Annotated in this window: 106 protein-coding genes and 4 tRNA genes (2 of these 110 only partly in view); 59 read left to right on the top strand and 51 right to left on the bottom strand. The window is 56.5% G+C overall.

Annotation, left to right across the window (positions count from 1 at the left end; genetic code table 11):
• Positions 1–702, bottom strand: the beginning of a protein-coding gene (locus KRR23_RS11370) for a hybrid sensor histidine kinase/response regulator (protein WP_216742572.1). It extends 2,769 nt beyond the left edge of the window; the window shows 702 of its 3,471 coding nt (coding positions 1–702); its start codon is at positions 700–702; its stop codon lies off the left edge, out of view.
• Positions 703–842: 140 nt separating this feature from the next.
• Positions 843–1,382, bottom strand: a complete 540-nt coding sequence (locus KRR23_RS11375; RefSeq protein WP_216742573.1) for a TetR/AcrR family transcriptional regulator — start codon at positions 1,380–1,382, stop codon at positions 843–845.
• A 91-nt stretch (positions 1,383–1,473) separates the two neighbouring features.
• Between KRR23_RS11375 and KRR23_RS11380 the strand changes: the two genes are divergently transcribed.
• From KRR23_RS11380 to KRR23_RS11395, 4 genes are all read left to right on the top strand, one after another.
• Positions 1,474–2,658: an MFS transporter gene (locus KRR23_RS11380; protein WP_216742574.1), complete on the top strand. Its 1,185-nt coding sequence runs from the start codon at positions 1,474–1,476 to the stop codon at positions 2,656–2,658.
• Positions 2,659–2,742: 84 nt separating this feature from the next.
• A complete protein-coding gene (locus KRR23_RS11385; RefSeq protein ID WP_216742575.1) occupies positions 2,743–3,054 on the top strand; it encodes a cupin in 312 nt (103 codons plus the stop codon).
• 106 nt (positions 3,055–3,160) lie between these two features.
• A complete protein-coding gene (locus KRR23_RS11390) occupies positions 3,161–4,312 on the top strand; it encodes a TDT family transporter (protein ID WP_216742576.1) in 1,152 nt (383 codons plus the stop codon).
• An 84-nt stretch (positions 4,313–4,396) separates the two neighbouring features.
• On the top strand, positions 4,397–6,271 hold the full coding sequence (locus KRR23_RS11395; RefSeq protein ID WP_216742577.1) for an MFS transporter: 1,875 nt from the start codon (positions 4,397–4,399) through the stop codon (positions 6,269–6,271).
• A gap of 60 nt (positions 6,272–6,331) precedes the next feature.
• On the opposite strand, the gene sugE is transcribed toward KRR23_RS11395, so the two are convergent.
• The 3 genes from sugE to rdgC all read right to left on the bottom strand — a co-directional run bounded on the left by sugE (position 6,332) and on the right by rdgC (position 8,800).
• Complete coding sequence (gene sugE, locus KRR23_RS11400; RefSeq protein WP_216742578.1) at positions 6,332–6,649, bottom strand: quaternary ammonium compound efflux SMR transporter SugE; 318 nt, start codon at positions 6,647–6,649, stop codon at positions 6,332–6,334.
• A 118-nt stretch (positions 6,650–6,767) separates the two neighbouring features.
• Complete coding sequence (locus tag KRR23_RS11405; protein ID WP_216742579.1) at positions 6,768–7,733, bottom strand: bile acid:sodium symporter family protein; 966 nt, start codon at positions 7,731–7,733, stop codon at positions 6,768–6,770.
• A gap of 146 nt (positions 7,734–7,879) precedes the next feature.
• Positions 7,880–8,800, bottom strand: coding sequence for a recombination-associated protein RdgC (gene rdgC, locus KRR23_RS11410; protein ID WP_071553948.1), 921 nt, complete (start codon positions 8,798–8,800; stop codon positions 7,880–7,882).
• A 160-nt stretch (positions 8,801–8,960) separates the two neighbouring features.
• Between rdgC and KRR23_RS11415 the strand changes: the two genes are divergently transcribed.
• From KRR23_RS11415 to KRR23_RS11430, 4 genes are all read left to right on the top strand, one after another.
• Positions 8,961–9,036 (top strand) — tRNA-Val (locus KRR23_RS11415).
• A gap of 19 nt (positions 9,037–9,055) precedes the next feature.
• Positions 9,056–9,132: transfer RNA gene (locus KRR23_RS11420), tRNA-Asp, on the top strand.
• 186 nt (positions 9,133–9,318) lie between these two features.
• Positions 9,319–9,394: transfer RNA gene (locus KRR23_RS11425), tRNA-Val, on the top strand.
• 19 nt (positions 9,395–9,413) lie between these two features.
• Positions 9,414–9,490 (top strand) — tRNA-Asp (locus tag KRR23_RS11430).
• Positions 9,491–9,776: 286 nt separating this feature from the next.
• On the opposite strand, the gene KRR23_RS11435 is transcribed toward KRR23_RS11430, so the two are convergent.
• The 3 genes from KRR23_RS11435 to KRR23_RS11445 all read right to left on the bottom strand — a co-directional run bounded on the left by KRR23_RS11435 (position 9,777) and on the right by KRR23_RS11445 (position 11,907).
• Entirely contained in the window at positions 9,777–10,103 is a 327-nt protein-coding gene (locus tag KRR23_RS11435) for a hypothetical protein (RefSeq protein WP_216742580.1), read from the bottom strand.
• A gap of 252 nt (positions 10,104–10,355) precedes the next feature.
• On the bottom strand, positions 10,356–10,910 hold the full coding sequence (locus KRR23_RS11440) for an acyl-homoserine-lactone synthase (RefSeq protein WP_216742581.1): 555 nt from the start codon (positions 10,908–10,910) through the stop codon (positions 10,356–10,358).
• A gap of 289 nt (positions 10,911–11,199) precedes the next feature.
• On the bottom strand, positions 11,200–11,907 hold the full coding sequence (locus tag KRR23_RS11445) for an autoinducer binding domain-containing protein (RefSeq protein ID WP_216742582.1): 708 nt from the start codon (positions 11,905–11,907) through the stop codon (positions 11,200–11,202).
• Positions 11,908–12,763: 856 nt separating this feature from the next.
• On the opposite strand from KRR23_RS11445, the gene KRR23_RS29385 reads away from it, so the two are divergent.
• From KRR23_RS29385 to KRR23_RS11515, 14 genes are all read left to right on the top strand, one after another.
• Positions 12,764–13,681: a radical SAM protein gene (locus tag KRR23_RS29385; protein WP_216742583.1), complete on the top strand. Its 918-nt coding sequence runs from the start codon at positions 12,764–12,766 to the stop codon at positions 13,679–13,681.
• Between the two features lie 39 nt (positions 13,682–13,720).
• On the top strand, positions 13,721–15,673 hold the full coding sequence (locus KRR23_RS11455) for a radical SAM protein (RefSeq protein ID WP_216742584.1): 1,953 nt from the start codon (positions 13,721–13,723) through the stop codon (positions 15,671–15,673).
• Positions 15,663–16,823 carry a cupin-like domain-containing protein gene (locus KRR23_RS11460; protein WP_216742585.1) on the top strand — a complete coding sequence of 387 codons (1,161 nt, stop codon included), beginning with the start codon at positions 15,663–15,665 and terminating at the stop codon, positions 16,821–16,823. Before KRR23_RS11455 ends, KRR23_RS11460 begins: the two co-directional genes overlap by 11 nt.
• Before the next feature lie 30 nt (positions 16,824–16,853).
• Entirely contained in the window at positions 16,854–18,257 is a 1,404-nt protein-coding gene (locus KRR23_RS11465) for a cytochrome P450 (RefSeq protein ID WP_216742586.1), read from the top strand.
• 7 nt (positions 18,258–18,264) lie between these two features.
• Positions 18,265–18,633, top strand: a complete 369-nt coding sequence (locus tag KRR23_RS11470) for a hypothetical protein (protein ID WP_216742587.1) — start codon at positions 18,265–18,267, stop codon at positions 18,631–18,633.
• 7 nt (positions 18,634–18,640) lie between these two features.
• The gene (locus tag KRR23_RS11475; protein WP_216742588.1) at positions 18,641–19,516 is read left to right on the top strand and encodes an ester cyclase; all 876 of its coding nucleotides are present in this window, start codon (positions 18,641–18,643) and stop codon (positions 19,514–19,516) included.
• Between the two features lie 11 nt (positions 19,517–19,527).
• Positions 19,528–20,154 carry a glutathione S-transferase family protein gene (locus tag KRR23_RS11480; RefSeq protein ID WP_216742589.1) on the top strand — a complete coding sequence of 209 codons (627 nt, stop codon included), beginning with the start codon at positions 19,528–19,530 and terminating at the stop codon, positions 20,152–20,154.
• Between the two features lie 114 nt (positions 20,155–20,268).
• Positions 20,269–21,210, top strand: a complete 942-nt coding sequence (locus tag KRR23_RS11485; protein ID WP_216742590.1) for a RimK family alpha-L-glutamate ligase — start codon at positions 20,269–20,271, stop codon at positions 21,208–21,210.
• Between the two features lie 48 nt (positions 21,211–21,258).
• Positions 21,259–22,035, top strand: coding sequence for a gamma-glutamyl-gamma-aminobutyrate hydrolase family protein (locus KRR23_RS11490; protein ID WP_216742591.1), 777 nt, complete (start codon positions 21,259–21,261; stop codon positions 22,033–22,035).
• Position 22,036: 1 nt separating this feature from the next.
• Positions 22,037–23,272: a hypothetical protein gene (locus KRR23_RS11495; RefSeq protein WP_216742592.1), complete on the top strand. Its 1,236-nt coding sequence runs from the start codon at positions 22,037–22,039 to the stop codon at positions 23,270–23,272.
• 26 nt (positions 23,273–23,298) lie between these two features.
• Positions 23,299–24,510, top strand: coding sequence for a cysteine desulfurase (locus KRR23_RS11500; RefSeq protein WP_216742593.1), 1,212 nt, complete (start codon positions 23,299–23,301; stop codon positions 24,508–24,510).
• 20 nt (positions 24,511–24,530) lie between these two features.
• Entirely contained in the window at positions 24,531–25,877 is a 1,347-nt protein-coding gene (locus KRR23_RS11505) for a glutamate-cysteine ligase family protein (protein ID WP_216742594.1), read from the top strand.
• 130 nt (positions 25,878–26,007) lie between these two features.
• Entirely contained in the window at positions 26,008–28,800 is a 2,793-nt protein-coding gene (leuS, locus tag KRR23_RS11510; protein WP_216742595.1) for a leucine--tRNA ligase, read from the top strand.
• A gap of 158 nt (positions 28,801–28,958) precedes the next feature.
• Positions 28,959–29,966: a glutamate cyclase domain-containing protein gene (locus tag KRR23_RS11515; RefSeq protein WP_216742596.1), complete on the top strand. Its 1,008-nt coding sequence runs from the start codon at positions 28,959–28,961 to the stop codon at positions 29,964–29,966.
• Positions 29,967–30,152: 186 nt separating this feature from the next.
• On the opposite strand, the gene KRR23_RS11520 is transcribed toward KRR23_RS11515, so the two are convergent.
• The 3 genes from KRR23_RS11520 to KRR23_RS11530 form a co-directional block, all read right to left on the bottom strand.
• Positions 30,153–30,650 (bottom strand): GNAT family N-acetyltransferase, encoded by a 498-nt coding sequence (locus KRR23_RS11520; protein ID WP_216742597.1) that lies wholly within the window; start codon positions 30,648–30,650, stop codon positions 30,153–30,155.
• 384 nt (positions 30,651–31,034) lie between these two features.
• Positions 31,035–32,168 carry a catalase family protein gene (locus tag KRR23_RS11525; RefSeq protein ID WP_216742598.1) on the bottom strand — a complete coding sequence of 378 codons (1,134 nt, stop codon included), beginning with the start codon at positions 32,166–32,168 and terminating at the stop codon, positions 31,035–31,037.
• Positions 32,169–32,196: 28 nt separating this feature from the next.
• Complete coding sequence (locus tag KRR23_RS11530) at positions 32,197–34,005, bottom strand: di-heme-cytochrome C peroxidase (RefSeq protein ID WP_216742599.1); 1,809 nt, start codon at positions 34,003–34,005, stop codon at positions 32,197–32,199.
• 270 nt (positions 34,006–34,275) lie between these two features.
• Here KRR23_RS11530 and KRR23_RS11535 point away from each other — a divergent pair, with 270 nt between their 5' ends.
• The 7 genes from KRR23_RS11535 (at position 34,276) to KRR23_RS11565 (ending at position 42,473) form a co-directional block, all read left to right on the top strand.
• Entirely contained in the window at positions 34,276–34,989 is a 714-nt protein-coding gene (locus KRR23_RS11535) for an FKBP-type peptidyl-prolyl cis-trans isomerase (RefSeq protein ID WP_019693069.1), read from the top strand.
• A gap of 293 nt (positions 34,990–35,282) precedes the next feature.
• Positions 35,283–35,738 (top strand): YkvA family protein, encoded by a 456-nt coding sequence (locus KRR23_RS11540; RefSeq protein ID WP_216742600.1) that lies wholly within the window; start codon positions 35,283–35,285, stop codon positions 35,736–35,738.
• 115 nt (positions 35,739–35,853) lie between these two features.
• The gene (locus KRR23_RS11545; RefSeq protein WP_071553958.1) at positions 35,854–36,195 is read left to right on the top strand and encodes a helix-turn-helix domain-containing protein; all 342 of its coding nucleotides are present in this window, start codon (positions 35,854–35,856) and stop codon (positions 36,193–36,195) included.
• Positions 36,192–36,563 carry a hypothetical protein gene (locus tag KRR23_RS11550; protein WP_019693066.1) on the top strand — a complete coding sequence of 124 codons (372 nt, stop codon included), beginning with the start codon at positions 36,192–36,194 and terminating at the stop codon, positions 36,561–36,563. Before KRR23_RS11545 ends, KRR23_RS11550 begins: the two co-directional genes overlap by 4 nt.
• Positions 36,564–36,965, top strand: a complete 402-nt coding sequence (locus KRR23_RS11555; protein WP_216742601.1) for a sel1 repeat family protein — start codon at positions 36,564–36,566, stop codon at positions 36,963–36,965.
• A gap of 229 nt (positions 36,966–37,194) precedes the next feature.
• Entirely contained in the window at positions 37,195–42,063 is a 4,869-nt protein-coding gene (locus tag KRR23_RS11560) for an RHS repeat-associated core domain-containing protein (protein WP_216742602.1), read from the top strand.
• A complete protein-coding gene (locus tag KRR23_RS11565; RefSeq protein WP_216742603.1) occupies positions 42,060–42,473 on the top strand; it encodes a hypothetical protein in 414 nt (137 codons plus the stop codon). The genes KRR23_RS11560 and KRR23_RS11565 overlap by 4 nt, the downstream gene beginning before the upstream one ends.
• 132 nt (positions 42,474–42,605) lie before the next feature.
• On the opposite strand, the gene KRR23_RS11570 is transcribed toward KRR23_RS11565, so the two are convergent.
• Positions 42,606–44,372 carry a bifunctional diguanylate cyclase/phosphodiesterase gene (locus KRR23_RS11570; RefSeq protein WP_216742604.1) on the bottom strand — a complete coding sequence of 589 codons (1,767 nt, stop codon included), beginning with the start codon at positions 44,370–44,372 and terminating at the stop codon, positions 42,606–42,608.
• Between the two features lie 127 nt (positions 44,373–44,499).
• Positions 44,500–46,587: a carboxy terminal-processing peptidase gene (locus tag KRR23_RS11575; RefSeq protein WP_216742605.1), complete on the bottom strand. Its 2,088-nt coding sequence runs from the start codon at positions 46,585–46,587 to the stop codon at positions 44,500–44,502.
• 220 nt (positions 46,588–46,807) lie between these two features.
• Here KRR23_RS11575 and KRR23_RS11580 point away from each other — a divergent pair, with 220 nt between their 5' ends.
• Complete coding sequence (locus KRR23_RS11580; RefSeq protein ID WP_216742606.1) at positions 46,808–47,770, top strand: zinc-binding dehydrogenase; 963 nt, start codon at positions 46,808–46,810, stop codon at positions 47,768–47,770.
• A gap of 142 nt (positions 47,771–47,912) precedes the next feature.
• Here KRR23_RS11580 and KRR23_RS11585 read toward each other — a convergent pair whose 3' ends face one another.
• From KRR23_RS11585 to KRR23_RS11610, 6 genes are all read right to left on the bottom strand, one after another.
• Complete coding sequence (locus KRR23_RS11585; RefSeq protein ID WP_216742607.1) at positions 47,913–48,566, bottom strand: HAD family phosphatase; 654 nt, start codon at positions 48,564–48,566, stop codon at positions 47,913–47,915.
• 40 nt (positions 48,567–48,606) lie between these two features.
• Positions 48,607–49,611: an ABC transporter ATP-binding protein gene (locus tag KRR23_RS11590; RefSeq protein ID WP_216742608.1), complete on the bottom strand. Its 1,005-nt coding sequence runs from the start codon at positions 49,609–49,611 to the stop codon at positions 48,607–48,609.
• Positions 49,608–50,408 carry an ABC transporter permease gene (locus KRR23_RS11595; RefSeq protein WP_216742609.1) on the bottom strand — a complete coding sequence of 267 codons (801 nt, stop codon included), beginning with the start codon at positions 50,406–50,408 and terminating at the stop codon, positions 49,608–49,610. Before KRR23_RS11595 ends, KRR23_RS11590 begins: the two co-directional genes overlap by 4 nt.
• A complete protein-coding gene (locus KRR23_RS11600) occupies positions 50,395–51,240 on the bottom strand; it encodes an ABC transporter permease subunit (protein WP_123580274.1) in 846 nt (281 codons plus the stop codon). The genes KRR23_RS11595 and KRR23_RS11600 overlap by 14 nt, the downstream gene beginning before the upstream one ends.
• On the bottom strand, positions 51,237–52,043 hold the full coding sequence (locus tag KRR23_RS11605) for an alkaline phosphatase family protein (RefSeq protein WP_216742610.1): 807 nt from the start codon (positions 52,041–52,043) through the stop codon (positions 51,237–51,239). The genes KRR23_RS11600 and KRR23_RS11605 overlap by 4 nt, the downstream gene beginning before the upstream one ends.
• A 137-nt stretch (positions 52,044–52,180) precedes the next feature.
• Complete coding sequence (locus KRR23_RS11610) at positions 52,181–53,257, bottom strand: ABC transporter substrate-binding protein (protein ID WP_216742611.1); 1,077 nt, start codon at positions 53,255–53,257, stop codon at positions 52,181–52,183.
• A gap of 349 nt (positions 53,258–53,606) precedes the next feature.
• Between KRR23_RS11610 and phnR the strand changes: the two genes are divergently transcribed.
• A complete protein-coding gene (gene phnR, locus KRR23_RS11615) occupies positions 53,607–54,320 on the top strand; it encodes a phosphonate utilization transcriptional regulator PhnR (protein ID WP_216742612.1) in 714 nt (237 codons plus the stop codon).
• A gap of 455 nt (positions 54,321–54,775) precedes the next feature.
• Here phnR and KRR23_RS11620 read toward each other — a convergent pair whose 3' ends face one another.
• From KRR23_RS11620 to minC, 8 genes are all read right to left on the bottom strand, one after another.
• A complete protein-coding gene (locus KRR23_RS11620; protein WP_216742613.1) occupies positions 54,776–56,932 on the bottom strand; it encodes a mechanosensitive ion channel domain-containing protein in 2,157 nt (718 codons plus the stop codon).
• 78 nt (positions 56,933–57,010) lie between these two features.
• Positions 57,011–57,187, bottom strand: a complete 177-nt coding sequence (locus KRR23_RS11625) for a hypothetical protein (protein ID WP_173860023.1) — start codon at positions 57,185–57,187, stop codon at positions 57,011–57,013.
• A 139-nt stretch (positions 57,188–57,326) separates the two neighbouring features.
• Positions 57,327–58,616 (bottom strand): M18 family aminopeptidase, encoded by a 1,290-nt coding sequence (locus KRR23_RS11630; protein WP_216742614.1) that lies wholly within the window; start codon positions 58,614–58,616, stop codon positions 57,327–57,329.
• Between the two features lie 91 nt (positions 58,617–58,707).
• Positions 58,708–59,814, bottom strand: a complete 1,107-nt coding sequence (locus KRR23_RS11635; protein ID WP_216742615.1) for a hypothetical protein — start codon at positions 59,812–59,814, stop codon at positions 58,708–58,710.
• A gap of 57 nt (positions 59,815–59,871) precedes the next feature.
• Complete coding sequence (locus KRR23_RS11640) at positions 59,872–60,507, bottom strand: RluA family pseudouridine synthase (RefSeq protein WP_007940846.1); 636 nt, start codon at positions 60,505–60,507, stop codon at positions 59,872–59,874.
• 90 nt (positions 60,508–60,597) lie between these two features.
• Complete coding sequence (gene minE, locus KRR23_RS11645) at positions 60,598–60,852, bottom strand: cell division topological specificity factor MinE (RefSeq protein ID WP_019693048.1); 255 nt, start codon at positions 60,850–60,852, stop codon at positions 60,598–60,600.
• On the bottom strand, positions 60,852–61,664 hold the full coding sequence (minD, locus tag KRR23_RS11650; protein ID WP_054593514.1) for a septum site-determining protein MinD: 813 nt from the start codon (positions 61,662–61,664) through the stop codon (positions 60,852–60,854). Before minD ends, minE begins: the two co-directional genes overlap by 1 nt.
• A 200-nt stretch (positions 61,665–61,864) precedes the next feature.
• Positions 61,865–62,602, bottom strand: coding sequence for a septum site-determining protein MinC (minC, locus tag KRR23_RS11655; RefSeq protein WP_054598158.1), 738 nt, complete (start codon positions 62,600–62,602; stop codon positions 61,865–61,867).
• A gap of 121 nt (positions 62,603–62,723) precedes the next feature.
• Between minC and KRR23_RS11660 the strand changes: the two genes are divergently transcribed.
• A complete protein-coding gene (locus KRR23_RS11660; protein WP_216742616.1) occupies positions 62,724–63,656 on the top strand; it encodes a lipid A biosynthesis lauroyl acyltransferase in 933 nt (310 codons plus the stop codon).
• Positions 63,657–63,707: 51 nt separating this feature from the next.
• Positions 63,708–64,880 (top strand): patatin-like phospholipase family protein, encoded by a 1,173-nt coding sequence (locus tag KRR23_RS11665; RefSeq protein ID WP_216742617.1) that lies wholly within the window; start codon positions 63,708–63,710, stop codon positions 64,878–64,880.
• 113 nt (positions 64,881–64,993) lie between these two features.
• On the opposite strand, the gene KRR23_RS11670 is transcribed toward KRR23_RS11665, so the two are convergent.
• The 8 genes from KRR23_RS11670 to puuE form a co-directional block, all read right to left on the bottom strand.
• On the bottom strand, positions 64,994–65,848 hold the full coding sequence (locus KRR23_RS11670) for a pirin family protein (protein WP_216742618.1): 855 nt from the start codon (positions 65,846–65,848) through the stop codon (positions 64,994–64,996).
• A gap of 197 nt (positions 65,849–66,045) precedes the next feature.
• Positions 66,046–66,831: an outer membrane protein OmpK gene (locus KRR23_RS11675; RefSeq protein WP_216742619.1), complete on the bottom strand. Its 786-nt coding sequence runs from the start codon at positions 66,829–66,831 to the stop codon at positions 66,046–66,048.
• Positions 66,832–67,350: 519 nt separating this feature from the next.
• Positions 67,351–67,563, bottom strand: a complete 213-nt coding sequence (locus KRR23_RS11680) for a hypothetical protein (RefSeq protein WP_216742706.1) — start codon at positions 67,561–67,563, stop codon at positions 67,351–67,353.
• A gap of 188 nt (positions 67,564–67,751) precedes the next feature.
• Positions 67,752–69,059, bottom strand: coding sequence for a urate hydroxylase PuuD (locus KRR23_RS11685; protein ID WP_216742620.1), 1,308 nt, complete (start codon positions 69,057–69,059; stop codon positions 67,752–67,754).
• A gap of 51 nt (positions 69,060–69,110) precedes the next feature.
• The gene (locus KRR23_RS11690) at positions 69,111–69,614 is read right to left on the bottom strand and encodes an ureidoglycolate lyase (RefSeq protein WP_007898831.1); all 504 of its coding nucleotides are present in this window, start codon (positions 69,612–69,614) and stop codon (positions 69,111–69,113) included.
• 141 nt (positions 69,615–69,755) lie between these two features.
• Positions 69,756–70,751, bottom strand: coding sequence for an allantoicase (gene alc / locus KRR23_RS11695; protein ID WP_216742621.1), 996 nt, complete (start codon positions 70,749–70,751; stop codon positions 69,756–69,758).
• An 89-nt stretch (positions 70,752–70,840) separates the two neighbouring features.
• Positions 70,841–71,356: a 2-oxo-4-hydroxy-4-carboxy-5-ureidoimidazoline decarboxylase gene (gene uraD, locus KRR23_RS11700; RefSeq protein WP_216742622.1), complete on the bottom strand. Its 516-nt coding sequence runs from the start codon at positions 71,354–71,356 to the stop codon at positions 70,841–70,843.
• Positions 71,353–72,279: an allantoinase PuuE gene (gene puuE, locus KRR23_RS11705; protein WP_216742623.1), complete on the bottom strand. Its 927-nt coding sequence runs from the start codon at positions 72,277–72,279 to the stop codon at positions 71,353–71,355. Before puuE ends, uraD begins: the two co-directional genes overlap by 4 nt.
• A gap of 436 nt (positions 72,280–72,715) precedes the next feature.
• On the opposite strand from puuE, the gene uraH reads away from it, so the two are divergent.
• Positions 72,716–73,069 carry a hydroxyisourate hydrolase gene (uraH, locus tag KRR23_RS11710; RefSeq protein ID WP_095078352.1) on the top strand — a complete coding sequence of 118 codons (354 nt, stop codon included), beginning with the start codon at positions 72,716–72,718 and terminating at the stop codon, positions 73,067–73,069.
• Positions 73,070–73,293: 224 nt separating this feature from the next.
• Here the strand turns inward: uraH and KRR23_RS11715 are convergent, their stop codons facing one another.
• From KRR23_RS11715 to KRR23_RS11725, 3 genes are all read right to left on the bottom strand, one after another.
• Complete coding sequence (locus KRR23_RS11715) at positions 73,294–73,920, bottom strand: LysE family translocator (RefSeq protein WP_216742624.1); 627 nt, start codon at positions 73,918–73,920, stop codon at positions 73,294–73,296.
• A gap of 72 nt (positions 73,921–73,992) precedes the next feature.
• Positions 73,993–75,342 carry an NCS2 family permease gene (locus tag KRR23_RS11720; RefSeq protein ID WP_103319934.1) on the bottom strand — a complete coding sequence of 450 codons (1,350 nt, stop codon included), beginning with the start codon at positions 75,340–75,342 and terminating at the stop codon, positions 73,993–73,995.
• Positions 75,343–75,657: 315 nt separating this feature from the next.
• Positions 75,658–76,086: a MarR family winged helix-turn-helix transcriptional regulator gene (locus KRR23_RS11725; RefSeq protein WP_216742625.1), complete on the bottom strand. Its 429-nt coding sequence runs from the start codon at positions 76,084–76,086 to the stop codon at positions 75,658–75,660.
• Positions 76,087–76,168: 82 nt separating this feature from the next.
• Between KRR23_RS11725 and KRR23_RS11730 the strand changes: the two genes are divergently transcribed.
• A complete protein-coding gene (locus KRR23_RS11730) occupies positions 76,169–77,335 on the top strand; it encodes a PLP-dependent aminotransferase family protein (RefSeq protein WP_216742626.1) in 1,167 nt (388 codons plus the stop codon).
• A gap of 195 nt (positions 77,336–77,530) precedes the next feature.
• Here the strand turns inward: KRR23_RS11730 and KRR23_RS11735 are convergent, their stop codons facing one another.
• From KRR23_RS11735 to KRR23_RS11755, 5 genes are all read right to left on the bottom strand, one after another.
• On the bottom strand, positions 77,531–77,902 hold the full coding sequence (locus KRR23_RS11735) for a glutathione S-transferase N-terminal domain-containing protein (RefSeq protein ID WP_216742627.1): 372 nt from the start codon (positions 77,900–77,902) through the stop codon (positions 77,531–77,533).
• A 103-nt stretch (positions 77,903–78,005) separates the two neighbouring features.
• Complete coding sequence (gene folE / locus KRR23_RS11740) at positions 78,006–78,551, bottom strand: GTP cyclohydrolase I FolE (RefSeq protein WP_019693029.1); 546 nt, start codon at positions 78,549–78,551, stop codon at positions 78,006–78,008.
• A 77-nt stretch (positions 78,552–78,628) separates the two neighbouring features.
• Positions 78,629–79,186: a Smr/MutS family protein gene (locus KRR23_RS11745; protein ID WP_216742628.1), complete on the bottom strand. Its 558-nt coding sequence runs from the start codon at positions 79,184–79,186 to the stop codon at positions 78,629–78,631.
• Positions 79,187–79,261: 75 nt separating this feature from the next.
• The gene (locus KRR23_RS11750) at positions 79,262–79,582 is read right to left on the bottom strand and encodes a hypothetical protein (RefSeq protein WP_019693027.1); all 321 of its coding nucleotides are present in this window, start codon (positions 79,580–79,582) and stop codon (positions 79,262–79,264) included.
• 132 nt (positions 79,583–79,714) lie between these two features.
• Positions 79,715–80,305, bottom strand: coding sequence for a cysteine hydrolase family protein (locus tag KRR23_RS11755; protein ID WP_216742629.1), 591 nt, complete (start codon positions 80,303–80,305; stop codon positions 79,715–79,717).
• A gap of 238 nt (positions 80,306–80,543) precedes the next feature.
• Between KRR23_RS11755 and prmB the strand changes: the two genes are divergently transcribed.
• Positions 80,544–81,452, top strand: coding sequence for a 50S ribosomal protein L3 N(5)-glutamine methyltransferase (gene prmB / locus KRR23_RS11760; protein ID WP_216742630.1), 909 nt, complete (start codon positions 80,544–80,546; stop codon positions 81,450–81,452).
• 167 nt (positions 81,453–81,619) lie between these two features.
• Here prmB and KRR23_RS11765 read toward each other — a convergent pair whose 3' ends face one another.
• Together KRR23_RS11765 and KRR23_RS11770 are read right to left on the bottom strand one after the other, a co-directional pair.
• Entirely contained in the window at positions 81,620–82,411 is a 792-nt protein-coding gene (locus tag KRR23_RS11765) for a hypothetical protein (RefSeq protein ID WP_216742631.1), read from the bottom strand.
• A 101-nt stretch (positions 82,412–82,512) separates the two neighbouring features.
• On the bottom strand, positions 82,513–83,526 hold the full coding sequence (locus tag KRR23_RS11770; RefSeq protein WP_216742699.1) for an alpha/beta fold hydrolase: 1,014 nt from the start codon (positions 83,524–83,526) through the stop codon (positions 82,513–82,515).
• A 95-nt stretch (positions 83,527–83,621) separates the two neighbouring features.
• Here KRR23_RS11770 and aroC point away from each other — a divergent pair, with 95 nt between their 5' ends.
• The 6 genes from aroC (at position 83,622) to KRR23_RS11800 (ending at position 88,322) form a co-directional block, all read left to right on the top strand.
• Entirely contained in the window at positions 83,622–84,713 is a 1,092-nt protein-coding gene (aroC, locus tag KRR23_RS11775) for a chorismate synthase (protein WP_216742632.1), read from the top strand.
• Positions 84,714–84,747: 34 nt separating this feature from the next.
• The gene (locus KRR23_RS11780) at positions 84,748–85,893 is read left to right on the top strand and encodes an MFS transporter (protein ID WP_216742633.1); all 1,146 of its coding nucleotides are present in this window, start codon (positions 84,748–84,750) and stop codon (positions 85,891–85,893) included.
• The gene (locus KRR23_RS11785) at positions 85,890–86,510 is read left to right on the top strand and encodes a methylthioribulose 1-phosphate dehydratase (protein WP_216742634.1); all 621 of its coding nucleotides are present in this window, start codon (positions 85,890–85,892) and stop codon (positions 86,508–86,510) included. The genes KRR23_RS11780 and KRR23_RS11785 overlap by 4 nt, the downstream gene beginning before the upstream one ends.
• 99 nt (positions 86,511–86,609) lie before the next feature.
• Complete coding sequence (locus KRR23_RS11790; protein ID WP_216742635.1) at positions 86,610–87,155, top strand: acireductone dioxygenase; 546 nt, start codon at positions 86,610–86,612, stop codon at positions 87,153–87,155.
• 4 nt (positions 87,156–87,159) lie between these two features.
• Positions 87,160–87,843, top strand: coding sequence for an acireductone synthase (gene mtnC / locus KRR23_RS11795; RefSeq protein WP_216742636.1), 684 nt, complete (start codon positions 87,160–87,162; stop codon positions 87,841–87,843).
• 245 nt (positions 87,844–88,088) lie between these two features.
• Complete coding sequence (locus tag KRR23_RS11800; protein WP_054593490.1) at positions 88,089–88,322, top strand: response regulator transcription factor; 234 nt, start codon at positions 88,089–88,091, stop codon at positions 88,320–88,322.
• Between the two features lie 67 nt (positions 88,323–88,389).
• Here KRR23_RS11800 and KRR23_RS11805 read toward each other — a convergent pair whose 3' ends face one another.
• Entirely contained in the window at positions 88,390–88,668 is a 279-nt protein-coding gene (locus KRR23_RS11805) for a DUF3509 domain-containing protein (protein WP_024264778.1), read from the bottom strand.
• Positions 88,669–88,731: 63 nt separating this feature from the next.
• Positions 88,732–88,938, bottom strand: a complete 207-nt coding sequence (locus tag KRR23_RS11810) for a hypothetical protein (RefSeq protein ID WP_216742637.1) — start codon at positions 88,936–88,938, stop codon at positions 88,732–88,734.
• A 135-nt stretch (positions 88,939–89,073) separates the two neighbouring features.
• On the opposite strand from KRR23_RS11810, the gene KRR23_RS11815 reads away from it, so the two are divergent.
• The 9 genes from KRR23_RS11815 to csrA all read left to right on the top strand — a co-directional run bounded on the left by KRR23_RS11815 (position 89,074) and on the right by csrA (position 98,023).
• Positions 89,074–90,912: a long-chain-acyl-CoA synthetase gene (locus tag KRR23_RS11815; protein WP_216742638.1), complete on the top strand. Its 1,839-nt coding sequence runs from the start codon at positions 89,074–89,076 to the stop codon at positions 90,910–90,912.
• A gap of 97 nt (positions 90,913–91,009) precedes the next feature.
• A complete protein-coding gene (locus tag KRR23_RS11820) occupies positions 91,010–91,528 on the top strand; it encodes an ankyrin repeat domain-containing protein (RefSeq protein ID WP_054593488.1) in 519 nt (172 codons plus the stop codon).
• 226 nt (positions 91,529–91,754) lie between these two features.
• Positions 91,755–92,285 (top strand): hypothetical protein, encoded by a 531-nt coding sequence (locus KRR23_RS11825; protein WP_216742639.1) that lies wholly within the window; start codon positions 91,755–91,757, stop codon positions 92,283–92,285.
• 88 nt (positions 92,286–92,373) lie between these two features.
• The gene (locus KRR23_RS11830) at positions 92,374–92,565 is read left to right on the top strand and encodes a PLDc N-terminal domain-containing protein (RefSeq protein ID WP_054593487.1); all 192 of its coding nucleotides are present in this window, start codon (positions 92,374–92,376) and stop codon (positions 92,563–92,565) included.
• A gap of 226 nt (positions 92,566–92,791) precedes the next feature.
• Positions 92,792–93,667: a polyamine aminopropyltransferase gene (gene speE, locus KRR23_RS11835; protein ID WP_216742640.1), complete on the top strand. Its 876-nt coding sequence runs from the start codon at positions 92,792–92,794 to the stop codon at positions 93,665–93,667.
• Between the two features lie 314 nt (positions 93,668–93,981).
• On the top strand, positions 93,982–96,075 hold the full coding sequence (locus KRR23_RS11840; protein WP_216742700.1) for an LTA synthase family protein: 2,094 nt from the start codon (positions 93,982–93,984) through the stop codon (positions 96,073–96,075).
• Positions 96,076–96,483: 408 nt separating this feature from the next.
• Positions 96,484–97,299 (top strand): SDR family oxidoreductase, encoded by an 816-nt coding sequence (locus KRR23_RS11845; protein ID WP_216742641.1) that lies wholly within the window; start codon positions 96,484–96,486, stop codon positions 97,297–97,299.
• Between the two features lie 64 nt (positions 97,300–97,363).
• Positions 97,364–97,696: a YnfA family protein gene (locus KRR23_RS11850; protein ID WP_103315817.1), complete on the top strand. Its 333-nt coding sequence runs from the start codon at positions 97,364–97,366 to the stop codon at positions 97,694–97,696.
• A 141-nt stretch (positions 97,697–97,837) separates the two neighbouring features.
• Positions 97,838–98,023 carry a carbon storage regulator CsrA gene (gene csrA, locus KRR23_RS11855; RefSeq protein ID WP_216742642.1) on the top strand — a complete coding sequence of 62 codons (186 nt, stop codon included), beginning with the start codon at positions 97,838–97,840 and terminating at the stop codon, positions 98,021–98,023.
• Positions 98,024–98,060: 37 nt separating this feature from the next.
• Here csrA and KRR23_RS11860 read toward each other — a convergent pair whose 3' ends face one another.
• Positions 98,061–98,288, bottom strand: coding sequence for a YheU family protein (locus KRR23_RS11860; protein WP_019693006.1), 228 nt, complete (start codon positions 98,286–98,288; stop codon positions 98,061–98,063).
• Positions 98,289–98,366: 78 nt separating this feature from the next.
• Positions 98,367–100,346 carry a bifunctional tRNA (5-methylaminomethyl-2-thiouridine)(34)-methyltransferase MnmD/FAD-dependent 5-carboxymethylaminomethyl-2-thiouridine(34) oxidoreductase MnmC gene (gene mnmC / locus KRR23_RS11865; protein ID WP_216742701.1) on the bottom strand — a complete coding sequence of 660 codons (1,980 nt, stop codon included), beginning with the start codon at positions 100,344–100,346 and terminating at the stop codon, positions 98,367–98,369.
• Positions 100,347–100,500: 154 nt separating this feature from the next.
• On the opposite strand from mnmC, the gene pap reads away from it, so the two are divergent.
• Positions 100,501–102,024: a polyphosphate:AMP phosphotransferase gene (gene pap / locus KRR23_RS11870; RefSeq protein ID WP_216742643.1), complete on the top strand. Its 1,524-nt coding sequence runs from the start codon at positions 100,501–100,503 to the stop codon at positions 102,022–102,024.
• 221 nt (positions 102,025–102,245) lie between these two features.
• A complete protein-coding gene (locus KRR23_RS11875; RefSeq protein WP_216742644.1) occupies positions 102,246–103,208 on the top strand; it encodes a DMT family transporter in 963 nt (320 codons plus the stop codon).
• Positions 103,209–103,333: 125 nt separating this feature from the next.
• On the opposite strand, the gene KRR23_RS11880 is transcribed toward KRR23_RS11875, so the two are convergent.
• Positions 103,334–104,728, bottom strand: coding sequence for a class II fumarate hydratase (locus tag KRR23_RS11880; RefSeq protein ID WP_216742645.1), 1,395 nt, complete (start codon positions 104,726–104,728; stop codon positions 103,334–103,336).
• A gap of 192 nt (positions 104,729–104,920) precedes the next feature.
• Between KRR23_RS11880 and KRR23_RS11885 the strand changes: the two genes are divergently transcribed.
• The 5 genes from KRR23_RS11885 (at position 104,921) to KRR23_RS11905 (ending at position 109,430) form a co-directional block, all read left to right on the top strand.
• Positions 104,921–105,445 (top strand): DUF2059 domain-containing protein, encoded by a 525-nt coding sequence (locus tag KRR23_RS11885; protein ID WP_054593477.1) that lies wholly within the window; start codon positions 104,921–104,923, stop codon positions 105,443–105,445.
• A gap of 13 nt (positions 105,446–105,458) precedes the next feature.
• A complete protein-coding gene (locus KRR23_RS11890; RefSeq protein ID WP_103315821.1) occupies positions 105,459–105,758 on the top strand; it encodes a BolA family transcriptional regulator in 300 nt (99 codons plus the stop codon).
• A 281-nt stretch (positions 105,759–106,039) separates the two neighbouring features.
• Positions 106,040–106,981 (top strand): rhodanese-related sulfurtransferase, encoded by a 942-nt coding sequence (locus KRR23_RS11895; protein WP_054593475.1) that lies wholly within the window; start codon positions 106,040–106,042, stop codon positions 106,979–106,981.
• 36 nt (positions 106,982–107,017) lie between these two features.
• A complete protein-coding gene (locus KRR23_RS11900) occupies positions 107,018–107,620 on the top strand; it encodes a DsbA family protein (RefSeq protein ID WP_216742702.1) in 603 nt (200 codons plus the stop codon).
• Positions 107,613–109,430 (top strand): ABC transporter ATP-binding protein, encoded by a 1,818-nt coding sequence (locus KRR23_RS11905; protein WP_216742646.1) that lies wholly within the window; start codon positions 107,613–107,615, stop codon positions 109,428–109,430. Before KRR23_RS11900 ends, KRR23_RS11905 begins: the two co-directional genes overlap by 8 nt.
• A 1-nt stretch (position 109,431) precedes the next feature.
• Here KRR23_RS11905 and KRR23_RS11910 read toward each other — a convergent pair whose 3' ends face one another.
• A complete protein-coding gene (locus tag KRR23_RS11910; RefSeq protein WP_216742647.1) occupies positions 109,432–113,604 on the bottom strand; it encodes a hypothetical protein in 4,173 nt (1,390 codons plus the stop codon).
• Positions 113,605–113,822: 218 nt separating this feature from the next.
• Here KRR23_RS11910 and KRR23_RS11915 point away from each other — a divergent pair, with 218 nt between their 5' ends.
• Positions 113,823–115,343 carry the 5' portion of an EAL domain-containing protein gene (locus KRR23_RS11915; protein WP_216742648.1) on the top strand. Its footprint extends 939 nt past the window's final position, so 1,521 of the gene's 2,460 nt are visible here — the first part of the coding sequence; it begins with the start codon at positions 113,823–113,825; its stop codon lies off the right edge, out of view.

Raw genomic sequence — 115,343 nt, forward strand, 5'->3', positions numbered from 1 at the left:
TTCCAGGCGTGGTGCGAGCATGGCCTGATCGAACAGGTCGTTGAAGCCATCGTACAAACCATACGTGACGAAGGCGCCGACGGCGAGGAAGGCGAGCAGCTTGACCAGTGCTTCGAAGGCAATCGCCAGCACCATGCCACGGTGGTGCTCCGTGGCATCGAGGTTGCGGGTGCCGAAGACGATGGTGAACAGCGCCAGAACCAGCGACACAATCAGCGCTGTGTCCAGGGCCCGGGTGCCCATGGCATCCGGGCCTGCACCGATCAACAGGTTGACCCCCAGGACGATGCCTTTAAGCTGCAAGGCGATGTAGGGCAATACGCCCACCAGACAGATCAGCGCCACCACCACCGCCAGCGATTGCGACTTGCCATAGCGGGCGGCGATGAAGTCGGCAATCGAGGTGATGTTTTCCTGTTTGCTGATCATCACCATTTTTTGCAGGACCCACGGCGCGAACACCAGCAGCAGGATCGGCCCCAGATAAATCGGCAAAAACGACCAGAGTTGTTCGGCGGCCTGACCGACGGCGCCAAAGAACGTCCAGCTGGTGCAGTAGACCGCCAGCGACAGGCTGTACACCCAGGCACGCATACGCGGCGGCAGCGGTGCGCTGCGCCGGTCACCGTAAAAGGCGATGGCGAACATGACGGCCATATAGGCCAGGGCGACGGCGGCAATCAGCCCGCTGGACAGCGACATGGTAACTCCAGGCATAAAGACACCCGGGACGCAAACCCGGTCTGACAGTTTCGCACGACCACTTCGGTTAGTCAGTGTCGACCAAGGTCGTGGCGCGGCGGGGTGTCGCAGGGTGGATACGTAGCGTGTTTGCGCGGTAGCTACGGGGCCAGTGCGATGTCGATCAACCGATGCAACTCTTCAACCTCAAGCGCCACTGATGCGAACAGGATACGGAACACCGTCGGTGCCACCACCATGTTGATCAGTCGGTCGACACCAGGCTTCGGCTCATTCGGATAGCGGTCCAGTATCGTCTGCAACTGACCGCTGATAATGCTCACGCAATACCCCGGCGTGGCGCTCGATTGCACGTCGCGCATCATGTTGCGGCCGGGCTCCGAACTCATTTCGTCCAGATACTGCTCGGCCCAGGCGCGCAGGTCGCTACGCAGGCTGCCGGTGTTGGCCGGTTCGCTGTCAGGACGCATGCGTACCAGCGCGACATCGGCCAAGAGTGCCGACAAGTCGCCCCAACGTCGGTAGATCGTCGACGGCGTAACGCCTGCGCGGGCAGCGATTTGCGGCACGGTCACGCTTGAACGCTCCTGCTCTTCGAGGAGTTCGCGGACTGCCGAATGAATCGACTCCTGCACCCGAGCACTACGACCGCCCGGGCGTAAACCTTCTTTAATAGCCATGCGTCAAACCTTAACACAAAGAATTTGCTTTAAGCCGAAGTCGGTAGCACACTCCGCAAAAGCAAAAAATTAGCTTTTGCGGAGTGTGCTCATGTCCAGTTCAGTCTCAAACCGTTCCAGTCTGGTGTTCCTGGCGATCACCTTACTGAGTTTTCTCGCCGCTTCCAGTGCGCCAACGCCGCTTTATCACTTGTACCAGGAGGCGCTGCAGTTCTCTCCGGCGACCCTGACGCTGATTTTCGGGGTGTATGCCTTGAGCTTGCTGGCGGCGCTGCTGACGGTCGGCTCGTTGTCGGATCATCTGGGACGCAAGCCGGTAATTTTCGCTGCTTTGCTGCTGGATATGCTGGCGATGTTGCTGTTTATCAATGCCGACAGTGTGGCCTGGCTGATCGCTGCGCGGGTGCTTCAGGGGTTTGCCACCGGCATGGCCACCAGCGTACTCGGTGCGGCGTTGCTCGATACTGACCGGCAGCAAGGCCCGCTGGTGAACAGCGTTGCGCCGCTTCTGGGCATGGCGTTTGGCGCATTGGGCAGTGGATTGCTGGCGGAGTACGCGCTGCAACCGTTGCAGTTGGCCTACTGGATTCTGTTCGGACTGTTCCTGCTGCAAGCCCTGTACGTCTGGCGTCTGCCAGAAAGTGTCAGTCGGCTACCCGGCGCCTGGGCATCGCTGCGCCCGACCTTGCATGTGCCGCCACAGGCACGACGGGCGCTGTGGCTGGCGCTGCCGGTGAATGTGGCGGTCTGGGCGGTGGGCGGCTTCTTCCTGTCACTGGCGCCATCGCTGGTTCGTACGGCGACCGGCTCGACTTCGAACCTGATCGGCGGGGGCTTGGTGGCCGTGTTGACGGTCAGTGGCGCGTTGATGATCTTCTCGTTGCGCAATCGCCCGGCAGACAAAGTCCTGCGCTTGGGCGCGAGCTTGTTGGCGATCGGCATCGCGCTGATTCTGACCGCCGTACACAGCACTAGCCTGCCGCTGTTTTTCTTCGCCACTCTGGTGGCCGGCAGTGGTTTTGGTGCCGGCTTTCTCGGTGCCTTGCGCAGCGTGGTACCGCTGGCCTTGCCCCATGAGCGCGCGGGGTTGATGTCGGCGTTCTACGTACTGAGTTACCTGGCGTTCTGCCTGCCGTCGCTATTGGCAGGCAACCTGACCCGGACCTTCGGCCTGATCGCCACCACTGATGGCTATGGCGCGGTATTGATCGTGCTGTCATTGGGGGCGTTGCTGGGATTGATGCGTCAGCGGCCGGCCAGACTTTGCGAGGCCTAGCATGGTCAAGACGTCTTTGGGCTCATGCGTTAGTCTTGGCTCTGATCGTAACCGCTCTGTTCCTATTCGAAGGATTGAAACCTCATGAAGATCACCCGCAGCAAGTCCTTCACCGGTGACCGCGCCTGGGCGGCGCTGGATATCGCCAGCATGAACGGCATAACCACCCGTTTGCACTGGACCGATAAGCCCTACAAATGGCACGTCAACGACGGCCAGGAAGTGTTCGTGGTGCTCGATGGTCAGGTGCAGATGCGTTATCGGGAGAACGGCGTCGAGCAGGCTGCGCTGTTGGAGGTTGGTGACATCTTTTATGCAGCGGTTGGCACTGAGCATGTTGCTCATCCACAAGGCGCGGCTCGGGTATTGGTGGTTGAAGCGGAAGGCAGCGTTTAACGTCTATATCTGCAAAACAGATAACAGTTAGAGAAATTACCCGTTATATAGATATTCGATTCAGTTCTACCATGAGCTCTACCTCACCCGAGGACAGGAGTTCACGATGCAATGCCCCAACAGCAACAAAACCGCTAACCGGCCTTTGAGCCATTTACAGCACCCTCGCGAAGCGATTCGGCAGTTCACCCCGAACTGGTTCGCCGCGACCATGGGCACCGGGGTCCTGGCCCTGGCGCTCGCCCAATTGCCGGTGTCGATTCCCGGCCTGCATGCCTTCGCTGAAGGCCTGTGGATGTTCAATATTTTCCTGTTTCTGCTGTTCAGCGGGTTGTACGCCGCGCGCTGGGCGTTTTTCTTCGATGAAGCGCGACGGATTTTCGGCCACTCCACGGTTTCGATGTTTTTCGGCACCATTCCCATGGGCCTGGCGACCATCATCAATGGCTTCCTGCTGTTCGGCCTGCCGCGTTGGGGGGAGGGCGTTGTGCACCTGGCCGAGGTGCTGTGGTGGGTAGATGTCGCCATGTCACTGGCTTGTGGTGTCTTGATCCCGTACATGATGTTCACCCGTCAGGAACACAGCATCGATCAGATGACCGCTGTCTGGCTGCTGCCGGTGGTGGCCGCGGAAGTCGCGGCGGCCAGCGGTGGTTTGCTTGCGCCGCACCTGGCAGACGCCCACTCGCAATTGGTGGTGCTGGTTACCAGCTACGTGCTGTGGGCATTCTCGCTGCCGGTGGCGTTCAGCATCCTGACCATCCTGCTGCTGCGCATGGCCCTGCACAAACTGCCGCACGAAAACATGGCCGCGTCGAGCTGGCTGGCGCTGGGACCGATCGGTACCGGGGCGCTGGGTATGTTGTTGCTGGGCAGCGATGCACCGGCGATTTTCGCCGCCAACGGCTTGCCAGGAATCGGTGAAATTGCCGCCGGGCTGGGCCTGGTCGCCGGGATCACATTGTGGGGCTTCGGCTTGTGGTGGATGTTGATAGCGGTACTGATCACCCTGCGTTACCTGCGTGGCGGGATTCCCTTCAACCTCGGTTGGTGGGGGTTTACCTTCCCGCTGGGCGTCTACTCGCTGGCCACGCTGAAGCTGGCGAGCACCTTGAATCTGACTTTTTTCAGCCTCTTTGGCAGTGTCTTGGTGGTCGCGTTGGCGATCATGTGGCTGATCGTTTCCAAGCGCACCGTTCAAGGCGCCTGGCGCGGTGAGTTGTTTGTTTCGCCGTGTATTGCCGGATTAGCGAAATAATTCGCAAAGTTTAGGTAAGGTTGTGGCCTGGATCGCTGTACGACATTCCAATAAGAGCATCCAAGCCACACAGGGACATGGAAGATGAGCCACCCTTCGCAGTTCACCTTGCTTCGCAAGCGGCGGTTTCTGCCGTTTTTTGTTACGCAGTCCCTCGGGGCGTTCAACGACAACATCTTCAAGCAGTCGTTGATCCTTGCCATTTTGTACAAGCTGACCATCGAGGGTGACCGTTCGATCTGGGTCAACCTGTGTGCGCTGCTATTTATCCTGCCGTTCTTTCTGTTCTCGGCGCTGGCCGGGCAGTTCGGTGAAAAGTTCGCCAAGGACGCGCTGATTCGTCTGATCAAGCTCGGTGAAATCGCGATCATGGCGGTCGGTGCAGTCGGATTCCTGTTCGATCACCTGTCGCTGATGCTGGTGGCGCTGTTCGCCATGGGGACTCACTCGGCGCTGTTCGGCCCGGTGAAGTACTCGATCCTGCCGCAGGCCCTGCATGAAGAAGAGCTGGTGGGCGGTAACGGTCTGGTGGAAATGGGCACCTTCCTGGCGATTCTGGCCGGGACCATAGGCGCCGGGATCATGATGTCGTCCAGTCACTACGCACCGATTGTCTCCACGGCGATCATCGGTGTCGCGGTGCTCGGTTATCTGGCCAGTCGCGGCATTCCGCGCGCGGCGGCGGCGACCCCTGAGCTGCGGCTGAACTGGAACATCTTCAGTCAGTCCTGGGCGACCTTGCGTCTGGGCCTCGGGCAAACGCCCGCAGTCTCGCGTTCGATTGTCGGCAACTCGTGGTTCTGGTTTGTCGGGGCGATTTATCTGACGCAGATCCCGGCCTATGCCAAAGAGTGGATGCACGGCGACGAGACCGTGGTGACGCTGATTCTGACGGTGTTCTCGGTCGGTATCGCGCTGGGTTCGATGCTTTGCGAAAAACTCTCCGGACGCAAAGTCGAGATCGGCCTGGTGCCGTTTGGCTCTTTTGGCCTGACGGTGTTTGGTTTGCTGCTCTGGTGGCACTCCGGCGGTATCCCGGAAAGTCTTGAAGGCCATGGCTGGATCGAAGTGCTTGGCTTCGGTCATGCGTGGTGGGTGCTGTTCGATATTCTTGGGTTGGGGATTTTCGGCGGCTTCTACATCGTGCCGCTGTACGCGTTGATTCAGTCGCGCACTGCCGAAAACGAGCGGGCGCGGGTGATTGCGGCCAACAACATCCTCAACGCACTGTTCATGGTGGTTTCGGCGATTGTCTCGATTGTGCTGCTGAGCATCGTCAAGCTGTCGATTCCCCAGCTGTTTCTGGTGGTGTCGCTGCTGAACATCGGTGTAAACGCCTACATCTTCAGCATCGTTCCCGAATTCAGCATGCGTTTCATGATCTGGCTGCTCAGCCATTCCATGTACCGCGTGCAGCATCGCAACCTTGAGCTGATTCCCGATGAGGGCGCAGCGTTGCTGGTCTGCAATCACGTATCGTTCGTCGACGCCTTGCTGATTGGTGGCGCAGTGCGTCGGCCGATTCGCTTTGTGATGTATTACAAGATCTACAACCTGCCGGTGCTGAACTTCATCTTCCGTACCGCCGGGACCATTCCGATTGCCGGGCGCCAGGAAGACCTGCAGATTTACGAAAAGGCCTTCAAACGAATCGCCCAGTACCTGAAAGATGGTGAGCTGGTGTGCATCTTCCCGGAAGGCAAGTTGACCGCCGATGGCGAGATCAATGAGTTCAGGGGCGGGCTGACGCGGATACTGGAAGAGACACCGGTGCCGGTGATTCCATTGGCCTTGCAAGGCTTATGGGGCAGCTTTTTCAGCCGCGATCCGAACAAGGGATTGTTCCACCGTCTCTGGTCACGGGTGACCCTGGTGGCCGGGCCGGCGGTGGCGGTTGAAGTCGCGCAGCCAGCGCAGTTGCAAGCGCTGGTTGGCGAGCTGCGTGGCACGGTTCGTTAGGTTTTCTGGCTGAATAAAAAACGCCCGCGGATTGCGGGCGTTTTCATTGCTGGGCATTTGTCAGGTGGCGCTAACTTTCAAGCCGATCAACCCGGCAATGATCAGCGCAACGCTGGCCAGGCGGAACAGCGCCATGGACTCACCAAACAGGATGATCCCGGCGATAACCGTGCCCACGGCGCCGACGCCAGTCCAGATGGCGTAGGCAGTGCCCAACGGCAGATCCTTCATGGCCAGACCCAGCAGACCCAGGCTGATCACCATGGCGCCGACAGTCAGGACGGTGGGAAGAGGGCGGCTGAAACCGTCGGTATATTTCAGGCCAACGGCCCAGCCGACTTCAAACAGGCCAGCGAAAAACAGAATGATCCAAGGCATGAAGACCTCCATCGATTGACGGGGTCGTCCCCAGATTAGTAACTCGATCGAGCCGCGAGGTCGTCCTCGCGATGCGCACTATAGTGCCCACTAATAATCCGGGGATCAAGTTCCAGGGTCACTCGGTTGCTTGTCGGGCGGCCAGTTCGCGGTCCTGTTTCTCGCTCATCCGACGGAAATACGTCGAGAGCAATGCCCCGGAAATGTTGTGCCAAACGCTGAACAGCGCGCTCGGCACCGCCGCCAGTGGCGAGAAGTGGGCACTGGCCAACGCCGCGCCCAGACCGGAGTTCTGCATGCCGACTTCCAGGGCCAGGGATTTGCGTTGCGCCAGCGGCAGTTTGAACACGCGTCCGGTGAAGTAGCCCAGCAGGAAGCCAAAGCTGTTATGCAGCATCACCACAGCCATGATCAGCAGGCCGGATTCGGCAATCTTGGCCTGACTCGCCGCGACAACGGCGGCGACGATGATCACGATGCTCACCACCGAAACCAGCGGCAGCACCTCTACCGCGTGGCGCACCCGATCTCCCAGCAGACGCTGGGCGACCACACCGAGCACGATCGGCAGCAACACCACTTGCAGGATCGACCAGAACAGTTCCATGAACGATACCGGTAACCAGGCCGAGGCCAGTAACCAGATGAGGGCGGGTGTCAGCACCGGAGCGAGCAGGGTGGTGACGGCGGCAATCGCTACCGACAGCGCCAGGTCACCGCGGGCCAGCCAGGTCATCACGTTCGACGAGGTGCCGCTTGGGCAGCAACCGACCAGAATCACACCGACGGCGATTTCCGCTGGCAGGTGAAACGCCTGGCAGAGCAACCATGCTACACCGGGCATGATCACGAAATGTGCGACTACGCCCAGCGCCACGCGCCACGGATGGCGGGCCACTTCAGCGAAGTCTTCAAGTTTGAGGGTCAGGCCCATGCCGAACATCACCAGCCCCAGCAACGGCACGATCGCTCCTTTCAAACCGATGAACCACGCCGGTTGCAGGAAGGCCACCACGGCGAAGATCAAGACCCAGTAAGCGAAAGTGTTGCCGACAAAGCGGCTCAGTGCTGCCAATGCACGCATGACCTGTTCCTTATTATTTAAATGAAGCCTCAAAACCAATGTGGGAGCGAGCCTGCTCGCGATGAGGGGCTGACATTCAACAATGATGTTGACTGACACTCCGCTATCGCGAGCAGGCTCGCTCCCACAGTAGATATCACAAGCCTTTAGATCCCTTGCGGAGTCTCTTCGCCGCCCAGCGCCTCAACCAGCGCCGGGAGGAATTCGCCGAAGGTCAGCATCATCAGCGTGAAGCTCGCGTCCAGCTGGCCGAGGGCTTCATCGCCACCGTCCTGTTCTGCCTGATCCTGCAGCAGGTCTTCGAACTTCAGGCGCTTGACCACCATCTTGTCGTCGAGGACGAACGACAGTTTGTCTTGCCACGCCAGGGACAGCTGAGTGACCACTTTACCGGTGCTCAGGTGCAACTGGATTTCTTCGCTGGTCAGGTCCTGACGCTTGCAGCGGACGATACCGCCGTCTTCGTGGGTATCGCGCAGTTCGCACTCATCCAGTACGAAGAAGTCGTCGGCGGCTTTCTGGGTGGTGACCCACTCAGTCATGGTAGCGGTCGGGGACATTTTTACAGTCAGCGGACGTACCGGCAGCGTGCCGATCACTTCACGCAGCGTGGAAAGCAGGTCTTCGGCGCGTTTCGGGCTGGCGGAGTTGACCAGGATCAGCCCCTGTTTTGGTGCGATGGCGGCAAAGGTCGACGAGCGACGGATAAAGGCCCGCGGCAGGAACGCCTGGATGATTTCATCCTTGATCTGATCACGCTCCTTCTTATAGACCTTGCGCATTTGCTCGGCTTCGATCTCTTCGACCTTTTCCTTGACCGCGTCGCGCACGACGCTGCCTGGCAGAATGCGTTCCTCCTTGCGTGCGGCGATCAGCAGGAAGTCTCCGCTGACATGTACCAGGGGTGCATCTTCGCCTTTGCCAAACGGCGCGACGAAACCGTAGGTGGTCAACTCCTGGCTTGCACATGGACGCGCCAGTTTGGTGGCCAGTGCAGTTTCCAACGCCTCAGCATCAAAAGGCAGATCTTGGGTCAGGCGATAGATAAGCAGGTTTTTGAACCACATGGGGTGAGTCTCTCCTTTATACAAAGGGGGGCATTATTCTCCGCGCAGCGTCATAGGCCAACCCTCAGCTAAGCCTTTGGAAGGCCTGAAAAAATTATTTTAAAAAGTGCTTGCCAGAGGTGGGGCTGCTCCGTAGAATGCGCGCCACACCGAACGTGAAGGGTGATTAGCTCAGCTGGGAGAGCGTCTGCCTTACAAGCAGAATGTCGGCGGTTCGATCCCGTCATCACCCACCATTCGCATTCAGTGTTACGCGCAGCGGTAGTTCAGTCGGTTAGAATACCGGCCTGTCACGCCGGGGGTCGCGGGTTCGAGTCCCGTCCGCTGCGCCATATTCGGTAATCTGGAACGCTGAACGCCAGATCACCACAGAAAGCCCGCTAACGCGGGCTTTTTGCTGTAAGAGTTCCATGCGATGTGTACTGTTTCATTGAAATTCAGCTTTTTTAATAATTTTCTTAATTAAATCAGCACGTTATGAATTTTTGTGGCACAATGCGCCCCGCAACGAAGGTAAAGGGTGATTAGCTCAGCTGGGAGAGCGTCTGCCTTACAAGCAGAATGTCGGCGGTTCGATCCCGTCATCACCCACCACTTACTTTCAACGCTACGCGCAGCGGTAGTTCAGTCGGTTAGAATACCGGCCTGTCACGCCGGGGGTCGCGGGTTCGAGTCCCGTCCGCTGCGCCATATTTGCTTCCCTAAGGCCCACTGAACGCCTTGAAGCTACGAGAGAAGCGGCCTTGAGCCGCTTTTTTTGTTTCCTGAATTCCATAAAAATCCTTCTCCTTCTCCTTCTGCGGCCCGCTGGCAGCGCCTTTTACGACACCTCGCCCATCAGCTTTTGCGTTGGTTCAGCAGAAATGGCGAACGCGCCCTAGTGTTTGCGGCGCTGTGCCATCACTCTTCAGATAACTGGCCGAATCAGACTGATAGCTGTTCTTCGCGCAGGACCTGAGATCTATCTTGTTGAGGTTTAAATACCTTCAGCGCTGAACTCCGCACAGTAAACACTCATTGATTTTAGGTAATTGATCAATGCATGAAGGGCAGGAGAGCTGAAATGCCTTTCCATCGTTTTGGTGCAATCCCAGAGTCCCTCAATCACCCAAATGCTTTTATCTTTCTTGCACCGTGTGCGCCCATAGTGAGTGCAGTCGAAATTCGGGCTCAACTGCGCGACAAGAGGCGGTAGTGCTGAGCCGAACTCTTCAGGTGGAGGGCGTAATTCAAAGACGATTTTGTGGCTGATTCGAGACGTGACGGTTGGCTTTGAATTCCATGCGGAGAGGCGATTTGTCATGTTCGCTCCTTGACTCAGCCAGCCGTCGGTTTTGAGGGGATGGCGATTTTGGATGCCTGCGACCGGAGCTGTGCCCAGTCTTTATTATATGAAGGTTACTGAGCTACGTAAGAGCAAGCTCCCCCGCGCTTGTCAGGCAAGGGAGTGTAAAAAGCCCAGGTTGGAGAATATTCATATTCAAGAAACCATGGGGATTCGCCGCGGGGTTCCTGGGGATGGGATCCAATGCCCTAGCGTTGAGTTAACCGAATGCTAAATATCGATTTCCAGCGCAAGAATTTTCAGGTCTTCTGATATTTTCGAAGGTCCCAACCGACGCACCTTGAATTTCTCCCTGTGCAAGAGCCTTATGATCCCGACAGGTGACACGGTGAGCAACTTCATTGCTCCGTGAGATTTAGCGTATTTGATGGCTGCCAGCAGAAGCAATAACGCCGTGGAAGAAGAAGGGGCCTGTTGCCGTTTCGTCAAGTGTTGGGAGCGCAGATCCATGGCGGCGAACCTGGAAAGTTCCCAGACATGCTGTACTGATGGCGCACTCTGTCCCCCTAGCAAATCAGGAAATACCTGGCTCAGCAGATAAGGTCTTGTAGTCGGTAGCAGTCGAGCTGTTCCTACGATTTCCCCCGCATCATTCTGGGCCGCCACATAAAGCGTGTCCTCTCTATCAAATTGATCAGTTTCGAGCTGATCAGGGCAATTCAGAGGCCACCCAAGGTTTTCGACAAATACTTTATAACGATAGTGTGAAATATTCGTAAGCAGTTCTTTGCCCAGCTCACTACGATTTCCTTTGCGGATCTGCACGGCAGTCACCTTCCAGTTTGGAGAGGCTGCAATTAGAGGGTAAAAGTTTGAGGTCGGTAACTACTAGAATTGGTAGGTGTTACCCAAGGACTGCACTCGGAACTCAGTGATGAAGCGAGAAAGCGAGTGGTTAGGCTTAAGCGCTTTCATTATCGGCACCTGGTACCAACTTGACGTGTAAAATCACAAGTCGGGACCAGAGGCTAACCGGAAATGGACGCCCCATCGTGGGGCTGTGATAGATAAAACGCGATGGCGTCCGGACTAATAAATGACAGATGCTGGGTTTCTAGTTTAGCAGCCCCATAGCAAAAGCCTGGACAACAGCGGCTGTTTTATTGGCAGCACTCAATTTAAGAATTGTATTTTTTATATGGAAGTTGACCGTGTTCTCGGAGATGGCCAAGAGATAAGATATTTCAGATGATGTTTTGCCGTTGCCGGTCCATTTCAGTACTTCTTTCTCACGAGTCGTGAGCTTTATTTCCGGTGTGTCGGTAAATCGTTCGTTGATGATCTTGGATAAACTTACATGGGCGACACTAACGAGCCAACGCATCCTTATTTCGCTATATTCGATTTCTTTTTTTGAGAGCGCCTGAGCGGAACGGCTAAGCGTAAGCATCCCACCTACACCGAATGCATCCAGGCTGGATTGTGCCCAACCATGTCTAAGTCCGGCTGATCTTGCTTCCTCCCATAGTGCCGGAGTATTTTTGTAAATGGAGTCTTTCCAGATCAACGGCACTTGTGAGCTCTTGCAGTGAGCGACAGTAGGGTCTGTGGTTATATAGTTAGCTGATGCGTATCGGCTTTTCCATCGTGCGGGATAATTATTGAGCATCACCACCTTTTCTTTTGGGAAAATAATTTGAATGCCATAGGCGCAATATTCAAACTCAAGTGCAAGGGCGGCTTTTTTTATTTTATCAAATACGTGCTGTTCAGAGAGTCCTGGGGTTGTTAGTGAGAGTAAGTCATCCTGCCAGCTTTTCATTCTTATAGTTCCTTTATATAGTGCTGAAATTGCCGTGCTCGAAAAAAGCGCAATCGACAGCAATCTGACAAGTTTTATTACAAATATCAAGGATGTAAGTATCAATAAAAGTCAGTGAATTAATGAAAAGAGTGCACAGCTTAGCTGCTGTGTTTTTTTTGATCAGTTAGTGCCGTGCTTTATCATATATTAATTAAGGTCGACAGGTTTATGCAGTAAAATGTGTGGACTGGACGTGCGGTAAGTGGTAGTTGTTTTTATTTTAATCAGGAAGCGCCCGCGGCGAGCCGGCATGCATTTCCCTGTGTGCTCGGTATTGGTGAAGGGCATTTGTTTCATAGAAAGTCTATAGTTCACCATAGCTAAAAGCTATGCCTTGGGTTATGCAGGAGCGATATTTTTGCGCAGTTGTAGAGTATTGTTTTATATGCGGTAAGCGACGCAATTTCAATAATGCGCTAACTGTTTCTGGCGGGAAGTTAGGAAAGGTATAACGTACACATTCACCCTGCTGCCTCTTAACGCAGCTCATCGGTTAAAAAGTTCTGATCATGATTGTGATGGCTTTTATTGGCTCAGGTCTATAGATGTCTTGTGCTTGATCCATCCGCTGTGCTCCTTTGATGTATATAAAGCAGCGTGCTTACCGTCTCGGGCGCGAGGGAGGCCGTGCGTGGGAATTGTCTGACATTCAGACAAAAAATATCAGGGTGCGCAACCTACCTGATTCGGTAGTTACGGTTGGGGGAGCACTCCTTTAGATTGGAAAGCTATCAATCGAGCTGAAGCGAAACCCACGATTTACGCGGTTGATTTATCGAATCGGGCGCAAATTGAATAAAAGAAGGTGGAGCAGGTGATCAAGAAAATACTTGTCAATGTAGAGGCGACACCGTCATGTCCTGCTTCCTGCAGCATGTGCCCGCGCTCTGTAATCAAGGATTATGGCTTCATCACATTGGAAACGATGGACAAAATTGTTTCTCAGATAGACCCATCCTATGTATGGGAGCTGGACCTCGCCGGCAGAGGAGAGCCAACCATACACCCTGAGTTTCATGAACTACTGAAGATGATGCGTAAGTCCGGGGTCTTGACGGATGTCACCACTACCGCGGTGACATTCAATCAGAGAAATATTGACGCTTGCGTTGACAATGTGGATGTTATTCGGCTTTCGGTAAGTTCTATTCGCAAGGAGATTTTCGACAAAGTACATGTTGGTCTAAACCATGAGAAAATTTGGCGCAACATAGCGGCTCTGGCTGAAGCGGCGGCAGACAAGGTGATTGTTCATTTGACCGGTGGCCCGGTCATTTACAGTACGTTGGCCGAAACAGTTGCGCACCTTCGTCAGTTGGGATTCAAGAGAATTTATCTATTCCCATTGTGGAACAGAGGAGGGGATATCAATGCAAAACTCGAAGGGGAGTATCGAAAAAAATTAGTCAGTGAGCTAAATCTTAACCTGTCTGAAAGTGAGTACAAAACCGGAATGGGAAAAGTTAAGTTCATGTTGAATGCTTTGATGGGGACCTGGGTAAATTCAAATTTTTGCGCTGTCGGTGATGGGAGTCTTAGCATAAGTTATAAAGGGGATATTCTTGGATGCTTCCAAGACTTTGGTCATGTTTCCAATATTGGTCATGTGGAGAATGACCGTTTGAAAGAAATTGTCAAGAGTAGGGTAAAGCTGCTTGGGAATATGGATATTTGCAAAGGTTGCAACTCCAGAAAAGCGGTACTGAAATTACCAATGTTTTTGAGCCGATGAGTTAAAGGTTGCATTCGCTAGGGTAAAGGGACGTTACATATGAAAGGCGAAGAAATTGATTTCTTATTGCTCAATTGCTGCAACCTGCCATGGAGGCCGATCTACCCTTATGCGTTTGTACAAATCAGTGAAATTGCAAAGCGCAATGATATCAGAGTAAAGCGCATTGATTTGTTGTATGTCGAAAACTGGTATGAATACCTGAGGCGCGTAATTACAACGCAACGTCCGAAGATGGTAGGTATTCACCTGCGTCAAGGGGACTCGCTAGACCTTTCCAATTACGATGCGGTAGAGGCTCAACCAGGAAAATTTTTCAGAACCTATTTTCCAATTGAAGACAGTAAAAAACTAATTCAATTGATTCGCAGATTGACTGATGCCCCAATCATTATGGGCGGTTTTGGATTTACAACGCATGCCAGAAAATTGGCGCAGTATCTCGAAATCGATCTTGGTCTACAGGGTTGTCCAGACGGCTTTTTTAACGCCTTTAATGACACATTGTCCGGGCGTAACCTGAAACAGGTTCCGGGACTGATACACAAAAACGGCAACGATTACATTTACAACGATGTCGGTTTTTACAAGCCTGCTGAAAATACTGAATACCACGATGAAATCGTTAGTGAGATAAAAAACTTCTACGGTTCCGCATTACATTCGAAAACCCCTCCGACGATTGCTGTAGAGGTATCTCGGGGATGCCCCTTCCAATGTTACTTTTGCGTTGAACCAGATGTAAAAGGGAAGCGGATCGATAAGCGGAATATCGACGTTATCGAAGCTGAACTTGAGTTTTTACTGAAAAATGATCTTTATGATTTTTGGTTTATTTGCTCAGAGCTCAATATCGGCGGAGCAGGATTCGCTTTGGAGTTGGCGGAACGGGTAATTCGGCTAAACGAGAAGTACCCAAGGCGCAAAATAAAATGGTCAGGTTACTCGTTACCTTCGCTGGGGCATGACGAATTGAAAGCGATGATGCGTGCGGGCTACACGGGGGCGATGAATGACATATTGTCCTTGGATGATGAGAACTTGCGAAAGGCGACTGTACCCTACAAAAAAGACCAGGCAGTTAGCTTCCTGAAAAACCTTTCTTCCATTCGCAAAGAGCTGGTGGAAGAAGAAAAAGATAACGCGAACGAAGCAAAGTATACGGCAAGCACCCCGTTAGAGTATGTAAATCTTATATCTTTTTTTTGGGGTAATGCCCATGCAAATGAAAAGACAATTGCGCGCACATTAGCGGCCCTTGAGGCGAACGGTTTGACAAGCCACTATAGTGGAGGATACGTAATACCAAGTACACGGGTGTTCGCCATTGGTCGAACCCGGGAATTTGTGGATACCGGCACGACGTATTCATTCGGGCCTCAGGGTGTAATTGCCACGGACACGAAGTCACCTACTTTTCATTTCCCAGGGTTTCTCGTTAAGGCACTAGGGACTCGAGAGGAGATTTATAAATTTTTTGACTATGTTTCCGGTACGCTAATGTCGAAGGCGCACAGAAAAAGTAAATACTTCAGTACCTTTCTGGCTGCCAACATGGATAGCTATATAAGCGATAATTCCTCGCATTGGCAGGTGATTTGTCAATTGTTGGAGTGTGATTCCTCCGCTGTACCTTGCGCTAAGACAGTTCAAATATTCCTTGATCAATTAGACGCTGAAGCCCGACAGGAAAAAGAGTCCATTATTCATAAATGGCTTATGAGGTTATTTGCAGAACATGAAGCGGCCGTTCGGCCCGTTATTGAATTGCTCGGTGCGGAGCATTTTATAAACGCTGAGTTGAGGGCAAGTGAGTATGTATTGACCTTCGCTTTTTATAGAATATTTTCGGTCAAGGAAGAATGGCTGGAAACCGCAGGACGGCTTGATTTAAAAAGAGACGGTTATGCGGTGTTTTATATGAGTTACTTGGTCTTTCTTATAAATCTGCAGTTTAGAGATGACTACAAAGGACTGCTATTTGACTTTTGATATGTACAGTCACGGTATATTGACCACAATGAAAAATACTATCGTTGCGATTCAAGAGATTGAGAGACTGAGTAAAACTGTTTCGCCGTCTTCACTCGAAGGACTACGGGGTAACTATGTATGGAATACGCTGAGCGGGCAACCTCTATTTGTGATGAGCGTTGATACGCGCATATATTCTAACACTAGTGTCAGTGTCGGAGAGTGTGGTACGGAGATTTCATTGGCGGAAGGTGTGATTGCTGATCTTGCAAGTAAGACAATCGATCCTCTTACGTTGATAAATACCGGGAAATTAAAAATTCGCGCCTTGGCTAATTCCACTAAGGACGGGGAAAAAGAAGGGATGAGGTTGTTGAATCTCATATTCAATAACACTTCTCTGGATGGGGCGCGTCGATCGGAAATTGAATTTAAAAGCGTTCAGGGTGCCGACTTCAAACGATGCGATGTTCGGGGCGAAAGTGAGAATATTGAAAGCTATTTTCGCCGAGGTGAGCCTTTCATTATCACGGAAGTTTGTTGCAAGTGGCCTTTATTCAAAATGACACTTTCGGAAATTTTCGATGCGCTTGGAGAGCTTGAGGTAAGTCTGTTGGTAACGGAACATGATTTTGTTAAAAAACAACCTCCGAGCTACGAGAAATCGAGTTTTCTTGATTATGTGAATGCCCTGTATAGCGATAAAGGGGAGGTGAGTGGCTACATGGCAGCCAACAGCGTCCCTGAGCAGTTGAAGGATACTTATTTTTACCCTGAGGTATTTTCTCGCGCTGCATTTAATACTCCTCGCTGGTGGATTGGGCCTGCAGGTTCAGGGTTACGTTTGCATAGGGACCTCGTTGATAATTTTTTGTGCCAACTGAAAGGCCGAAAGCGAATTAGGCTTTATGCACCGAGTGAGACCGAATTCTTATACCCCGTTGTCATTGGAAGCAACGCACTGTACGAGCCAAGCATGGTCGATCCTGATAATTATGAAGACTCTGATTTTCCACTTTTTTCTCGAGCACGTTATGTGGACTGTGAACTCGGAGCGGGTGACCTTCTCTACTTGCCAGCGGGCTGGTGGCATCACGTTCATAATATTGAAGTGTCATGGTCATTGAATTTTTTTGCGGTAAATCAAGCTCCTTGCGTGCTGTCATAAATTTGAAATGTATAGACAAAGGAATAGAGTATGAATGATTCAGAGTTGTTGATGAGTACATTGCCGATGTCGGCTTTTTCTTTAGATGATAGCGTGCTCCCTCCTGTTGAGGATGTACCAGGACTAAGAGATACCTCTCCAGAGTTTAATGACCCTGCATATATGTTCAAGGACCCTCTTGGACTTACAACCAAGGCGTTGGAAAAATATGGAGATATTGTTTATCTTCGCGGTATCGATGGCTATCTGGTCGCGGATGCGGCTTTTATTGAAGACATGCTAATCGGCAATGAGCGCTTTTTTTCAAAAAGTGCAGAAACAATGGAAAAAATTAGCCCGGCCATTGGGAGTGGTCTTTCTACGTTGATAGGCGATCAATGGAAACGGCAGAGAAAAATTGCGAACCCCTCGTTTACCAAGCGCAGCGTCGATGGCTTTAGTTACGTATTCCATGAGTGCATTGATGAGATGTTTGCTGAATGGGAAGAACGCAATGAGGGCGTTCTCGACATTACTCTAGAAATGAAAAAACTGACCTTGAGGATTGTCATAAAGTGTCTTTTCTCTACCGATATCTCTCGATTTTCAGATAGCGTTACTTCAGCACTTGAGGTACTACAAGAGTATTCGATGATGAAGCTCTGGTCGCCGCAGACATTGAGCGACTCCGATGAGAGGGCTTATGAAAACGCGAAAGAAAGTATCGATACTATTATCTATCAAATTATTCATGACCGGCGTGCTGCTCCGGCTACTGAACATCAGGATCTCCTCGGGATGTACATGTCGGCGATCTATGACGACACCGGAGAGGGAATGTCCGACGTGCAGCTACGCCATGAGGTTATGAACCTCTTCTTGGCCGGTCATGAGACAACCGCCAATGGTGTTGCTTTCGCTCTCTATCTATTGGCGACTCACGCCGCGGAACAAGAAAAATTAAGTGCTGAAGTAGACGAGCGACTCAAAGGTAAAATCTGCACGCTTGAAGACTTGAAAGGTCTTGAATACACCGAAAGGGTTTTCAAGGAGTCTTTGCGTTTATACCCATCTTCCTGGGGAATGAGCAGGGTTGCCCTGGAAGACTATAGATATAAGAACTATGTATTTCCCAAAGGCTCGGATTTTATAATCGCTCAGTGGGGGCTTCATCGGAATCCAAATTATTGGGAAGATCCTTTGAAATTTGATCCTGATCGTTTCACTGCAGACAGGATAAAAGCAGTTCATAAATATGCTTATTTGCCCTTCGGAGCCGGCGCTCGCAAGTGTATTGGCGTTCACTTGGCCGAGGCCGAAGGAAGAACCATTCTGGTTCGTATTGCTCAACGCTATAGCTTAAATGTTATCTCCGGCTCTGAGCCTCAGCTCAAGGCGCGTTTATTCATGACGTCCGAGCCAGGGTTGAAACTAGAACTCATCAAACGGACATGATATTGCCATGCAAACCATTGCTTTTGCTGTGCCACTTGCCGCGAATAAAAAAGACAGTCTTATAAGATTTTCCAGGCTGTTGGCAACTGAAAGAAAAGAGGAATTCAAGGATTTCTTGTTGCGCTTGAATGCTGTCGAAGAAAACTGGTATCTGCAGTCTACGGGGGGGGCGGATATGTTTATTTGCTACATTGCTGCCCACGATATAACTCGCGCATTTACGGAACTTGCGGCATCGCAGCATCCTTTTGATAAGTGGATCAAACAGGAGAACAAGGATATTTTTGGCATTGATTTCGAACACCCCAGTGACGATCCAATGCCCAGTGTCCTTTTTGAGTGTAACGTTAATTTCAACGTGTCATCTACTAAGTGAGGTTTCAATGAGCCAGTCTTCAATCCGTAAGAACTATATAAATGCACTCCGTAATTCAGATTACGATCTGTTGAAAACGGTATACGCGCCTGATGCAATCAGAAAGGCGCCCGGCGAGCCCGATTGCATTGGTGTGGAGCAAATCATCAGTCACTATAAGAACTGGCAAACCACGTTCTCTCAGACCCAAATTGCTGATCAGTTACTTTTTTTTAAAGGCAGCATGATTATTGCGGTTTGGGCATGGAAGGCTATTCACACGCAGGAATTCATGGGGGTTCCACCCTCGGGAAAAGAAGTAGGGTTAATTGCGGCCAGTCTCATGTGGACCAATGATGAAGGGACGATCACCAAAGAGCATACTTATGCAGACCCCTATACATTGCTCATTCAATTGGGCGTGATAAGCGATGACGGTCGTGACGTACCTGATTTGGATAAACCTTGCCAAATATATTATGAGGGCATCGCTCCTGAGTATGAAAATCTTGAAAAAATGCGCCATTACAATGAACTACTGCTCACTAAACAGCTAGAACCCTGGCTGGAATGCATGAGTGATGACATTGAATGGGATGACCAGATGGTGCCGGGCCTGGCCGTAGGGAAGGAACACTCTAAAGAAGACTTTTTGATGCTTGCGGAGGCATTTCCGGATGCCAGTATCAATATGACGAACCTTTGGTCGGTGGGAGATTTTGTCATTCACCAAGGAATTTTTACGGCGACACATAAAGGGCCTCTGAAAGGTATCCCTGCATCAAACCGGGTTGTTAACGTCGATAACCTAGACATCGCATATTTTGAAAATAACAAAATTCGCAAGGGGTGGACCTTTGGTAACACCTTGGATATGGGGACTCAAATGGGCATGGGTCAATAAAGGAAAACATCATGATACTTATTGGCAACGAAAGCAGTGCCTGTACCCGAAGTGTATTGATGGTTCTCGCTGAAAAAAATACTCCTGTTGAGTTTGTCAGTGTTGATTTGTCAAAGGGGGCGCATAAATCGGATGAGCACTTGGCATTGAATCCTTTTGGCAAAGTCCCTGTTTTGTTGGATGGCGAAGTAAAGATTTATGAATCACAAGCAATCAACAGATATCTAGAAGCTCGACTGCCTGGTATTTCTCTTGTCCCCAAGGATTTGGCTGCACTGGCAAAGATGGACCAATGGTTAAGTGTTGATGCTTGCTATTTCACGCCACCAGCCTACAGCGTTGTCTTCCAGAAGATTTTTCTGCCCATGTTCGGCGGGCAATCCGATCTGAGCATCATCCAAGAGGCCGAAGAGAAACTGAAAGCGGTTTATTCTGCCATGGACAAGGCACTGGAAAACTCTTCGTTTCTTGCAGGAGAAGAATTGACGCTCGCGGATCTCGCTTTTGTTCAATACACAGACTATTTGCTCCAGGCTAAATGTGAGAGTGTTGTTTTCGCGCATGACAATATCCGCCGCTGGTGGCACGCGTTGTCTCAGCGTGCCTCCTATAAAAATCCGTTGGCTGTGATCCAGTAAGTTGAATTGGCGTTATGGTTCATAACGCCAACTAACTGATTGTTTAGTTGATTGTGAGATGGGGGCAGTCGAATGATTCGGTCGAGACATGTTGCACGTTCGGTTATCGTATGGATGTACGAAAATGATAATGGCGTTATTCCTAAGCGTACATTATGTAGTTTGTTGGAGGAGAGGGGGTTTAAGGTTTTCTCAGAATTTGATATGCGTGAATGTTATGTCATTGACGGGAAAGTTTATAGCGGTTGCGGTGTCTGTCTAAGCAATTTCGATGTCGCTTTTCATATGAACGCTGATGAGCAGTCGCCTTACCAGGCTGACATTCTTCTTGCGCTACAGGACAGTGGCGTCGATGTTGTCAATAATTGTGAGTCTTTTTTCAAGTGTCGCGATAAGTTTAGGGCTAATCAGTTATTGCGTCAGCACGGGGTTCGGGTCCCAGAGGCCGCGCTACTGGGACCTACTGTTATTGCTGATGTCGTCAATGGGTTATTCAGCAAGTGGGGGCAATTGGTCTATAAACCCCGCTCAGGTCACGGCGCAGTGGGGGTTATGCGATTCAGCGATGCTGAGCAATTCCTGGACTTTATCCAGGCAACACAACATGTTATTCATGACTATTATGTTGAGCAATATATTGATTTTGGTGATGTTGATTGTCGGGTGGAAATTTTCAATGGGGAAGTGATGGGGGGATATAGTCGAGAGAAAAAACACAGTTTCAAAACTAACATTTCAGCAGGTGGAAAAATGATGCCACGACGGCTTGGCCATGAAGTGGATATTGCACTTAAGGCTGCGCAGGTGTTGGGTATTAATGGGACGATAATTGATATGGTTCAATCCAGAACGGATGACCAGTTCTATGTTCTAGAGGTCAACCCGCTCTTAGGTATCTTCGTGGAGTCTGCGATGCGAGCCGGAACGAAGATGCCGGACACACTTCCCGATGCCGCTTATTCTTATGATAACTTGAAGCTGGCCTCGATAGTTAATTACATCGACAATTTGCCTTTATCTAGACATGCTCAATATGTTTCAAAGGGGGCGTTGTGAGCGGTGTAGCAGGCGCTAGCCTGCGCACGTTCACAGGTCAATAACGACATGCGTCCGATAATATTGATCAGTGCAGCGAATCAGCGTTTAGCCGTCAATCACTCGGCTGCGCTCGCGATGACAGTAGTCAACAGCAGTTATATAAAAATTCTTACATCGCTCGGTTGCACTCCATTGATCATACCACCAGGAGTGGGGGCAGATTCTATTACAGCGTTGATGTCTCTGGTCAATGGACTGGTGTTACCTTCAGGGCAGGATATTTGTTCAAGTTTTTACGGAGAGGCAAGTCAGGTACAATACAGTGCTGGTGTCGCGGGTATAGGTGAGCCTTTCAACAGGCCTTTGATATTGCAGCCGGATCGTGATCGAGATGTATTGGAACTGGCGCTCTATCACGAAGCGAAATCAAGAAAGTTACCTGTCTTGGGGATTTGCCGAGGTATGCAGTTGATTAATGTGGCTGAGGGTGGGACGTTACATCAGGAAATCCCGTATTCCGGCGTTGATCATTGTATAGATCCTGATGGCTGGATAAATTATCATCCGATTGAAGTGAATGCAGGAACACGACTTCATGGGATTACTAACAGGCTCGCTTTAAGCGCTTCTTCTGTGCATCATCAATGTATTAACCGGCTACCTGTGTCGCTCAGGGTTAACGCTACTTCTGCCGATGGCTTGATTGAAGGTATTGAACTGGATAGTGACTCACACTTTGTCTTGGGGTTGCAAGGGCATATTGAAAAAACATTAATCAATCATCCCGAAAATATGGATATTTGGAACGGCTTCGTTTCAGCGGTCATTCAAAGGAGTTCTTGATATGTCCTTTTCCTACTTTAAAGTACCGCTTTACTCGCCTTGGGATGCTGAAATCAAGTCTTATTTTCATCGCGATAGCAATCATTGTATTCCACTCTTGTCGAAGAGCCATATAATTTCTGGCTTCCCCAATAATTTCATGACCCCAGCACTTGAACATGCGATTAAAGTGCGGGCGGTGGAGTATGCCAATACATCGGGTTCCAGCAATCAAGTATTACAACTGGTTCGCTACAAAAATTGGTGGTCTGGTGAGTTTGAGCGGTCATATAGCTACTGCGCTGATATGGAAGGTTATTCAATAACCAAAGACAGAAAAGCGCTTCTGACCACCGCAGTGTGCTCTGTGACATCTTGTTACCTGGATAATCCAGTGTATGAGCAGAGAATCCAGGGGAGCATTTTGAACCTCAATACTCATCCGGATCCGACGCGATGGACAACAGATGACATTCAACGTATTGATACCGAGATTGCGCAGTTTCGGCCTGGTTTGCTTGAGGTTGATCCCACCTATTTAATGATTTTCCTTGCGAAACGAGTAGTGTTCGGACTAGGAGCGCCAACGTACCGTCCTCGGTACATAACCTCCTCTTATGAATTTTTGACTGTTGGGGCACGCCGTATGCTTGAGGCTGCTTATCAACTACCTGTATTCAGTATGTTTGGGGCAACTGAGTTTGGTGTCCTGTTTTTTCAGGATAGCAAGGGCAGTTATAAGCGTTGTGGGTATGAGACTGTACTTGAACTCCATCCTTTCATTCCCGAACGAAACATCTATGAGCTTATCGTAACATCCTGGAAAAATAAATTGATGCCACTTCTTCGATACCGGACGGGGGATCTGATTGAGGTTTCAGCTCATACGGACCCAGCGAAAATTTTCCTGCCCTCAGACGACGTCGAGGTGTTGAAGTTGCACGGAAGATTAAGTGATTCTTTCTCCGTTGCTCAGGGAAAAGTGAAGACGGTAGCGGACCTGGACGATATGGTGGGGCGGCTGGGGGGATCCATCCAGCAGTATCAACTTATTATTACGTTGGACGTGGTGAGTTTTAAATATGTTCCTGGACCGCTTTCTTCGGCAGGGGAGGAAGTGGGCTCTATCGAGTGCGAGCTAAGAAGCTGGTTCGGTGTCGAGTACCGCATAGAGACGGTTGCTGTCTCCTTTATCCCGCCTGAAAGCTCCGGGAAGTTTAGATTGGTAAAGTTGGAACTTCCCACTGCTGCACAGTAGCTCTACATCCTGACACGGAGAAGTTTATGGAAACTCTAGAACTCGAGAGCATGGCCCCTCTGGTTGCCCGCGACGATTTTATTTTTTTACAGGGTAATCGACGAGTTTATTTAGATAACTCTTCCACCTCGCTAAAGCCCATGAAAGTAATTAATGCCTTGACCGGGTATTATCGTGATGCTGGTAGTAATGTAGGCAGGTCGAACCACCGTTACGCCGAAGCGGCGACCGGGCTCTATGAGGCGACCCGGTTGGAGTTAGCGTATTTTTTGAACTGTGCAGCGGACGAAGTTATTTTTACGGCCAATTGTACGGATGCGATAAATCTGGCTGCAAACACGTTGTCTTTGATTCGCGGTGATCACGTCGTCATCTCTCCACTGGAACACCATTCTAACTTATTGCCATGGCTGGCATTTTGTGATGTCAGTGTTGTTCGATTAGATGAGGAAGGGTTGGTCGATCTTGATTATCTGGACTCCTTGTTGGCTTCCAAACCCGCGAAGCTAATTGCTGTTTGTCATGCATCGAACATCACTGGCAACATTCAGCCAGTCGCGGATATTTGCAAAATTGCAAAGCGTCGAGGCACGCTGACGCTGATCGATGCTGCACAAACCGTTGGCCACATTCCGGTTGATGTTGAATCGATAGGTTGCGATTTTTTAGCTTTCTCAGGGCATAAAATGCTCGGTCCCTCCGGGGTTGGAGTGCTGTTTGCGTGCAAAGAGGTTCAGTCCAGCATGCAATGCAATCGTCAGGGGGGAGGGATGGTCAATAAGGTTGACGGCAATGAGGTGACCTTCCAAACAGGCCCCGCCCGGTTTGAGGCGGGTACGCCTAATATAGAGGGTGTTATCGGTTTGGGAGCAGCGCTTGGTTACTTGTCAGACATCGGTTATAAGAGAATTCAGCAGCACGATCACTCGTTAGAAACTTACTTCTCAAAAAAAATCCAGAGCGTGCCCCATCTCTATTTTCCATTTGCTACGTCCAAGCATCACTTACCTATATTTACATTCGTTCCCGAGGGGGGGATAGATGTAGGTTTTATCTCGCGGATCTTGTCCGATAAGTATGATATCGCCATAAGTTCAGGGTTCCAATGTAATCAACCCTTGTATAGAGATCGTGGGCTGAACGGCGGACTGCGTGTGTCCATGCACCTTTACAATACCCAAGATGATATTGACAGGTTCGTCAATGCAATGACTGATCTCCAAAAGTTGATGGCCTAACAAGGAAGTAGGGGACTGATATGGCGGGTGAAGCGACGTGGAATTCAAGCGAGATATTTATCACTGAGAAGGATTGCATTCAATTTTTTCATGCCAGTAAAAAAACGCGGGAGCAGCGCCTCATCGGCTTGGAGTATGAGTTGATTTTGGTGGACCGCATGACGCTTCTCAGCGTTCCTTTTTTTGGTTTGCGTAGTTTGTCGCGTATTTTGCTAACGCTGTTACCGCTCGGTTATGTGCCTATCTATGATGCGGGTATGCTCGTAGGGTTAAAGCGTGGCGGTACGTTGGTTACCCTGGAGCCTGGTGGGCAGATCGAGTTTTCCAGTTCGCCAAGGAGGTTGATAGCTGATGTGTTGCTAGAGCTGCATACATTCTTGAAGGAGCTACTGGATGTATGTGAGTCGCTGGCATTAACCATATTGCCCATCGGTTATCGCCCGTACGGGACGGTATCCTCTGTTCAGACCGTACCCCGTACACGCTACCTCGAGATGATGCCGCTTCTTGAACGAAGCTCCCAGTCCTCGGCAGGGCAGAAAATGACGGCATCCATGCAAGTATCTTTGGATTTTGTCTCTGAAAGACACGCGGGTCAGATGCTGCAACTAGGGTTGAAATGTCAACCTTATATCGTAGCCCTTTTTGCAAACTCCCCGTTTTTCGAGAGTGGAGTCTCGCCCTTTAAAAGCTATCGAATGCACGTATGGTCGATGTTTGACCAAGCGCGGTCCGGCATTCCCGAGTTCATTTTGGATCCAACCTTTGCGGATCGTGCATTTGAGTGCTATACACAATGGGCTTTGCATAAACCGGTCTTGTTCATCTCGCGCAATGACACGTTGATTCACCTGAATGGTTTAACTTTTCATGACTTCCTCACTCACGGATTTCAATCATATCGTGCGGTACCTCAGGATTGGGTTATGCATCTTGGTACGCTCTACCCAGAGGCGCGTATGAAGAATGTTGTCGAACTTCGTTCCGCCGATACCTGTTCTCCACCTTTTGTGGCGGCGCTTTCAGCGTTTTGGAAGGGGTTGGCTTACGATGATGAGGCTCTTGAGAGTGCATTGGATCTTTTGCATGTCAAAGATGCCAATGTATTGAAGTTTCTCTATCTTGAGGCTAGTAAATGTGGCTTGAGTGGACGTAGTCCTGGTCTTGGAACATTCAAGGAGGCCACACGACATCTTGTTGGACTCGCTGCGGAAGGATTGTCAAGGCAATTGGCACCTTCGGCAGAAGTTGCTCATCTAGACGTTCTCATTGATATGGTTGAGAGAGGATTATCTCCCTCGGATATCATGCTGAAATCGGGGTTGGCCAGCAGTAGGATATCGAGTGATAGTTATATCGATGCATAAAATGCTGTGGTTTTTTGATAGAGGTAACGGAAAGCTTGGTTGGCTTAGGTTTGTGATCTGTTACCCGTTATTATAATTCTACGTTTGTCTTTAGAAAATATATTTTCCTTTATTTTATTTAGGTTTATTCATGACGATACATGATACCAGGGCGATGGAAGAGAAATGGCTTGCTCGATGGGAGCAGGGAGTACTTTATTCAGTTAGTTCTGATCTGTCGCGGCCAAAATACTATTGCCTGGACATGTTTCCTTATCCTTCTGGTGCGGGTCTTCACGTTGGGCATCCGCGGGGCTATATCGCCACGGATATTTACAGTCGGTACAAACGAATGTTGGGCTATAACGTTTTGCATCCTATGGGGTTCGACTCGTTTGGCTTGCCGGCTGAGCAATATGCAATTGAGACAGGGCAACATCCAAAAATCACCACCGACAATAATATTTTCACATTTAAGGCGCAGCTACGAAAGTTGGGTTTTTGTTATGATCCAGAGCGCGAAATAAAAACCTCAGATGCTGGTTATTACCATTGGACGCAGTGGATTTTTTCTCAGTTATTTAATAGCTGGTATGACATCGTCGATAATAAAGCGAAACCGATCACTGAGCTGATTTCGCATCTGGAGGCTTCTGGTAATACGCTGATTGCTGCATCTTCGGATGCGGATGCCCCCGTTGTTACTGCGCTTCAGTGGCGTCAGTATTCAAAACATGAGCAATCCGATTTTTTAATGAAATATAGATTGGCTTACCGTGCGGACTCCTACGTGAACTGGTGTCCGGAATTAGGAACGGTATTGGCAAACGATGAGGTGAAGGACGGCTTTTCTGAGCGCGGCGGTCATCCGGTTCATAAGAAAAAGATGAAGCAGTGGATGCTACGCATTGGTGCTTATGCGGACCGGCTTCTTGACGGTCTATCTGGGCTGGATTGGCCTGACGCGCTGAAAGATATGCAGCGGCACTGGATAGGGAAATCTCAGGGGGCTGAAATTTCTTTTCAATTGGCAGGCGCGAATTCGGCTGTCAGGGTTTTCACTAGTCATCCCGAAACACTTTACGGCTGTACTTTCTTGGTGTTGGCGCCTGAGCACGAACTGGTGGAGTCAATCACCAGCGAGGCTTTCAAGGAAGACGTGGCAGCTTATCTCGAGAAAACATCTTTTCGTTCTGAGCGCGATCGGTTAACGGGCGTAGATCAAAGCACTGGTCAGTTTACAGGGACCTATGGCGTTCACCCATTGACAGGCGAATACCTGCCGATATGGGTTGCCGATTATGTACTTGCCGATTATGGGACCGGCGCAATTATGGGTGTGCCTTGTTCAGACTCCCGGGATTTTCTATTTGCAAAAACCTTTGATCTTCCAATTAAGTACATCTATGAAGGAGCGCAAGGGTCAGAGGCTCCTTATGAGTACGTCTCAGGGAACTTGATTGATTCGAATGAGGCGACCGGGTTATCGAGCAATGCTGCAAAAGATGTGATCATGGCGAAACTTGTGGAAACAGGTCGCGGTGTGCAAACGGTGAGCTTCCGGATTAGAGATGCCATCTTCGGCCGGCAGAGGTACTGGGGTGAACCTATCCCGGTGTTCTATGATCACGATGGTATTCCTGATGTGGTACCGGACCACGACCTTCCCGTGGTGTTGCCAGACATCGAGGCGTTCCTGCCTACTAACGAAGGCGAGCCCCCGCTGGATCGAGCAAAAAACTGGAATTACCATGGGCAGAAATATGAGACAACCACAATGCCTGGCTGGGCCGGCTCGAGTTGGTATTTCCTGCGTTACATGGATCCTCGCAACGATGCGCGGCCTGTGTCGCCCGAAAATATCAGATACTGGCAATCGGTGGATCTTTATGTCGGTGGTGCGGAACACGCCACCGGCCATCTTTTGTACTCTCGGTTCTGGACGCACTTTTTGAAGGATCGGGGGCTGATTGATTTCGAAGAGCCTTTCAAAAAAGTGCTTTGCCAGGGCATGATTCTGGGGGTTTCCGCCATCATCTACCGTGATAAGGTCACCCATCAGCTTATTTCTGCAGATATTAAAGGCGAGAGAGATGTCCAGCCGCTGTATATCGATATTCGATTTGTGGATGACAGCAACCTAGTGAATGTAGATGCACTTCGATCTTGGCGGAGATCCTATGAAGATGCCGATTTCATTTTTAATGAAGGTGTCTTTTTATGCGATCGCCTGACTGAGAAAATGTCGAAATCCAAACACAACGTTGAGATACCTGACGATCTCGTCGAGCGCTATGGCGCGGATACTTTTCGACTACATGAAATGTTCCTCGGTCCTATTGAACAAACGGCTACTTGGTCGACTCAATCCATCGATGGACCCTATAAGTTTTTGCAAAAAGTAGGGCGACTTTTTCAAGACGAGAGCGGAAACTCTTTGGTGGAAGACGGGCCTGCCAATGGCGATGAGTTAAAAGCTGTGCATACGGCAATTGCCAAAGTTGGTAGGCTGACTGGCGAGATGTCGTACAATACAGCGATCGCCGCGTTGATGATATGTGTTAACAAACTAACCTCACTGAAATGCCACAAGAAAGAAGTGCTTGAGATTGTCCTGAAGTTACTCCATCCCTATGCGCCATTCATTACGGAAGAACTATGGTCTGGAATGCTTCATAATTCGGACTTTCTACTTAATACAGATTACCCTATTGCAGAAGAGCGCTTTTTGATTGAGCCTGAGTTTGAGTGTCCCGTTTCTATCGATGGTAAACTTCGATTGAAATTGATGATTCGACGAGATTTAACTGAGGTTGAAGTCCGGGCTTTAGTATTGGCTGAGCCTACGGTACAGCGCTGGCTGGAAAACAAGGAGGTAAAGAAATTTATCTTCGTGCCCGAAAAAATTGTAAACATTGTTTCCGTGTATGAGACTGTTGACTAGTCACTGCTGGCTTTTTTGGATGGAGTGAGTGTTGCAGTCAATCGGTGGACCCTACATTAGGAAGTGGGGTTTACGGATCAAGGTTCACGATTTTTTAATCGTCTTTTTATTTTTAATAATGGGCGCTCTGTAAATTTAACTACTCGGTATGGTGTTCTATGACGGATCAAGAGATCATCGGTAATAATATCGATCAGGCAATAACGATAGAGATGCGCTCTAGAAAGTGGCCCAGAGGCATCATACAATTGCTGGGCAACGCAGCTCGTGAGGAAGCGGGCACTTCGATGGTGCTTAAAGCTGCAAGAGGCCTTATACATCATGTAAAACCGGGTGATAATGTATTAATTACCTGTGTTGCGGCTCAGACACCTTGGGTTCCTTTTAGCGAAACCGACGGGCCTCCAGGGGCAGCAGCATTGGCGCGGGTGATCAGCAAAGGACTGGGAGCAATTCCCTGTTTTGTCTTGAATAATCAGCATCTGCTTCCAACTAAACACTCTTCCATGGCGCTGGGTATCCCTGTTTTTGACGGTCCGGGTATGCGTCGGCCCGGCTGCGGTATAGCTGTCGATTTCCCATTGGACATTGGTAAGGCTGAGTCGGCTTCTCAGGATATTTTGAATACCTATAGCCCGAGCGCAGTCGTCGCTATTGAAACAATGGCACCTAACCCAGTCGGAATTGTTCATTCCGCTTCAGGGAAGGCAGTTCCAGATTCAGATATTGAAGGGGCATACTATAAAGTTGTAACTGCTGCTGTAGAGAGGGGTATTTATTCTGTAGGTATAGGCGACGCTGGAAATGAGTGTGGTATGGGCAGGATCTTGCCGGCGATTCATGACATTCATCAGTATGGAGCACATTGTCTTTGTCCATGTGATCAAGGAATCGCCTCGGTCGTTTCTACCGATTCATTGATTGTATCAAGCTGTTCGAATTGGGGGGCGTATGGCTTGGCTGCCATGCTGGCTTATTTATTGAATGACCAAAGTCTGTTTCATAATGCAATAGACGAAGAAAGAATGTTGCGCGCGTGTGTCAGTGCTGGCGGTATCGATGCATTTACAGGTGAGTCTACTCCTAGCGTCGATGGGATATCTCTTTCTGCTCATGTTGGGCTCAATCATTTCCTTAACGAGATTGTCAGGAACGGACTTATTTGAATCGCCGGGGAAGCCATACGTTAGCCAAGGGTGCGTTGAGTGTTGACGGCTAATTGTGGCTTGTGCTCGACGCTGCCGCTGTATAGGGGGAACTGCCAAAGACTTATTCAGATGCAGGATGAAAACGGCTATCGTCAAAGTCGAGTTCGCCCAGTCGCTTCAGGATAAGTCTTTACAGGCATTTTTCTACTGTTCTGATGGCGGCTGATTCAAGGGGGGGATTTCATGTTTCATCGGAACAAAGGCGATGCCGTTTTTTTCGACGGCTCCTCCTTCTTTTTGGAACAAAAGAGCCTCATAGACCGGAACAGCAAAAAGTGAAGAGTTAACAGTGAATCGGCTTGAACCTCCTTGTAGCATGGCGTGTCCTTTTGCTCGCTTCCACAGTTCACGTGCGATTCCTTGGCGTTGATAGGCCTCAGACACAAAGAAGTGATAGACGTGACTGTGATCCCGCAGAGCTATGACTCCTTTGATCCCGCTCCGATCAAACGCTACCCAATAGCTGAACGAGGGCGTAGCTATAAGCTTGGCAATAGAGTCCTCGTTCATCGTCGCTAAAAAAGGTTCGGTTTGCTCATCCCTTGGCTTCACCAAAAAAAAATCGGCCAGGTTCAAAATTAGCTGACTGATTGCATTTGCATCATCCAAAGTGGCCATTCTGAAGTCGATTTCGTTGAGCATCTAATTAGAATTCCCTTTCAAGGGGGTAACTGTTGCGTGAGTTGACAGCGCTTCACCAGTCCGTATGGCGGTCTTGAGCGCATCATTTTGTGATCCATTGGGGAGCCAAACGTTCTACCGGGCAGTCAGAGTCGTTGTTACGTCCAGTATGTCGGACGCGCCGCCGGTTGTGATTCTATCCTCAACTCCCCATATGCAGCATGCTGTTCTCAAAATAACTTCCCAGTAACCTATGAAGCCATTGGCTTATGGGTTTGATGTATTCTGTTCAAAATATCTTCTCCTTGGCATTCCAGACATGCCGAGTCGGCTACGCATCTCGCAGTGCCAAAACCGTAGTAATCGTATTCTTTTGAGTGTTCACCCTTGTCGGTCTCGTATCGATTACTCGGTGTTGCGGGTGTGCCGATAATCGCTCACCGCTTCGTACACCGCTTTGCGTAGCCGATTGATACCGCCGATAGGGCGATGAGCTTCCAGGCCAAACCAGGGGTTGAAGGACTGGTTATCGCATTGCAGGTTCAGTGCTGGCGTGTCGAAGTCCTGAGCGGGGATCCGGATCCGCGCCACGGTTTCGAACGGCGCATCGCTTTCACGCCATTCAATGCTGGTGTCCTCGATCGGCATGTACCTGGTCGGGTCCTGGCGCTGGATCTGCAAGACAAAACACGCGGCTACCCGGTCCGTCGACAGCTGTTGATTCAGCGCACTGCGCAAAAAGTTTGGCAGCGCTTGATTCTGCGCAGGCAGGGTGTAGTCGGGGCAGCTGCCAGGGTCTGGTGCAACGCGGAACTTGGCATTGGCCGTACCGAATTTATACGGCGAGACGGAAAAATAAGTGCTCTGGGTCGGGCTGGCCGGGGCTGGCGCCAGGGTTGCCAAGGCAATGAACAGGTGACGAACCTGCCAGCTGCGCGGATCCCAACTCGGAAAGAACGCCATGACTTGCTTACCGTCGGCCTGGGCTGCGACGTTTTGACGGTACTCGGCGACATTGCTGACGAAGAAGTTCGGATGGCTGAACATCACGAAGTCCTGCTCACTACGGTTCTGCTGATCCTTGAGTAGCTGTGTTCCCGGTACATCAAGCAATTTGATCGCCATGCCTCGGGCATCGCGAACGCTGTCGAATTGCGGATAGGCGTTACCGTTGGACAGTCGCAAGATGGCTTGCCAGGTCTTGCCGGCCTCGCTAAAGACACCTTGACGCAGTTCAGGCGTGAGGTCGGCCAGCACTTGAACCTCGGCCTTTACGCAGCCATGCGCCTTGGCGTGGGCATCGCGCAGGAAACGAGTGTTTTCGCGGTGCTGGTCGACGATGCGCACGGCGGTCTGGATGATGTCCCGCGTCATTGCCGCTTCACCCGCCGGAATCTGTTCTTTGGCAGAGACCGGACCGCTGTGATGCCAGGCGAACCAGGCTGTCGCCACCGCCCAGCCCAGCAAGCCGAGCCCCAACAGGAGCAGCAGGGTCTTGCCGAGCAATACGCCGATGCGCAGCCAAAGCGTGATCAACATGCACGAATCCTTTTTGCTGCGGTGATGGTCATGGTAGTTGCGACTCCAAAGGGCCGCCGAGCACCTTCAGGTATTCCACCAGCGCCCAGCGCTCTTGGGGTTGCAGCAGTCGGCCGATGACCCCGTTGCCTCGTTCGCCTGGACGAAATTCGTGACCACTGTTGTGGTTGCCGGTGATTCGCGTGTCGAACTCAAAACCGTTGCTGAAGGCTTCAGTGCGATAACCCAGGTGCTGTGGGTCGTATTCGAACGTGCCTCTATAGAAGGTGGCTGCACGCTCATCCTGCGGCGAGAGCAGTTGGTAGATGTTCGGTACTGAACCGTTATGCAGAAACGGTGGCGTCGCCCAGACGCCCGCCAGCGGTCGTGCCTTGTAGACACGTAGTTCACGAACGCCAATCGGCAGGCCGTATCCATCCATGTCGGGGCGCTCTGCAGGTGTGACGTTGGCGTCACGGTAAGCGCGGTTCTCGACGAAGGCAGTCACGTAGGCCAGACCTTTGGCCACCGAGAGTTTGCTCAGGTCCAGCGGCCCGGTAGGCGCCGGGTGCAGTTTGACGTCAAGTTTCGCCAGCTCGGCCAAATCCCACTTGAGCGCGCTCAGGTCGAAACGGTGGTCGGCGATGTTGTTGGCGGCGCCCGGGTCGGTACCAATGACGTCGACCGGCAACATTTTCAATTTCTGCTCAGGCCGACCATTGGTCACTGTCACGTTCGGTACATGGCAACCGGCGCAGTTTTCGGCGAACAGCGTGCGGCCCTTGGCGGCCAGTGGTTTGTCGATGTTGCCGAGCAATGCTTCGGGCCATGCCGGAGGTTTGAGTCGCTTCAGGGTTTCTTCGATCAGTTGCAGGTCGCGTACTCGCACGCTGGAAGGGTAGCGATCATCGCCCTTGAGCGGCTGGCCGGCGGCATCGAAGAAGTTCAGCGTCGCGCCGACGCCCAGGGCTTCGCCGATGTTGCGCGCCATGGGTTGCTGGGCTGAGCCGTTCCATTGCACCCAGTCGAAGCTCCAGATATCCCACAACTGCGGATAGTCCACCGGGGCATTGGCCACTCGGTAGTTGTTCGGCGAAATAGCGTCGCCGAAACTGGCGTTGGCAATACGTCCGAAAGCGTCGGTACGGCCGGGACCTTCTTCGGTGGGATAAAGGCCGCGGTGGGTGTCATTCCAGGCAGCGCGCAGGAAGGTATCCAGCGAAGTTTTGAAGTCCTGGCGCAGTTGTGAGTGTTGGGCGTCATAGTCCTGACCCAGCACGTTGCGTGCGAAGCGTTCGAATTTCCAGGGGGTGTAGTAGGTCGAGGCGAGGCTTGCGACCAATGCCTGACCGAAACTGCCGCCGCGCAGAGTGGGGACACTGGAAGGCAATACGTGCTGTGCCGAGCCGCCGTCGATGCGTACCGCCTGGCCTTTAAAGCGCAGCTCGCCGGTGTGGCAGGCAGCGCAGGTAACATCCAGAAACTCTTCTTTACTGTCTGGATTCTGATGGCGGGCGAAACCGACGGGCAGGTTGCCTGGGTTGTTGGGTGTGGCTTTTTGGGCCGGATCAACCAAAAAACCAAAACGTGCCAGGTATTCGGGCGCGGCAAAACGTTGCTCCGAGAACGGTAGTTCAAGTGCTGTGAACCAGTTGTAGCGCAGGCCTTTGACCTGTGTACCCTGTGGTGTGAAGTAGTAGGTCTGGCGGTCGGCGGCGTCCCATTGCTCGAGGTAGTTCACCTGCTCGACTGGCGTATAGGCCGGTAGCTTCGGGTTGGCGACGTAATACAGGACCACCGCCAGAGCGACTGCCAGCAGGGTGATTATCAGCAACAGCACGCGGATCAAGAGGCGCAAGTTAAACATCCTTGTTGATTTATAGCCTTGTTATGCCTTAGCTCCAGGTGCGAGGCAAGTGGCCATTACGCCAGACGCTGTAGGAACCGGCGTTTATTGCGCTGAGAAGAAGCTGACAGAAGCTTCATGACCAGCGCTCGCAAAATGCGTTAAAAGACCTGAACTTATCGGAGCTTTCCTGCTCTCATGCCGGTAGCCATTGGTCGTGGCGGCCTGATAAGCTCGCGGCTTTATTCGATTGCCCTTTAGGCGCATGAACAAGGAAATAGCATGAAACAGCATCGGTTGGCGGCGGCGGTGGCCCTGGTTAGCCTGGTACTTGCGGGTTGTGACTCGCAGACCAGCGTCGAGCTGAAAACCCCGGCGCAAAAAGCTTCCTACGGTATTGGCCTGAACATGGGCAAGAGCCTGGCTCAGGAAGGCATGGATGACCTGGACTCCAAAGCGGTAGCCCAAGGCATCGAAGATGCCGTTGGCAAGAAAGAACAGAAACTGAAGGATGACGAACTGGTCGAAGCTTTCGCTGCGCTGCAAAAGCGCGCTGAAGAGCGTCTGGCCAAGATGAGCGAAGAGTCGGCAGCTGCCGGCAAGAAATTCCTCGAAGACAACGCGAAGAAGCCGGGTGTCGTTACCACGGCTTCGGGTCTGCAGTACGAAGTGGTCAAGAAAGCCGATGGCCCACAGCCTAAGCCGACTGACGTGGTGACTGTCCACTACACTGGCAAGCTGACCAACGGCACCGTATTCGACAGCTCCGTCGAGCGCGGCAGCCCGATTGATCTGCCGGTTAGCGGCGTGATCCCGGGTTGGGTTGAAGGTCTGCAACTGATGCACGTCGGCGAGAAGTACAAACTGTACATCCCTAGCGATCTGGCCTACGGTGCACAAAGCCCTAGCCCGGCAATCCCGGCCAACTCGGTGCTGGTATTCGACCTGGAACTGCTGGCGATCAAAGATCCGGCAAAACAAGACGCTGCCAAGTAATCAGCGTCTGCTATAAAAACAACGCCCCGTTCATGCGGGGCGTTGTTGCATCTGGCGTTCGGTGGTCGACAATTCAAGCGAACGGACGCGGTGGAGTGGAGTCACAGCATTGAGGGTGCCGCAGCTAAACGCTGTAGGTTGCCAAGTCAATGAAATATTGGGTTTTTTTATGTGAGTAAAAAACGCCCGATCTGAGCTTAGCCCTTGTAGGACGTGGCCTTCAGGCGTGAAAAGCGGCTCTGTTCACAAGGTTATCCACAATTTGTGTGGATAACATTTCAGCGGGAGAGATGATGAAAGCACCTTGGAACTTCGCTCGATTTCTACCCTTGGCGGGAAGGTTGCTCAGTCGTGGGCGATTACCGGCCCTGTTGTTTGCCGTAGCCAGAAAAGGGGCGAGCCAGGGTAACCGTTTGGGCAAGCTTAAAGATGACCTGAGATTGCTGCAGGCATTGTGCCTGGCGTACTGGCGCGGTGAGTATCGGGATATCAGTCGCAAATCGATGCTGATAGTGGTGGCGGGGCTGATGTACTTCCTCAGCCCGCTCGACGCGATCCCGGATTTCATCCCGGTATTTGGCATGCTCGATGACATCGCCGTGCTGGCCTGGGTCATGAAAACCCTTGATGACGAACTGAATGCTTTCCGTGCCTGGCGCGACCGTCAGAGTCCAGAAAAGCTTGCGGTCGTGGAGCGCTTGCCTGATACGCCGGAGCAATTACAACTGCAAGGCCCGAAAAAAACCTGAGTTGAATCAGGTTCATCCACAGATTGATCGCCCCTCGCGACCTTATCGGCTGTTAGGATTACACTTCTAAGGAAAAGTGCTGACTCGCTAAGTGTTGTTGTCCTACGGGGTAGTCATGGATATTCAGATAATTGCACGTGATGGCGAACCCGAATATGCGGTTCTGCCGTGGGCTCAGTATCAAGCGTTATTGAAAGCAGCAGGCGTCACTGAACAACCACCGCGTGAAGCGACAGTCCGTCACGCGGCCACAGCAGACCAGGTTCTTCCGGGTCTGGATCAACTACGCAGTTTGCGCGAAGGGAAGGGCATCGCCATTGAGGCGCTGGCCCGCACGGTAGGCATCAGCCCGTCTTACCTGGCCTTGATCGAAAGTGGCGAGCGTCAACCTGACGCAGCGATTCGCCGCAGCCTGGCCTGGGAATTGACGGTGCCGGGATGGAGGGATGAATCGTGAGCGTACGCATCAGTCGTCAGCATTGGGACGGTTTAATCGGCGAGCTGGATCAGGCCCGCCGTCAGCGTCATCTTTTGACGTATCGCGCTTTGCTTGAGCGTTTGCAGTTGCCAAGCCCGGCCATGCAAACCCTGACTGCTGCGCTTGAGCACCTGGCAGCTCTGGATGCACGGGCCGAGCAGCCGCTACGCAGTTCGCTGGTCATCAGCCAGGGCGCTAGCCGTCTGCCGCGCACCGGGTTCTTCGAATGCGTCGAGCGCCTGGGGCGTTTCTCCGGGCCTTCCGATGGCGTGGCTGCCGCGTCCTGGCATGCGTCGGAAGTGGTACGGGTGTTTGAGTACGAATACCCCGAATCTGCGGAGGCCTGAATGCTCTGGCGACTCAAGGCCCGTGCCAGTTACTGGCTGGCACGCAGGCTGTTTCATTGGTCATGGTTTGTCCGCCAGCCACGCGGCTGGAGCTGGCTTGAAGGCCAGTTCGCGCGCATGGCGAACCTTGGTGATGTCGGTGCGCAAAGTTTCTATGGCCACATCCTGACGTTCCGTGGCCAAGGTCTCGGTGCCCGTGAAGAAGGCGTACGTTTGTTGCGCCTTGCCGCATTGGCGGGGGACGGTAAAGCAGCCTATCAGGTCGGGGTGATCAGCCTTGCCGGAACACCGAGCAAGGCCCCTGACGCTGCCGAGGCGGCGCGTTGGTGGCAGATGGCGGCCAAAGCCGGACATCCGCTGGCCGAGCTCAAGCTCAAGGAACTGGCGTCGCGTGATGCTTGACGGCCACTCTCGCACCGGCTGATCCGGTTTGCCTGCGATCGCGGGTAAGCCACTTTCCTACAGACGTTTGTAAAGTATTCGCCGATCAAGCAGTGCCCGTTCTGCTTGATTGAGCCATTTCCTTCGCTTTAACGAAATACCCTACATCATCCTCCGTTTGTCCTGACTTCATTCCCCGCGCAATCCCCGCACAGTCTCGCGTCCCACAGTGACCGCGCGAAGATTGAGAATGCTCGATCCAAAAAAACTGCAGGCCTTGAACACTGCCATTGGCCATCTGGTCATTGCTGCGCTGAACCCGAAAAGCCCGGACATTCAAGCCGTCTTCAACGACTTTCGGCACTGCCTCAGTGACTACGATTCCTGGGCCGAAAGTTTCTGGACGGGTGCAGCGCTGGATGTCGAGCAGGTATTCAAGGTCGGCAACGACGTCAGCCTCAGTGCACCGAAAAACTCGACCACTCCGATCAGCGCCACCGTTGCGTCCTGTCCGGCCGGCGGATCGTTGACCCTGGTGCACATGTTTGAGGCGGCGCGTTTTGTGCCGATCGGCAATACCCCGGTGATGCTCGAAGCATTGATCGATGGGCCGGGTGGGGATGAGGTGGTCGGCGAGCCGGTCCAGGCAATTATCGGCACTGGCGGCATCCTCGAAGTCCCCGAATGCTGGCGTGGCCAGCGGCACCGAATCACCTTTTACCCCAACGTCTCTCAAGACCACGTCAAGGCGCTCTACGCCTCTTATCAAACCACCATTGCCGAGCTTGAGGACTGGCTGCAAAGCGAGTGGACGAACGAGTTTCAACCGTTATGGGCGAGCTTTTCGCAAAGCGGTTTTATCGAGCGCTACAACGCGTTGCAGCAGGCTGATCAACGGGGTGTTGAAAGCGCCTTGCTAGACCTCTGGGATGACGTTCAGCAGTTCTATCACTTGCTGGCCGACCTGCAAGCCAACAGTGAAAAACTTCTTGAGTACCTGACCCAGGCCGAGCTCGAAACCCTGCTCAACGCTTCCACAGAAGCGATTGCCAATGGCTTGCTGGTGCTCAGCGATGAACCGTTGTTGTTCATCTATCTGACGGCCGTCACCAGTTGGTTGCGGATGCTACCGCCGCAGTACGAAGCCGAAGTAATGGCCGAAATTCGTACCGGCGTGTTGGTCGGATTGCTGCTGGCTTGCGTGACCGGACCGATGGGCGTTGGGGCCGGTGTGGGCGCCAAAGTGCTGGGGAAGATCAAGTCGCAGCGTGCTCGACAGTGGCTGGCAGCCTTGAGCATCCGGCTGGCGCAAGTGTCGAGCAATCAGCGTTTCAGCAGTCATGCCGATGCGCTCAAGCCGCTGATGGTAAGTGCCCGAAATGCATCGCTGGCGCCCACACCCCGGGGGCCGCTGAAGATTACCCCTGGCGAAGCGCCGATCCTTTACGTGAAAAACCCTGCGGCCATCGCCCGCGACAAGTCTGGGCCCAAGACCAGCCTGAGCAAGCAGGAGCATCACGACAACGCCCCGGATCAGGCGAAAAACCCCAAAGGTGACAGTGCCGACTGCGTTGCACTGACTTGCACCAATGGCTGCCCGGTGTCGATGGTCACTGGCGAAGAACTGCTGACCCTCACCGATGGCGAGCTCGATGGTGTGCTGCCGTTCGCCTTCACCCGGTTGTACCGCACCAGCGCAGTCGAATTCGACAGCGGATTGGGTTTTGGCTGGAGCCATTCGTTGGCGCACCGCCTGGAAATCGACGGCGACAACGTCGTCTGGATCGACCACGAAAACCGCCGCACGCGCTTCCCGAGACCCAACGCCGAGCGTCCGGCGATCCACAACAGTTTGTCCCGTGCAGCGATTTATCTGGGTGACGACGTCGATGAACTGATCCTCGCCCAGGCCGGTGAGGCGACACGGTTCTACCATTTTCGTGACGGTAACCTCACGGCTATCAGCGACCCTTACAACAACCGCCTGCGTATCACCCGTGATCGCCAGGCGCGGATCAAACGTCTGGACAACGGCGCCGGTCGCGCCTTGCTGTTGTGTTACGACAGGCGACATCTGATCGCCGTCGACTATCAAGTCTATCGTGCGGCGGCGAGTGTCGATGAAGCCTGGCAAACCGAGCAAACGCTGGTCGCCTATCGCTATGACGACTGCCATCGACTGATCGAAGCCATCAACGCCGCAGGCGAAAGCGAGCGCTACGACTACGACAATCAGGCGGTGATACTCCAGCGGCAACTGGCCGGCGGCGCGAGTTTTTTCTGGGAGTGGGAGCGCGAAGGCAAAGCCGCCCGATGCGTGCGGCACTGGGCGAGTTTTGCGCAGATGGACGCCCGTTATGCCTGGGACGATAACGGCAGTGTCACGCTGCACAACGCCGATGGCAGCCAAGAGGTTTACGTCCACGACCAGCAGGCGCGGCTGGTGCGCAAGGTCGAGCCGGACGGTGCCGAACACCTGAAGGCTTACGACGATAACGGTCAGTTGGTGGCCGAGAAAGATCCTCTCGGCGGTGTCACCCAATACACCTATGACGACGCCGGGCGGTTGCTGGCGGTCATTGCGCCAGAAGACGAACCGACTTACTACGAGTATCACAACGGTTTCGTTCGGGTGATGCGTCGGGGCAAGGCGCGTTGGAAGTACCAGCGAAACATCCAGGGCGATATCACCGAACAAGTCGACCCTGATGGGCATATCACCCATTACCAATACAATGATCGCGGCCGATTGCTGTCGATCCGCTATCCGGATAACAGTTGTCACCTCCTTGTCTGGAACAACCTCGGGCAACTGACCGAAGAGCAACTGCCGGACGGTGGCCGGCGGTGTTTCGCTTACGACGCGTTGGGTCGGCAAAGCCGTCGTCAGGATGCACAGGGTGCGGTCACTCAGTACCAATGGGACGTTCTCGGCCGGTTGATCCAGACCACGTTGCCTGGAGGTGTCACCCGCGCCTTCAGCTACAACGCCTACGGAAAACTCATCGCCGAGCGCGATGAGTCGGGCCAGGTCACGCGCTACGAATACGCCGATGACCTGCACCTGGTCAGCCGTCGGATCAACGCCGACGGCAGCCAGCTGTTCTATCGCTACGACAACGCACGGTTATTGCTCAGCGAAATCGAAAACGAGGTGGGCGAGAAGTATCAGTTGGCGTACGGCGCCAACGGACTGATCGAGCAAGAAACCGGTTTTGATGGTCGGCGCACCGCGTACCGCTATGACCTCAACGGCCATCTGCTGGAGAAAACCGAATTTGGCGATGACGGCTCAACGCTGATCACCGCTTACCAGCGCGATGCGGCGGGGCGCTTGCTGGTCAAGACCCTGCCCGATGGCCAGAAGGTCGACTATCGCTATGACAGCCTTGGTCGTCTGGTCAGCGTCGATGACGGTCGCGACCACCCGTTGGAGTTCGAGTACGACCAGCAAGACCGACTGATCACTGAGCATCAGGGTTGGGGCACCCTGCGTTATCGCTACAACGCTTGCGGTCAACTCGATCACCTGCGCCTGCCGGACAACAGCACCCTCGACTACCACCATGCCAAGGGCGGGGCGCTCAGCGCTATCGACCTCAACGGCACGCGGCTGACCACGCACGTCTTTGACGCGGGACGCGAGCGGCAACGCCAGCAGGGCCAATTGCTCAGTCGGTATCACTACGATGAGCAGGGTCGATTGCACGCCCACGCGGTTTCTCATGCTGAGGAGCCACGCCATCGTCGCGATTATGCCTACAGTGCCAACGGCAACCTCGACTTCATTACCGACAGTCGTCATGGTCAGCGCAATTATCACTACGACGCGCTGAATCGCCTGGTTCGCGTCCGCCACTCTCGCGATCCACAGCAGGAAAGCTTCGCCCATGATCCTGCCGGCAACCTGCAGATGCAGGATCGTCCGGGCCTGGCGACGATCAAAGGCAACCGCCTGCTGCTGCAAGGCGACCGCCATTACGACTACGACGCCTTCGGCAACCTGATCCGCGAACGCCGTGGCACCGCGCAGAAACTCGTTACCGAATACCGCTACGACTGCCAACACCGGTTGATCGGCATCACGCTGCCGGATGGTAGAACCGCCAGCTACCGCTATGACGCTTTCGGTCGGCGCATCGCCAAAACCGTCGACAGCCACACCACCGGGTTTTTCTGGCAAGGCGAGCAACTGATCGCCGAACACAGCCGCGAGCATCACCGCAGCTACGTCTATGAACCCGGCAGCTTTCGCCCGTTAGCTCTGCTCGACGGCTTCGGTCCACGCAAAACTTGCCCGTTCTACTACCAACTCGATCACCTCGGCACCCCTCAAGAGCTTACCGACTACAGCGGCGAAATCGTCTGGTCGGCGACCTACGAGGCATACGGAAAACTCGCCAGCCTGAAGCACTGCGGTGAAGAACAGCTCGAGCAGCCGCTGCGCTTTCAGGGGCAGTATTTCGATGCTGAATCAGGTCTGCACTACAACCGGCATCGCTACTACAATCCGGACATCGGCCGCTACCTGACGCCGGATCCGAGCAAGCTGGCGGGTGGGATTAACGGGTATCAGTACACTCCGAATCCGACGGGGTGGGTTGATCCGTTGGGGTTGAATGACTGCCCGGGGGCAGGTAAGTGCAAGAAGCCGGGGGAGGCGGAGGATCCAGCGGGGAAGGCGCGGGTAGACGGAGGCGAGCCGAAACTACCGAAAGGCGAGGGTGATTATCTATATCGTGGAGATCAACGAGAGCCCGATGATGTGTTTCAACATGGATTCAAGAGCAAAGGGAAAAGCAATGACTTATTCCTTCATTCACTTGATAGCGATTACCCGCCTAGCAATTTTATTAGCACCTCCACCTCAAGGGATGTAGGGAAGAAGTTTGCTACGAATGACAATACGCAGATGGGGTACTTGTATACTCTACGAAAAATTCCAGGCCATGATCTAAAAAAAGAACTGGGAGCGGATTATCTGTTTGGCAAAGAGAAAGAAATAGCAATACCTTCTAGAATCAAAGGTGAGGATGTTCTTGGTGCAACGCTGATCATAGACAATGGTCGCGAGTTCGGATATTCCATACCTAATCCAAATAGGAATATAAAAAAATGAAGTCTACAATCATTGTGGATATAATTGTTGGTGCTAATGATGGTAAGGAAGGTGCTCAGCTTATCTGCGATAAAAAGAAAATAACGATAGAGTTTTTAATGCGCAACGGTTATCGCAAGATTTACTCTGATCATGATTTTTACAAGTGTTTTGCGAGGGTTAGAGAAGATCATCCTGATTTGATTTTTTACTGCAAGGGGGCGAAAGTTAATGTTCATACGTCGAGTATGTCTTCTCAGATGTCGCTTGGTTTGAAAGCCTATGAGCTGACTTTAGGGAAGGCGTCTTCGCTAGATGATGTTGTATATATATTTGATTATGCTGAAGGTGAGCTCACGAATGATTATAGCGCTCAGAGAGAGTTTTATATGCGCTGGGTGAAGTCAGAGAAGCCCATTGATGATGAATAAGCTTGATTTAATGACTTTATGTTTATGAACTAACCGCTTTCATTCGCTGGCTTGTGAGCGGCGAGAACGTTATGTGTGATGGTGTTGTTGAGCGAATAAGCGGTCGGTTCATTTTTCTCGTCGCTAAATAGTTTAAGCTTGCTCCGTCAACCCCAAACTATCAATCACATAAATACTCCCCCCCTGCACATTCTTCGCATGATGCTTGGCCTGTGAAGCCATTTCCGCCAGTTGGCTGGCGTCGAGTTGTCCACAGGCCTGTGGGTGTAGATGCACCACGCCAATCGACAGCGACAGCAGCGCAAATTCCTGGCGGATGCCCTGACGATTGGGCGCGATGAAGCAGCCGGCTTCCAGGTGTTCGCTGCGGTAGAAGCGTCGGCATTGGCTGTGGAAGTCTTCGAGCAACTGGTTCAGGCGCTTGCGCCAGTCTTCCGGGCCGAGGACCAGCAGGAAATCATCGCCGCCGATATGGCCGACGAAGTCGCGGCTGGGGTCGACGCGGTCGTTCAGGCATTGCGCCAGGCACAGCAGGACTTCGTCACCGCGGCCGTAGCCATAGATATCGTTGAAAGGCTTGAAACTGTCGATGTCGACGTAGCAGATCATCGACTCGCGGCTCTGCTGTAACAGCCGGGTCAGGCACTGCTGGATCGGCACGTTTCCCGGCAACAGAGTCAGCGGGTTGGCGTAGCGGGCTTGCTGGATTTTCAGTTCGGTAATCAGTTTGAGCACGTCGATCACCCGACCCAGGCCCAGATAGCCGCCGTTGAGGGTGATGATGAAGTCCTCTTCGATGCGCTGTCGGGCGCGGCTGGTGATCAGCCGGCTGACCTGTTGCAGCGACTGGCTGAGCTCGACGGCGAGGAAGTCATCGCTCATTAGCCGGCTGATCGGCTTACGCGCGAACAGATCGGTAGCAAACGGCTTGAGCAGTGCATCGGACAGCGAATGACGGTGGACGATGCCACAGGGGTGGCCGAGTTCGTCGAGCACTGCCAGCGAGTTCAGGTTGGCCTGACGACGGAAGGCTTCCAGCACGTCGGCGGTAGGGGTATCGCGGTGTACAGCCGGATGTTCGTTGAGCAGGGCGCCGAGGTCACTGCCTTCATCGTTGAGCGCCACTGCGCTGCTGTCGTGCTTGGGCATCATCGTCCGGGCGTCCCGTGGCGGGTGCTCCTGTGGACGGCACAACAGATAGCCCTGCACCAGATCGACCCCCATCTCGGTCAACACCGCGAGTTCTTCCGGCAGTTCGATACCTTCGGCAATGACTTGTGCCCGCGAGGCTTTGGCGATCTGCAGGATCGAGCCGACGAATTCGCGCTTGAGCGCGTCCTGATGAATGCCATCGATAAAATGCCGGTCAATCTTCACATAGTCCGGACGCAGTTCCGACCAGAGCCGCAGGCTCGAATACCCGGCGCCCAGGTCATCCAGTGCAATCGAAAAACCCATGGCACGGTAGTGATGCAATGCATTTTGCAGCAACTGAAAGTCGTCAGTCGGGGTTTGCTCAGTCAGCTCGATCACCACCTGACTTGGCGGAATGCCGAAGTCCTGGAGCATTTGCAGAGTTCTACCAGGTTGATGGTCGGCTTCGAGCAACGATTCGGGGGAGACGTTGAGAAAAAGTTTGCCCGGTAACTGTTGTTCATTGAAGCGGCGACAGGCGCTGTGTCGGCAGGCCATTTCCAGTTCGCTGAGACGGCCAGCCTGGCGGGCCACGGCGAATAACGCGATGGGCGAATGCAGAGGGCTGTTGGAAGGACCGCGACTGAGGGCTTCATAGCCGAGGATGCGTCGTTCGGACAGTGAAACGATCGGCTGGAACAGACTGTGCAAACCACTTTGGGCCAGGATTGAACTCAAGGCACTCAGCTGTTCGGTCGTGGTCATGGCGATCTCTGGCGATAAAAAAAGGACCGGGCCCGCTCTTTTTTAGAGAGCGGGCCCAGTCCTTTATTTCACGACAGAATGATGACTGTTTGATGACGATCCGGGGATCGTCAGCATTAAATTGCCATCACTTTTTGTTGCTGGCGACCGCGGTGTTCAGCTTCAAGTAATCCAGCAGGATCCGCCCGGTTTCGCTCAAGTAGGCATCGTCTTCCGGTTTGCTCTTTTCTGGCTCGGCCGCGATGGCGTCTTCGTCTTCTTTCTTCAGTTCTTTGAGCGGATCTTCGCCCTTGGCCTTGCGGCGGATGTTTTCCATCACCAGCTGCTTGGCTTCGATATCGGCGTGTTGCGCGCGACGTTCGGCTTCATTGAGGCTGACGGTTTTTTCTGCCATCAGCTTCTGGGCCAGCGCCAGCTTGTCGCGAATGAACACAAACTCCGCGTCCTTGGCCGAACGAGCGTCATGCTCGGACTTGAGCTGCGCCAGGTACGGTTTGAACGGGTCGACTGCCGGCTTGATGGCCGGGCGAATAGTGTCCCACGGCATGGATTCCGGCAGGGCGCTCTCGCCGATTTCCTTGGTGTCGATGATCGACGGGAAGTCGACATCCGGCAGCACGCCCTGATGCTGGGTGCTCTGCCCGGAAACCCGGTAGAACTTGGCCAGTGTCAGTTTCAGCTCGCCATGGTTCAGCGGCTGGATAGTTTGCACGGTGCCTTTGCCGAAGGTCTGGCCGCCGATGATCAGCGCACGGTGGTAGTCCTGCATGGCGCCGGCAAAAATCTCCGAAGCCGAAGCAGACAGACGGTTGACCAGCAACGCCATCGGGCCTTTGTAGAAGGCGCCCGGGTTTTCGTCTTCCAGCACATCGACCCGGCCGTCGGCGTTACGTACCAGCACGGTCGGACCTTTGTCGATGAACAGACTGGTCAGCTCGGTGGCTTCCTGCAAGGAACCGCCGCCGTTGTTGCGCAAGTCGATGACCACACCGTCGACCTTGTCTTTTTGCAGTTCGGTCAGCAGCTTCTTGACGTCGCGGGTGGTGCTCTTGTAATCCGGATCACCGGCGCGGAACGCCTTGAAGTCCAGGTAGAAGGCCGGGATCTCGATGACGCCGAGCTTGTAGTCCTTGCCGTCCTGTTTGAGGTTGAGGACCGACTTCTTCACCGCCTGATCTTCAAGCTTTACCGCTTCGCGGGTGATCGAGACGATCTTGGTGGTCTGGTCGTTTGGCGCATTGCTGGCCGGGATCACTTCCAGGCGCACCACAGTGCCTTTCGGTCCGCGGATCAGCTTTACCACTTCGTCCAGGCGCCAACCGACGACGTCGACCATTTCTTTACTGCCTTGGGCAACGCCGATGATCTTGTCGGCCGGTGCAACCTGTTTGGTCTTGTCCGCCGGGCCTGCTGGTACCAGGCGCACGACTTTCACCTGGTCGTTATCGCTCTGCAACACGGCGCCGATGCCTTCCAGCGACAGGCTCATGTTGATGTCGAAGTTCTCCGCGTTATCCGGTGACAGATAGTTGGTGTGCGGGTCGTAGGACATGGCGAAGTTGTTGATGTACGCCTGGAAGATGTCTTCCGGACGGGTCTGGTCCAGGCGCGACAACTGATTTTTGTAGCGCTTGGTCAGGGTTTCCTGAATCTGTTTGGGGTCTTTGCCGGCGATCTTCATCCGCAGCACTTCGTCCTTGACGCGTTTGCGCCACAGGTCGTCGAGCTCGGCAGTGGTCTTGAGCCACGGGGCGTCCTTGCGATCGACCAGCAAGGTTTCCCTGGTGGTGAAGTCCATCTTGTCGACGCCTTTGTTCAGCTCGACCAAGGCGAAGTCCAGACGCGCTTTGACGCGGTCCAGATAACGCTTGTAAATCGTGAACCCGGCGTTCAGGTCACCGCTTTTGAGGAACTCGTCAAACTGGTTTTTCCATTTGTCGAATTCGGCGATGTCGCTGGCCATGAAATAACTGCGCGACGGATCAAGCAGCTTCAGGTAGCTGTCGTAGATGATCGCGGAACGCGCGTTATCGAGCGGCGGCTTGCTGTAATGGTGGCGCTTGAGCAACTCGACGACGTTAAGGCTGGCAATCACCTCGTCACGATCGGGCTGAAGGTTGTCCCAGCTATTGGCTGCGAACGTAGTGGGCGACAGCGACAAGCTGCCCAGGCCAATGAAAAGCGCAAGTGCGGTGCTGGGGAACAAATGCTTCATGCTGATTCGACGCGGGGGCAATTGATAACGCATATTAGGCCGTCTTTAAAGTCGCCGGTTCCACAAGGCTCTACGCAAACTGCTCGCGTATCGATCAGGCTGGGTTAAAACAGCTTGATCGCCACTCGGCGAATTTTCGTACGACCCTGGGCCGGTCGCATAATGCAAAAAACCCGGCGCTACAGCATCGGGCTCAGTCCAGACTCACTATGGAGGCACTGTGAAAGCATTGCAAGGCGTTGAAGGTCGAGTGGAGTGGGTTGAAGCGCCCAGTCCGACGTGTGACGTAGGACAAGTTCGCATTCGAGTGGCGGCAGCGGGTCTCAATCGAGCCGATTTATTGCAGAAGGCAGGGCTCTATCCGCCACCACCGGGCGCCAGTCAGGTGCTGGGCCTTGAGTGTTCTGGCGTGATCAGCGAGGTCGGCGCCGGGTCGTCCTGGCAGGTCGGAGACCGGGTCTGCGCACTGCTGGCGGGCGGTGGGATGGCCGAAGAAGTGGTGGTCGATGGCCGTCACGTATTGCCCGCTCCCGAAGGCTTGTCGCTGGTCGAAGCGGCAGCGTTGCCCGAGGTCTACAGCACCGCCTGGCTGAATTTGTTCCAATTGGCTGCGCTCAAACCGGGTGAGAAAGTTCTCCTGCACGCCGGGGCAAGTGGGGTTGGTTCAGCTGCCATTCAGCTATGCAAGGCGTTCGGCAACCCGTGCTGGGTCAGCGTCGGTTCGGCGGACCGGCTGGCCTACTGCGAGGCGCTGGGTGCGCAAGGCGGGGTGGTGCGCACTGATGGGCTGGACGGTTTGCGTGACCTGGGGCCGTTCGATGTGATCCTCGACCCGGTCGGCGCCAACTATGCCGCGCTGAACCTGAAGTTACTGGCGCTCGACGGTCGTTGGCTGTTGATCGGCTTGATGGGCGGCCGTGAAGCGCCGCTGGATCTGGCGCAGGTGCTGGCCAAACGGATTCAACTGCTGGGTTCGACCCTGCGTAGCCGTGACGAGCAGTTCAAGGCCGATCTGTTGAGTGATCTACGCCTGCATGTCTGGCCGCTGTTCGCCGAAGGGCGCCTGAGCCCGCAGCTGGCCAGGACCTTCCCGATCAAGGACGCCGAAGCGGCGTTTGCCGAGCTTGCGACCAATCAGGTGTCGGGCAAGTTGGTGCTGGTGATCGACGAAAGCCTGATTTGACTACTGAGAGATCGTTCCCACGCTCCGCGTGGGAATGCAGCCCGTGACGCTCTGCGTCACAGCATCAACAGCGGACGCAGAGCGTCCATTGAGGCATTCCCACGCAGAGCGTGGGAACGATCCCCATGAGAACGATCATGGGTTACTTCCAGATGTGGATCGGCCAACCGGCCTTTTCGGCATGTTCACGCAGTACCGGATCCGGGTTGACCACATGCGGATGGTCGACTTTGATCAGCAATGGCAAATCGTTGCGTGAGTCCGAATAGAAACTCGCGCCTTCAAGGTTCTCCTCTTCGGCGTCGAGCCATTCCAGTAAGCGAGTGATCTTGCCTTCGCGATAGGTCAGGGTGCCAACCGTGTTACCGCTGTAGACCCCGTGAGTCACTTCCAGCTCTATAGCGAGGATCTCGTCGATACCCAGGCGTTCGGCGATGGGTTTGACCAGGTGTGTGCCCGAAGCGGAGATCACCAGAATCCGGTCGCCGGCCTTGCGGTGTTCGGCGATGGCTTTGCAGGCGTCGCTGAAGATGATCGGTTCGATCACGTCCTCGACCCACGGCGCCACAAGGTGCTCGACTTCTTCCGGGGTGCGTCCGGCCATCGGCTCCAGGCTGAAGGCCATGTAGTCCTCCATGGCCAGGTGACCCCTGCCGTAGGAATCCATCAATTCCTTGTCGCGGCGCAGGAACGATTCGCCGTCGACCCAACCGAGGCGGACCATCTGCTCGCTCCACAGCGAGGCGCAGTCGCCGTGGATCAGGGTTTCGTCCAGATCAAAAATTGCCAAAGCCATCAGTGCTGCTCTCTCTTTAACAGTGTGCACAGCGAAAACATCAGGCTACCTCACACAGGGCCGTCGGATCGATGGAAAGTGCCAGCCGTTGACCATCGGCATGCAGGTCAGCCGCCGAACGGTTCAGCACGTCCACCACCAGTTCAACGCCGCGAGCCTCGACCCGATAGCGGATCACGTTGCCCAGCAGGCTGTGGCTGCGGATAAGCGCATCCGGTTCGCCATTGCGGCTCAGTTCGATGGCTTCCGGGCGAATCGCGATGCGGCCATTGATCGGACGTTGCAGCAGCTTGCTGGCGCTGGCGGCATCGAGCAGGTTGTAGTTGCCGATGAAGCCAGCGGCAAACACGTCGACCGGCGCGGTGTAGAGCGTTTCAGCATCGCCGCTCTGGACGATCCTGCCCTGGTTCATCAGGAAGATCCGATCGGACATGGTCAGGGCTTCTTCCTGATCGTGCGTCACGAAAATCGTGGTCAGCCCCAGCTCGCGCTGGATCTGCCGGATCTGCTCACGCAGGTGCTTGCGGATTCGTGCATCGAGTGCCGACAGCGGCTCATCGAGCAGCAACAGGCGTGGTCGGGTGACCAGCGAGCGGGCGAGGGCCACGCGCTGGCATTGGCCGCCAGACAGTTGATGCGGATAGCGGCTGGCAAAGTCGGTCAGTTCCACCAATTGCAGCACTTCGAGCACCCGCTTGCGGCTGTCGTCGGCGTTGACCTTTTGCATGCGCAAACCGAAGGCGACGTTCTGCTCCACGGTCATGTTGGGGAACAGCGCGTAACTCTGGAACACCATGCCGATTCCGCGTTTCTGCGGGCTCAGCGGCACCAGGTCATGGCCGTCGAGCAGGATCTTGCCGCCATCCACTGCGGTCAGCCCGGCGATGCAGCGCAGCAGGGTCGACTTGCCGCAACCGGACGGGCCGAGCAGGGTGACGAACTCGCCTTTCTGGATTTCGCAGTTGATGTCGCTGAACACCGGAGTGCCGGCGGAGCCCGTTTGCGAGTAGCTTTTTTGCAGGTGTTGGACGCTGACATAGCTCATTGGCTTTTGTCCTTGTTCAAGATATTGGCAGCCCAGGTCAGAACCAGCACAAAGAAAAAGTAGGAAATCACCAGCGCGCTGGTGAAGTGACCGCTGCTGTTACGCATGTTATTGAGGTAGACCTGCAGGGTTTCGTAACGCGTGCCGACGAGGATGTTGGCGAACACGAACTCACCGAAAAGGAACGAGAACGATAGCAGCAACGCGACCATCAAGCCTTTGCGCAGGTTCGGCAGCACCACCAGGAATGCCGCTTGCCAGGTGCTGGCACCGAGCAGTTGGGCGGAGTCCATCAGGTCGCTCAGGTTGATCGCTTGCAGGTTGTTGGTGATCGCCCGGTACATGAACGGCAGCGCCACGGTGAAGTAGCATCCGACCAGAATCCACGGTGTACCGACCATCGCGAACGGTCCCGAACCGTAGAGCTGCAACAACCCCACTGAAGACACCACAGGTGGCACTGCAAACGGCAGCAGGATCAGGATGTTCATCAGCGCGTCGAGTTTCGGGAAGTGGTAATGCACCACGAACAGCAGCGGCAGGATCAACACCACCGACAGAATCAGCGCACCCACGCAGACCAGCAGTGACTGGCCAAAGGCACCGAGAAAACGCGGATCGCTCCACAGCTGGATATACCATTTGAAGGTAAAGCCGCTGGGCAGAACGGTGGCCGACCAACTGCTGGCGATCGAGTAGATCAGGGTCCCGGCCAGCGGCAGCAACAGAATGGCGAACAGCAGGTAAACCACGACCCGGTGATAGACACCGACGGGGCCCAGTTCAGCGCGAGACATGGTAGCTCCTCTTCAACAGCAACTGATGGACCACGGTCACCAGGGTCATCAACGTTACCAGCACAACGGCCAGGGCACTGGCCATGTTCGGGTCCAGGGAAATGTCGCCCGAAACCATCGCCGCGATGCGGATCGGCAGCACGTTGAAGTTGCCGGTGGTCAGGGCGTAGACCGTGGCATAGGCGCCGAGGGCGTTGGCCAGCAGAATTACGAAGGTGCCGAGCAAGGCCGGGGTCAGCACCGGCAAGCCGATGTGTCGCCAGAACTGCCAGCCATTGGCGCCGAGCAGGGACGCCGATTCACGCCAGTCTTCACGCAGGGCGTCGAATGCCGGGTACAGCAGCAGTACGCCGAGGGGAATCTGGAAGTAGGTGTAGAGGATGATCAACCCGGTTTTCGAGTACAGGTTGAAGTCCTGAATAATCCCGGCCTGTTTGAGCATGATGGTGAAACTGCCGTTGAAACCCAGCAGGATGATGAACGCAAAGGCCAGCGGGACGCCGGCGAAGTTGCTGGTCATGTTGGCGAAGGCGTTGACGAAGTTGCGCAGCTTCGAATCGACCCGGCGCAGCGAGTAACTGCCGAGGATTGCGATGACGATGCCGAACACGCTGGACCAGAAGCTGATCTCGAGGCTGTACTGGATCGCCTGCATGTAGAACTTCGAGCTGAAGATCTTGTTGAAGTTGGCCAGGCCCCAACCGAACTCTTCCGATTGCACACTGTTGATCAGCACCCAGCACAGCGGGGCGATCTGGAACACGATAAAGAAAATGGCGAAGGGCACCAGGCACAACGCCGCCAGCCATTTGCCACGGGTGATTGAATTCACTTGAGCAGCTCCCGGCACACCGGTTTGTCGTGGGCAACACCCAACAACTCGCAGACCGTGCCGCACAGTTCGGTTTGTTTCGGGGCTGCATGGGGATTGACGCTGAAGGCATCGCCGATGACGAACAGCGGCACTTCGCGTTCTTCGGCGAGCAGGCCGTTGTGGGAGCGGTCGTTGTTCATGCCGTGGTCGGCGGTCACCAGCACCTGATACCCGGCGTCTAGCCAGCCTTGCAGGTAATCGGCGAGGATGATGTCGGCCGAGCGGGCACTGTTGCGGTATTGCGCGGTGTCGAGGCCGTGCTTGTGCCCGGCGTCGTCGATGTTCATGGGGTGAACCAGCAGAAAGTTCGGCGCATGGCGCAGACGCAGGTTCTCGGCGTCGGCGAACAGGTGCGAATCGGGGTAGTGATCGGACCAGTAGAAATGCGCGTGCTGGATTGGCAGTTCGGTGTTGTCGGTGTGGCGGTCGCGGGCAGCCATGAACGGTGAGCGGTTATACAGCTCGCTGACCCAATGGTAGGCCGCAGCAGCAGTGCTGAGCCCGGCGTCAGTGGCGTAGTGGAACACGCTGCGCTGGTTGGACAGGCGCGACACGTTGTTGTGGACGATACCGCTGTCGATCGGTGTGACGCCGGTCAGAATGCATTCATAGAGCGGGCGCGACAGGGACGGCAGTTCGCATTCGAGTTTGTAGAGGGCTGCGCGTCCTGCGCCGACATAAGCCTGAAGATGTCCCATGGCATGCCGCGCGACCTCGTAGTTCAGGCCATCGAGCACCACAAGGATGACGTTGTGCTTCATGGGGGAGGAAACTCCAAAATCAGGTGGTAGCGTCAAAACCTGTAGGAGCAAGGCTTGCCCGCGATGGTATCGCCGTGCTCGTTAGACAGATCGCGGTGCCTGCATCGCGAGCAAGCTTTGCTCCTACGGATGCAGCATTACTGCATATTGATGATGACTTCTTCCTGCCACTTCTGCGGCAGGGCCTTGGAGGTTTTTTCCCAGGCATCGGCGTCGGCGATCGGCTTGGGCTTGGCGGCTTCATACTGCGCTGCCGGGATCAGGTTTTTCTCTACATCAGCCGGTAGTTTCAGACCTGTTTCAGCACGAATCGGACGGGCATTACCGCGCGCCAGGTTGATTTGGCCGGCATCGCTGAAGATGTACTCACGGGTCAGTTTGGCGGCGTTCGGATTCTTGGCGTATTTGTTGATAATGGTGGTGTAACCGGACTTCACCGAACCATCGGACGGAATCAGCACGACGTAATCATCCGGGTTGACCATCTTGGCTTTATAGCTCAAGCCGTTGAAATCCCAGACCACGCCCACTTCGATTTCACCCTTTTCCATGGTGGCAATGGTTGTGTTGGATAGTGACAGGCGACCTTGCTTGGCGATTTCGGCGAACATCAGCAGTGCTGGCTGAATGTTCTTTTCATCACCACCGTTGGCGATGGCGGCGGCCAATACACCGTTGGCGGCTTGTGCAGCGGTGCTCACGTCACCGATGGAGACCTTGTATTTACCGGTCTTCAGGTCAGCCCATTTTGTTGGGGCTTCGGAACCGTGGAGCAGCTTCTTATTGACGATAAACGCGATGGTGCCGGTGTAGGCCAGCGCCCAGTTACCGTCCTTGTCCTTGGCCCAGTCCGGAATCTGCGCCCAGGTGCTTGGTTTGTACGGTTGAACCACACCTTGCTTGACCGCGATCGGACCGAAGGCGGCGCCGACATCGCCGATGTCAGCACTGGCATTGTCTTTTTCGGCAGCGAACTTGGCGACTTCCTGGGCCGAGCTCATATCGGTGTCGATGTGCTTGAGGCCGTAGTTCTTCGCCAGATCGTCCCAGGTGCCTATCCAGTTGGCCCAGTTATCGGGCATGCCGACGCTGTTGACGGTGCCTTCCGCTTTCGCAGCGGCTTCCAAGGCTTTTAAATCGGTGTCAGCCGCCATGGCTGCGGTGCACATGGCAATGGTCGAGCCTAACAGTGATGCCAGGAAAAGCTGTTTCATCCGAAGCTCCTTTGGGCGTATTCAACGCTGCGTTTTGCGGTTTGTTGGTCTAGGTCAGCAATACCTGAGCCAATTTAGGTGAGCGGGATGACACTTTGATGTCGGTATCAGGCGCGCTCGCATTCTTTTCGCTCGGTAGTGGTGGCTGCGAAGTAAGCGTAGACCATGGCCAGAAGGCCGGTTTGCAAGGACTTGGCCGCTTATTTGCACAGGTCTGGATCAGCCGTTCGGCGGCTTTGTCATCGATCAGTCATATGTATTGCCTAGGCTTGCAATACGTTTCAGGACGCGTTTTTTGGCGCAGTCCTGCCCCGATACAGTGCTGGTCTAGTCCAGATAGGTAACGTTGATGCGCGAAGAGGCAACGAAAGCGGTGACAGCCATCGGTCAGGTGCTCCAGGAGCAGATCGACCACGGTCTGCTGGCGCCCGCGAGCAAGCTGCCGGCCGAGCGCAAGCTCAGTGAGTTGTTCGGGACCACGCGGATCACCGTGCGTGAGGCGTTGTTGCAACTGGAAGCGCAGGGGCAGATTTATCGCGAGGAGCGGCGCGGCTGGTTCGTTTCGCCACCGCGTCTGGCGTACAACCTGATGCAACGCAGCCACTTTCACGCGATGGTCAGTGCGCAGGGGCGGGTGCCGTCGACCGAGGTGATTTCGGCGCGGTTGCAACCGGCGTCAGCGGCGGTGTGTGCCTGGTTGCAGCTACCGGCGTTGTCGAGCGTGATTCAGATCTGCCGTTCGCGGCGTATCGATGGGCGGTTGGTTTTGTATGTTGAGCACTATCTGAATCCGCAGTTTTTTCCGGGGATTCTGGCGTTTGATCTCAATCAGTCGATTACCGAGTTGTATGCGCGGCATTACGATTTGCACTATGGGCGGGTGCGCTTCGAGATTGTGCCGACGGCGTTGTCGGTGGATGCGGCGGCCGCACTTCGGGTGTCCGTGGGCAGCCCGGGGTTGCGGATTGCGCGGGTCAATTATGATCAGCATGGGCGGTTGATCGATTGTGATCTGGAGTTTTGGCGGCATGATGCGATTCATGTCGGGGTGGATGTCTTGTAGGAGCCGAGCTTGCTCGCGATGGCGGCCTGACAGCCGACCAACCTCTTGCAGGTGTACATATCCATTGCTGCGGTAACGGCCGCTTACGGTTTCGCTCTTACAGCGACTCCCTTTGGCAGACGCCCCAAAGGAAGCAAAGGTCTTCGCCCCAAGCGTACGGCACCTCGCCTAGGCTCGGCGTTCCCTCGCTCCGGTGTCCATCAGGGGGCATCGCCTACGGTCTGCTACGCGACGACCTCCTCTCGATGTGTCCGGCTGCGCCGTACGGCGCTGCGCGCCCACCCCCTGATGAACACCTGCGCTCGGCCTCCCGATGGGGCGGGTGGATCAAGATCAGCGGCAACAGCACGGCGGCCTGCCGGCCGGCCTGAGTGGTAAGAGCGCGAACGGCTTTAGATCGTTCTCACGCTCTGCGTAGTAATGCAGCCCTGGAGGCCGCGCGTCTGCTTTTTGCGTTATTCCTTCTCCAGCCCGCCGGCCGCCGTGACTACTTGAATGCTCATCCTCGGTGTCGCCAGATCCAGCCCGGCTTCATCCAGATGTCGTTTGAGTGACAGGTTGAACGCTCTTGAAACTTCCCATTGTTTGATCGGTGCGGTCTTGAACCGTGCGCGCAGAATCGCGCTGCCGGACTCGAAACTCTCGACGCCCTGGATCTCCAGCGGCGACCAGATGTTGCGACGTTGTATCGGGTCGGTGCGCATTTTCTGGCCAACGTCGCGCATCAATTTGATCGCGTCATCGATTTCCATGTTGTACGGCACTGCCACGCGGAAGATCGCGTAGCCGAATTCCCGCGAGTAGTTCTTGATGCTTTTGATTTCACTGAACGGGATGGTGTGCACGATGCCGTCGATGTCGCGCAGGCGCACGGTGCGGATGGTCAGGCCTTCGACGGTGCCCAGGTGGCCGCCGACGTCCACGTAGTCGTCGATGGCCAGCGAGTCTTCAATGATGATGAACAGCCCGGTGATCAGGTCGGCAACCAGCGACTGTGCGCCAAAACCGATGGCCAGGCCGATCACGCCGGCACCCGCGAGCAGCGGCGTGACGTTCATGCCCATGTTGGCCAGGGCGACGATCAGCCCGATGATGAAGATCGCCACGAACAGTATGTTGCGAATCAGCGGCATCATGGTTTGCGCCCGCGCATTGGCTTGGCCTTTGCGTGAGCGGGTGAGGGCGTGATGCACGGCGGTGTCGCTGAGGATCCAGATCAGCCACGCGAAGATCAGCGTACCGCCCAGGCTGAACAGTTTGACGCTGACTTCATGGCCTTCGCCTTCGGTGAAGCGGATCAGCGACATGCCCCAGACCCGCAAGCCGAGTTCGATGAACACCAGCCACACCGCCAGATGCGCGAGGGTATAGAAGAAGTTCTTCAGGCGCTCCGAATACAGCGCGTGACGCTTTGCCCCGCGTTGTGGCTTGAGCGCGTGGCGGCGGACCAGGCCGTTGATGACCATGCACAACACCAGCAGCACGGTGCAGATCAGTGATTGGCGCAGCGCGGTGCTGGTGTCGCCGGCCGAGACGAAGGTGGCGAACAGCGAGATCCCCACCAGCACCAGTGCAGGCAAGAACCAGAAGGTCCCAAGAATCTCGATCGTGTCGCTCAGCGCACGGCGGGTCAGTCGCCGCGACAGCGGCTGGTTGCGGATCAGGTGGGCAATGGGCCGACGGAAACGCAGGATGAACAGGCCGGTGAATATCGCTGCCAGCACATTGGCGATGGTCGCGGTGATGTGGGCCAGGTGAATGCCGAGGCTGGTGACCAGTCGCGGGTCGTTCAAGGCTTCGCCGAAGGCCGCAAAACTGCCGATCAGCCACAGGGGGCGAAAGGCTTGGTGCCGCAGGATGTACAGGGCGCGATGGCGGTGCGGGCCGTCGAGCACGGAGAATGCGATCACGCAGATCGCCGAGAAGCAGGTACCGACCACCAGTGCATAAGCCAGCACCATGGCCAGGTATTTACCCAGCGATGATGGCAAGGCATAGCTCATATAGACAGTAATCAGCAGCGCGATCAGCCAGGGGCCGAGTTTACGCAGGGCAAAGCGCAGCATGTCCCAGGTCTTGGGGTGTTGCGGCAGTTCTTCGGTCAGGCCGAAGCGCGTTCGAACGCGATGACCGAGCCAGATCAGCGCAGCGGCGAGCAGGCTCCAGAGCATCAGGATCAGGGCGAAGGCAAAGAGCATCGGCAGCCATTCACTGGCCGGCAGCATCAGTGCGCTCAGTTCGTCCTTGGCCAGTTCGAACTCATCGGACCAGCGAGTGAGCGGGCTATCGGCGCCGGAAAACTGCTTTTCGAGGCCGGCCAGGGTGCCGCCGATCAAGCCCAGCACACCGTCTTCTTCGGGGGGCTGGGCTTTTTTGCTGACGTCGCGCAGTTTCTTCAGGTCGGCCAGCAACCTGGCTCGTTGCTGATCGTTTTCCAGTGATTTGATCACCTCGTCCAGCGATTGCCCCAGCGGTGCGGTCGCTTCCGGTTGGGCTTTTGGTGATCCGTTGAGCAGGCTCGGCAGGCCGACGGCCTGAGCAGGCGCCAGGGGAAGCAGCATCAACAGGCAGATGAACAACGTAGACTGCAGGGCAAAAAGACGAGCGAACACTAGGCGGTCAACCTCAACGGGTACAGGTCGACCGAGTGTACGAGCGGGGCAAAACCAATGCGAGCGCAGTCAGTGCTTTTATTCGTTCAGCTTGGCGAGGATTTTGTAAATCACGGTGGCGAGGATCAGCAGCATGCCGATCCACATTGAGAGCACCCCGGCGTTCTTGTCACGAAAGTTGAAGCCAATGGCCAGCAGGATCATTCCCGAGAGAATCGGAATGAGCATGGAGTTGAACACAGACATCGAGATCATGACGACAGCCTTGTCGGGGAAGGTGATGTAAGTCTAGGTGGCTTTTGTGCGACGTGGGTTGATGCGTGTCAGAAATGGTTCAGCAGCATCGCGTAATTACGGTGGCGAGGGAGCAAGCTCCCTCGCCACAGGGATTGCGTTACGGCAACTCGCGACTGGCGTAGAAAGCGCTCAGCACTTTGACCAGGTGTGCCAGGTCATGGCTGCCGCACAGTTCACGGATCGAGTGCATGGCAAATGTTGGCAGGCCGATGTCCACGGTGCGCACGCCCAGATGGCTGGCGGTGATCGGGCCGATGGTCGAACCACAGCCCATGTCGCTGCGCACCACGAAGCTTTGTACCGGAACTTCTTCGGCCATGCACAGATGACGGAAGAACCCTGCGGTTTCGCTATTGGTGGCGTAGCGCTGGTTGCTGTTGACCTTGATCACTGGGCCGGCATTGAGTTTCGGGCCGTGGTTGGCGTCGTGCTTGTCGGCGTAGTTGGGGTGCACGCCGTGGGCGTTGTCGGCCGAGACCAGCAGCGATTTCTGAATGGTGCGGACGAACTCGTCACCTTCAGGCAGCAGGCGACGCAGGGTCTGTTCAAGCATTGGGCCGTCGGCACCGCACGCCGAGCAGGAGCCGACTTCTTCATGGTCGTTGCACACCAACACGCACGTCTCATCGGTTTCAGCCGTCAACAAGGCTTGCAGGCCGGCGTAGCACGACAGCAGATTGTCCAGGCGCGCACCGGCAATGAAGTCGCCGTGCAGGCCGATGATGGCGGCGCTTTGGGTATCGTAGAAGCTCAACTCGTAATCGAGTACCACGTCGGCATTCAAACCGTGTTCCCGGGCCAGCTGATCAGTGAGCACGGCGCGGAAGTCCACGCGCTCGTCACCGGCAAATTGCGCAAGGATTGGCGGCAGTTCGGTTTGTGCGTTGATTGCCCAGCCCATGTTGGCTTCACGGTTGAGGTGAATGGCCAGGTTGGGAATGGTGGCGATCGGTGCCTTGAAGTCGATCAGCTGGCTTTCGACCTTGCCGTCGCGGCGAAAGGTCACGCGACCGGCCAGCGACAGGTCACGGTCAAACCAGGGGGCGAGCAATGCGCCGCCATAGACTTCGACGCCCAACTGCCAGAAACCCTGACGTTGCAGCTCAGGTTGTGGCTTGACCCGCAGGCATGGGCTATCGGTGTGAGCGCCGACCAGGCGGATGCCATCGTACAGTGGGGAATTGCGGCCCATCTTGATCGCAACGATCGAGGAGTCGTTGCGCGTGACGTAGTAGCGACCATTGGCTTCGGTGGCCCAGGGCTCGCGCTCGTCAAGGCGCTGATAACCCGCCGCTTCCAGACGCTGAACAAGGCTGGCGGTGGCATGGAATGGGGTAGGGGAGGCCTTGAGGAAGTCGATCAGGCCTTGGTTCAACTCTTCGCGCATAAGTAGCTCCAGACAGCAGTGCCGCGAGTTTAACGTATTGGCTCGGGGCATTGGGCAAGTGCTTTGATAACACTGTCACGAGGCAGGCCCGCTAGCTCGTTTCGGACAATCGCTTTTTCAGATAAGCAATGATTGCCTGCTTGTCTCCTGGCTTTGTTGGCTTGGGTAATAGTTTTGGCCAGTGCCCCTGGCCCAGTGGCAAGAGCTTTTTCTTTTGGTTCTCGTCCCAACGCAGAATTTCCCGAGACGCGCTTTCCCACCACTCATGTCGACAGACCGCGTAATACGGGTGATCTGGCGCGGCACTTCCATACAGAAGATCGCGACCGACTTTTCTCAAGCTTCCACGCTTATTGCGCAGTTTCCATTTGATTTGCAGGCGCCGCCAGGCTGAAGGGAACGGTTTGCTGCGAGGGACCTCAAGGCAAAGCTCGAGCAACTGCGGGCGAAACTGTTCGCCATGCAAGGCAAAGAAGTGCTTTTGCATGGCATGAAAGAATCTTTTTTCGGCAAAGTAGTGGTAGATGAACTTCTTCGCCTCCTGCACGGGTTTGTCACGCATGGCGAATGACAGGGCAATTTGTTCGATTGTATGGATATCGAACGAGCCTTGAGTCCATTCGTCGATCAGCTTGATCGTCTCTTCCAGTAACGGCGTATCGCTGTCCGTGACGCCGCACAGACCACTGTTGTAAAGCTTGAAACTGTTGTCGGAGTTGATGCCATGGGCCTGCAGGCACATGCCGAGCTTCACGTAGTCCGGGCGTTTGCAGACGTAGCTCCAGTCGTACTCGAAACAATCCATCAGATACTGCTGAGGCTGAATTCGTTTGAGGATCAGATTGGGGTCTTCGAGGAACAGCGTGTCGGTATCAACAAACAGGGTTTTTTCCGCCAGCTTCAACCCGGCAGCAATGGCACAGGCCTTGCGACGATGGTGGTAACCGTTCTCGCCTTGCCATGAGGTCAAGGTCTGCTGATTCAGGGCCAGGGTTTCAACGGGCCAGCCGGCATAGTCTTCAGGTCTGTCGGTAAAGATCCTGATGCACAGGGACTTGCCTTTCTTGAGCTGCGACAAAGCGGTCAGAATACTGAATTTGGCTTCTCTGCGGTAAACGTCCTGGTCGCCATACACCAGGTACAGCAGTTGCTGTGGCGTTTTTGCGAGAGTAGTTGAGTCGGGGGCTTTATGCGTCACCGGGTTCCATGTCCTTACGATTATCGATGGCTGCTGCGACGGGCTGCTCACTAGTGTTCAAAACGGTGCCGGGCACTCGAAGCGCAAGCGTTCGCCACTTTGCGGGTGGGTGAAGCTGAGCATGCTGGCGTGCAGGCACAGGCGCGGCCAGGCAGCCAGGGCTTGCGGGTGAGCGTAAAGCCCGTCACCCAACAACGGATGACCGATGGAGAGCATGTGCACGCGCAACTGATGCGAGCGGCCGGTAATCGGCGTCAGTTCCACCCGGCACCAGTCGCCGCAACGTTCCAGCACGCGCCAGAAGGTCAGCGCATGCTTGCCGAATTCATGGTCCACCACGTGGCGGGGTTTGGTCGGCGGGTCGTAGCGCAACGGTAAATCAATGCTGCCGCTGTCCAGTTCCGGTTGGCCCCAGCACAGTGCGGTGTAGGCTTTTTCGGTTTCGCGGTCGTGAAACTGTCGAGACAGTTCGCGATGGGTATCGGGGTCGCGGGCCAGCAGGATGATCCCGGAGGTTTCCCAGTCCAGTCGATGGACGATGCGCGCTTCCGGGTAGCCGTTTTCTTGCAGGCGGGTGATCAGGCAGTCCTTGTTGTCATCGGCGCGACCGGGCACGGAGAGCAACAGAGTAGGCTTGTCCACCACCAGTACGGCGGCGTCCTGATGGATGATGCGGATATTCGACAGCGGCATTAAAACAGCCTCGTAACAAACGCCAACGGCGGCTCAGGTCCTCTCCGTTGCTGGAAAGGACCTGAGCCGCCGTGGCTCCCGTCGGATCGACTAGCGATCAGGCAGGGTGATATTGAGTTCCAGAATCGAGCAGCTGCCCTGGTTTTCCAGTGCGACGTGCACGTCATCGGACCCGATATTGACGTACTTGCGGATCACCTCGACCAGTTCCTTCTGCAAGGCCGGCAGGTAATCTGGGGTACTGCGCTGGCCGCGTTCATGCGCCACGATGATCTGTAGACGCTCTTTCGCTACCGACGCGGTGCTTACTTTTTTGTTGGCACGAAAGAAGTCAAAAAGATTCATTATCTACCTCCAAACAGGCGCTCGAAGAATCCCTTCTTCTCAACGTCAAGGAACCGGTGTTGCACGGTTTTGCCCAGCAGACGATCGACGGCATCGCTGTACGCCTGACCGGCGTCGCTTTGGTCGTCGAGAATCACTGGCACGCCTTGGTTGGAAGCCTTGAGTACGGCTTGCGATTCCGGAATCACACCCAGCAGGGTGACCGCCAGAATCTCTTTGACGTCTTCGACGCCGAGCATTTCGCCGTTGCTTACGCGCTCTGGGTTGTAGCGGGTCAGCAACAGGTGTTCCTTGATCGGGTCTTCGCCGTTCTCGGCGCGACGCGACTTGCTGGCCAGCAGGCCAAGCATGCGGTCCGAGTCACGAACCGAGGAGACTTCCGGGTTGGTCACGACAATCGCTTCGTCAGCGAAATACATGGCCAGGTGGGCGCCTTTCTCGATACCCGCCGGAGAATCGCAGACCACGAATTCGAAGTCTTCTTTAAGTGCCATGAGCACTTTTTCCACGCCTTCTACGGTCAGCGCGTCTTTGTCGCGGGTCTGACTGGCGGCCAGCACGTAGAGGTTTTCCAGGCGCTTGTCTTTGATCAGGGCTTGCTGCAGGTTGGCTTCGCCGTTGACCACGTTGACGAAGTCGTACACCACGCGACGCTCGCAACCCATGATCAGGTCGAGGTTACGCAGGCCGACGTCGAAGTCGACGATAACTGTTTTGTGACCGCGCAGAGCGAGGCCGGTACCGATAGCGGCGCTGGTGGTGGTCTTACCCACACCACCCTTGCCGGATGTAACCACGAGAATCTTGGCCAAGGTGTTTCACCCCTAAGGAAAAAGGACTTTTAGCCCCTGAAAAACATCTCCTGAAAACTACTGCAGTCGGACAGCCTTGGCTGGAATCCGGTGTTGGGCGGAGTTTACCTCGGGTAAACGCTGCCTTGTGCCTTTTTCCTACTTCGTTTGAGCCGTTTTCGCTACGTTTTAGAGATGCTTGGAAAATGCGGCAGTATCCGTTAAAGCCGAATGATGTTCAACACGTCACCCGACAGGCTGACTTGTACACCGGCCCCCCACAGCGGATCGCGGCGCAGATCTTCGGAAACCTTGTAATGACCGGCGATAGAGAGTAGTTCAGCGCTCAATTGCTGACAGAAAATCCGTGCCTTGGAGTCACCCTTTACACCGGCCAGCGCACGACCGCGCATCGGTCCGTATACATGGATGTTGCCGTCGGCGAGAAGTTCCGCCCCCGGGCTGACGGAGGAAACCACTACCAAATCGCCACCCTGGGCATAAATCTGCTGGCCACCACGTACTGGCGAAGTGATTATTCGGGTCGGTTTGATGGTCGGCTCAGGCGGTTTTTCCGGTTTTTTCCTGACTTCGCCTTCATGCGGGTCAAGTGCTCGTTCGCGCGCGCCAGACGGCGGCAGCACCGGCAGGTCGACGGCAATGGCGGCGGCGATGTCTTCGATGCGACTGGCGCGGATGGCCAGCGTGCGCAAGCCATGGTGTCGGCAAACACGCATCAGCGCAGGCAGGTCGACCGCGCCTTCAGTGGCCGGGAGTTTGTCCAGGGCCAGCACCAGCGGCGCATTGCTGAAAAAATTAGGCGCCAGGGCGACCTTCGCAGCCAGTTGTCGGTCGAGGCTTTCGAGGTCATTGCGGGCCAGTTCCAGCACCGTAATGGCGAGCATGCTGCCCTTCAACTGGAACACGGGATCTTGGTCTAGCGGTTCGGTTTGGCTCATGGTCGGCATAAAACGGCTTGTCACTAAAAGTGCCGAGACTTATAACGAGAACGCCCGTAAGCCGCAAGCCGGGTCGAACCGATGTAGAATGCGCGGCCTTGTTGTCTGTCCGGAATCGTTAATGGATCGCCCGCAATTTCGAGCTGCATTTTTTCTTCCGCGTTTTTGGCCGCTATGGTGCGGTCTAGGGCTGTTGTGGCTGATCGTACAGCTGCCGTATCCGTTGCTGCTGCGTATTGGTCGCCTGCTGGGTAGCGGGATGTATCGGGTTGCCACCGATCGTCGGCGCATCGCCAAACGTAACCTTGAACTGTGTTTCCCGGAAAAAACACCTGCCGAGCGCAAGCGTCTGCTCAAGGAAAACTTCGCCTCGACCGGCATTGCCTTCTTCGAGATGGCCATGAGCTGGTGGTGGTCCCGCGCGCGCCTGGCACGCCTGGCCCATGTCGAAGGGCTGGAGCACCTCAAGCAGGCTCAGCGCGACGGCAAAGGTGTGATCCTGATGGCGTTGCACTTCACCACGCTGGAAATCGGCGCGGCGTTGCTCGGCCAGCAACACACCATCGACGGCATGTACCGCGAACACAAAAACCCGCTGTTCGATTACATTCAGCGGCGTGGTCGCGAGCGGCATAACCTCGACTCGCTGGCGGTCGAGCGCGACGACGTACGCGGCATGCTCAAGTTGCTGCGCGCTGGCCGGGCCATCTGGTATGCACCGGATCAGGACTACGGCGCCAAGCAAAGTATCTTCGTGCCGTTATTCGGCATTATGGCGGCAACCGTTCCCGCTACCAGCAAGTTTGCCAAGCTGGGCAAGGCGCTGGTGGTGCCGTTCACCCAGGAACGCCTGGCCGACGGCAGTGGTTACCGTCTGGTGATCCATGCGCCGCTGAACGACTTTCCAGGTGAAAGCGACGAGGTCGATTGCATCCGGATCAACCAGTGGGTCGAAGGTTGCGTGCGCAATTGTCCTGAGCAATACCTCTGGACCCATCGACGCTTCAAGAGCCGTCCGCCCGGCGAGCCGAAATTGTATGCCAAGCGCGGTTGAATCCATTTCGTCAGACTAGATTGAAAGCCCCAAGCACCATGGAGTGTTGCGATGAGTTCAGCTGAGCCGGTTACAGGTTTGATTCTTTCCGGCGGCGGGGCTCGGGCGGCGTATCAGGTCGGGGTGCTGGCAGCGATAGCCGAGCTGCTGCCGGCAGGTTCCGCCAATCCGTTCCCGGTGATCGTCGGCACTTCGGCCGGGGCGATCAATGCGGTAAGCCTGGCCAGCGGGGCGACGGACTTTACCGCGGCCATCCAGCGGTTGACCGCGTTCTGGCAGGGCTTTCGCAGCGACCTGGTGTTACGTAGCGATTGGCCAGGAGTCATCAGCCAGGCGACTCGGTTTGTCAGTCACAGCCTGTTGGGGATTGGCGCAAAAGTGCCGGTGGCGCTGGTCAACAGCTCACCGCTGCGCAATTTGTTGAACGACAAGCTGCAGCTGTCCGGCATCAGTGAAGCCATCGCACAAAAACAATTGCACGCAGTCGCCGTTACCGCATTCGGTTATGAGTCCGGGCAAGCCGTGACCTTCTATCAGGGTGGCCGGAGCATCGATGCCTGGCTGCGCCATCGGCGTATCGGCGTACCGACTCAATTGACGGTCGACCATTTGCTTGCCAGTTCGGCGATCCCGTTGTTGTTTGCACCCGTGAAGATCGGCAACGAGTACTTCGGCGATGGTGCGGTGCGTCAGTCGGCGCCGATCAGCCCGGCCCTGCACCTGGGGGCGAGCAGGGTGCTGGTGGTTGGCGTCAGTGGTAACCCGCGCGGCGTTGATCCCGATAATCCGTTGCAGCGCACCTACACCGGTCAGCAACCCTCGTTGGCACAGATTGGTGGGCACCTGCTCAACAGTACGTTCATTGACAGCCTGGAGAGCGACATCGAGTTGTTGCAACGCTTGAACGAGTTCAGTCACTTGTTACCGGCAAGTACCGCGGCCCGCAGCCTCGGCGTGGCACCGGTGGACGTGTTGGTGATTGCTCCGAGTCAGCCAATCGATGAAATCGCCGCACGGCATCGCCAGGAACTGCCGGCAGCGTTGCGACTGTTCTTGCGCGGGCCGGGTGCGACCAGGACCAGCGGTGCCGGGGTGCTGAGTTATTTGTTGTTCGAGGCGGGGTATTGCAGCGAGTTGATCGAGCTTGGCCGCCGCGATGCCTTGGCCAAGCGCGAAGAGCTGTGCCGATTCCTGGGGTTGGAAGAGCCTGCTATCCCGGCTTGAGATCGGCGGCGCGGCTATCGCGGGCAAGCCTTGCTCCTACAAATCTAAGTCACACCCCTGATCCGTAGGAGCAATGCTTGCTCGCGATGGCGTCCTTGTGGACGATGCAAAACTCAGGCAGTCAACCGATCATCGCGAAAATCGCGCAACGCTTGTTCGATCTCCTCCCGGGTATTCATCACGAACGGCCCGTACTGCACGATCGGCTCACCCAGCGGTTTACCGGCAATCAACAACACCCTGGCTCCGGACTCGCTGCTCAGTTGCAGCTCACCTTCATCCGACAAACGGACCAGTTTGCTGACGCCGACGCTCTGAGTTTGCCCCGGCAATTCAACGCTGCCGTCATACACATAGAGCAGTGCCCGATGCCCATCAGGCAGTTTCGGCGTGATAGTGGCGCCGGCCGGCAGATGGAAATCGAAGTAATGCGGTTCGGTGTCCGGCCGTTGCACTGCGCCAACCTGTTTAACCGCACCGTCGTCGAATAGACCGGCGATCACTACCACCTCGACGCCTTGCGCGGTTTTCAGCCGTGGAATGTCCGCCGGCTGAATGTCCCGATAGCTGGCCGGATCGAGCTTGTGCTTGCCCGGCAGGTTCAGCCACAGCTGGAAGCCGCGCATCACGCCTTCTTCCTGCTCCGGCATCTCGCTGTGGATGATGCCCTTGGCGGCGGTCATCCATTGCACGCCACCGCCTTCCAGCAAGCCGACATTACCCAGATGGTCTTCATGGCGCATGCGGCCTTCAAGCATGTAGGTCACGGTTTCGAAGCCACGGTGCGGGTGGGGTGGGAAGCCGGCAATGTAGTCGTCGGGATTTTCCGAGCCGAACTCGTCAAGCATCAGGAACGGGTCGAAGCGTTCGACGCCTGCGCCACCAAATACCCGGGTCAGCTTGACCCCGGCGCCATCGGACGCAGGTTGGCCGGTATGCAGGCTAAGCACTTTGCGAAATTGAGTCATCGGTGCAACTCCTCGATCAGAGTGGAATGGCGCCATGCTATGCCAGATGGATTGATCAATGGTTGCGAATTTTGCGGGGGTTTAATCGGGTTGTTCGATGTGTTGGCGGCAAAGCAAAAGACCGCACCCGGCGCCGGCCCCTACACTCGATGCGCTTATGTAGGAGCTGGCGAAGACTGCAATCTTTCAATCCTGGATCAGAAGTGGTACTTCACCAGCAGGCTCGTGGCGCTCTGATTGGTGGTGAAGTCCTTCGTGTCTTCGATGGCGTATTTGTTTTTCCAGTAATCGTACTCGACACCGACGTACAGCTGCTTCTCGCCCCAATGCAAGGCTTTGCCCAGGTCGTACTTGATCTGCGGGTTGAAGTGCAGGTTGGCGTGGTAGGTGCCTTGGCTGTTCTTGTCGTTATCGACCACCCAGTCCATGTAACCGTCGATCAGCACGCTGGAGCTGCCCACCGGGATGGTGTAGGACCACACCGGAGTGATCTGCCAGATGTTGTTACCCGGGCGTTTATCGTCGGTGTGGCGATTGTAGAAGTTCAGCTGGAAGTAATCGAAACCGGGAATGGCCAGGTCGAAACCCGGACCGATCAGGTAAGAGTTGACGTCGCCTTCACCGGTCTCGTAGGTCATGGCCAGCAGGACGTCCTTGATCGGGCCGAACTCGAGTTTCTGGTCGAAGATCTTGCCGAACGACAGACGCGGGCTGAACTCACCGTAGTACGTGTTATTACCGAGGTAAGCGTCAGGTTTACCGTTGTAGAAAACCTTGTCGATGAACAGGAAGTTGTCCCCGTATTTCCAGGCATCGGCGTGCTCGAAGGTCACGGTTTGCTGGATGCTCGGGTTGACTTTGAAGTCTTTGCCATAGAGATAGGTCAGGCTGTTGTTCTGCCACTGCAGCAGGTCGCCGGCCATTGCCTGCCCCCCAGCCAGCAAGGATCCAGCGAGCATCAGGCTAGTGCACGTACGGTTCATTCGGTTGCTCCCAAAGTAAGTGGTTCCACGTTTTTTTTTGAGTCGGCGCTCTGCTGTGGCGCCTGTTTTTCGTTGCTGTAAACGATCATCCGGTCGGTCGGTTTCAGTGCTCCGGCAAGCGCTGAGCCAAGGCTTTTAAAACGCGAAAGAACGCCCGCTCGGCTGTTCGGAAACAGTCGATCAAGCGTCCGTTCGGTTTTTATTGGAGTGTGCCGTGTGACCGTCAAGAGCCGGGATAAGCTGGCTATCTGGTCAGGAATTAATCCCGGGCTTTTTTTTAGAGCCGATTCAGGCGGCCTCGGAGAATACTGACTCGCGCACCATGGCTCAAGCGCCCCGCAACGGAGCGCCGCTATCAAGTTTGTCACCGTGTTGCTCCTCGAATGTTTTTATTGTTAAGGCGCAGACAGCCGCTGACGGCGACCGGACGTATCGCCGGCCGGTCTGTCATGCGGGTATTTCGTGTCACGGGTGAAGCCGGATAACGATGGAAGGACGGGCGGACCGTCCGCTTATCCGTCAGTGCTGATGAGCGTGGCACTCGTTGTTGGCGGCTCGTTCTGCGCCGCCGAGGATGTTGAACAGCAGGTTCAACGAGAGGGCGCTGAGGGTCGCCATGGCTCCGCCGTACATCAGCAGGACGTGTTGCAGACCGACCAGAATCAGTTGCAACAGCGGTAGTCGTTGAATCGCAGGTGCGTCGGGGATGCGTGCTTCGGATGACACGGACATGCAACACCTCGGATCTTTTTTATTCTTGTGATTTTGTGCATCAGGTAGACCTGTGGCGAGGGAGCTTGCTCGCGCTGGGTCGCGAAGCGGCCCCGCTTTTCTCCAGGAAGAAAGGGGACTGCTGCGCAGTCCAACGGGAGCAAGCTCCCTCGCCACAAAAGCCCGCTTGTCACAGGCTTTTGTATTGCTTAATTGGTCCGGGCTCCCTGATTGATCCAGGCGCCGATCAGGTCGCGTTCCTGCTGGGTCATCTGCGTGATGTTGCCCAACGGCATGATCTGGCTGGCGACAGCCTGGGCCTGAATCCGCGGGGCCAATTGCTGGATCTGTTGCGGGGTATCGAACATCACGCCAGCCGGTGCCGCGCTGAACAGCGGGCTGGTCGGTTTGGCCGAATGGCAGACCGCACAACGTTCCTGAATCACGCTGTGTACCTTGCTGAAGTCCGGACCGCTTGCCGTAGAGGCTTGCGCCGGTGCGGCGGGGGCGGCCGGAGCAGCAGGTGCAGCATCAGCGGGTTTGGCGCCACCGCCGAGGGCGGTTTCGGGCAGCGGTTGGTACTCGATCTTCGCCGGTGCCTTGGCCACTTCCGGGGTGTTCATCGGCGCTGGGCCGGTGACGTAGGCCAGGCAGATCATGCCCACTGCCGCGACGGGCAGGGTCCAGGCGAACTTGTGGCTTTCATGACGAGTGTTGAAATAGTGGCGCACCAACACCGCGAGTACCGCGATCCCGGCCAGGATCAACCAGTTGTACTGGCTGCCGTAAGTGCTCGGGAAGTGGTTGCTGATCATGATGAACAGCACCGGCAAGGTGAAGTAGTTGTTGTGACGTGAACGCAGCAAACCCTTGGCTGGCAGTGCCGGATCCGGCGTGCGGTTCTCGGCGATGGCCGCCACCAGTGCCCGTTGGGCCGGCATGATGATGCGGAACACGTTACCGACCATGATGGTGCCGATCATGGCGCCAACGTGCAGGTACGCACCGCGACCGCTGAACACTTTGCTGAAGCCGTAAGCGGCGCCAATGATCAGCACGAACAGAATTCCACCTAGCAGGGCAGGGCGTTTACCCAGGGCCGAGTCGCACAGGAACGAGTAGATGAACCAGCCGATGAACAACGAGCCAAGACCGATGGCCACGCCTTCCGGTCCGCTCAGGCTGCTGCCCGGTGCCAGCAGGTACAGCGTCGGGTTGGAGTAGAACACCACGCACAGCAGCGCGATCCCCGACATCCAGGTGAAGTAGGCTTCCCATTTGAACCAGTGCAGGTTGTCCGGCATGGTCGGTGGGGCCAGTTTGTATTTCTCCAGGTGGTAGATCCCGCCACCGTGAATTGCCCAGAGATCGCCCGCCAGGCCGTTTTTCGGGTTGACCCGATTGAGGTTGTTTTCCAGCCAGACAAAGTAGAACGACGCGCCGATCCAGGCCACGCCAGTGATCATGTGAACCCAACGCACGCTCAGGTTCAGCCATTCCAACAGATGTGCTTCCACAGTCTTTACCTCTCGCCTGTCACTCTTGTTGTCGAGTGATCAGACCTTCTCTTATTGGTGGGGGGCGAGGATCAAACGCTCATCCTCTTTGAAAAAATGCTCATCGCAGTTATTGCCTGTGCCACTGCGATCAACCACCAGGAAGTCATCCCGCTTTTCGATCGTCAGCACCGGGTGGTGCCAAACGCCGCGATGGTAATTAATGCCCTGCCTGCCGTTGGTGACGAAGGCGCGGACCAAGCCCGATACAGGTTCATCGCCAAGTGGCGCGACCACGATCAGAAAGGGGTTGCCGAGCAGCGGAATGAAAGCCTGGCTGCCCAGCGGATGGCGCTCCAGCATGCAGACGGTCAGCGGCATGTCCTGCGCGTCGGCGCGGAAGATGCTGATGATCGCCTTGTCTTCTGGCGTGGCGGTTTCCACCGTCGCCAGTTTGTGAAAGCGCATGGTCGAACCGTTGTTGATCATGAAGTGATCGCTGCCATCGGTTTCGATTACGTCACCGAAAGGGGCGAAGGCTTCTTTGGTCAGCGGTTCAATCGTCAATGTGCGCATGCTGGTCTTCTTATCCAAAATTCTGTGTTGTTTATTGTGGCGAGGGAGCTTGCTCCCGCTGGACTGCGCAGCAGTCCCTCTTTTCTTGGGGGCCGCTTCGCAGCCCAGCGCGAGCTTGTTCCCTCGCCACAGGTTCAGGTCTTATTTCGCGACCTTGCCCAATACGCGCAGGCGGCTCACACCACCATCCGGGAACACGTTGAGGCGGATGTGGGTGATCGGGCCCAGTGCCTTGATCTGCTCGGCGAAGGTGTGCTCGGCGTGCATTTCCAGTTTCTGCGCCGGCAGCAGTTCGCGCCAGAACAGCGATTGGGTTTCGATCTGGCTGTCGGTGCCGCCCTTGACGAACGCGCCCTGGATCGAGCAGGTGTCCGGGTAGTTGCCCTTGAAGTGCAGGGTATCGACGATGATTTTTTCGATCTCGCCCGGATGGCCCAGCGCGACGATCACCCAGTCATTGCCCGGGGTGCGACGACGTGCGGTTTCCCAGCCATCGCCCATATTGATGCCACGGCCCGGGTTGAGGATGTTGCTCATACGACCGAAGTGTTCATCGGAGCAGGCCAGGGCGCGACCGCCGTTCAGGGCTGCGGCCAGGTCAATTTGCTCGTTGTCGCCAACCGCCGACCAGTCGCGGTACGGAATGCCGTACACGCGCAGACGGGCGACACCGCCGTCCGGGTAGATGTTGAAGCGCAGGTGGCTGAAGGCCTGGTCGTTGTTGATTTCGTGGTAGTGGTGGCTGTTGCCTTGCAGCTCGACGGCCGACAGCACTTCAACCCACTGGGTGGTTTCAGTCGGCTCGCCGGAGGCCACGAAGCAGGCTTCCAGGGAGGCGGACGGTGGGAAGTTGCCGGTGAAGAATGAGGTGTCGATGTCCACGCCCTTGATCGAGCCCGGCACGCCGAGGCGGATCACGGCGCTGTCGTAGCCTTCGAAGCGCTTGCGACGCGATTCCCAGCCATCCATCCACTTGCCGTTGTCATCGAACACGCCTTCTTTCCATACGGCCGGGGTCGGCTGGAACAGGCGGTTGGCATCAGCGAACCAGTCATCGGTGACCGAGATGATTTTGGTGCCCAGGCGGGCGTCGGCCAGGTTGACGAACTTCTCGAAAGGTACGGCGTAAGCTTTCATTCTTCTTGTCTGCCTTTAATTAAAGTGGCTTGGGATGCTTGCAGGGCCCAGGGCGTTTTTCACGTTCATTCACGCTCGGGTCATGTTCGCTAAAGAGTCAGTAATCGGAACAGCGCAATCTTGTTGATCTCTGCCAGTGCGCATTTGAATTCGGTGTCTGCCGAGTTGTGAATGCGCGTTTCGAACGCAGCGAGGATCTGATGCCGGTTGCTGCCTTTTACCGCCATGATGAAGGGAAACTTGAACTTGGCTTTGTAGGCGTCGTTCAACTCGGTGAAGCGCTGGAACTCTTCGCTCGTGCATTGGTGAATGCCGGCGCCAGCTTGCTCATTCGTGCTGGCTTCGGTCAGTTGGCCCTGGACGGCGGCTTTGCCTGCCAGGTCCGGGTGAGCGTTGATCAAGGCCAGCTGGCTGGCGTGATCGGCACAGAGCAGGATATCGCTCATGCGCTGGTGCAGGGTTTCAATCTCGTCGATCGCCGCGTCCTGGCCCAGGTCGAAGGCTTTTTCGGCGACCCATGGCGAATGTTCGTAGATGTCGGCGAAGGCGTTGACGAAGGCGTCGCGGCTTAAGGTCGATGGCCTCAAGGTCTGGAAGGCAGTCATTTCGAAGCCCCTGGGTACGGATGGGTTGCGTGCCAGTGGCGGGCAATATCGACCCGGCGGCTGAACCAGACCTGCTCATGGCTTTTCGCGTATTCGATAAAGCGTTTCAGCGCGGCCAGACGGGCAGGACGGCCGATCAGGCGGCAGTGCAAACCGATGGAAAGCATTTTTGGCGATTCGGCACCTTCGGCATAGAGCACGTCGAACGCGTCCTTGAGGTACTGGTAGAAATCGTCGCCCTTGTTGAACCCCTGAACCTGGGTGAAACGCATGTCGTTGGTGTCCAGGGTGTACGGGATCACCAGGTGCGGTTTGCCGGTCGGGTTGTTCGGCTCCCAGTACGGCAGGTCGTCGTCGTAGGTGTCGCAGTCGTACAGGAAACCGCCTTCTTCCATCACCAATCGACGAGTGTTCGGCCCGGTGCGGCCGGTGTACCAGCCCAGTGGGCGCTCGCCGCTGATTTCGGTGAGGATGCGGATGGCTTCGAGCATGTGCTCGCGTTCTTGCGCTTCGTCCATGTACTGGTAGTCGATCCAGCGATAGCCATGGCTGCAAATCTCATGGCCGGCTTGAACCATCGCGCGGATCACGTCCGGGTGGCGTTGGGCAGCCATGGCCACGGCGAAGATGGTCAGCGGAATGTCGAATTCCTTGAACAGCTTGAGGATCCGCCAGACGCCGGCACGGCTGCCATACTCGTACAGTGACTCCATGCTCATGTTGCGCTCGCCTTGCAGCGGTTGCGCCGAGACCATTTCCGAGAGGAAGGCTTCCGACTCTTTATCGCCGTGCAGAATGTTGCGCTCGCCGCCTTCCTCGTAATTGAGCACGAAGGACAAGGCAATGCGGGCATTGCCCGGCCAGTGTGGGTGGGGAGGGTTACTGCCGTAACCGATCAGGTCGCGTGGGTAGTCAGCGCTCACTGCAGTCTTCCTTCTTATTCGGGGTTACTTATTCGCGATAAGGGGTGTGTGGCGGCCTGAAGGTGAGGTGACAGGCTGGCGTCACAGCGATGGGCTGATTGTATACAACTTTATATTCACTTTGTAAGCCTGATTTTTTGCATTTTTCATCAACTGTCATCTTTTGAGGGAGCTGCAAGAAACCTGCCTGAGTGGTCAGCTAATGGATGGAAGGTCCTCTGATCTTATGGTTCAGCGTCAGATTCGCCGAGAAACCATGGATGGCGGGTGCCGTGGTAAAAATGTCGTTTTTATTGTGTACAATTTTTTTAAAAAGTGTCTTAATCAGTCGCTCGCCGCCGCTTTTCGTGCTCCGAAAAGGTGCGGTCTCCTTTTTAACTGACTCCGGGAGGCGCGAGGCCTGACTGCTGTAAACGCAGGCGGGCGCGCAGAATCAATGGGACGTTTGACTACACACGTTTTGGACGCAGCACACGGTTGCCCGGGCAGCTCGATCAAGGTCGAGTTGTACCGCGTTGAAGGTTCGCAGCTGGAATTGGTCGCCAGTGCACTGACCAACAGCGACGGCCGTTGCGACGCGCCCTTGTTGCAAGGCGATGACTACCGTTCCGGGGTTTATCAGCTGCAGTTTCATGCCGGCGATTACTACCGCGCACGTGGTGTACAGCTACCGGAGCCGGCCTTTCTGGATGTGGTGGTGCTGCGCTTCGGCATCTCGGCAGAGCAGGATCACTACCATGTGCCATTGTTGATTTCGCCCTACAGCTATTCGACCTACAGAGGAAGCTAGGACTTTCCCCCAGCTACCTTTCTCAGAAGCGACTGCGCATATAGCTTCTTTGGTCTTTCGCCCGCTCACACTGCGGGCTTTTTTTCGTCTTGAGAAATGTGGTGTGTCTGATGACTTCATCGCGGGCAAGAACTAGGCGTCCCCCCGCTCCTACGGATTTATGTCGTTCGCGTGCATTGAGAGCGACTCAGGACCTGTAGGAGCAAGGCTTGCCCGCGATGCTCTTAGCGGCTCAACAGGGATGCAGCACCCGCGCCACTGAAAAGCCCGGCACTGATCCGGTTGAACCAGCTCTGGCCCTTGCCGCTGCGCAGATACCGCGCCGCACCATGCGCACCGAGGCCGTAAGCCAGCTTGCAGCACAGATCCAGCACGGTCCAGGTGGCGATCATGATCAGCAACTGCGGCAGAAAGGGCTGCTGTGCGCTCAAGAACTGCGGCAGGAAGGCGGCGAAAAACAGGATGTCTTTCGGGTTGCTGGCACCTAGCACGAACGCGCGCCCGAACAGTGCACGAAAGCGCGGTGTCGGCGCGGTCCGGGGCACTTCGGCACCGACCGATGGCTGATGCGATTGCTGCCAGCTTTGCCAGGCGAGGTAGAACAGGTACAGCGCGCCGACAATCTTCAGCGCACTGAAGAGTTGCTCCGAAGCCAGCAGCAGGGCGCCCAGACCCAATGCCGATGCGCTCAGCAGGCAGATCGAGGCAAATACGCCGCCGAGAAACGCCGGGTAAGAACGCCGCAGACCGTAATTCAGGCTGTTGCTGATCATCAGCAACGACAGTGGCCCCGGGATCAGGATCACCACCAGTGCAGCACCGCTGAACAGCAACCAGGTTTCCAGACTCATCACTTTCCTCCCTATGTACAAAAGCCCCACCCGAGGGGGTGAGGCTGGTTTGAAACGCGTACTGCGTAACGCTTACAAGAAAATGAACTTGGCGATAAAGATCGCGCAGAGCACCCAAAGACTGATGGAAATTTCCTTGTGTTTACCCGTACCGGCCTTGAGCACTACGTAGGTGATAAAGCCCAGCGCGATACCGTCGGCAACCGAGAACGTCAGCGGCATCATGATGGCCGTGACGATCGCCGGAATGCTGTCGGTGGCTTCGCTCCACTTGATGTGCTCCAGGCCGCTCATCATCAGCATGGCCACGTAGATCAGCGCACCGGCGGTGGCGTAAGCGGGGATCATGCCCGCCAGCGGCGCGAAGAACATCGCAGCAATAAATAGCACACCTACGGTCACTGCGGTAAGACCGGTACGACCACCGGCGGCCACACCCGCGGCACTTTCCACGTAACTGGTGACTGGCGGCACACCGACCATCGCCCCGAACACGCTCGACGCACTGTCTGCTTTCAATGCTCGGGAGAGGTTTTCGATCTTCCCGTCCTTGCCGACCAAACCTGCCCGTTGCGCCACGCCCATCAGGGTCCCGGCGGTATCGAACATGTGCACGAAGAGGAACGCCAGCACCACGCTGATCATGCTGACGTTGAACACGCCGGCGATGTCCATGGCCATCCAGGTCGGTGCCAGGCTTGGCGGCGTCGACAGAATGCCGCCGTAGTGCACCAGGCCCAGACCCCAGCCTGCCAGGGTCACGGTGATGATGCTGATCAGGATCGCGCCGAACACGCGGTGGTAACTCAGCACTGCAATCATCAGGAAACAAACGGCTGCCAGCAGAGGAGCAGGATCACGCAGATTGCCCAGTTTGATCAGCGTGGCCGGGCTGGCGACAATGATTCCAGCTGTTTTCAGACCGATGATCCCCAGGAACAAGCCAACACCTGCACCCATGGCGTGACGCAAGCTCACTGGAATGCTGTTGAGCAGCCATTCCCGCACACGCGACAACGTCAGGAACATGAACAGCACACCGGAAATGAACACCGCGCCCAGCGCAGCTTCCCAGTGGTAGCCCATGGTGCCGACCACGGTGTAGGTAAAGAAGGCGTTCAGGCCCATGCCTGGCGCGAGGCCGACGGGCCAGTTGGCGTACAGACCCATCAACAGGCAACCGAGGGCAGCCGCGATGCAGGTTGCGACGAAGGCCGCGCCGTGGTCGATCCCGGCGTCCGCCATGATGTTGGGGTTGACGAAGATGATGTAGGCCATGGTGATGAAGGTAGTAATACCTGCGATCAACTCGGTCTTCACCGTGGTGCCATGCAAGCTGAGTTTAAAAATGCGCTCCAGCCAGCCAGTGCGTAACGGCGGCGAGAGTTCCAGCGTCGAGGCTTCGGATTTGCGGCTTTCCACAGCGAGTACTCCTCAAGAGTTTTATTGTTATTTCCAGAGCCGGACACATGAGGTGGGCAGCGGCTCTTTGAGGTACTTGCGAATTTGTTGACCGCTTGGTCAGGAACTCGCACGAAACGGATTATGCTTTTGTATACAAATAAAGCAAATAATGTTTTTGATTTTGTAGACGAAAAGATTGGCAATAGGGATATATCGCCTGCGGATGATCGTTCCCATGCTCTGCGTGGGAATGCATCCCGTGACGCTTTGCGTCACATCAACGGCGGACGCAGAGCGTCCATGGCGGCATTCCCACGCAGAGCGTGGGAACGATCAGTCAGCCAGCGCCTTATTCACCGCCAACCAACCATCCACCGCCGCCTCGCCAGCCTCGGCAAACACTCGCTCAAGCAATTTCACTTGCTCACGTCGCAGCGACTCCTCGAACCGCGCGCCGTCGACGGTCAGTTCCAGCAGGCGTTTACGCTTGTCGGTCGCTGACGCCACGCTGTCCACCAGGTGCATTTCCACCAACTGACGCAGCGGAATGTTCAGCGCCTGCTTGCTCACACCAAGTAGCGCGAGCAATTCCTTGACGCTCAGGGCCGGGTAGCGGGCGATGAAAAACACGATGCGCTGATGCACGCGGCTCAAACCGCGCCGCTCAAGCATTTCGTCGGCTTTGGCGGTGAAGGCCTGGTAGCCGAAGAAGAACGCTTCCATGGCGGCTTGCTGGGTGGTCTGGTTTTTAAGGTCAAGCATATTGACGTATCTGCTCGCGTTGTCGTAATTTCGGTCAAGTAGTTTGACTTAATTCCCTTGGCCTTCGCTACCGGTGACCCCCATGGCTTTTTCCGAACGTGTCTCGCGCCTTAAAAGTTCTTTGATTCGTGAAATCCTTGCCGCGGCTCAGCGCCCGGAAGTGATGTCGTTTGCCGGTGGCCTGCCTGCCGAAGCCATGCTGCCGAAGGTCGAGTGGGCTGGCATGCCATTGTCCATGGGCCAATACGGCATGAGCGAAGGCGAACCGGCATTACGCGAAGCGCTGGCGGCTGAGGCCCGGGCCTTGGGCGTCCCGTGCGAGGCGAGTCAGGTATTGGTGGTCAGTGGCTCCCAGCAAACCCTCGATCTGGCGGCCAAGCTGTACATCGACAAAGGCACCGAGATCATGCTCGAAGCGCCGACCTATCTGGCGGCGCTGCAAATCTTCCAGCTGTTCGGCGCTGACTGCCTGACCGTGCCGCTTGCGGCCGACGGCCCGAACCTGAATGAGCTGCGTGCGCGCCTGGAAAAACATCACCCGGCATTCATCTACCTGATCCCGACGTTCCAGAATCCCTCGGCAGTGCGCTACAGCGAAGCCAAGCGCGATGCGGTGGCAGCGTTGCTCGATGAATTTGGCGTGACCCTGATCGAAGACGAACCCTACCGTGAACTGACTTTTGATGGCGGCAGCGCGACGCCCATCGTCAGTCGCTTGAAGAAGGCCAGCTGGATCTACACCGGCACCGTGTCCAAGACCTTGCTGCCGGGCTTGCGCGTCGGCTATTTGATTGCCAGCCCGGACCTGTTCCCGCACCTGCTGCGGCTCAAGCAGTCGGCTGACCTGCACACCAACCGTGTCGGCCAATGGCAGGCGTTGCAATGGATCGGCACCGAGAAGTTTCGCGATCACCTGAGTGAACTGCGGGACTTCTACCGGGTTCGGCGCGACGCTTTTCAGTTGGCACTGGAGACCCATTTTTCCGATCTGGCCGAGTGGAATGTGCCGCAGGGCGGGCTGTTTTTCTGGTTGACCCTGAAGCAGCCATTGGACACTCGAACATTGCTGAACGAGGCGTTGGCGCAGGACGTGGCGTTCATGCCGGGAGAGCCGTTCTTCTCTGAACCGGACAACAATCCGGGGCATCTGCGGCTGAACTTCAGCCACATCGATCCGGCGCGGCTGGACGAAGGGCTTAAACGATTGGCTGGAGTAGTGCGTCAGGCACAGGCTGCCAAAGCGGCGTGAGGGAAGGCTAAAAACCAATAAACCGGCGAATGGGCCGGTTTATTTTTGTCCAGGTTTTGCGCTGGCTGGGAGGGCCTCATCGCGGGCAAGCCTTGCTCCTACAGGTGAGGGGCGTCCACAAATGTTGTGATCACCGCTGCCTTTGTAGGAGCAAGGCTTGCCCGCGATGGCGCCCTCAAGAACACCACAAAACCATCAGGCTGCAGCGAAGCGCTTGTCCAGATAATCAATGATCACCTTGGATTCATACATCCAGGTAGTCTGGCCATTCTCTTCGATGCGCAGGCACGGCACCTTGATCTTGCCGCCTTGCGTAAGCAATGTTTGGCGATCCTGTTCGTTATTCTTCGCATCACGCAAAGCCACCGGCACATTCAGGCGGCGCAGGGTGCGGCGGGTTTTCACGCAGAACGGGCAGGCGTGAAACTGATACAGCGTCAGGTCTTTCGCTGCGTTTTCGACCAGGGCCTGAGCGGCGGCGGGGCGCTTCTTTTTGCTCGGGCGGGTGAGGAAGTCGATGAAAATGATCAGCTGGCCGAGGCCGACACGAAGCGCTTTTACTAACACGGTATAAGCCTCACGGGCGAATGAAGAAAGGCGCGCAGCTTACCTGATTTTTCACAGGCGAAAAAAAACCGGCGATGAATGCCGGTTTTCTTCGTACAGCGGATTACTTGATCAGGCTGAGAAACTCGCTGCGGGTCGCCGCGTTTTCGCGGAACTCACCGAGCATCACCGAGGTGATCATCGACGAGTTCTGTTTCTCTACACCGCGCATCATCATGCACATGTGCTGGGCTTCGATCACCACGGCCACGCCCAGGGCGCCAGTCACTTGCTGGACCGCCTCGGCGATCTGCCGGCTGAGGTTTTCCTGGATCTGCAGGCGGCGGGCGTACATATCGACGATCCGCGCGACTTTCGACAGGCCCAGCACCTTGCCACTCGGGATATAGGCAACGTGGGCCTTGCCGATGAATGGCAGCAAGTGGTGTTCGCACAACGAGTAGAGCTCGATGTTCTTGACCAGCACCATTTCGCTGTTGTCGGAGCTGAACAAGGCACCGTTGGTGACTTCTTCGAGCGTCTGCTCATAACCGCGGCAAAGGTACTGCATGGCTTTGGCGGCACGCTTCGGCGTGTCGAGCAGACCTTCGCGGGTGGCGTCTTCGCCAAGCTGGCCGAGGATCGCCGTGTAATTCTGTTCCAGGGACATGAAACTACCTGTGGGATTTTACGCAAAGGGCAAGGGTACGGCGGCGGACACGGCGCTGCAAGCGTAGCGCATCAGCTTTACTCGTCGCGACCTTCCATCATGGTCCGTTTGAGCATCACATAAACCGCTCCGGCACCGCCGTGTTTGGCCTGGCACGAGGTGAAGCCAAGCACCTGCGGATGCTGACGCAGCCACGTGTTGACGTGACTTTTGATCATCGGCCGCTTGCCGTCCAGGCGTACAGCCTTGCCATGAGTCACGCGCACGCAGCGGATTTCGAATTTTGTTGCTTCGGCGAGAAAAGCCCACAGCGTCTCGCGGGCTTTTTCGACGGTCATGCCGTGCAGGTCGAGGCTGCCTTCGAACGGGATCTGCCCGACCTTCAGCTTGCGCATCTGGCTTTCCTGCACACCGTCACGCGCCCACATCAACTCGTCTTCCGGACCGACATCGATCACGAACTGATCGGACAGACCGTCAACGGTGGTGGCATCGGTGCGCACGGTGGCAGCCTGACGCAACTTGGCGATGTGCGCGCGGTCAGCCTTGGGTTTACCGGTTTCAGCGCGATCGTGCTTGATCCGCTTGACGCCTTGGATCGCGCTTTTGAACAGGGAAAAATCGTCGTCTTGCATGTCAGCCTCCGCGAAGGGCGGCCAGTTTACCCAAGTCGAGGTGAATCGGGCGCGTCAAAACGCAACGCGCGCCACTCAGTCATGTTTTTTCATCAAATGCGGAGCCAGGTTCAGCTCGCGCGGTTGGCGCATCCGGCGGCGGCAGCGACGCCACAACGCAACACCGACATACAGCAGCAACAGGCCAATCGCCAAGACCACCGCCGCGCCGGCCGGGCTGGCGTTCAACTCGCCGAGAGCCGGCGGGTGGCCCAACAGGCTGGCAACACCCGCCAGCGCCAGCAACACGCCGAGGGTTGCCAGCAGCGCGGAAAATGCCGCGCCAAAACGATAACGCCAGTTGCGCGGGCCTTTGGGCCGCAAGCGGCGAGCGTCAAAACCATCGGATTTCTTCATTCCGACCTTCCTCAATGGGTATCGGCCCTTCGACCGGGAGTTGACCGGGTGGTTCCTGAGGCTAAGGCAATTGCGGGGAATGAGAGGTTTTTGCGGATGAGCGGCTGCGTTGGCCGCTCATCAAGCGCTCGATCAGATCAGTTCCTGAGTCTGGGCGAGGGTCGCGAAGTTGTCGGCCATGATCGCCATTTCAGTCTGCTGGACATGTTCGGCGCTGAGGACTCCACCTTTGTAAGGCAGGTCCCGGGTGGCACAGGCGTCTTCGACCAGGGTGCAGCGAAAGCCCAGGTTTTTCGCGGCGCGCACGGTGGTGCTGACGCTGGAGTGACTCATGAAACCGCAGACGATCAGGTCCAGCGAGCCGAGGTCTTGCAGGCGTTTTTCCAACGGGGTGCCGTGGAATGCGCTGGGCAGCAATTTACCGATGACAGTTTCGTCAGCCAGTGGCTCAAGGCCCGGGATGAACTCACCGCGTTCGCCTTGTGGGTCGAACAGGCCACCGACGGTGCCGAGGTGGCGTACATGGACGATCGGCCGACCCGCCTTGCGGGCAGCCGCGAGCAATTGCTTGATATTGTCGACGGCGGCGTCCATGCCGGAAAGGGCCAGGGGGCCGCTCAAGTATTCTTTCTGGGCATCGATGATCACCAGCGTCGCATGGGCCAGATTGGCCGGCGCGTAACCACGACCGCTGAGTTGAAACATCGTTTTTGGAACGGACATTCTGGGGCTCCTTCGAGTGGGGCTTTTGCGACATTGTCCTCTGGCTGAGCGCTTCTGTGAATCGCTACCATCGTAGGCACCGTCGTTGCTGGCCTGCAGCCTGTCAAGAGCTGGGCAGATGTTCAATCAAAAGCTGAAAATCAAGATCAATCCTACATCCGTCCGGTGATTTTCTTGCGTCGTCGGGGCGGGTTTAGGCTGTTAGAATCGCCAGTCGTTTTTTCAGGAGTTTGCCCCCGTGATCACTTCCCGCCTGCGCACCTTGCGCGACCACATTCGTTGGGCTGTCAGCCGTTTTCATGGGGAGGATCTGTTTTTCGGCCATGGGACCGACAACGCCTGGGACGAAGCCCGTCAACTGGTGTTGGGGGCGTTGCACCTGCCGTGGGAAATCGCCGATAGCTACCTCGATTGCCGTCTTGAAGAAGACGAACTGGTCAACCTGCAGCGCTTGCTCAAACGTCGAATCGAGGAGCGCATCCCGACGGCTTACCTGTTGGGCGAAGCCTGGTTCTGCGGGATGTCGTTCATCGTTGACGAGCGTGTATTGATTCCGCGCTCACCGATTGGCGAACTGATCGAAAAACGGTTTGCGCCGTGGCTGGGTAGCGAACCTGCACGGATTCTCGACCTGTGCACCGGCTCCGGTTGCATCGGCATTGCCTGCGCCTACGAGTTCCAGAACGCTGAAGTGGTGTTGGCGGATCTGTCCTTCGAAGCGCTGGAAGTGGCCAATCAGAACATCGAGCGCCATGGCGTCGATGAGCGCGTGTACACCGTTCAGGGCGATGGCTTCGACGGGTTGCCAGGGCAGCGTTTCGATTTGATCGTGTCCAACCCGCCTTACGTTGACGCCGAAGATTTTGCCGACATGCCGGACGAATACCAGCACGAGCCCGAGCTGGGTCTGGCCTGCGGCGACGATGGTTTGAACCTGGTGCGGCGCATGCTCGCCGAAGCGGCGGATCACCTGACCGAGAAGGGCTTGCTGATCATTGAAGTCGGCAACAGCCAGGTTCACGTCGAGGCGTTGTACCCGGAAGTCGATTTCGCCTGGCTGGAGTTCGAGCGCGGCGGTCACGGTGTGTTCATGCTCAGCGCCGAGCAATGCCGCCAGCATCAGGCACTGTTCGCTTCACGCGTCTGAACGCGGTCAATGTGGCGAGGGGGCTTGCCCCCGTTGGGTCGCGTAGCGGCCCTAACATTGGCAACTGCAGTTTGTCAGTCAAGATTCGGTTGAATCGTTTCACGACTGCTTCGCAGCCGAACGGGGGCAAGCCCCCTCGCCACAAGAATCTCATCGGCCGCAGGTTTTTAGCGGTGCGTAGCGATCCAGATCAGCAGTCCCGCCTGGAACACCGAAAACGCCACCAGACAGGTGATGGTGAAGCGTAGCCCGGTGTCCTCGCGTTTGTATTTGCTGACTTTTTCTTCCTGCTTTTGCAGTTTGACTTCCTGTTCCGCCAGATTCTGCTCGGCTTGCTGCAGCATCTGCGCGGCTTCGAGGATTTCCACGAACTGCAGCTTTTCGGAGTTCCAGTCGCCGAGCAGATCGCCGACCTTTACCTCTTTGACGCTGCCCTTCAAATGCTGGGCGTCGGCGTAGACCACGTCAAAGCCGTGCACTCGCAGGAAGTGGTCGCGGCGCAGGCGGGTGTCTTCGTTGAGGGCGTCCTTGTTGTTCAGGTCCGTACCGTCGACGGTGTAGCTCGACCACTTTTTCTTCGCCCACGTAATGCCTTGAGCGGCCAGAAAACGGCCAATGCCACGGTTCAGCGGTTCAATCTGCAGACCGCTGTCGGGACCGAAGTGCACACGACGGGCCTCATGATCGACCCAGACGTCCAGGTGGTTCTGTTCTTTGCGCACCCGTTGACCGGGCAGTGAAATGCTCATGCGCAGCAGGCTGCGTTCTTTGCTGTTGCGCTCGGCATAGCCGAACTCGACAAAGCGCAATGGCCGCCCACCGGTCGCTCGATCGGTTTTCAGCGGCGCCAGGCGAAGCATCTTGTGGTGCTCGACCTGGACGTCCGACCACGGCAGGTCGACCACTTCAGTCGCGGTGGTTTCTGGCACGGTGTCGGGTGAATTCTGGGTATCAGTCATAACGGCGAGATCCTGTCCAAGCCCTGCATGGCGGTAGCCAATGGGCTACCGACACACAGGCTTATCGGCCGTTTTTTCCAGGACTGGAGGGTAATACCGGCTTAACTGGCGCGAAGTCCGTCAATAAAGCTCAGGATACTCGAGCCGAGTTCGACAGCGAGGGGCAGTTGCGGGTCTTTGTAGGAGGCCAATTGCCGTTTGATGTCATTGGGCACGATGCGCATCACGTGGTTCATGCCTTCGATCAGTGCCAGTTGGGCATCCGGTTTCGCCGCTTTAAGCATCCGTGCGTCACCGACACCGACCTGCATGTCGTTGCTGCCCTGGATGATCAGTGCCGGCATTTTCAACTTGGCGAAAGCCGCTGCCGGGTCCTGGCGAAACAGGCTGATCAGGTACGGTTGCACGCTGGGACGGAAGATCACCTGCAGCGGCGTCGGAACATGTTCATCGACATGCCCGGCCTTGAGGCTGTCCAGCAGCTCATTGCTGCGCAGTAGCAGATCGGGTGGCATTCGATTGCTCAATTGTTGACGCAAGACCTGGTCTACCGGTCGAGCACTGCCGGACACGGAAATCACTGCGGCGGCATCGACTTGCGGAGCGGCGAGTGTGGCCACCAGTGCACCTTCACTGTGCCCGAGCAGAATCAATGGCCCCATACGCGGGTCGGACTTGAGTTTCTGGCCCCAGGCCACGGCATCGGCAACGTAGGCCTCAAGGGTCAGATTGCGTTCATCCGGGGTCGCCGCGAGGCTGGCCGCCACGCCGCGCTTGTCGTAACGCACGCTGGCGATGTTGTGTTTGGCCAATACCCAGGCCAGGCGCTTGAGGCTGTCGTTGTTGCCGCCGTCCGGGTTATTGCCGTTACGATCAGTCGGGCCCGAGCCGGAAATGATCAGCACAACCGGCACCGGGCTGTCGGACTTTGGCAGCAACATCGAGCCGAAAAGCTCACCGCTGCCGGTATCCAGACTGATTGGCCGTTGCAGAACAACAGAGGCCTGGGCTGCATTGGAAAGCAGGCCAGTAAACAGGGTAAGGCTCAAGGCAATAACTCGCAGCATCATCACGCCATCATTCAGAAGGTGTCGGTTGGACTCGAAGGCACCAATAAGGTTCGAGGATGAACTAGTTGGATAGCCTGCGTATACTGGCGCGCATTACGAATTCAGGTTGAGTCACTCAGCGATTTCACGGAGCGCCCTGCATGTCCGGCAATACCTACGGCAAGCTGTTCACTGTCACCACCGCGGGCGAAAGCCATGGTCCGGCGTTGGTCGCCATTGTCGACGGCTGCCCGCCGGGCCTTGAGCTGTCCCTGGAAGACTTGCAGCGTGATCTGGACCGCCGCAAGCCCGGCACCAGCCGCCATACCACCCAGCGTCAGGAAGCCGACGAAGTCGAAATCCTGTCTGGCGTGTTCGAGGGCCGCACCACCGGTTGCGCGATTGGTCTGCTGATCCGCAATACCGACCAGAAATCCAAGGATTACTCGGCGATCAAGGACCTGTTCCGCCCGGCCCACGCCGACTACACCTATCACCACAAGTACGGCGAGCGCGATTACCGTGGCGGTGGTCGCAGCTCGGCGCGGGAAACCGCCATGCGTGTGGCGGCGGGAGCGATTGCGAAAAAATACCTGGCCACCCAGGGCATCGTCGTTCGCGGCTACATGAGCCAGCTTGGCCCTATCGAAATCCCGTTCAAGACCTGGGACTCGGTCGAGCAAAACGCCTTCTTCAGCCCCGACCCGGACAAAGTGCCAGAGCTTGAGGCCTATATGGATCAATTGCGCCGCGACCAGGATTCGGTCGGCGCGAAGATCACCGTGGTCGCCGAAGGTGTGAAACCGGGTCTCGGCGAGCCGATCTTCGACCGTCTTGATGCGGAACTGGCCCATGCGCTGATGAGCATCAACGCGGTCAAAGGCGTGGAAATCGGCGCCGGTTTCGCCAGCGTCGCCCAACGCGGCACCGAGCACCGTGACGAAATGACTCCAGAAGGTTTCCTCAGCAACAACGCGGGCGGGATTCTGGGCGGCATCTCCTCGGGTCAACCGATCATTGCGCACCTGGCTCTCAAGCCGACATCGAGCATCACCACGCCGGGCCGTTCGATCGATATCCACGGCAACCCGGTGGACGTCATCACCAAGGGCCGTCACGACCCTTGCGTCGGCATCCGCGCCACGCCGATTGCCGAAGCGATGATGGCTATCGTGTTGATGGATCATCTGCTGCGCAATCGTGGGCAAAATGCCGACGTGCGCGTCAGCACCCCGGTGCTGGGCCAGCTGTGAAGCCATGCCCTGATGTCGCCGCGGTCTGACGGCCGTGGCGGCGCTTCCATACTGGCGGTTGTCCAGCTTCTATCTGTTCTATTTCGCCTTGCTCGGTTCGACCGCGCCGTTCCTGGCGCTGTACTTCGATCACCTGGGGTTTTCCAGCGCGCGCATTGGCGAACTGGTGGCGATTCCGATGCTGATGCGCTGCGTCGCACCGAATATCTGGGGCTGGCTCGGTGACTACACCGGCCGGCGCCTGGCCATCGTGCGCTTCGGCGCGATCTGTACGCTGCTGACCTTTTCGCTGATCTTCGTCAGCAAAAGCTACGCCTGGCTGGCGATGGTCATGGCGCTGCATGCATTCTTCTGGCACGCGGTATTGCCGCAGTTCGAGGTCATCACCCTCGCGCATTTGCAGGGCCAGACTTCGCGCTACAGCCAGATCCGCTTGTGGGGATCGATCGGCTTCATCATCACTGTGGTCGCCTTGGGGCGGCTGTTCGAATGGTTGAGCCTGGACATCTACCCGGTGACGCTGGTGGTGATCATGGGCGGGATAATCATCAGCAGCCTCTGGGTGCCGAACGCCCAGCCGGCGCAAGGCAATCGGCTGGCGGGCGAGGGGTTTCTCAAGCAACTGCGCAGTCCCGGCGTGTTGGCATTTTATGGCTGCGTGGCACTGATGCAGATGAGCCATGGGCCGTATTACACTTTTCTGACCCTGCACCTTGAACACCTCGGTTACAGCCGCGGCGTGATCGGTATGCTCTGGGCGTTGGGAGTGGTCGCCGAAGTCCTGATGTTTTTGTTCATGAGCAAGATCCTTGCGCGCTTCTCGGTGCGCCGGGTACTGATGGCGAGTTTCCTGCTGGCGGCGTTACGCTGGCTGCTGCTCGGCTCGTTCGCCGAATTCCTGTGGGTGCTGCTGTTTGCGCAGATTCTGCATGCAGCGACCTTCGGCAGCTTTCACGCCGCTGCCATCCATTTCGTGCAACGTAGCTTCGGTGCACGCCAGCAAGGGCAGGGCCAGGCGTTGTACGCGGCACTGGCCGGCACCGGCGGCGCGTTGGGCGCGTTGTATTCCGGTTACAGCTGGAATGCCCTGGGCGCTACATTGACCTTTAGTATTGCCAGCCTCGCAGCGTTCGCTGCAGCCGTTATCATTGCCACACGTATGCAAGAGGACAGGCCATGAGCCTTACCCGTGAACAGCTCGCCCAGCAAATCATCGACGCCGGGCGTTTTTTGTATGGCCGTGGCTGGTCGCCCGCCACCAGCAGCAACTATTCGACGCGACTGTCGGCCACCGAAGCCTTGTTGACCGTTTCCGGTAAACACAAAGGGCAGTTGGGGATGGATGACGTGCTGGCCACGGATATGTCGGGCAACAGCCTGGAGCCGGGCAAAAAGCCGTCTGCCGAAACCCTGCTGCACACCCAGTTATATAATTGGCGGGCCGACATCGGTGCGGTGCTGCACACCCATTCGGTCAATGCCACGGTGTTGTCGCGGCTGCTGCAGGGGCCGGTCATTACGTTTGAAGACTACGAACTGCAAAAAGCCTTCAGTGGGATCTCGACCCATGAGTCCAAGGTGCGGGTGCCGATCTTCGACAACGATCAGGACATCGGGCGCCTGGCGTCCAAAGTCCAGCCATGGCTCGACGACCATCCCGAGTGTGTCGGTTACCTGATTCGCGGTCATGGCCTGTACACCTGGGGCCCGAAGATGAGCGATGCACTGCGGCAGATCGAAGCGTTTGAGTTCCTGTTTGAATGCGAACTGAAAATGCGCGCGTTGATTAACCGTTAAGGCCTACTTCACTTGAAGTCGCCAACCGCCTGATGAAACGCACTGCCTGACCGGCCTGTAAAAGCTGGATGGCAGCGCCGCTAACGAGGAATTGCCAACATGAGCAGCCTGTCCGTTTACCACGTTTCAAGCCCGGACCTGCCGAACAAGGTCCTGACCCACTTCGACGATATCGCCTCGACCCTGGCCGAAAAAGGCGTTCGGTTCGACCGTTGGCAAGCCGCGGCGAAGATCCAGCCCGGTGCCCGCCAGGAAGAAGTGATTGCCGCTTATCAGGTGCAGATCGACCAGTTGATGACCGAGCGCGGTTACATCACCGTCGACGTGGTCAGCCTCAACAGCGATCACCCGCAAAAAGCCGAATTGCGCGCCAAGTTTCTGGAAGAGCATCGCCATGGCGAAGACGAAGTACGATTTTTCGTCGCGGGCCGTGGCCTGTTTACCTTGCACATCGACGACTACGTGTACGCCGTGCTCTGCGAGAAAAACGACCTGATTTCGGTGCCCGCCGGCACTGCACACTGGTTCGACATGGGCGAGCACCCGCACTTCGTGGCGATTCGCCTGTTCAACAACCCCGAAGGCTGGGTGGCCAACTTCACCGGCGACGACATCGCCAGTCGCTTCCCGCGCCTCGAGGACTGATGGCATGACGATCAAAGCCATTCTCACCGACATCGAAGGCACCACCAGCGCGGTGAGTTTTGTGTTCGAGGTGCTGTTTCCCTACGCCGCCAGACATTTGCCGGACTTTGTCCGTCAGCAGGCGCAACGGGCCGACGTAGCCCGGCAGATCGACGCCATTCGCCAGGACAGCGCCGAGCCTGGCGCTGACGTTGAACGGGTAATTGAAATCCTGCTGGGCTGGATTGCCGAAGACCGCAAGGCCACGCCGCTCAAGGCGTTGCAAGGGATGGTCTGGGAGCAGGGTTATCAGGCCGGGCAGTTGAAGGGCCATGTTTACCCGGACGCGGTCGATGCGCTGAAACGCTGGCATCAGTCGGGGTATCAACTGTTTGTTTACTCGTCCGGTTCGATCCAGGCCCAGAAGCTGATCTTCGGATGCTCCGAGGCCGGTGACCTGACGCCACTGTTCAGCGGCTACTTCGACACCACGTCAGGGCCCAAGCGTGAGGCGCAGTCCTATCAGCGCATTACTCACGCCATTGGCTGCGAGCCTGCGCAGATCCTGTTTCTCTCCGATATCGTTCAAGAACTGGATGCCGCCCGTGAAGCCGGCATGGCCACTTGCGGACTGGTACGCGAAGGCGGTGAGCTCGCCGGGCATCTGAACGTCAGCAGCTTTTCGCAGATCGATCCCGCCACGTTCTGAGTGGCTACGGCTGACTGCAACTCACGCGGTCAGCCGACTTTCCACCACGGACTAACATCACGGCCAACACACGTCTGTAGGACGTGTAGGAAGTTGCCTGTTGATAAGTCGGCCATGCCTGTTTGTGGTTTTCCTTACTTGTTTAATCTTGTCCCTGTGTAACTCTTCGGCCCTTAAGTTTGTTCGCTTATCCAGGCACTTTTCGCGCTTGGCAATGGTGCGGACCCCTGGTGAGAGGGCTAAGGATGAAAACACCAAAGCGACAGCGTCCGGATCCGGCAGGCAAACCGCTGAGCGAAAAGGAACTGGAGATTCTGTATTGGGCCAAGGCCGGCAAAACGGTGTGGGAAATCAGTGTGATTCGGGACATTTCCGAGGCGACGGTGAAGTTTCACCTGAGCAACATCTACTCCAAGCTCGAAGTCACCAACCGTGCCCAAGCGGTCGGCGAGGCGGTTAATCGTGGCTTGTTGAGCTGAGCTCAAAACGCACTCAGGCCGTGCAGCGCAAGGCTTGCACGACCTGAAGGGTTTGAGCGGTTGGTGCTTATCTCGAGTGATAGGTCGGCAAGGCGAAACGCTGCTGGCTTTGCAGCATTGAAATCTGCGGCAGTTCGCTGGCCTGTTCGGCCAAGTCACGGCGAATGGCACTGATTACCCAGGACAGTTGATCGCCGGCGTGCAATTGAGCGTAGGAAATCGAGCGTTTGAACACTCGGCCATCGCTGCTATTGAGCGTCAGCAGAATACCGCCGTCAGGGCGTGCTTGCGTGGTGACGTCGAAGTTGGAGAACAGGGACGAAAATTTTTCCTGGATCAGGCTCATGTCGATCAGCTCCGTTTGCACTTGAATGGCAAGCATGGAGTGATAGGTGCACTGATTGTGCCATTATGAGAATTTATAAAAGCCGTTATAAATCAACGGTATAGAAAGCGCGTAATTTTTCGGTATCGTGCATTTTGCATGAGTGGCCATCGTGCATCCTGCATTTTGCGTGCTTGCCGCAGTATCGACCCGGATACAAAACATTTCAAAAACCGCGTGTACAGCGACACAAGCACGGGCGTACTTTTTGGCTTGAATCAACTCTTCCACGCTTATTTTTATCTCTAACGATAGGTTATTTGCTGTCTCTCATTACAGGGATGAAGTTGCCTGAACACCTGCGACTAAATGTTCGCCCGACAATAACAAAACAGGCCTGACATCAAGGGCCGAACGGGAGCAACCATGAGTCTCGCGTCAAACGACATGATCACCTGGGGCATGATGCTCCGTAAGTTGCCGTCCATTGCCAAAGCCCTGCCACGGGTGGTCAGGGGGCTTAAAGTCGCCAATGTCAAACAGCCGGATCAACCCTGCGGCCTCGGTTGGAGCTTCGAGCAAGCGACGCACCGCAATCCCGATGGCCCGGCGCTGCTGCAAGGTGAGGTCAAACTCAGTTATGCACAGGTCAATCAGTGGGCCAACCGCATCGCCCACTATCTGATTGGCCAGGGTATTGGCAAAGGTGATGTGGTCGGCATTTTCATCGAAAACCGCCCGGAACTGCTGGTCACGGTGCTGGCGGTGGCCAAGGTCGGCGCGATCAGTGCCATGCTCAATACCTCGCAAACCCAACAGGCGCTGGTGCACAGCGTGAACCTGGTCGAGCCCGCGGCAATCGTGGTGGGTGGGGAACTGGTCGAGGCGTATTCGGCGATCCGTGAGCAGGTTGCAATCGATACCGCGAGAACCTGGTGGGTGGCCGATCAGGACACCAGCGGTGACCCCGGCGAAGCTCCGTCAGGTTTCATCAACCTGATGCGCGCCAGCACCGATTGCCCGAGCGACAACCCGCTCAGCAGCCAGCAGGTGTATTTCGACGACCCTTGTTTCTATATCTATACCTCCGGCACGACCGGGTTGCCCAAAGCCGGGGTGTTCAAGCATGGCCGCTGGCTGAAGACATCCACCGTTTTCGGCTTGGTCGCCCTGGATATGCGCCCCGACGATATCGTCTATTGCACCTTGCCGCTGTACCACGCCACGGGGTTGTGCGTGTGCTGGGGCTCGGCGATTTACGGGGCATCGGGCTTTGCCATACGGCGCAAATTCAGCGCCAGCCAGTTCTGGAGCGACGCACGCAAATACCAGGCGACCACCATCGGTTACGTTGGCGAGCTGTGCCGCTACCTGATCGATCAACCGCCGAGTGCCGACGACCGTGATAACGCGGTGGTGAAGATGATCGGCAACGGTTTGCGCCCCGGCGTCTGGAGCGAGTTCAAGCGGCGCTTCGGGGTCAATCACATTTGTGAGTTGTACGCCGCCAGCGACGGCAATATCGGTTTCAGCAACATCCTCAACTTCGACAACACCATCGGCTTCTCACTGATGTCCTGGGCGTTAGTCGAGTACGCCCACGACAGCTGCACGCCGATCCGCAACAGCAAGGGTTTCATGCAGAAAGTCGGTAAAGGACGGCAAGGCCTGTTGCTGGCAAAGATTGATGACAAGGCGCCGCTCGATGGTTACACCGACCCGCAGAAGACCGAAAAAGTTGTGCTCCACGATGTCTTCGAGAGGGGCGATCGCTACTTCAATACGGGTGACTTGCTGCGCAGCATCGGTTTTGGTCATGCACAGTTTGTCGACCGCCTCGGCGATACCTACCGCTGGAAGGGTGAGAACGTGTCGACCACCGAGGTCGAGAACATCCTCTTGAAACACTCCCACATCGCCGAGGCGGTGGCCTATGGCGTCGAGATCAACAACACCAACGGCCGCGCTGGCATGGCTGCGATTATCCCGGCTGAATCCCTGGCGACCCTGGACTTCAGTGAGTTGCTGAGCTTTGCTCGCCAACACCTGCCGGCCTATGCCGTGCCGTTGTTTTTGCGGGTGAAGGTGAAAATGGAGACGACCGGCACCTTCAAGTACCAGAAGACCCGTCTCAAGGATGAAGCGTTCGATCCGGGGAAAACCGGCGACGATCCGATCTACGCCTGGCTGCCGGGCTCGGACACGTACGTGCAGGTCACCGAACAGCTGCTGGCGGATATCCACACTGGCAAGTTCCGTTATTGATTCTGGCTATGGCTGGGCGAGAGAAAAAAGGGGTGACAGGGGTAAGGCCGCTTAAGGAAACTAGCGGCTTTGCGATTGACCGAATGTGGAGTGCCCAATGACAGACAAATCCCGCCAGATGACCCCGGAAGAAGCCGCGGAGTTTGCCGAGCAGGTGTTCAACAAGGCCCGTGATGGCGACGCGGCGATGCTCGCCGCACTGCTGAGCAAAGGCCTGCCGCCGAACCTGCGTAACCACAAGGGCGACACCTTGCTGATGTTGGCCGCCTATCATGGCCACGTCGATGCAGTGAAAGTGCTGCTTGAGCACAAGGCCGATCCAGAGATTCGCAACGAAAATGGCCAAAGCCCGATTGCCGGCGCGGCGTTCAAAGGCGATCTGGCAGTGGTGACCGCCCTGGTTGAGGGTGGCGCCGAGGTTGAAGGTTCTTCCTTTGACGGCCGCACCGCGTTGATGATGGCCGCGATGTTCAATCGCAGCGCAATCGTCGACTACCTGATCAGCAAAGGCGCGGATCCCAAGGCCAAGGACGCCAACGGCATCAACGCTCTGGACGCGGCCAGGACCATGGGCGCGGCAGATACCACCGCACAGTTGCAGAAGCTGCTCGGCTGATCCCGAACCCTGTGGCGAGGGAGCTTGCTCCCGCCCGACCGGGCTGGCGCACCAGGGCGCAGCACTCGCAAAATTGGCAGTTGCTGCAAAAGCTTTGGGGCCGCTACGCAGCCCAGCGCGAGCAAGCTCGCTCGCCACAGGTTCGCGCTTGACCTCGGGCTCGGTATCCATTCGCGAATGCGCTATCCTTCGCGCCCTCAAATTACCCTCGCTACAGGATCCGCCCATGAAAGCCGCACTCATCGAACTCATCAGCAAAATCAGCTCCGGCTGCATGAGCGAGGCGGAAATTGTGCAGATCGTGGATGAAGCCGCCCAGGCCTATGCCGATCCCGAGGCATTCCTGGCGGCCAACCCGGACATCAACTACGACGACACTTTCCCGATCCCGCTGGGTGAATGGGTGGTGGTCGGCAGCCTGCCGGAAACCGTGCTGTTCCAGGCCGACACCTACATGGACCTGTTCGCACAGATCGTTGCGTCTTTCGGCCCGGGCGTGGCATTCAACATCAAGCCCAAGCAACTGGCCAAGACCGAAGCGTTGGCTGCACTTAACCGCATCCAGATCCAGATGGGCAGCATGAACCCGGAAAACGGCGGCTACACGCTGATGAACTTCAGCCAGCTGCTCGATGACGAGATTCAGGTCGTGCTGGTCTATGGCAACGATGTCCCGCGGGTGCTGGAGTTGTGTGCGCACATCGGGATTGCTGCGGCGCCGTCGCTGGAAGCGCTGAAAGTGGCGATTCACGTTTAAGGCCATTACGGCGCCAAACGTAATAAAGCGGAGCTATCGTCAGGCCCGACTATCCTAAGGGGGAAATTCTTCTCCTGGGAGTGACACCATGGGTTCCACCTTCAATGGCCTGGTTGGCCTGATCATCCTCGCGCTGGATATCTGGGCGATCATCAACGTGCTTAAAAGCGGTGCAGAAACCGGGATGAAAATCATCTGGGTGCTACTGATTCTCCTGCTTCCGGTGCTGGGCCTGGTTATTTGGGCAATTGCGGGGCCCCGGGGCAACGTGCGGTTCTGACACTGCCCTCTATGTCGACACGTCACCCTGTGTGAGCGAGCAAGCTAGCTCCCACAGGGTTCATTGTGTGTTTGAGTGATCTTTGGTCTGACGAAGGTTCGACCTGTCATGTTTGGCGACGTAGAATGCGCGCCTTTCCGTGGACAATCGCCTGCCCGGCGCCTGCGATTGTCCATCATGGGCGGGTGACCGTCCGTTGCCACCAGCATTCACCGGGGGACTTCCCATGAGCACCACCAAAACCTGCGAGTACCTGGAAACCCTCTACGAAGGCTACGGCCAGCGTTTTCGCATGGAAAAACTGCTGCACGAAGTGCGCACCGAGCACCAGCACCTGGTGATTTTCGAGAACCCGCGCATGGGCCGGGTCATGGCGCTCGACGGTGTGATCCAGACCACCGAAGCCGACGAGTTCATCTACCACGAGATGCTCACCCACGTGCCGATCCTGGCTCACGGCTCCGCCAAGCGCGTATTGATCATCGGCGGTGGCGACGGCGGTATGCTGCGTGAAGTGGCCAAGCACCGCAGTGTCGAACACATCACCATGGTCGAAATCGACGGCACCGTGGTCGATATGTGCAAGGAGTTCCTGCCGAACCACTCCAAAGGTGCGTTCGATGACCCACGCCTGAACCTGGTGATCGACGACGGCATGCGTTTCGTCGCCACCACCCAGGAAAAATTCGACGTGATCATCTCTGACTCCACCGACCCGATCGGTCCGGGTGAAGTGCTGTTCTCGGAGAACTTCTACCAGGCCTGCCGCCGCTGCCTGAACGAAGGCGGTATTCTGGTGACCCAGAACGGCACGCCGTTCATGCAGATCGAAGAAGTGAAAACCACCGCCGGGCGCTTGCGTAGTCTGTTCCCGGACTGGCACTTCTATCAGGCTGCGGTGCCGACCTATATCGGCGGTGCCATGACGTTTGCCTGGGGCGCGACCAACACGGCTTACCGCAAGCTGTCGCGCGAAACCCTGAGTCAGCGTTTTGCCGGCAGCGGCATCATCACCCGCTACTACAACCCGGAAATCCATATTGGCGCATTCGCTCTTCCGCAGTACGTGCTGCAAGCGGTGAACAAGCCGAGTAATGATTAAGCCGGGCTGACCGAAAAGGGCCGAGAGGCCCTTTTTGTGTTTCCAGATATACGTTGCACGAAATTTTCACAAACACTCCAAGACAATTCACCCACGCCGATTTAACACTCAACCCCCTGTGACTCTTGTTCCAGAGCCCTGGAAGCCAGGCTTTGGGGGGGTGTTTGCCAGTAATGAATGGTAATGCCGTGAGTGATCGTGCAACATTTGCGCATCGCGCACGCTCCCGGCCACTTCCTGCAAGTAATCGCAACGGAGGGCAGGGCGCCGCAACATCTTTGAAACTTCAACTTCCAATGAGTCCTATAAACGACATGGCTAACCCGGACGCCCTGAGTCAGCAGCGAGCTTCGAATCGCTTGCTGCAACCGACCGTCAAATCGCATCTGGCGTACACACTGCTCTGTGCCGTGGTCATGATGGCAATGCTCTCCCTGCTGCGCGTTGCGCTGCTGGTGTACAACCGGGAGATGATCCTCGACACACCCGCCTCGACCTTCCTTGAAGCGTTCGCCAACGGCTTGCGTTTCGACCTGCGTCTGGTGGTCTACCTCAGCATTCCACTATTGCTGTCCCTGTTCAGTGTCCGGGCGATGGCAGCCCGCGGTCTGTTCCGGTGCTGGCTGACCATTGCCTCGAGCATCGCGCTGTTCCTCGGCCTGATGGAAATGGACTTCTACCGTGAGTTCCACCAGCGCCTCAACGGCCTGGTCTTCCAGTATGTGAAGGAAGACCCGAAAACCGTCATGAGCATGCTCTGGTACGGCTTCCCGGTCGTCCGTTATCTGTTGGCCTGGGCCGTTGGCACCTGGTTGCTGAGCCTGGCGTTCAAGGGCGCCGACCGTGCAACCCGCCCACGCGGCCCGTTCAGCGGTGGCGCCATCAGCACCCGTCAGGTAGCCCCGTGGTACGCGCGCATCGCGGTATTCGTGGTTTGCCTGTTGATCTGCGTCGTGGCTGCCCGTGGCACGTTGCGTCAAGGTCCGCCGCTGCGTTGGGGTGACGTTTACACCACCGAGTCGAACTTCGCCAACCAGTTGGGCCTGAACGGCACGTTGCAGTTGGTTGCTGCTGCAAAGAGCCGCATGTCCGAAGAGCGCGACAACATCTGGAAGCCGACGATGGAGCAGTCTGAAGCCCAGAAAATTGTCCGCGATATGCTGGTGATGCCGGACGACAAGCTGGTTGATGCCGATATCGCTGCGGTACGCCGCGATTACACGCCACCGGCCGACAAGACGCTGCCGATCAAGAACGTCGTTGTGATCCTGATGGAAAGCATGGCCGGTCACTCGGTCGGTGCCTTGGGCGCGCCGGGCAACATCACGCCCAACCTCGATAAATTGTCGAAAGAAGGCCTGTTGTTCGACCGCTTCTTCTCCAACGGCACTCATACCCACCAGGGTATGTTCGCCACCATGGCCTGCTTCCCGAACCTGCCAGGTTTCGAATACCTGATGCAGACTCCGGAAGGCAGCCACATGCTGTCCGGCCTGCCACAGTTGCTCAGCGCCCGTAACTACGACGATGTGTATGTCTACAACGGTGATTTTGCCTGGGACAACCAGTCGGGCTTCTTCAGCAACCAGGGCATGACCAACTTCATCGGGCGTAACGACTACGTCAACCCGGTGTTCTCCGACCCGACGTGGGGCGTGTCCGACCAGGACATGTTCGACCGTGGCCTGCAGGAACTCAAGGCGCGCGAAGGCAAGCCGTTCTACGCACTGCTGCAAACCCTGTCCAACCACACTCCCTATGCCTTGCCGACGCCATTGCCGGTCGAAAAAGTCACTGATCGTGGCAGCCTGAACGAGCATTTGACGGCCATGCGTTACGCCGACTGGGCGTTGGGGCAGTTCTTTGAAAAGGCCCGTAAAGAGCCGTACTTCAAGGAAACCCTGTTTGTCATCGTGGGCGACCATGGTTTCGGCAACGAGCGTCAAATCACCGAAATGGACCTGGGCCGCTTCAACGTGCCGATGCTGATGATTGCACCGGGCATCCAGGAAAAATTCGGTCAGCGCGACCACACCGTGGGGACTCAGATCGACATCGTGCCGACCATCATGGGCCGCCTCGGTGGCGAAGTGCGTCAACAGTGCTGGGGACGAGACCTGCTCAACCTGCCGCAAGGCGATACCGGTTTCGGCGTGATCAAACCATCGGGTACTGAACAGACCACCGCCATCGTCACGGCGGACCAGATCCTGATTCTGCCCAAGGAAAAGGAAATGGACCCGAAGATGTACCAGTACCAACTGGGTGCCAACCCGCATGCCGAAATCGTCCCGAATGCACCGCGTACCGCTGAGCTGAAGCTCAAGCTGGAAGCGTTCCTGCAAACCGCGACCAAGAGCTTGCTGGATAACACCGCGGGTGTGACTGAAAGCATGCAGACCAAGTAAAACGTCAATAAAAAAGAGGCCCGCGAGGGCCAATGCTGTTCACTTAAGCCGATGTTTCAGGCACAACCCCAGTTGTGGCGAGGAGCTTGCTCCCGCTGGGGCGCGAAGCGGCCCTGAATTGGGCCTGCTACGCAGTCCAGCGGGAGCAAGCTCCCTCGCCACAGATACTTCTCAGGCCTCCAGACTTCCTTAAGTGAACAGCATTGCCCGCGAGGGCCTTTTTTTCGTCTGCCGAATCTGTCGGCGGGCGGTTGAACCCTGCCGACAACCCGGTCGGCTCGGCGCGTTTCCGTGCCATGCAACCGCTACGGTTTGCCTGGGGTATTCAGCAATCTGATGGTCATGGGTGTAGGAAAATCCTTCGCTACACTGCGAGCATCTTCCCCCGGAACATCAAGGCAACTCCCTATGCAAAATCGCATGATGATCACTGGTGCCGGGTCCGGCCTGGGTCGTGAAATCGCTCTGCGCTGGGCTCGAGAAGGGTGGCAGTTGGCCTTGTCCGATGTCAGCGAGCCAGGCTTGAAAGAAACCCTGAAACAGGTCCGCGAGGCGGGTGGTGACGGTTTCATTCAGCGTTGCGATGTGCGCGACTACAGCCAGTTGACCGCCTTCGCCCAAGCCTGTGAAGAGAAGCTGGGCGGCATCGATGTGATCGTCAACAACGCCGGCGTGGCCTCGGGCGGTTTCTTCAGTGAGCTGTCGCTGGAAGACTGGGACTGGCAGATTGCGATTAACCTGATGGGCGTGGTCAAAGGCTGCAAGGCGTTCCTGCCGCTGCTGGAAAAGAGCAAAGGCAAGATCATCAACATCGCCTCGATGGCCGCGTTGATGCAAGGTCCGGCCATGAGCAACTACAACGTGGCCAAGGCCGGTGTCGTGGCGCTGTCCGAGAGCCTGCTGATTGAACTGGCACATCAGGAAATCGCTGTGCATGTGGTCTGCCCGTCGTTCTTCCAGACCAACCTGCTGGACTCCTTCCGTGGCCCGACCCCGGCCATGAAAGCCCAGGTCGGCAAGTTGCTGGAAAGCTCGCCGATTACCGCCAGCGATATCGCTGACTACATCTACCAGCATGTTGCCGCAGGCGAGTTCATGATCCTGCCCCATGAGCAGGGCCGTATGGCCTGGGCACTCAAACAGAAGAATCCGCAGTTGTTCTACAACGAGATGACCGTGATGGCCGACAAGATGCGCGCCAAGGCCAGGCAAAGCGCCAGCTGAGCTTGCGAGTATCGGGCTGCGTCGTTAGGGTTGCCGCTTCTGGCCGCCCTGACGAGATGTGTGCATGCTCAATTACCTGTGGTTTTTCCTTGCGGCGCTGTTCGAAATCGCCGGCTGTTTCGCTTTCTGGATGTGGTTGCGGCAGGGCAAAAGCGTCTGGTGGGTCGTGCCGGCGCTGCTCAGCCTGACGCTGTTCGCCATTGTGCTGACCAAAGTCGAATCGACCTACGCGGGCCGTGCTTATGCAGCCTATGGCGGCATTTACATTATTGCGTCCATCGGCTGGCTCGGCGTGGTCGAGCGGATTCGACCGCTGGGCTCGGACTGGCTGGGCGTTGCACTGTGCGTATTAGGCGCGAGTATCATTCTGTTTGGCCCGCGTTTCACTACGCCTTGAGTCATTGGCGTTGCCGTGAAAGGGAAGTCTGTAAGAGGAGTCGCTTTGCCGCGTAGGGGGGGACTGTTTTGCCTCCGTTGCATTGTAGACCCGGCGTCAGCCGGTCATCTTCAAGGCCCGGTAATCTCAAGGACTAGAGCCATGCTCGTACTCAGCCGCGTTGTGGGCGAAATGATCTCCATTGGCGACAACATCTCTGTGCGTATCCTCGCCGTGAACGGAAGCAACGTTCGGTTCGGTGTCGAAGCCCCGCAAAACATCAATGTGCATCGCGCCGAAGTTTATGAGCGCATTCAGGCCAAACGGGTACACGGCAAACGCAGCTGAAGCCCTCGGTCAAATAGCCACCCGGTCAAATGGCTGCTCAGTCAAACAGGTGCTTGGGCACATCGTGCTTGAGCATCAGTTGGCATTGCTGGCTTTCAGGATCGAACACTATCAGCGCCTGACCTTTGCTCAACGCATGGCGCACCCGCAACACGCGGGTTTCCAGCGGGGTTTCGTCGCCATTGTCGGTACCGTCACGGGTGACGAAGTCTTCGATCAGGCGGGTCAGGGTGTCGACTTCAAGTTGGTCGTGGGGAATCAGCATAGGCACCTCGGGTCATCAATCCGGCGATCCTACGGCGCTTCACGCCGCAGGACCAGCCTGTCCGCCTTGATCCCATCATCACGAACCGCGAATCAGCTTGCGCAAGGCAAACCGGTTGGGATGGCAGGCCTCGGCGACGCTTCGCGGCAGGGGCAACGGTTCGTTGTCCAGCCACGCCGCCAGCAATTCGCCGGACAGCGGTGCGGTGATCAATCCGCGTGAACCGTGCCCGCTGTTGATGTACAACCCGTCGAACCATGGACACGCGATGTCTGGCACCTGCCGAGCGTCTTTGCTCAGTGCGGCGTAGGCCTGGGCGAACGCCTGGCTGTCAGCCAATGGGCCGACGATCGGCAGGTAGTCGGGGCTGGTGCAGCGGAACGCGGCGCGACCTTGTAGCTGTTCCGGGTCCAGCTGTCTGGCGTGCAGACGAGTGACCAGGTCGCTGGATATTTCCTCGAGCAGCTCCAGGTTGCCAAGGTGTTCGGCAGTCGTCGGAGTCAGGTCGTCGCTCTTGAAGTCGAAGCTGGCGCCCAGGGTGTGTTCACCCAAGCGTGCGGGGGCGACGTAACCTTCAGCGCAGACCACCGTCGCCAGACACTGGCTCTCAGCGGTTTGCGCCAAGCGGGTGATTTGCCCGCGAATGCGTTTGAGCGGCAGCTCGGCACTGTGCGCGAAGCGTTTGATTTCCGCCGCGCCGGCCAGTACCACCACGGGCGCGCTGGCGAGCAGGGTCTCGCCATCCCAGGCTTGCCACTGATCATCGACCTTGCGCAGTTCCAGCACATCGCGGTGCGTCAGCAGTTGGACATTGGGGGGCGATGCTTGCCACTGGCACAGGGCCGGCGGATGAACCCAACCACCCTCTGGATAGAACAGCCCGCCATGGGCCAGTTCGATTCCGGCCTGGGCCTGCGCGTGCGGCTGGTCCAGCAGGTGCAACAGATCGGCGGGGAAGGCCGCCGCCAGTTGCGCCTGACGCTCGGCTTCCTTGGCATTGAATGCCAGTTGCAGCACCCCGCAATCGTCCCAGTCGACGCCGCGCTGCAAGTGTTCAAGCAAGCGCCGGGTGTGACCGAAACCGCTGACGATCAATTGCGAAAGTGCGGTGCCGTGGGCCGAGAGTTTCAGGTACAGCACGCCTTGCGGGTTGCCGGAGGCTTCTTGGGCCAGGTCGGCATGCCGTTCCAGCAGGCTGACCTGCCAACCGCGTGCGGCGAGGCTGGCGGCGCTGGCGCAACCGGCCAGTCCGGCGCCGATCACCAGCGCACGACGTTCGCCGCTCAGTTGATTCGGGCGAGCAAACCAGGGTTTGGCGGTTGCCGGGGCCGGTGTTTCCTGCGGCCAGCCGACGAACTCGCCCCGCAGGATTTCCCATTTGTGTCCGATGCCCGGCGTGCGGCGCATTTTGAAACCCGCCGCATTGAGCAGACGGCGCACCCAGCCGGTGCTGGTGAAGGTGCTGATGGTCGAACCGGGCGCCGACAGACGCGCCAGTTCGGCAAACAGTTCGGCGGTCCACATGTCGGGGTTTTTCGCTGGAGCGAAACCGTCGAGAAACCACGCGTCGATCTGCGCGTCCAGCTGTGGCAGTTGTTCCAGCACGTCACCGATCAACAGCGTCAGGGTCACGCGGCCATTGTCCAGCACCAGCCGCTGAAAGCCCTGGTGGATGGCGACGTACTGCGCCAACAACTGATCGGCAAACGGTTTGAGGTCAGGCCAGAGTGCCAGGGCCCGTTGCATATCTGCGGGGCTCAGCGGGTACTTCTCGACGCTGATGAAATGCAGACGTGCGCCAGCCACAGCCTGTTGCTCGAACAACTGCCAGGCGCAGAGAAAATTCAGTCCGGTGCCGAAACCGGTCTCGCCAATCACCAACCTTTCGCCGGCCGGCAGTTCGGCAAAGCGTTCGCTCAGGCGGTTTTGTTCGATGAACACATAACGGGTTTCATCAAGGCCCGACTGGTCGGAGAAATACACGTCGTCAAACACCCGCGAGCGCGGGCGACCTTGGTCGTCCCAGTCGAGCTGGGCATGCGGTACGGGGTTCGGCAGTGTTTCAGGGTTCATGGTCGGCTCAGGCGAGGCAAGGCGACCATTCTAGCCGATCGCGACAAAGCCGATTGATCCATGGCAACCCGAATGGCATGGCACAGACAAGTGCTCGACCAATCCGCTAGTCTTGCTCAATCCGGGAAGGGAGCTGCTCATGTTCGAATCTGCCGAAATCGGTCATGCGATTGATAAAGAAACCTACGAAGCTGAAGTGCCGGCGCTGCGTGAGGCGCTGCTCGAAGCCCAGTTCGATCTCCAGCAGCAGGCCCGTTTTCCGGTGATCGTGTTGATCAACGGGATTGAAGGCGCGGGCAAGGGCGAGACGGTGAAGTTGCTCAATGAGTGGATGGACCCGCGACTGATTGAGGTCCGCACCTTCGATCAGCAAACCGATGAAGAGCTGGCGCGACCACCGGCCTGGCGCTATTGGCGAATGCTCCCGGCCAAGGGGCGAATGGGGGTGTTTTTCGGCAACTGGTACAGCCAGATGCTGCAAGGGCGGGTCCATGGTTTGTTCAAGGATGCGGTGCTGGACCAGGCGATCAACCAGACCGAGCGCCTGGAGAAAATGCTCTGCGATGAAGGCGCGGTGATCTTCAAATTCTGGTTTCACCTGTCCAAGCAACAAATGAAAGCGCGCCTCAAGTCCTTGCAGGACGACCCGTTGCACAGCTGGCGCATCAGCCCGCTGGACTGGCAGCAATCGAAAACCTACGACAAGTTCGTGCAGTATGGTGAGCGGGTGATTCGCCGCACCAGCCGCGACTACGCACCCTGGCATGTGATCGAAGGTGTGGACGCCCATTACCGCAGCCTGACCGTGGGCAAGATCCTGCTTGACGGTCTGCAAAATGCCCTCAAGCGGCCCAAGATCAACCCGGATAAAGTCAGCGCCGCGCCGCTGTCGACCAGTGTCGATCAACTGAGCCTGCTCGGTAGCCTGGACATGAGCCAGCGTCTGGAAAAGGACGATTACGAGGAGCAACTGATTACCGAGCAGGCACGGTTATCTGGCCTGATGCGCGACAAGCGCATGCGCCGACACGCACTGATCGCGGTATTCGAGGGGAATGACGCGGCAGGCAAGGGTGGAGCGATTCGTCGCGTGGCCGCCGCACTCGACCCGCGCCAGTACAGCATCGTGCCGATTGCCGCGCCGACCGAGGACGAGCGCGCCCAGCCGTATTTGTGGCGCTTCTGGCGACAGATCCCGGCGCGGGGAAAATTTACTGTCTTCGACCGTTCCTGGTATGGCCGGGTGCTGGTGGAGCGCGTCGAGGGTTTTTGCAGCCAGGCCGACTGGCTGCGCGCCTATGGTGAAATCAACGACTTCGAAGAGCAGATCAGCGCCTCTGGGGTGATCGTCGTGAAGTTCTGGCTGGCCATCGACAAACAGACCCAGCTGGAGCGTTTCCAGGAGCGCGAAGCCATTCCCTTCAAACGCTTCAAGATCACCGAAGACGACTGGCGTAACCGCGAGAAGTGGGATGACTACCGGACGGCTGTCGGCGATATGGTCGACCGCACCAGCACCGAGGTTTCGCCCTGGACCCTGGTGGAAGCCAACGACAAGCGCTGGGCCCGGGTCAAAGTACTGCGCACCCTCAACCGCGCGCTGGAAGAGGCCTTCGAGAAATCCGACAAGGACCAGAAGAAGCTGAAGAAGGACAAGAAGTAGCCCGATGGGTTTGCATGCGCGGGGTGAATGATTGTCGCCGTCGGCCGGGAGCTGACAGGGGCGATGTCGTGGGCACACGTGGTTAACTGATCAACGGTAAACGTCAACTTCTCGGTGCGACCGATACAGTCTCATTTACGGCTTGTCGCCAACTGTCCGTGTGTGATGCCTCGTCGGCAGCCTAGAATGGCTTTTCTCGCCGTCAGCCTTTTGGGGTTTCCATGCACATTTCGTCCGGTCGCTGGGTTTATGGTCTGTTCCTCGCCTTGCTGACCGCGTTTTTGTGGGGAATCCTGCCGATCAAACTCAAGCAGGTGTTGCTGGTGATGGACCCGGTCACGGTGACCTGGTTTCGGCTGATCGTGTCCGGCAGCTTGCTGTTCCTTTATCTGGCGGCGACCAAGCGTCTGCCGAGCCGACGGGCGCTCGGGCCTAAAGGTGGCTGGCTGGTGCTGATGGCGGTACTCGGGCTGGTGGGCAACTACGTGTTGTACCTGATGGGCCTGAACCTGCTGAGCCCGGGTACTGCGCAACTGGTCGTGCAGATGGGGCCGATCCTGTTGCTGATCGCCAGCCTGTTTGTGTTCAAGGAGCGTTTCAGCGTGGGGCAGGGGATTGGCCTGCTGGTACTGTTGTTGGGTTTCGGGCTGTTTTTCAATCAGCGGCTCAGCGAGTTGCTGACATCGTTGAGTGATTACACCGCAGGCGTGTTGCTGGTACTGGCGGCGTCAACCGTCTGGACCTTCTATGCGCTGGGCCAGAAACAATTGCTGACGGCGTGGAATTCGTTGCAGGTGATGATGGTGATCTACCTGTTTTGTGCCTTGTTGCTGACGCCGTGGGTGCATCCATTGGAAGCTTTGCAACTGAGCCCGCTGCAAGGCTGGTTGCTGCTCGCGTGCTGCCTGAACACGCTGATCGCTTACGGCGCTTTTGCCGAGGCGCTGGCCCATTGGGAGGCCTCGCGAGTCAGTGCGACACTGGCGATCACACCGTTGGTGACCTTCGCTGCCGTGGCGCTGGCCGCCTGGTTGTGGCCCGATTATGTGCATGCCGAACAGATCAACAGTCTGGCGTATGGCGGTGCAGTGCTGGTAGTGCTGGGGTCGGCACTCGTCGCGTTGGGGCCATCGCTGATCGCCGGGCTCAAGGCCCGGCGTATGCGGGCTGCGGTCAGTCGATGAAAGATCGTTCCCACGCTCCGCGTGGGAATGCAGCCCGTGACGCTCTGCGTCACATACCAAAGCGGACGCAGAGCGTCCATTGAGGCATTCCCACGCAGAGCGTGGGAACGATCAGTATCAGACGATCAGCCTTTGCTGCCAGCCTCCAGCATGTTCTCCGGCCGCACCCAGGCATCGAACTGCTCATCCGTCAGATAACCGAGCTGCAACGCCGCCTCACGCAGTGTCAGCCCTTCGCCATAGGCTTTCTTGGCAATCTCGGCGGATTTGTCGTAGCCGATGTGCGGGTTCAGCGCCGTCACCAGCATCAAACCGCGTTCCAGGTGAGCGGCCATTTGCTCGGCATCCGGCTCAAGGCCTGCAATGCAATGCTGCTGGAAGTTACTGCAGCCATCGCCAAGCAAGCGGATCGATTGCAGCAGGTTGTGAATGATCACCGGCTTGAAAACGTTCAACTGCAGGTGGCCCTGGCTGGCGGCGAAGCCAATCGCCACGTCGTTGCCCAGCACCTGGCAGGCGAGCATCGACAGCGCTTCGCACTGAGTCGGGTTGACCTTGCCGGGCATGATCGAACTGCCGGGCTCGTTGGCGGGCAGCTTGACCTCGGCGAAACCCGCCCGTGGTCCAGAGCCCAGCAAGCGCAAGTCGTTGGCGATTTTCATCAGGGTCACGGCGAGGGTTTTCAGCGCGCCGGACAGCGTGGTCAACGGTTCATGCCCGGCCAGTGCGGCAAACTTGTTCGGCGCGGTGATAAACGGCAGACCGGAGAGCGCGGCCAGCTCGGAGGCAATCGCTTCGCCAAAGCCATGGGGCGAGTTGAGGCCGGTCCCCACTGCAGTACCGCCCTGAGCCAGCTCGCAGACGGCCGGCAAGGCGCTGCGGATCGCACGTTCGGCGTAATCGAGCTGGGCGATGAACGCCGAAAGCTCCTGACCGAAGGTGATCGGCGTGGCATCCATCAAGTGCGTGCGACCGGTCTTCACCAGTTTGATGTGCCGTGCGGCCTGCTCGGCCAGCCCGGCGGAGAGTTCAGCGATGGCCGGCAACAGATGCTGTTGTACGGCCTGCACCGTGGCGATATGCATGGCGGTGGGGAAGCTGTCGTTGGAGCTTTGCGAGCGATTGACGTGGTCGTTGGGGTGCACCGGAGCCTTGCCGCCACGGGGGTTGCCGGCCAGTTCGTTGGCACGGCCGGCGATCACTTCGTTGACGTTCATGTTGCTTTGGGTGCCACTGCCGGTCTGCCAGACCACCAGCGGAAACTGGTCGTCATGCTGGCCGTCGAGCACTTCGTCGGCGGCCTGCTCGATCAGCCGGGCGATGTCGGCCGGCAGATCGCCATTGCGACTATTGACCCGTGCCGCGGCTTTCTTGATCAGGGCCAGGGCATGCAGTACGGCCAGCGGCATGCGTTCATTGCCAATGGCAAAGTTAATCAGCGAGCGCTGCGTCTGAGCGCCCCAGTAGGCTTCATCCGGGACTTCTACTGGGCCAAGGCTGTCGGTTTCGATACGGCTCATCGGTTACATTCCTGTAGGTCTGATAGCGAAGTTTAGGTCGTGAATGACGCTTGGGGTTCCATCAGTCGTTTTTTTAACCGTTCGGTCCTGAAAATCAGGCCTGGCAAGGGGGAGGGGTTGAGCGCATGAGTTTTTTAGGCGCAGAATGGCCACCCTTGGGGTTTTACCTCGCCTGCTAGAATAGGAAACTCGATGACTCGTCTTCGTGCCATCTGTACCGCGGTTGCTCTGGTCTGTGCCAGCGGCCAGGTTTTCGCCGATACCGCCAGCCACAACGCCAGTGCCGAAGCTTTCCTGACCCTGGCGCATGCTGACAAACTGGGCACACCGGTGTACATGCAAGTGCAGCAAATGTTCGCCCAGCGCTTTGAACAAACCAAAGCGCCGGAATCGAAAAAAGCCTTGCTGGAAACCTACCAGGCCAAGGCCAACGCCGCTCTGGACCAAGCCATTGGCTGGAACAAACTGAAGCCGGACATGGTCAAGCTCTACACCACCAACTTCAGCGAATCCGAGCTCAAGGACCTGGTCGCGTTCTACCAGTCGCCACTGGGCAAGAAAGTCCTGGAAAAAATGCCTCAGCTGACTCAGCAATCGGCCCAGATGACTCAAGCCAAGCTGGAAAGCGCGGTGCCTGTGGTCAACAAGCTGCTGGCTGACATGACTGCCGAGCTGACGCCGAAAGACGCCGCTGCTCCCGCCAAGAAAAAGCCTTGAGCGGAGCCCCGCAATGACCATGCAACAACGTATTGAATCGGCACTGAACGCGTTGCAACCTGCACATCTGGAGGTGCTGGACGAAAGTCATATGCACAGCCGCGGGCTGCAAACCCACTTCAAGGCCGTGGTGGTCAGCGAGCAATTTGCCGGGCTCAACAGCGTCAAGCGTCACCAGAAGGTCTACGCCACGCTGGGTGACCTGATGGGCGAATTCCATGCGTTGGCGCTGCATACCTATACGCCTGAGGAATGGGCAAAGACCGGCGCGGCACCTGCCTCGCCGACCTGTGCTGGCGGTAGCAAGCACTGATTGTGAGGGCTGTTGTGGCGAGGGAGCTTGCTCCCGCGGGTCGGTCCGCGCTCGGGCGAAGCGACCCTAATATCAGCCGCCGCGAGTATTCAGATGGAACGCGATTGCCGGATTACGACCGCTTCGCGGCCGAGCGGGGGCAAGCCCCCTCGCCACAGAGATATCTGGCAGTCCATTAATCTCTTTGTTTTTGTTAGAATCCGCAACGCGCCGCTTAGCCGGCGCGTTTTTTTTCGTATCCGGTTCACCCCTTACGCGGGTAGCCACCTGGAGAATCACCCATGACACAACAGATTGTCGTGGCGGCACTGTATAAGTTCGTCACTCTTGAAGATTACGTCGCCTTGCGCGAGCCACTGTTGCAGGCAATGGTCGACAACGGCATCAAAGGCACCTTGCTGATTGCCGAAGAAGGCATTAACGGCACGGTTTCCGGTAGCCGCGAAGGCATCGACGGGCTGATGGCCTGGCTCAAGAACGATCCGCGCATGGACGACATCGACCACAAAGAGTCGTACTGCGATGAGCAGCCGTTCTACCGCACCAAGGTCAAACTCAAGAAAGAGATAGTCACCCTGGGTGTTGAAGGCGTTGACCCGAACAAGAAGGTCGGCACCTACGTTGATCCGCAGAACTGGAACGCGTTGATCAGCGACCCTGAAGTGCTGCTGATCGATACCCGCAACGACTATGAAGTCTCGATCGGCACGTTCGAAGGTGCGATCGACCCGAAAACCACCAGTTTTCGCGAATTCCCCGACTACATCAAAGCCAACTTCGACCCGGCCAAACACAAGAAAGTCGCGATGTTCTGCACCGGCGGCATTCGTTGTGAAAAGGCTTCGAGCTACATGCTCAGCCAGGGCTTCGATGAAGTCTTCCACCTCAAGGGAGGGATCCTGAAGTACCTCGAAGAGGTGCCGCAGGAAGAAACCAAATGGCAGGGCGACTGCTTCGTGTTCGATAACCGCGTCACCGTTCGCCACGACTTGAGCGAAGGCGACTACGATCAATGTCATGCCTGTCGTACGCCAGTGAGCGTTGAAGACCGTGCATCCGAGCACTATGTCGCTGGCATCAGTTGCCCGCATTGCTGGGATAAGCTGAGTGAGAAGACCCGCCGCAGTGCGATCGACCGGCAGAAACAGATCGAACTGGCCAAGGCCCGTAATCAGCCGCACCCGATTGGTTACAACTACAAGCAATCCAACACCGAGGCCTGAACCATGTCCGCGCGCCTGCTCTATGTAATGGATCCGATGTGTTCCTGGTGCTGGGGCTTCGCTCCGGTAGCCGAGGCCCTGGTCGAGCAGGCGCAGGCCGCGGGCGTTGAAGTGCATCTGGTGGTCGGCGGTTTGCGCACAGGCAGTGGTGCGGCGCTGGAACCCACCACTCGGCGCTACATTCTCGAACACTGGCAGGCGGTCACCGAAGCCACCGGCCAGCCGTTCAAGTTCGAAGGCGCGCTACCCGACGGTTTTGTCTACGACACCGAGCCGGCCTGCCGTGCGCTGGTGACGGCGCGCAGTCTGGCACCGGATTGCGCCTGGAAACTGCTCAAACTCATCCAGCAGGCTTTTTATGCCGAGGGTCGTGACGTCACCCGCGCCAGCGTGTTGGTGGAACTGGCCGAACAAGCCGGCTTGCCGCGTATCGAGTTCGCGGCAGTGTTCGACCGTGCCGATCAGCACGCGGCGACGGCGGCCGACTTCACCTGGGTTCAGGATCTGGGCATCGCCGGCTTCCCGACCTTGCTCGCCGAGCGCAACGGTCAATTGGCGCTGTTGACCAATGGTTATCAACCGCTCAGCGAACTGGCACCGTTGCTCGGCCGTTGGCTGGAGCGCGCTGCCTGTGTATGAGCAACCCGATGATGCACCGCAACCCAAGCGGGTCGATCGGCTGAGTTGGGCGGAAATCCGTCGACTGGCACTTCAGCATAAAAAATCCTTGTGGATCGCCAACGGCGTCGCCGTATTGGCGACCCTGTGCAGTGTGCCGATCCCTTTGCTGCTGCCATTGCTGGTGGATGAAGTGCTGCTGGGGCATGGCGACGCCGCACTGAAAGTGATGAACCACGCGCTGCCCGCTGGCTGGCAACGTGCTGCCGGTTACATCGGTTTGATGTTGCTGGTGACGTTGACCCTGCGTTGCGGCGCATTGATGTTCAACGTCTTGCAGGCGCGTCTGTTTGCAAGTCTGGCCAAGGACATCGTTTATCGTATCCGTGTACGGCTGATCGAGCGGCTCAAGCGTATTTCCCTTGGCGAATACGAAAGCCTGGGCAGCGGCACGGTGACCACGCACCTGGTCACGGACCTGGATACGGTCGACAAATTCGTCGGCGAAACCCTCAGCCGCTTTCTGGTGGCGATGCTCACACTGGTCGGCACGGCGGGGATTCTGGTGTGGATGCACTGGAAGCTGGCGCTGCTGATCCTGCTGTTCAACCCGCTGGTGATCTACGCCACCGTGCAGTTGGGTAAGCGGGTCAAACACCTGAAGAAACTCGAGAACGACAGCACCTCAAGGTTCACCCAGGCGCTGACTGAAACCCTGGATGCGATACAGGAAATCCGCGCTGGCAATCGTCAGGGGTTTTTCCTTGGACGGCTCGGCTTGCGGGCGCAGGAAGTGCGCAACTATGCCGTCAACTCACAGTGGAAAAGCGACGCATCGAGCCGTGCCAGCGGTTTGCTGTTCCAGTTCGGCATCGATATCTTCCGCGCCGCCGCGATGCTCACCGTTTTGTTTTCTGACCTGTCCATCGGTCAGATGCTGGCGGTGTTCAGCTACCTCTGGTTCATGATCGGGCCGGTCGAGCAGCTGCTGAATCTGCAATACGCCTATTACGCGGCCGGTGGTGCACTGACGCGAATCAATGAGCTGTTATCACGTGCCGATGAGCCGCAGTACCCAGGTGGCGTCGATCCGTTCAAAGGGCGCGAGACGGTGGGTATCGAGGTGCAAGGCTTGAGTTTCGGCTATGGCGGTGAGCTGGTGCTGGATCAGATGAACCTGTCCATCGCACCCGGCGAAAAAGTCGCCATCGTGGGCGCCAGTGGTGGCGGTAAAAGCACGCTGGTGCAGTTGCTGCTGGGGCTCTATACGCCGCAGTCGGGCAGTATCCGTTTTGGGGGCGTCACTCAACAGGACATCGGCCTGGAAACCGTGCGCGAGAATGTTGCCGTGGTGTTGCAGCATCCGGCACTGTTCAACGACACCATACGGGCCAACCTGGCCATGGGCCGCGAACGCAGTGACGAAGCCTGTTGGCAGGCACTGGAAATCGCCCAGCTCGAGGCAACGGTCAAGGCGTTGCCGCAAGGTCTGGATAGCGTCGTTGGCCGTTCCGGTGTGCGCTTGTCCGGCGGGCAGCGTCAGCGCCTGGCGATTGCGCGCATGGTGCTGGCCGAACCCAAGGTCGTGGTCCTCGATGAGGCGACTTCGGCGCTGGACGCCGCCACCGAATACAACCTCCATCAGGCGCTCGCGCGGTTTCTCAGCGGTCGCACGACACTGATCATTGCTCACCGGTTGTCGGCGGTAAAACAGGCGGACCGTGTGCTGGTGTTCGATGGCGGGCAAATTGCCGAGGATGGCGACCACCAGCAACTGATTGCTGATGGTGGCCTGTATGCCAAGTTGTATGGGCATTTGCAGCAACATTAGATCAGTGCCACAAGACGTTCAGCGCATTTTCACCGCCGTCGAAACCGAATTCCTTGATAACAATCGAACAGGATTCGCAGGGTGGCATGGTGGTGGCGACGTTAACCGTTTCGATCGATCCGGGATCCGGGTATTTCTCGCGAATCACGCTGATCAACTTGCTTTCGCTGTCCAGCGACGTGGGCTTGAGAGTTAGTGCCGGGCGATAGCTTTCAATATCCTTTATTGTCGCTGGCACAGCGAGTAATTTGCCTTCATCAGACACATGGAGTGATGTGCTGGGAAAAACTTCGTTCATATCAACATTGAAGTAGGTCGTTTCACCAACCCTGACCTGATCTGCACCAAGATTATGTCTGAACAAAGGCAGATGTCCGGTCGCCCCCTGCGCTCCCGAAACACTGACATAAACCTCCCTCCTCCCCGTGGCGGTGACTACTTCGGCATAGGCGATGTTTCTAGCTTTGAACGGGCGCTCGTGACGAGGGATAAGGTTTTGAAGCTTATCCATCGTGCGGTCGATCCTCAGTGCGCTGTCGGGATTTTTCAGTACGATGCTCGACTCACGGAACAATGCATCGAAAATTTCCACTGTTCTTTGACGGAAGGCTTCTGGTGCGTCCTTGCTGCGCGACCAGCTTGTCGCCCCAGCCTCCAGTTTGGTGACAATCATTCGGGTCGAGTGATCGAACAGCACCGCTTCGCCTGGACTGGTATCGACCCTGAGCAGCTTGAGCGTATCGGGCGGGTTCAGGTGGCCACCAATCGGAATGGCAATTTCGTCCATTGTTCTCAACGCACGTTCCACCGCTTCCGTACCGTGAATCCTTGCCATATTGTTGGCATTCAACGATCCGGTGTAGACAGTCAGCAATTCTGCTTTGAGATCTTCCGGCAATGTGGAAGTTTTCTTGAAATTCAGCGGGTCTCTTATGCTTTGACCTTGTGCCAGTTCGGCGACGTAAAATGTTCCACTCTCCATCCGGGTGAACACATAGCGCTTCGAATCATCTATCGCCGGGATGATGATGGCACCGGCCTCGAAGGTATCAAATTGATCCTTGGTCCCGTAGGGAAGACTCACCTTGATCCTTCCATACATCCCTTTTTGGAACTCTACCGTAGCCGGGAGCCGATTTTTTTTCTTCAGGGTTTTAAGCAACATCGCCCGATCCGCAATGGCCGGCGTATAGAGAGTGTCTCCGAACCACGGCGCCCAGCCTTTGCTTTCGTCGAAACTGCCAATGGCCGGCGTCGGTGCCGGATCACGGGTGACGAATGTGCTCGTGCATACCTTGGCACCCGGGCTACGTCGTACCCGGCAAGGCAAGGATCTGAACATTGCCTGATCATCAATCAAGTCGGCACGGCGCAGTTGGTTGCCGTCCAGACGATAGGCAATGTCATCAACGAACAGTGTGGTTCGACCATCGACCTCAAGTACTTCACGGACATGGGCGTCTTTCGGGAGTTCTACCAGGGCGTGGGATTCGGTAGGAGATAACGTTTTGAAGGTTGATCGGCCTTGTATGAGGTTGTCGCTGTGATTGTGCAGGCGGGGGCCATAGGGCAAGGACGTCACCGGGTCGACGGGGTGGAATCGGGTCAGGTCCGATGGGCTGGTATTGCGCACGAGTACGTCATCGACGCCATTGACCGTTGCCAGTCGATCGCTGTTTGCCAGCGGCTTCCAGCGCCCCGGATCGGTTGTCTGGGGCAGGTTGTGCACCAGTCGGTAGCTGTCGGCGTGTCCTGTCAGTTTCTTGAACCCGCTAACACCAAGGCGTCCCGCCGTGTGCAGTCCTTTCCACGCACCGCTTCCCATCGACTTGAGTAGTGTCGGTACCCCGTCCAGCGGATTGAGGTTGCTCAGCGAGGCGGTCAGGAGTTTTCGGGTCAACGTTGAAAAGGAAGGCAGACTTGCTTTGACGGTCATACGCGAGGCTGTGGCCCCGGCCCTGATCAACCGCACCGAACCCGACATGAATTTCCCGACTGGACTGATGAATGAGGCCAGGTCCAGCACGAGTCCGGCTATGCCTATGAGTATCTGGTCAGTTTTGCCCGACAAAATGTCCTCGATATTGCCCCAGAAGGGCACAAACCCTTTGGCTATTTCCAGGGTCGTACTGATCCTTTGTTCGCTTCTGGTCCTGACGGTGTCGAATGCCGTCGCGCCGCGAGCCCGGGTATGCAACTGCTGTTCGTCGACGTACAGAAAATTCGTTGCAATGTAGTGGGCCATTGCATTCAAACGGGAGGATGCCAGCGCTGTTACTTCGCTATCGCTATCGGCTGCGATTGGCGATACGACTGTGGGCAGGTCGCCTACCACGCCGAGGATCGCCATGCAGTACGCTCTGTCAGCAGGCTGTGTGCCATCTAAGTGAGCGGCCCAATCGACAAGCAGCGTAGTGCTGATTTCAGCAGTATATGTTTGTCCGGGGATCGAGGCGTGCAACGGAAACGTGGTGCGAACCCCGTTGACTGTTGAAACTCGCAGGTGGGGTCGACAACGAATGACGCCAGCACTCGGGATCAGTTCGTAATAGGTAATTTCATGATTGTGGGTCACCTGTAGAACGAAACCTTTTCTTGGCCGGATGTCCCCCCTTACCTTGATGAGTTTTTCGTCCAGGTGCAGGCTCAGCAAGCGGACGTCACCCCGTTCAAGGGCCTGGCGGTCGGTCAGTGGCAGTGAGGTCAGCAGACTGGTAATTAGGGTTTGATAGGCCGTCCTGATTTTCGAGAGGTAGTTTGTGAAGTCTGTTTCAAACTGCGTGTTGATATCAGGCAACGTCTCGCCTCCATATCTGGTAATCACACGCGTTTCGATCCCCTTATGATCCTTGCGAAAGAATTCCTCATGACGCAGGGTTCGCTTGTCGTCGATCTTGATCCAGTGACTGGTTCGTGTTTTCCCGTCGGACCGGGTAACAAACCATTTTCTCTTGTCATCGAATTGGCCGTCGGCATAGACATCCAGGAATGCATAGCCTGGCAGCTTCAATGAGGGCGTGTCTCTGGGGCCGCCGCTCGGTGGATCATCGCGCAGCAACTTGCACCCGTCCGATTCGAACATTGCCTCGCCAAACAGATCATCCTTTACCCGTTTGGCCATCTTGAGTCTTTCAGGGGGCGGCAAATCCAGTGTCATAACGGCGTTGTTCAGGCTCTCGCTGTGGCTTTCCAGAGCCGCCATCGCCCGCCTCATATCGTCCTCGTCGTAATCGGATTTTGTTCGCGATTGAACGATGCCGCAGCAGACCGCCCATTCCAGTGCTGGCCCCATCCTCAGTCGAGTAATCTGCTCAAGTTGTTCGGGCGAAGCGTCGGCGCTCCGGGCCAGGGGCAAGTCGACGAGTTGTTGAAAGGACAGCGCTTGCAATCGATCAAGGCCGAGTTCATCTGCCAGCAGCACGCCGTGCATGAAGTTCACCCACACCACCGAACTCTTGTAAGGAAGGTCAGACGGGATATCGCGTACAGCGAAGTCCTTTGAGAGGCGGGTCTCGAACACCCGCGCGAGAAGGGCCGCCTCTTTTGCATCAGTGACCCGTTTGGTGCGCAGCAAGTGCTGTTCAAAATCGCTGCGCAGGGTCTGGTAGCTTTTGCCCCAGTGAGCCGGATCATGCCAGCGGAATCCGGCGAGTTCCTTCTCATCGGCTGACGGAGCGTGCAGGTAAAGGCATATGGCTTTGCAAACCAGTTGATGGCGTACGGATGCCGAAGTCTGTTCGCCAGGGCGTGCGCCATACCACTTGAGTGCCTTGAGCAGCCTGTCGCCCAGGTCTTGCGCTTCGACCGTGTTCAACATTCGCTGGAGGAATACAGATGGCGTCGCACGCAGTTGATCCATGGAGGCGGAAGCCAGTACAGAGGCGCCGAGATAACCGATTAAGGAATTCTTGCCGTTCAGGAACGCCTTCACGATGTCGGTGATTTGAGCATCGATGCGTTTTGCCGTGAAAGTGTCGATGGTCATGTGTTGCGCGAGGTCCGGGGCCGCGCGTTGGATAGCCTTGAACCCTCTTCGATCCTGGGCAGTGGGGCGCAGGCCCAAGTCTTCGATATCCGGGCCGTCGTCGAGTTCCAGAGCCTGTCTGGCGCGAAACTCTTCGTCCGCCGGTGACGGGGGGCGTTGATCAGGTGAAGGTAAAGACGTCTGTGTCATGTTGCACTCCTTTGAAAGGGTTCCCCCAATGGATAGGGGGAGCCCGAAGTGCCCAGTAAACAGATCTCGAAACCGGTATCGGCGGTATATACATATGTGGGTCGTACGTGGGCGGCATTGAGGCCGATCCTCTGCTTGCCGGAACCGGGAACGCACCCTAGTCTAGCTGTAGCGATCTGGTCCGGACGACAACCGGGCAGTGCGGCGCAAGGAATCTCATGAAGCAAAAGCGGACTCTCGGAACGCCACGGTTGTTGGGCATCGTCTGGCCATTTATCGCCGTCGTATTATTTCAGGCCCTGTTGGGCGGCGTCAGCCTGTACGTTTTGTCGGCGGTTCGCGGCTATGTTGCCGGAGAAAGCCTGTGGTCCAAGGGTCAGAAAGACGCTATCTATTACCTCAATCTCTACGCTGACAGTCGCGACGAGTCGATTTTCCTAAAGTATCAGAAGGCTATTTCAGTCCCCCAGGGCGGGCATGAACTGCGGGTCGCGCTGGATCTTCAACCGCCTGATCTTGAGGCCGCCAGGCGGGGTATCCTCAAGGGCGGTAACCATCCCGATGACGTTTCAAGCCTGATTTGGCTATACCTGAACTTCCGGCACTTCAGTTACCTGGAAACCGCTATCGATCGCTGGACCGTGGGCGATGCCTACCTGGTGCAGCTCGATAACGTCGCCCTTGAAATGCATCAGCGCATTGTCGGCAACCAGGCGAGCGACGCCGACATTCAGCGCTGGAAAGCCCGGATATTTGCCATCAACGAAGCGGTGACACCCGCTGCCAAAGCATTCAGTGACGCATTGGGCGAGGGTTCGCGGCTGATTCTGCGGTTGTTGCTGTTCACTAACCTGACCACGGCGTTGGGGTTGATTGCCCTGGCGCTCTTGCGCACCCATAAGCTACTGGCTCAGCGCCACGCGTTTGCCAATGCCTTGCAGCTGGAAAAGGAGCGCGCGCAAATCACCTTGCAGTCCATTGGCGATGGGGTGATCACTACCGACGTTGAAGGCGCCATTGCTTACATGAACCCGGCAGCCGAGGAGTTGACCCACTGGAAGGCTGAGCAGGCAATCGGGCTACCGCTGGCAGCCTTGTTCAATCTGCTGGATGAAAATGCCCAGGCGGATGGCTTCACGCTGATCGAGCATATTCTCAGCGGTCAGCTCAGCGGCGGCAGTGAACATTCCAAACTGATTCAGAGGCTTGATGGCAGCACGGTTTCGGTCACGCTGGTGGGGTCGCCGATTCGCAATGCCGGTAAAGTCAGTGGCACGGTACTGGTGCTGCATGACATGACCCAGGAGCGGCAGTACATCGCCAATCTTTCCTGGCAGGCCACCCACGACGCGCTGACCGGGCTGGTCAACCGCCGCGAATTCGAATATCGCCTGGAGCAGGCGTTGCACAGCCTGACGCGCCAGCCCGCCCGACATGCCTTGATGTTCCTCGATCTGGATCAATTCAAACTGGTCAACGACACTTGCGGACATGCTGCGGGTGATGAGCTGCTGCGGCATATCTGCGCACTGTTGCAATCGGGTTTGCGCGAAGGTGACACCCTGGCCCGATTGGGCGGTGACGAGTTCGGCATTCTGCTGGAAAACTGCTCGCCGCAAGCCTCGGAAAAAATCGCCGAGGGCCTGCGCCAGACGGTACAAAACCTGCACTTTGTCTGGAAAGGCCGGCCATTCGTGACCACCATCAGCATCGGTCTGGTGCACATCATTCAAGCTCCG

Source organism: Pseudomonas sp. CVAP#3 (assembly GCF_018986375.1).
Classification (GTDB): domain Bacteria; phylum Pseudomonadota; class Gammaproteobacteria; order Pseudomonadales; family Pseudomonadaceae; genus Aquipseudomonas; species Aquipseudomonas helvetica.

Excerpts from the sequence above, each read along its gene's own strand:
- KRR23_RS11660 (WP_216742616.1), top strand. The coding sequence starts at position 62,724 with ATGGATCGCCCGCAATTTCGAGCTGCATTTTTTCTTCCGCGTTTTTGG.
- KRR23_RS11445 (WP_216742582.1), bottom strand. The coding sequence starts at position 11,907 with ATGAAAAGCTGGCAGGATGACTTACTCTCACTAACAACCCCAGGACTC.
- KRR23_RS11485 (WP_216742590.1), top strand. The coding sequence starts at position 20,269 with ATGTACGAAAATGATAATGGCGTTATTCCTAAGCGTACATTATGTAGT.
- uraH (WP_095078352.1), top strand. The coding sequence starts at position 72,716 with ATGGGACGTTTGACTACACACGTTTTGGACGCAGCACACGGTTGCCCG.
- KRR23_RS11820 (WP_054593488.1), top strand. The coding sequence starts at position 91,010 with ATGACAGACAAATCCCGCCAGATGACCCCGGAAGAAGCCGCGGAGTTT.
- KRR23_RS11565 (WP_216742603.1), top strand. The coding sequence starts at position 42,060 with ATGAAGTCTACAATCATTGTGGATATAATTGTTGGTGCTAATGATGGT.
- KRR23_RS11745 (WP_216742628.1), bottom strand. The coding sequence starts at position 79,186 with ATGCAAGACGACGATTTTTCCCTGTTCAAAAGCGCGATCCAAGGCGTC.
- KRR23_RS11455 (WP_216742584.1), top strand. The coding sequence starts at position 13,721 with ATGAAAGGCGAAGAAATTGATTTCTTATTGCTCAATTGCTGCAACCTG.
- KRR23_RS11715 (WP_216742624.1), bottom strand. The coding sequence starts at position 73,920 with ATGAGTCTGGAAACCTGGTTGCTGTTCAGCGGTGCTGCACTGGTGGTG.
- KRR23_RS11825 (WP_216742639.1), top strand. The coding sequence starts at position 91,755 with ATGAAAGCCGCACTCATCGAACTCATCAGCAAAATCAGCTCCGGCTGC.
- sugE (WP_216742578.1), bottom strand. The coding sequence starts at position 6,649 with ATGCCTTGGATCATTCTGTTTTTCGCTGGCCTGTTTGAAGTCGGCTGG.
- KRR23_RS11840 (WP_216742700.1), top strand. The coding sequence starts at position 93,982 with ATGGCTAACCCGGACGCCCTGAGTCAGCAGCGAGCTTCGAATCGCTTG.
- KRR23_RS11605 (WP_216742610.1), bottom strand. The coding sequence starts at position 52,043 with ATGAAGCACAACGTCATCCTTGTGGTGCTCGATGGCCTGAACTACGAG.
- KRR23_RS11505 (WP_216742594.1), top strand. The coding sequence starts at position 24,531 with ATGGCGGGTGAAGCGACGTGGAATTCAAGCGAGATATTTATCACTGAG.
- KRR23_RS11640 (WP_007940846.1), bottom strand. The coding sequence starts at position 60,507 with ATGCCGCTGTCGAATATCCGCATCATCCATCAGGACGCCGCCGTACTG.
- KRR23_RS11540 (WP_216742600.1), top strand. The coding sequence starts at position 35,283 with ATGAAAGCACCTTGGAACTTCGCTCGATTTCTACCCTTGGCGGGAAGG.
- KRR23_RS11860 (WP_019693006.1), bottom strand. The coding sequence starts at position 98,288 with ATGCTGATTCCCCACGACCAACTTGAAGTCGACACCCTGACCCGCCTG.
- uraD (WP_216742622.1), bottom strand. The coding sequence starts at position 71,356 with ATGACTGCCTTCCAGACCTTGAGGCCATCGACCTTAAGCCGCGACGCC.
- phnR (WP_216742612.1), top strand. The coding sequence starts at position 53,607 with ATGCGCGAAGAGGCAACGAAAGCGGTGACAGCCATCGGTCAGGTGCTC.
- KRR23_RS11495 (WP_216742592.1), top strand. The coding sequence starts at position 22,037 with ATGTCCTTTTCCTACTTTAAAGTACCGCTTTACTCGCCTTGGGATGCT.
- KRR23_RS11375 (WP_216742573.1), bottom strand. The coding sequence starts at position 1,382 with ATGGCTATTAAAGAAGGTTTACGCCCGGGCGGTCGTAGTGCTCGGGTG.
- KRR23_RS11725 (WP_216742625.1), bottom strand. The coding sequence starts at position 76,086 with ATGCTTGACCTTAAAAACCAGACCACCCAGCAAGCCGCCATGGAAGCG.
- KRR23_RS11520 (WP_216742597.1), bottom strand. The coding sequence starts at position 30,650 with ATGCTCAACGAAATCGACTTCAGAATGGCCACTTTGGATGATGCAAAT.
- KRR23_RS11500 (WP_216742593.1), top strand. The coding sequence starts at position 23,299 with ATGGAAACTCTAGAACTCGAGAGCATGGCCCCTCTGGTTGCCCGCGAC.
- KRR23_RS11800 (WP_054593490.1), top strand. The coding sequence starts at position 88,089 with ATGAAAACACCAAAGCGACAGCGTCCGGATCCGGCAGGCAAACCGCTG.
- KRR23_RS11555 (WP_216742601.1), top strand. The coding sequence starts at position 36,564 with ATGCTCTGGCGACTCAAGGCCCGTGCCAGTTACTGGCTGGCACGCAGG.
- KRR23_RS11480 (WP_216742589.1), top strand. The coding sequence starts at position 19,528 with ATGATACTTATTGGCAACGAAAGCAGTGCCTGTACCCGAAGTGTATTG.
- minC (WP_054598158.1), bottom strand. The coding sequence starts at position 62,602 with ATGAGCCAAACCGAACCGCTAGACCAAGATCCCGTGTTCCAGTTGAAG.
- folE (WP_019693029.1), bottom strand. The coding sequence starts at position 78,551 with ATGTCCCTGGAACAGAATTACACGGCGATCCTCGGCCAGCTTGGCGAA.
- KRR23_RS11670 (WP_216742618.1), bottom strand. The coding sequence starts at position 65,848 with ATGACTCAATTTCGCAAAGTGCTTAGCCTGCATACCGGCCAACCTGCG.
- KRR23_RS11545 (WP_071553958.1), top strand. The coding sequence starts at position 35,854 with ATGGATATTCAGATAATTGCACGTGATGGCGAACCCGAATATGCGGTT.
- KRR23_RS11785 (WP_216742634.1), top strand. The coding sequence starts at position 85,890 with ATGAGCCTTACCCGTGAACAGCTCGCCCAGCAAATCATCGACGCCGGG.
- KRR23_RS11790 (WP_216742635.1), top strand. The coding sequence starts at position 86,610 with ATGAGCAGCCTGTCCGTTTACCACGTTTCAAGCCCGGACCTGCCGAAC.
- KRR23_RS11535 (WP_019693069.1), top strand. The coding sequence starts at position 34,276 with ATGAAACAGCATCGGTTGGCGGCGGCGGTGGCCCTGGTTAGCCTGGTA.
- KRR23_RS11885 (WP_054593477.1), top strand. The coding sequence starts at position 104,921 with ATGACTCGTCTTCGTGCCATCTGTACCGCGGTTGCTCTGGTCTGTGCC.
- KRR23_RS11490 (WP_216742591.1), top strand. The coding sequence starts at position 21,259 with ATGCGTCCGATAATATTGATCAGTGCAGCGAATCAGCGTTTAGCCGTC.
- KRR23_RS11395 (WP_216742577.1), top strand. The coding sequence starts at position 4,397 with ATGAGCCACCCTTCGCAGTTCACCTTGCTTCGCAAGCGGCGGTTTCTG.
- KRR23_RS11880 (WP_216742645.1), bottom strand. The coding sequence starts at position 104,728 with ATGAGCCGTATCGAAACCGACAGCCTTGGCCCAGTAGAAGTCCCGGAT.
- aroC (WP_216742632.1), top strand. The coding sequence starts at position 83,622 with ATGTCCGGCAATACCTACGGCAAGCTGTTCACTGTCACCACCGCGGGC.
- speE (WP_216742640.1), top strand. The coding sequence starts at position 92,792 with ATGAGCACCACCAAAACCTGCGAGTACCTGGAAACCCTCTACGAAGGC.
- KRR23_RS11385 (WP_216742575.1), top strand. The coding sequence starts at position 2,743 with ATGAAGATCACCCGCAGCAAGTCCTTCACCGGTGACCGCGCCTGGGCG.
- KRR23_RS11910 (WP_216742647.1), bottom strand. The coding sequence starts at position 113,604 with ATGACACAGACGTCTTTACCTTCACCTGATCAACGCCCCCCGTCACCG.
- mtnC (WP_216742636.1), top strand. The coding sequence starts at position 87,160 with ATGACGATCAAAGCCATTCTCACCGACATCGAAGGCACCACCAGCGCG.
- KRR23_RS11570 (WP_216742604.1), bottom strand. The coding sequence starts at position 44,372 with ATGACCACGACCGAACAGCTGAGTGCCTTGAGTTCAATCCTGGCCCAA.
- KRR23_RS11900 (WP_216742702.1), top strand. The coding sequence starts at position 107,018 with ATGTGTTCCTGGTGCTGGGGCTTCGCTCCGGTAGCCGAGGCCCTGGTC.
- alc (WP_216742621.1), bottom strand. The coding sequence starts at position 70,751 with ATGAAAGCTTACGCCGTACCTTTCGAGAAGTTCGTCAACCTGGCCGAC.
- KRR23_RS11525 (WP_216742598.1), bottom strand. The coding sequence starts at position 32,168 with ATGTTGATCACGCTTTGGCTGCGCATCGGCGTATTGCTCGGCAAGACC.
- KRR23_RS11405 (WP_216742579.1), bottom strand. The coding sequence starts at position 7,733 with ATGCGTGCATTGGCAGCACTGAGCCGCTTTGTCGGCAACACTTTCGCT.
- KRR23_RS11850 (WP_103315817.1), top strand. The coding sequence starts at position 97,364 with ATGCTCAATTACCTGTGGTTTTTCCTTGCGGCGCTGTTCGAAATCGCC.
- KRR23_RS11765 (WP_216742631.1), bottom strand. The coding sequence starts at position 82,411 with ATGACTGATACCCAGAATTCACCCGACACCGTGCCAGAAACCACCGCG.
- KRR23_RS11470 (WP_216742587.1), top strand. The coding sequence starts at position 18,265 with ATGCAAACCATTGCTTTTGCTGTGCCACTTGCCGCGAATAAAAAAGAC.
- csrA (WP_216742642.1), top strand. The coding sequence starts at position 97,838 with ATGCTCGTACTCAGCCGCGTTGTGGGCGAAATGATCTCCATTGGCGAC.
- KRR23_RS11575 (WP_216742605.1), bottom strand. The coding sequence starts at position 46,587 with ATGAAGCATTTGTTCCCCAGCACCGCACTTGCGCTTTTCATTGGCCTG.
- KRR23_RS11805 (WP_024264778.1), bottom strand. The coding sequence starts at position 88,668 with ATGAGCCTGATCCAGGAAAAATTTTCGTCCCTGTTCTCCAACTTCGAC.
- KRR23_RS11665 (WP_216742617.1), top strand. The coding sequence starts at position 63,708 with ATGAGTTCAGCTGAGCCGGTTACAGGTTTGATTCTTTCCGGCGGCGGG.
- leuS (WP_216742595.1), top strand. The coding sequence starts at position 26,008 with ATGACGATACATGATACCAGGGCGATGGAAGAGAAATGGCTTGCTCGA.
- KRR23_RS11680 (WP_216742706.1), bottom strand. The coding sequence starts at position 67,563 with ATGTCCGTGTCATCCGAAGCACGCATCCCCGACGCACCTGCGATTCAA.
- pap (WP_216742643.1), top strand. The coding sequence starts at position 100,501 with ATGTTCGAATCTGCCGAAATCGGTCATGCGATTGATAAAGAAACCTAC.
- KRR23_RS11610 (WP_216742611.1), bottom strand. The coding sequence starts at position 53,257 with ATGAAACAGCTTTTCCTGGCATCACTGTTAGGCTCGACCATTGCCATG.
- minE (WP_019693048.1), bottom strand. The coding sequence starts at position 60,852 with ATGAATCTTTTTGACTTCTTTCGTGCCAACAAAAAAGTAAGCACCGCG.
- KRR23_RS11895 (WP_054593475.1), top strand. The coding sequence starts at position 106,040 with ATGACACAACAGATTGTCGTGGCGGCACTGTATAAGTTCGTCACTCTT.
- KRR23_RS11690 (WP_007898831.1), bottom strand. The coding sequence starts at position 69,614 with ATGCGCACATTGACGATTGAACCGCTGACCAAAGAAGCCTTCGCCCCT.
- KRR23_RS11625 (WP_173860023.1), bottom strand. The coding sequence starts at position 57,187 with ATGATCTCGATGTCTGTGTTCAACTCCATGCTCATTCCGATTCTCTCG.
- KRR23_RS11730 (WP_216742626.1), top strand. The coding sequence starts at position 76,169 with ATGGCTTTTTCCGAACGTGTCTCGCGCCTTAAAAGTTCTTTGATTCGT.
- KRR23_RS11380 (WP_216742574.1), top strand. The coding sequence starts at position 1,474 with ATGTCCAGTTCAGTCTCAAACCGTTCCAGTCTGGTGTTCCTGGCGATC.
- KRR23_RS11845 (WP_216742641.1), top strand. The coding sequence starts at position 96,484 with ATGCAAAATCGCATGATGATCACTGGTGCCGGGTCCGGCCTGGGTCGT.
- KRR23_RS11595 (WP_216742609.1), bottom strand. The coding sequence starts at position 50,408 with ATGTCTCGCGCTGAACTGGGCCCCGTCGGTGTCTATCACCGGGTCGTG.
- KRR23_RS11815 (WP_216742638.1), top strand. The coding sequence starts at position 89,074 with ATGAGTCTCGCGTCAAACGACATGATCACCTGGGGCATGATGCTCCGT.
- KRR23_RS11515 (WP_216742596.1), top strand. The coding sequence starts at position 28,959 with ATGACGGATCAAGAGATCATCGGTAATAATATCGATCAGGCAATAACG.
- KRR23_RS11590 (WP_216742608.1), bottom strand. The coding sequence starts at position 49,611 with ATGAGCTATGTCAGCGTCCAACACCTGCAAAAAAGCTACTCGCAAACG.
- KRR23_RS11755 (WP_216742629.1), bottom strand. The coding sequence starts at position 80,305 with ATGTCCGTTCCAAAAACGATGTTTCAACTCAGCGGTCGTGGTTACGCG.
- KRR23_RS11675 (WP_216742619.1), bottom strand. The coding sequence starts at position 66,831 with ATGAACCGTACGTGCACTAGCCTGATGCTCGCTGGATCCTTGCTGGCT.
- KRR23_RS11390 (WP_216742576.1), top strand. The coding sequence starts at position 3,161 with ATGCAATGCCCCAACAGCAACAAAACCGCTAACCGGCCTTTGAGCCAT.
- KRR23_RS11475 (WP_216742588.1), top strand. The coding sequence starts at position 18,641 with ATGAGCCAGTCTTCAATCCGTAAGAACTATATAAATGCACTCCGTAAT.
- KRR23_RS11465 (WP_216742586.1), top strand. The coding sequence starts at position 16,854 with ATGAATGATTCAGAGTTGTTGATGAGTACATTGCCGATGTCGGCTTTT.
- KRR23_RS11435 (WP_216742580.1), bottom strand. The coding sequence starts at position 10,103 with ATGACAAATCGCCTCTCCGCATGGAATTCAAAGCCAACCGTCACGTCT.
- KRR23_RS11875 (WP_216742644.1), top strand. The coding sequence starts at position 102,246 with ATGCACATTTCGTCCGGTCGCTGGGTTTATGGTCTGTTCCTCGCCTTG.
- KRR23_RS11560 (WP_216742602.1), top strand. The coding sequence starts at position 37,195 with ATGCTCGATCCAAAAAAACTGCAGGCCTTGAACACTGCCATTGGCCAT.
- KRR23_RS11585 (WP_216742607.1), bottom strand. The coding sequence starts at position 48,566 with ATGGCTTTGGCAATTTTTGATCTGGACGAAACCCTGATCCACGGCGAC.
- KRR23_RS11890 (WP_103315821.1), top strand. The coding sequence starts at position 105,459 with ATGACCATGCAACAACGTATTGAATCGGCACTGAACGCGTTGCAACCT.
- KRR23_RS11750 (WP_019693027.1), bottom strand. The coding sequence starts at position 79,582 with ATGAAGAAATCCGATGGTTTTGACGCTCGCCGCTTGCGGCCCAAAGGC.
- KRR23_RS11630 (WP_216742614.1), bottom strand. The coding sequence starts at position 58,616 with ATGCGCGAAGAGTTGAACCAAGGCCTGATCGACTTCCTCAAGGCCTCC.
- KRR23_RS11830 (WP_054593487.1), top strand. The coding sequence starts at position 92,374 with ATGGGTTCCACCTTCAATGGCCTGGTTGGCCTGATCATCCTCGCGCTG.
- rdgC (WP_071553948.1), bottom strand. The coding sequence starts at position 8,800 with ATGTGGTTCAAAAACCTGCTTATCTATCGCCTGACCCAAGATCTGCCT.